Source organism: Mobiluncus holmesii ATCC 35242, assembly GCF_000185445.1.
Taxonomy (GTDB): domain Bacteria; phylum Actinomycetota; class Actinomycetes; order Actinomycetales; family Actinomycetaceae; genus Mobiluncus; species Mobiluncus curtisii.
The window spans coordinates 1-115,343 of record NZ_GL622346.1; the positions used below are offsets into that span (position 1 = coordinate 1).

Consider the following 115,343-nt stretch of genomic DNA (forward strand, 5'->3'; position numbering starts at 1 on the left):
ACCACACAAACCCGACCAACCTCACAATACACCTCTCGTAATACCAGCACATGTGAGTCGATTTAGTCGACGGTTCATTTCTTACAGGAAAAATTCAGAGATTAAGCTGAAGATGAGAATGTCACACCGAGCAAACAAGGGTGTAAATAGCAAGGTAGAGCCTTTTTGATAGTCTCATTGTTCGAACATAGACTCAGGTAATTTTCAGTTTTCATCCAGAGTGTTTATAGTTAATGTGTCAAAGGTTGAAACAACTGATGCGTGCAAGGTTGCTAAGCAGGTTGCAGAAACCACTATGTAACTCGATTTTGAAGGGAATCATTTTCATGAACAAGAAGTTTGTTACTCTGGCTGTAGCCGCTGCGATTGCTATCCCAGGTATGACGATTTTGCCGGCGTTGGCTGATGACGATGTTCCTGCCAATGAAGTTTCAACCGTTGATGTGACCGAACCCGCTGCTGATGCTGTTGCCGCAGCTGCCCCGCAGAGCGACGAGGTAGAAGCAGCTGACCAAGCTGAGGATGCAGAGACCACTGAGCCAGCAGAGGAAGAGGCTGCCGAAAGCGCTGCCACAGAGGAGACCCCGGCTCCTGTTACCGCAGAACGTTCCACTGAGCTTACTCCTTCCGAGGCTCAGAGCGCTATTGACGATATTAACGCTGCCGTAGAGACCCTCAAGGAAATTCAGTCTGAGGAACCGAAGGCTGATTGGTCTAAAGAATTCGATAAGCTCTTCGCAACTGCTACCGAGCTGACCCAGTCCCTCGCCGTGGTCGCAGGAGGCTACCAGACCCTGGCAAACCCGGATTTGATTATGGCTCGTACCCACCTCATTGTTGAGATTGGTCTGACTGTTGATAAGTCCGCTAACAATCTGCGTTACAAGATTCAGAAAGCTCACGTAGAGCTCGGCTTCTCCGTGACTCGCGCTATCATGCGGGTGGCAAATATCGGTGCGACCGTGTACCAGCTGAACGACTCTATCAGCGACCTGCGCGCTACTTACGAGCGTGTCTCTACCTACCGTGACTTGAAGTCCACCGATACCGCAACCATCTACGTGAAGGACCTGTTGAACAAGGCTATCTGGAACACCCGCGTGGCTCGCGACAAAGAAATCTTGACCCACAAGAACTTCCGCACCTACCAAACTTTGAATAAAGAAATCACTAAGGCTGTGCGTGTTTGGTTCAAGGCTAAAGCCACCGTTGCAGAATGCGACGCGGCAATCGCTAAGCTGAATATTGCTTATGCAACTGCTTACTCTGCTCCGAGCGTTCGCTAATCTCTGATTACAATCCTTTCGCGGGAACCCTGCCGTACGGCAGGGTTCCCGCATTTAACCGTTGCAAACACTAATTTTCGTGTGCTTGTCGAGAAATGGAACGCCAATGAGTACTTTCCAGTGCGGGCAGGAAAAACAGTCGTAGACTTAAACCATGGAAACTCTCGACGACGCCACGATGCAACAGCTAGAGACTCTGGCGGGATGGATGAGAGGGAAAAAGACCGTGCTGGTCACTGGGGCTGGCATGTCCACCGACACGGGAATTCCTGATTATCGCGGTAAAGGTAACACTGAGATACCCTCGGTTGAATATGACCAATTCGTCAGTGACCCGGTGTGGCAGCGTTGGGTCTGGGCACGCAATCACCAAACCTGGCAAACCATGTTGTCCCTTGATCCCGCTCCAGCGCATCTCGCGCAAGCAAGACTGGAACGTGCCGGGCTGCTGACCGGCATCGCGACTCAAAATGTTGATGGCTTGGATTTGAAAGCTGGGTGCCAAGAGGTCTATGAGATGCACGGTTCTTTTGTGCGAGTGGAATGCGTGGATTGTGGGGAAGTTACCGCTAGACAACCGCTGCACGAGCGACTTACCGAGGCCAATCCGGACTATCCTCTTGATTTGGACCCTGCCCACGTTGCTATTCTGGCAGTGGCAGACCGGAAAGCTGCCGAGTCCTGTACGTTCCAGACCGTGCCTTGTGAGCGATGCGGAGGGCTACTCAAACCAGCCGTCGTGTTTTTCGGACAGTTACTTCCCGCGGAGGTGATGTCCAGGGCTTATGCGGCAGCGGCAGCGGCAGACGTAGTGCTGGTGGTAGGTTCTTCGTTGGTGGTGGGGACAGCCTCGTACGTGATGCAGGCAGGACTAGCCAAAGGAGCCCCACTGGCAATCATCAATCGGGGTCGCACCATGTACGATCGCGCAGCGGATTTGCGTATCGAGGGTGGAGCTTCCCCGTGCTTGACTGCTTTGGCAGATTTGCTGGGAGCTTGACCTCGCAAAAAGTAACTCAGTGTGTTCAGTCTCCTAGAGACGCGCGCATTTCGTCAGCAATGTCCGTAAAAATTCCATCGACTCCCCAACTGGCGAGTTCTCGCGCACGGGTGGGGTCGTTGACGGTCCACACGTTTATCTGCAGTCCCGCATCTTGGAGACGTTTCGTAATTTCAATGGTTAGACCGGAGTCCTCGGGATGAATCGCGGTGGCGCCGACCTGTTCACAGCGGCTAACTGCGTCTTCCCACAGACATTCTTTGGTGAACAGGCACGCTAGTTGCAGGTCAGGACGTTGCTGATGAATCTGGTACAGAAATACGTGATTAAACGAGCTAATGAGCAGCTCCGTGGGGCTGACATCCTGGATTTCACGTAAAACTGTGTCAACCAAGCGGCGAGACATAGCGCCCCCAGCCTCGTTAGATTTCACTTCCAGATTGCATTTCATATGGCTTTCTTTCAGGAAGGTCAAAAGGTCAGTGAGGAGGGGAATCCTCTCATGGCGGTAACTGGTGCTGTCACCAAATTTTGCTCCCGCGGAAATCTGGTCGAGATCTGCAACTGTCAGGTCATACATTGAACCGCAGCGGTCGGTAGTGCGATCTAAGGTGGAATCGTGGAGGATGACAGCGGTGCCGTCCCCCAGAATGTCAACGTCAGTTTCTATCCATTCCACCCCGGCTTCGTGAGCCAGGCGGAATGCTGGCAGGGTGTTTTCTGGTGCTTTTCGGTTTAGTCCGCGGTGCGCAAAAATTTTCATGGTTTCAGTCTAAGGTTGATTTATGGGAGATGTATCGAAAACTATCGGTGCACAATGTCGAGGGCGGGTCGCAAAGTGGTGGACCTGGCGCGAGGACGGCAGGATTCGCTGTGGCTTATGTCCACGCGCTTGCACGTTGCGAGAAGGGCAACGCGGCTTTTGCTATACCCGTTTGGCTCGAAATCGAGAAATGGTACTCGATACCTATGGGCGCTGTTCCGGTTTTGGGCTTGATCCCGTCGAGAAAAAACCGCTGTATCATTTCCTGCCCGGCACTCAAGTACTGTCTTTTGGAACCGCCGGATGCAATCTGAACTGTCGGTTTTGCCAAAATTGGGATATTTCCAAGGCTCGAGAAAATGACCGTTTAACCACCAGCGTTAGTCCGGGTGAAATCGCGGATTTAGCGCTGCGGTACAGGGCGAAATCAGTTGCTTTCACCTATAACGATCCCACGATTTTTGCGGAATATGCCATAGATACTGCGAGAGCCTGCCACGCTGAGAAGTTGCGGACGATAGCGGTGAGTGCTGGATACATTTGCGCCGAACCGCGACGGGAGATGTATGCCGTAATGGACGGAGCGAACCTCGATTTAAAGGGGTTTACAGAAGATTTCTATTGGCGCCTCACCGGTGCGCATTTGCGAGACGTGTTGGAAACTATTGCTTATGTTTGCAACGAAACCAAGTGTTGGGTGGAACTGACCACGTTGCTCATCCCCGGTCACAACGATTCTGACGGGGAAATTCGGAACCTCTCGAAGTGGATAGTCGAAAATGTTGGACCGGACGTTCCCCTGCATTTCTCGGCTTTTCATCCCGACTGGAAGATGCGGAATGTGCCCCGGACTCCAGCAACAACGTTGCAGAGGGCACGGGAAATCGCGTGCGGGGAGGGGGTTCGGTTTGTCTATACCGGCAACGTGCGCGCCCGTGAGGGGGGAAGTACGTTTTGTCCTGGGTGCGGAGATCTGCTCATTGCGCGGGATTGGTTCGATGTGTCTCAAAACGCAGTTGGAGAATCCGGGCAGTGCCCCCGTTGTGCGACCGTCATACCTGGAGTCTGGGCTTAGCCATTTTTCCCCTCAAGGTACGAGGAAAAAAGTTCATTCGCAGAGCCTCCGAACCAGGTCGCAATGAGCTTGGCGGCTGTTTTTGCCTTCACCCCATTCTGTACCAGCTGTTCCAGCTTATCGAGATGCAGGGTTGAATCCGCAGATTCGTTCCCGGCGGTTGCGCCTTGGACGACGATAACGATTTCACCTAAAACCTCAAGTCGGGAACATAACTCGGAATGCACAGATTCTAGGGTGCCTCGGATAAATTCTTCGTGTGTTTTCGTCAGTTCTCGCGCTACCACAGCCGGTCGATTGGCGCCGAAAACCTGGACCATAGCGTCCAGTGTCTCAACGGTTCGGCGTGGCGACTCTAAGAAAATCAGGGACTCGTTACGAGCGGAGAGAGATTGTAACGTATGGTACAAAGCGGCGAACTTACGTGGTAAAAAACCCACAAAAGTAAAGGAATCTGTAGGCAAACCCGACCCTACTAAAGCGAGTAGCGGTGCAGATGGTCCGGGGAGAACCGTAAACGGTATTCCGGCGTTCCCGGCAGCGTGACCCAGCCGAAATCCGGGATCTGAAATTCCCGGCATTCCCGCATCTGAGACTTGCAGGACTTGCTTGCCGTCGCGGGCTAAGTTCAATAATTCCGGAGTCATTGTGGCTTCGTTATGTTCGTGATAAGCCAGCAGTCGGGCAGACATTTCAACCCGCAAGCGGTGAGCCAAATCTCGGGTTCGGCGGGTATCTTCGCAAGCCACGACCTCAGCGTCGCGAAGTGCCTCGCGTAAACGTGGTGAGCTGTCCCCGACATTTCCAATCGGAGTCCCTGCCAAAACCAGGTTCACTTCCTCAAACACCGGGGGATAATCCATGCTCACGGTTCTATTCTTCCATTAAACTGGGGTTGTGAATATCCCACCCCGACCTGCCACCCCGGATTACAGAAACACTTCCGCGTCCAGCCGGGTTTTGCCGCCACGTCCGAGGAAGAACCGACTGACCTATGTGGGAAACGCTTTCCAAACCCGACCCGAGCGTGGGGATCGAGAATATCTCTGGGGTTGGTTGGGACCTCTGGTGGTATCCATTCTGGTGTTTTTGACTCGGGTGGTGCGCCTAGATGCCATCAAAACTTTGGTTTTTGACGAGACGTACTATGTCAAAGATGCTTATGGATTGATTAAACGCGGCTACGAAGTGCAATGGCCCAAAGACTATGATTCCACTTTCCTCACCGGAAGCTTCAAAACTCCGCTAGAAGGTGCTTTCGTGGTGCATCCCACCGTGGGAAAATGGTTGATTGGGTTGGGAATTAAGCTGTTTGGCAATCAACCGTTTGGGTGGCGTATCGCGGTCTGTATAGCGGGAGCGGTAGCGGTCTACCTGGTGGGCCGCATCGTGTGGGAGCTGTTTGGCAACGCGAGGATGGCCACTCTTGCCTCGGTTCTGATGGGGTTGGACGGGGTGCAAATCGCTCTGTCACGCACCGCCATCCTGGACATTATCCTGGAAATGTTTATCCTTCTGGGGGTGCTGTGCGTCGTTCACGATCAACTCAGTTATCGTCCTCGGCTCATAGCCGCCCTTGCCAGTGTCGATGCGACCCGGCGTACTGAACAGCTGCGGCAACGATTTCGTCGTGCAAAAAATGCGACCGCGGCGAATTCACGAGGTAGCTCACGCCCGTCTACCGGTTCCGGCAGCACCTCGGTTTTTTCCAATTTTTCTCTCGCGTGGGGACCGAGCTGTTGGTGGCGTCCTTGGCTGTTTGCGGCAGGCATCGCGTTTGGTTTGGCGATGAGCGTGAAATGGTCGGGTCTCTATGTCCTAGCAGTCTTTGGGATTTTTGTATTTTTGCGGGAATTATCCGCCCGGTGGAGTACCGAGCCAAGGTGGATTGGATCGTCTGTCTTGACTGGAGGAATTCCCGCCTTTGTAAACCTGGTACCGATTGCTTTCCTCACTTACGTGGCTTCTTGGATTGGCTGGTTCACTCATTCGCAAGCGTGGGGGCACACCAATCGCGGTTTGGTTGCGGATTGGCTTGATTATCATCGCCAAATTTTCGTTTTCCATACCAATCTGGATGCTACCCACCCCTACATGGCTAATCCGTGGGGTTGGCTTTTGCAGTTGCGTCCGACTTCGTTTTATTACCAAGAAGTACCGGGAGATTGTGGATCGAGCAGATGCATTGCGGCGGTCAATTCTTTGGGCAACCCGATTCTGTGGTGGGTCGGTTTTGTGGCGTTCTTCCTGATTATCATCGCGGCTTTTGGATTCCTCGACTGGCGCGCGGGACTGATTTTTACTGGATATATGGCCACTTGGTTGCCTTGGTTGGTGTATTCAAATCGCACCATATTTACTTTTTACACGGTGGTTATCTCTCCCTTCATGATTATGGCAGTGATATACCTGTTGGGCTTGCTGATGGGGGCTTGGAGAATCACCAAAGACAAAAACTGGACCGGACGATACAATCTGGTGCCGGCTCTGAGCCAGGTTTCACGAGGTGAATTCATCACTGCCCTGATGATTTTGGTGTTCATTTTCTCAGCAGCGGTGTTCTTTTTCCCCATCTGGACGGGGACGCCCATGCCCGAAGATCACTACGGATGGCGGATGTGGCTGAATAATCCCAACACGAAGTGGGCGTATTGGATTTAGGGAACTTACCGGCGGCGTTAGGATAGTGTCATGACACATATACTTTCTGCCGTCGCTTGGCCCTACGCTAATGGCCCGCGTCACATTGGACATGTTGCTGGTTTTGGAATTCCCTCGGATGTTTTTTCCCGCTATATGCGGATGCGGGGGCATGACGTGCTGATGGTGTCCGGCACGGATGAGCACGGCACGCCAATTCTGGTTGCTGCCGAGGCTGCCGGACTGACTCCGCGAGAATTGGCGAACCGAAACAATCGGGCGATCGTGGAGGATCTGTGCCAGCTGGGTTTGTCTTATGATTTGTTTACTCGTACCACTACGGGCAATCACTATGACACTGTTCGTGCCATGTTCAAAGTGGTGCGGGATAACGGTTATATGAAGGTGCAGACCACTCGTGGTGCGATTTCGCCTTCCACCGGACGAACCCTTCCCGACCGCTACATAGAAGGGACTTGTCCCATCTGTGGGGCAGAAGGAGCCCGAGGGGATCAATGCGATGCCTGTGGCAACCAGCTCGACCCCACCGACCTGATTCGTCCGCGCTCCAAGATTAATGGTGAGACTCCAGAATTCGTGGAAACTGACCACTACTTTTTAGATTTACCGGCTCTCGCCCGCGCCTTGAACGAGTGGCTCGACGACCGTGAAAAGAACGGCAATTGGCGACCTAATGTCATCAAGTTCTCCAAGAACTTCCTAAAGGACATTAAGCCGCGAGCCATGACCCGTGACATTGACTGGGGCATCCCTATTCCCGGTTGGGAGGATCAGCCCAAGCGACTCTATGTCTGGTTTGATGCGGTAATTGGCTATCTCTCAGCTTCTATCGAGTGGGCGCGCCGGTTTGGCCAGTCCCCAGAGGATTGGCGTCAGTGGTGGAATGACCCCGAATCCCTGTCTTATTACTTTATGGGCAAAGACAACATTGTGTTTCACTCCCAGATTTGGCCTGCCGAAATGCTGGGCTACAACGGACGTGGAGACTTCGGCGGGAAACCTGGCGACTTGGGTGTCCTAAACTTGCCTACCGAGGTCGTTTCCTCAGAGTTTTTGACCATGGAAGGCAAGAAGTTTGCCTCCTCGCGTGGAATTGTGATTTATGTGCGTGACATGCTGTCTCGCTACCAAGTCGATGCGTTGCGGTATTTTATCTCCGCGGCGGGACCAGAGAATCAGGATTCTGATTTTACCTGGAGCGAGTTTGTGCGCCGTACGAACTCTGAGTTGGTGGCTGCCTGGGGCAACTTGGTCAACCGCACCGCTTCCATGATTGCCAAGAAATTTGGAGAAATTCCCCCAGCTGGAGATTTCACGGCTGAGGATCAGGCGCTTTTGGATGCTGTCAATGCTGGATTTGAAACTGTGGGTGACCTCATCGAAAGCCATCATCAAAAGGCTGCACTAGCTGAGATTATGCGCCTGGTGGGGGAGGCTAATCGCTACGTCACCACCACGGAGCCCTTCAAGCTGAAAGACGAGTCACAGCGCGACCGGCTGGGAACGATTTTGCATGTCCTGGCTCAGGTGGTGACAGATTTGAACCTGATGATGTCGCCATTCTTACCGACCTCATCAAACGCTATCGACAAGGTCCTGGGTGGGGCTGGGGACGTGGCTCCTCTTCCCCGTATTGAAGAAGTTGTCGATTTAGACGTGAAGAATGAGGACGGGAGCGACCGCACTTACCCGATTATTACCGGAGACTACCGCAACGCCCCAACGTGGGAAAGGCATCCGGTACGGGTGGGGCAAGCCGTGGCAAAACCAGCTCCAGTATTCCAGAAGCTAGATGAGTCTGTTGTCGCGGAGGAATACGAACGTTACGCTAATTTGCTGCAAAAGTAACCCACGTTCTGAGGACTCAAGGTGAGTAAGCGCAAGTCAGAGCCAAAAGTGTGGTCACCCGTGCCGGTGAGCGGAGAGCCTTTTGAAGGCGGAGCGCAGGTCTTTGGTACCGGCAGATTGTTTGACAATCACACGCATCTGCCTCTGTTGCCGGGGGACTACGTTAGCGATTCCACCGGAGTGCGACTGAGTGCTGAAGAACAAATGGAACGGGCGGTACAAGCCGGGGTTCAGCGTGTGGTTGTCTCTCTGTGCAGCCTTCCAGAAGTCCAGGTGCTGTCAACCGACCGGGAACGGTTAGCCGGTTCCGCTTTTGAAATGGTGCGTTTTGCGGTGGCGATTCACCCCAACGATGCTCCGCGCCATCTGGGGATTCTGGATACCGCACCGGATAACGTGGTGCAGACGCGGGAAGTCTGGCAGGAAACCCCTCTCGATGACGCCTTGGCGACAGTAGAGCAAACCGCCCGGGAATTTCCAGAGACGGTGGTCGCTATTGGGGAAACCGGATTGGATTATTTCCGCACTGCCGAAGCCGGTAAGGACGCGCAAAAGCAAGCATTTGCGGCGCATATCGAGTTGGCCAAGGCATTGGATTTACCCCTGCAGATTCACGACCGTAACGCCCATCAGGATTGTGTAGAAATGTTACAGCGCTGCGGAGCTCCGCAAAAGACAGTTTTTCACTGCTTTTCCGGGGACGAGGAATTGGCAGAAATTCTGGCAGAAAATGGGTGGTATGCGTCTTTTGCGGGAAACGTGACCTACCCCGCTAATCGGGATATTCAAGCTGGTGCCCTGGCAATGCCAGCGCATCTGCGCCTCATTGAAACTGATGCTCCGTATCTGACGCCCCAGCCTTATCGGGGTCGACCCAACGCCTCCTATCTGATTGGGCATACCGCGGACTTTTTGGCGGAGTTGACCCAGGTAACGAGCGAAGAGCTGCGCGAACAAACTTTTCGCAACGCCACCGAGGTTTACGGGTTCTAGGATTCATTCAAGTCAGTACCAGGATGTTAGAAAAGTTAAAATTGTTAAAGCAGTGGCTTTTGTTAACTGAAGGTGTACAATAGGTAACGAACTAGACAAAAATATAACGATTCGATAACATTTTTGTTGATGGAAGAGAACACTGCAAATATGAGCGTATCCCCCAAACGAGCCCCACGTCATCTGGAGATTAAACCGGCTCGAGGTCCGCGAAAAATCTTTATACCCCTGGTGGGCGCGTTGGCAGCTACCCTAGTGCTGGGAACCGGTATCGGTACCGCATTTGCTATGGCGCATAAGACCGCAACCGTGGTCGCAGACGGCAAGGTCCAGGAATTCGGTGGCTGGGGTACGACGGTATCAGATTTGTTGGCTGAAAACGGTGTGAGCTTTAGTGCTAAAGATTCCGTAATTCCTGCCCCCGAGACCCCCGTCAAGAACGGGATGAAAATTACTATCGAAAGTTCGCGTGGCTTAACTGTCATGGTCAACGGCACCAGGAAAGATGTCGACACCACGGAAGACTCCGCTAGTGCGGCGATTAAGTCTCTCTGGGACGGTCAAGCGGTGCAATTCGTGGGCACCAGCGGCAAAGATTTGCATGGTCTACCCCTGGCACTCTTTGCTCCGGGTGAGAATTATCAGTTGGTTCACGATGGGGTCACCGCACAGATGAAAGCTGCGAAATCTGACTTCGCGCCCGAGGACATCCTGGATCGCAACAAAGTGAAGCTGACCGGCTTGGACACCGTCCAAGTGCTGTTTAACCCCGGTGTGGCGCCTATCGTGCAGGTGCAGCGCATCACGGAAGAAAACGTCACGGTGAGCGAGCCGATTCAGTTCGAAACCGAAACTATCAAGGATGATTCGAAGTTTGCTGATGAAAAGGTCGTGACGCAAAAGGGCACGACCGGGGAAAAAGAAATCACCAAGAAAGTGCGCAGCATTGACGGTGTGGTTTCGTCCGAAGAAGTCTTGAGCGAAAATGTCGTGACTCAACCGGTCAACGAAAAGGTTACGGTCGGGACAAAGAAACGTCCTGCCTCGCAACCTATTGCCGCGACCGGTGACGTGTGGAGCAAACTGGCATTTTGTGAGGCCGGGGGGCGCCCCGATACGAACACAGGCAATGGGTTCTACGGAATGTACCAGTTCACACTGCCGACTTGGCGGGCGGTAGGAGGTTCCGGTCTGCCGTCGGAGGCTTCGGCAGAAGAACAGACCCACCGGGCTCAAATTCTGCAAGCTCGTTCAGGTTGGGGACAGTGGCCGGCGTGCTCCCGGAAGCTCGGTCTGCGCTAAAATTCGGACGTGTTTTTGTTAGGTGCTCGCGATGTCTCAGAGCTCTGTGCGCTCTTAGAGGTATCTCCGAGTAAGAAAAAAGGTCAAAATTTCGTCACCGATCCGGGGACTGTGCGACGCATTGCGGCTGCAGCAGGGATTTCCCCCGGCGACACGGTTGTGGAAATTGGTCCGGGACTGGGGTCTTTGACTCTGGCGTTGTTGGAACTAGGCTGCAAAGTCATCGCTATTGAGATTGACCAGCGGTTGGCTACTGCCCTCCCGGTGACGGTCGCTCAACATGGTGCGAACAGCGCGGACTTGTGCGTCATGACCCAAGATGCTCTGGAGATTGCTGGTGAAGCAGACCTGGAACTCCCCACGGGATGGGCAGCGCCACACCGGTTGGTAGCGAACCTGCCCTACAATGTCGCCACCCCCCTGTTGCTGCATTTCTTGGAAGTACTGCCAGGTCTGGAGAGCGCTCTGGTTATGGTGCAAGCCGAAGTGGCGGATCGCTGGGTGGCTGGAGTCGCTGACGGCGATTACGGGGCTCCCAGCGTCAAACTGGCGTGGTGGGGCAGAGCGAAGCGTGCTTTTAAAGTGGGGCGGAATGTGTTTTATCCTGTCCCGAATGTGGATTCAACCGTGGTGGAGTTTCGGCGTTTAGAGGTGCGTCAACGACTCAAGGACGACCTGAAACTGAGCGCAGAAGGCTTGACGGATGAGGCAATCGAAACGTTGCGGCAGGAAGTGTTCGCGGCTGTGAATGCGGCATTTTCGCAGCGCCGCAAGACGTTACGGCAGTCCTTGGCTGGGTATGCCGGTTCCCCCAACGCGGCTGCCAATTTGCTGGAAGCGGCTGGAATCACACCGGGATTGCGGGCTGAACGTCTCAGTGTCATCGACTTCACGAAAATCGCAGCTGCAAAACTTTATGGAACGAATGATACAAAATGAGTGGCGTGAGGATTCTCGAGAATGAACCGGGACGGCGCCTCAAAGTGTTTGCACCCGGAAAAGTGAACCTGCTGCTCCGGGTGGGGCAGCGTCCTGCTGGGCAGCCACGACACGAGCTACTGACGGTATTCCAGTGCCTGGACCTGGGAGAATATCTGACGGTAGAACCCCGTGATGCAGGCGAAACAGATATGGTTCATACCGTGCTGGCTCCCGGGTTGACTGGACCAAAGAACCTGGACGGACCGGAAAACCTCGCTCTCAAAGCGGTTCAGACCTTGCGTGAAACTGGTGCCACAGTGCCCTTCACCAGCATAAAGATTGAGAAAAATATTCCGGTGGCAGGTGGTATGGCAGGAGGGTCAGCCGATGCCGCCGGGGTGTTATATGCTGTGAACCAGCTTTACGAACTGGGATTAACCAGCAGCGATCTGCAGTCTCTGGGGGCGAAACTGGGCGCGGACGTGCCTTACGGTCTAACCGGGGGAAACGCTTTGGGGCTTGGGTTCGGAGACAGAATGCAGAGTTTACCGGTCGGTACAAAATGCTACTGGGTCCTGGCGGTTTCTCCTCGTGGTCTGTCCACGCCGGAAGTTTTTAAAGCTTTCGACAGGATGGTTTCGCATCCGCAGCCCCTACCTTCCGCACTTTCGCCCGACTTCCTAGCAGCTCTGGATGGGAATCCCGCTGAACTGGCTGGATACCTTCACAACGATTTGCAGACCGCAGCCCTAAGCATTTTCCCCGAGCTATCCCAAATTATCGTCGCGGCAGAGCAGTCGGGGGCTTTGAAAGCTCTCGTTTCCGGCTCCGGTCCGACCGTTGCCGCTTTGTGCCCAGATGCGTCCTCCCAAAAAATAGTGGCGGCGAGGCTGGAGGCGCATCCTTTGGTAGCGTGTGTGTTCAGCGCCACCGGACCGGTATGCAGCTGATTGGGAAAGTGCCCTGACCAGACCAGCTTCGGCAGCAGCCCGCATTGAGAGTTGGGGTAGATGAATAAAGCGCGAGATGGCTGTTCAGATACTCAAGCCGTGGACTGTCTGGGGACTGAACGCGAAAGTTGCGGAAAACGCATCTCTCCGGTTTTCTCACCGCGACTGGGCATCGAAGGGGAGGAGCACGGCTCGCAACAGGCGCGCTAATTCGTTAACGTCCGCTTCGGAAAGATCCCCTAGCCAGTCGCGTTCCGTAGCCATAAGTTTGGTAATCGCGGTATCGGCGTGTTTCTTGCCGTCTTCGGTGAGTTCCACCAGGATGGCGCGACGGTCCTCCGGATGGGCGCAGCGACGTACCAGTCCGCGTTCTTCCAAACGGTCGATGCGGTTCGTCATCGTCCCGGAGGATACCAGCGATTGCTGCATGAGCACTCCCGGTGTCAGAGAAAAAGGCTCTCCTGCCCGGCGCAGAGCGGAAAGCACGTCGAAAGCCCAAGGCTCCAGGTCTACTGAAGAAAACGCCTCGCGGCGCGCCTGGTCGAGGTGGCGAGCGAGACGTGACACGCGGGAAAACACTGAAAGTGGAGTTAAATCAGCATGGGGAAGCAGGGCACGCCAAGCCTTAAGGATGCCGTCGACTTCGTCACCATCAGGTAAAGCGGAAGGGGGAACCATAGTACCGTCCTATTGCCGGAAAAAATTTCTTTAATAATACTCGAGGTCGAGAATCTTTGTCGTGGAGAAATCTTTGTATCCTGGGTCTATGTTCCCCGGCACCCATGGGAAACCTCTCAAAATCCGGGCGCTCAGAACAAAATAATTCTGCCAATTCGGTCAGTACCCGCGATACCGGCAAGATATGGGACAGCTAATTAGCAGTCTCAACTTTCTAAAAAAGTTGAAAAATGGCAAAATAGACAGGCGCTGTCTTGATTGCAGTCAGCGGCGCATTCCGCCCTGGTGTAATGGCAGCACAGAGGTTTTTGGTACCTTTAGTCTGGGTTCGAATCCTGGGGGCGGAACTTTTGCTTTTTAGGGTCGGGCAAGGCGCTAGGATAGGAACATGACCAACGTCACCACCATCGTAATCTTGGCGGCAGGCCAAGGCACTCGTATGAAGTCTAAGAAAGCCAAGGTCTTGCACTCTTTCGCAGGGCGCACCCTGCTTTCTCACGCTATCCACACCGCTATGGAAATTGAACCGGAACGCATCGTGGTAGTGGTTCGTCACCAGGCTGATGCCGTCGCTGCCGAAGCTCTGGCGGTCAATCCCGACATCGTGATTGCGCACCAAGATGATGTGCCCGGCACCGGTCGAGCCGTGTGGTGTGCTTTGCAGAAGCTCGAGGAACTGGGAGTCGCGACAGGCACTTTGGTGGTGACTTCCGCTGATGTGCCGTTGCTTGATTCCTCCACGATTCTGTCTCTCGCAGAGACTCGTGAAGAGGAAGGCGCGGCGTTGTGCTTGCTGACCACCGAGATAGCCAACCCCTTTGGCTACGGGCGAATTCAGCGGGTGGCAGGGCACGTCGCCGGTATCGTCGAGGAACGCGATGCAACCTATGCGCAGAAGCAAATCAAAGAGGTGAACGCGGGGATTTACGCTTTTGGGGCGGAATTCTTAAACCGCTGCCTCCCGACCCTGTCGACAAACAACGACCAAGGGGAAATCTATTTGACCGACACGATTAAGGCTGCCCGGCAGGAAGGACTGAAAGTGTCTTCGGTGCTGTTGGCGGACACGGCACAAGCGGAAGGCTGTAACGATAGAGCGCAGCTGGCTGAGCTGCGAGCCGAATACAATCGCCGCCGGACTCGGTACTGGATGCTCCAGGGTGTCACCATCATCGACCCGACTACGACATGGATTGATGCTGACGTGACCATTGGTCAGGACACCACGATTTATCCCAATACGCAGCTGCGCCGTCACACCACCATTGGTGAGGATTGCCGTATCGGACCGGACTCGACCCTTATTGATATGAAAGTGGGGGACGACGCGGAAGTCTTTCGAGTGCACGGTCTGTCCTCTGAAATCGGAGCGCATTCATATATCGGACCTTTTACCTACTTGCGTCCGGGAACCATTCTGTCGGAGAACACGAAGGTCGGAGGCTTTTGCGAAACCAAAAACATCCAGGTCGGGCGGGGTACCAAGATCCCGCACCTGTCTTATGTGGGGGATGCCACCATCGGGGAAGGCACTAACATCGGCGCCGCTACAATCTTTGCTAACTACGATGGGGTGCACAAACATCACTCGAATGTTGGTTCGCACTGCCGGACCGGCGCTAATAACGTGTTCATTGCCCCGGTCAATATCGGTGACGGCGTTTATACCGGCGGGGGAACTATCGTCCGTCAAGACATCCCGGAGGGGAACTTGGCAGTCAATGATTTCCACATGCGCCAAATTCCTGGTTGGGTCGCCGAACATCGACCCGAAACTATCGCCGCCATCGAAGCCATGCGGGCTGAACAAGCCAAAGAAAACTCCCCGGATAAAACCGCGGGTGATAATTAGTCCCTGTACACTGCGGGGACGGTAAGACCTGCGAAAAAACCCTTGCAACAACAGAAAAAACTCCAATAAAAGAAGGAAACACGAATGGCAGAGTTGTTTGATACCCCACGTAAGCGTTTGGTGATTGTGACCGGACGATCACATCCCGAACTGGCTGAACAGGTCGCTAAAGAACTTGACGTGGAGGTGCTGCCGACTACGATTTACGACTTTGCCTCGGGCGAAATCTATGTGCGGTACAACGAGTCAGTGCGCGGCTGCGACGTGTTCTGCATCCAGTCAATTTCTGGCAATGTCTCCAAGTGGTTGATGGAACATTTCATCATGATTGACGCCCTGAAGCGTGCCAGCGCTAAACGCATTACCGTGGTTGCCCCGCTGTATCCCTACGCACGTCAAGATAAGAAGCACCAAGGTCGCGAGCCGATTTCGGCGCGTCTGATTTCGGATTTGTACAAGACGGCTGGGGCCTCTCGCTTAATGAGTATTGATATGCACGCCTCGCAGGAACAGGGCTTCTTTACCGGTCCGGTGGATCACCTCCAGGCGATGCCAGTGTTGATTGATTACGTCCGCACCCGCGTGGATTTGAATAACGTGACCGTGGTGTCTCCGGATGCCGGTCGAATTCGCGTGGCTGAAAAGTGGGCTAATCGCTTGGGTGGATACCCTCTGGCTTTTGTGCACAAGACTCGCGATACCTCTCGTCCCAATGTGGCGGTAGCTAATCGTGTGGTGGGCGACGTTGCCGGGCGGACCTGCGTGCTGGTAGATGACTTAATTGATACCGGTGGCACAATTGCCGAAGCCGTGGGGGTCTTGAAGCACGCCGGAGCAAAGGACGTGCTGGTAGCGGCGACGCACGCGGTGTTTTCTGACCCCGCAGCAAAGCGTCTGAGCGAATGCGGCGCCCGTGAAGTTATCGTTACGGATACGGTACCGATTCCTCCGGACAAGTGCTTCCCGCAACTCAAGGTCTTGCCGATTGCACCGTTGTTAGCCAGGGCAATTCGTCAGGTCTTTGAAGAAGGCTCTGTAACTGCCCTGTTTGAGTAAATCCGGTGTGAGTCCCCTAGAGCTTTACTCTAGGGGTGCATCAGGAATCCCTGAGATTCAATGTCATCCAGGATGGAGGCACGACGATTGCGGACCTTGCCTAAGTTCTGGAAGATTTGATTCGTAAACTTGTCCTCGCGCTTGCCCTTATTGCGCAGGTCATAGTATTCGCGCATCTGTGCGTCGTAATCTTTGAGGGCTTCCAGGTAGGAATCTGGACGCACGTAGGTGTCAGTCATGACTCGGAATTCTTTGGGCATCCGCGGTTTCCGCTGTGGGTTTTCGCCAGGGTATCCCAATGTCAGTCCCAGTACCGGGAAAGTGTAGAGGGGCAGACCGATAGCCTCGATGACCCCTTTAGGCTCGTTCAAAATATTGCCTAAAATGTTGGCTCCCAGCCCCAAAGACTCGGCGGCTACCACCACGTTTTGAACCATCAGGACCGCATCGGTGAATCCTTCTTGGAACGTATCTATTGTGGCAGCTGATTGGGGGTACAAGCCCATCTCTTGCAGGATAGCTGCAGCCCTGGCTAAGTCCACGATGAACAGCAAATACTCCGGGGCGCGAGCGACATATTCTTGACCACCGATTTCAGCCAGTTTTTCACGCTTTGCTTGATCCTTGACGCGGATAATCGACGCACTTTGTATCCCGCGTGACGTGGGGGTGTGCATGGCAACGTCCATGAGGGTTTGGAAAATATCCTCAGGAATGGGATCCGATTTAAACTCGCGGATGGTGCGATGCTCTAGCTGGACATCGATGGTTTCGTTCATAGAATCATTGTTTCATATTTTATCTTTAGGTATACCCAAATATTGATTCTGATCAGATTTACACTCGGCCAGCGAGAGACACAGGAGGTTAAAGTTTCTGCAAATTAGTAAAATTACGGGGTTTTCGCTATTATTATCAGGTTGCCTCGGCGAGGGGGAGCGCGGCGGTCATTCCGTGGCGCGAACCGTTATCGACGCGGCCCGGTAACTTTTGCTGGATGCCCTTCGCCCGCTTTTGCTTTCGAGCAAGGCGGGTTTTTCTGTCTGGTGACAGGAAACGGATTCGTCTGTCGACCTGTAAGGGGAGAGACGAAACTTCGGAAAAGAGAGCCCGCAACAGGAATCCGTGGTCCTCCGGGGAAAACACAAACTGAGTACAAATTTGGAGGATACAAAACCATGGCTGATAACCCCACTTTGCAAGTTGAACCGCGCACTGATTTTGGCAAGGGCTTTGCTCGTCGCGCACGAGTTGCCGACAAGATTCCGGCAGTGCTTTACGGTCACGGCACGGATCCGGTGCACTTGCTGCTGCCCTACCACGATACTTTCCTGTTGGTGAAGGATAACCCGAACGCTGTTATTTCCCTGAAGGGACTCGAAAATCCGGCGATGGTCCTGGTTAAGGACATTCAGCGTCACCCTGTAAAGCGCCAGATTATGCACATGGACCTGCTGCTGGTAAAGGCTGACGAAAAGGTGGACGTGGAAGTACCTATCGAAATCATTGGTGAGCCCATGTCTGGTTTGGTAGCCAACCAGGACCTGCTGAATATGGAAATTTTTGCCCCGGTTATTGATATTCCGGAAAAAATCGAAGTTAACGTGGATGGTCTGGAAGACGGCGTGGTGCTGAGCGTAGCCGACATTAAGCTGCCTGCGGGCGTAGAAGCCAAGACCGATCCGGAAGCGATTGTTTTGAGCGTCGCCGCTCCGCAGGAAGCTGATATTCCTGAAGCCCCGGCGGCAGAAGATGAAACTGCGGAGGCTCCGGCTGCGGATGCTTCCGCAGAAGCTGCTGAATAATAGCGGTTTCCGGACACTGATTTGGATTGCTGATGAGCCCCACTCACGAACCACGTTTAGATCCTTCTCGTCTGCTGGACAATGAGGGAACCTGGCTCGTGGTGGGGCTTGGCAATCCCGGTGACAAATATGCCGGAACGCGGCACAACTGTGGATATATGGTGACTGATTGCTTTGTGAAGCAGTCGGGTCAGGCATATCGGAATCAGTCTCTAGCGCGTGCGGGAGTGGTGGCGCGCGTGGCGACGGTGAGCTTGGGCTACGGGGTTGACGCGCCCAAGATTATCGTGGCGCATACTGGCTCATACATGAATGAATCGGGTCCGGGGGTGAAAGAACTGCTGGACTATTATCGGCTTGGGTCAGACCGTTTGCTGGTGGTTCATGATGAGTTAGACCTTGAAATGGGTTACGCCAAGCTGAAAGTTGGCGGCAGCGACGGGGGTCACAACGGGCTTAAATCCATCCAAAAAGCTTTGGGTACGAAAGACTTTGCACGTTTACGCATTGGCATCGGACGCCCCGTGAAGATGCCTGGCGGGGGTTTTGATGTCATCAATTGGGTTTTAGGGCGTATCCCAAAGTCGCAGCAAAGTATCCTCGATGAGGTTCTGGACCGAGCGGTACAATGTGTGACGGATATTGCAGAGAACGGTCTGGCGAAAGCTCAAGCCAGGCTACATTTGGGCAACCCCAAGTAAGGGGCGGCGCCTGCAAAAGGTAGGGGCTGAGCTCGGGGGGTCAGGTACATTCATGAGTTTGCACGGTTTACTGGAGGTGACCGGGGATGCTTTGGCAGGTCTGGAGCCTGACAGGGCGGATACGGCGAGCGAATACGTAGCCCCACCCGGCTTTTATGCCCCGCTCATCGCGGGCTTGCCCGGCAGCGACGAAAGGCTGACCGTGGTCCTCGCGCCGAGCACCCGTGCCGCCACCCAATTGGCTCGTGAATTGGGAGCCTATACCGCTGGAGTGGAGTTGTTTCCTGACTGGGAAACCTTGCCTCACGAGAGACTTTCTCCCCGCACCGACACGATGGCGCGCCGGATTTGGGCTTTACACCGGGTGACGCATCCCCATCCGCAAGACGCGGTTCATTTCCTGGTCATGCCCGTGCGAGCCGCGCTAGCCCCGGTAAATGCGCATATAGCTGACTATCCCCTGTTTACCGTGCAGGTGGGAGACACCTATGACCGCGACACCATGGCTGCAGATTTGTTGCGTTTGGGTTACGAACGCGTTGATATGGTCGGAGCGCGCGGTCAGTTTGCGGTGCGTGGAGGGTTGCTTGATGTTTTTTCTCCAACCGCTGCCCACCCGGTGCGTATCGAACTGTTTGGTGATGAGGTAGACACCATCCGCGCGTTTACGGCATCGGATCAGCGGACTTTCGGCGGCGACATCCGAACGCTGGTCGCCCCCGCTTGTCGCGAACTGCTCCTCGACGATACGGCACGAAAACTGGCTGCCAGCCTTGCTGGTCAGATGCCGCAGGCTGCCGAAATACTCAACCTGGCAGCCGAGGGCAAATACGGCGAAGGCTTGGAATCCTTGAGTCCCCTGCTGGGGGCAGAAATGGTGCCGCTGTTTTCTCTGCTGCCACCCGGTGCCCGACTGGTGGCGACCGATCGTCCCCGGTTGGAAGCTCGTGCTACAGAACTGGTAGAAACTACCCAAGAGTTCCTGGCAGCTTCCTGGTCGGCGGCCGCGGGTGGCGGGGAAGTGCCCCTGGAGATTGAACAAGCTTCATTTTTGACCTTGGAGCAGCTTCATGCTGTGGCACAAGAGGCGCACATGGACACGGTGTTCGTCTCTCCTTTTGCGGTGGGCGAGAACGCTCAAAACGTGGGGGCGCTAATCGTGATGGAGCCTCTCGCCGGAGAAACTGGACTGATTGGTACAATCGGCGATTTAGCTTCGAAAAACTGGAATGTAGTGATTACTACGACCGGCAAGGGAATGGCGAGCCGGCTGCGGGATGTACTCAGCGAGGCTGATGTCCCTGCAAAAGTGGTGAAGGACGCAACATCGCAGAACGACGGAACCGTACAGATTACGGTGGCGCCCCTGGACGAAGGATACCAAGTCCCCGCCGCGCAGCTGTTGGTGGTGAGCGAGGCACAGGTCTTGGGAAAAAAGAAATCCCGCCACACTGCCGACAAGGCAAACCTTCCCGCCAGACGACGCAAAGCTATTGACCCCCTGACGTTGACCCAGGGCGACTACGTGGTTCACCTGCACCACGGCATCGGACGCTTCGTGAAACTGGCGAAGCGCACCATGGGGCGAGGTCGGGAAACCACCTCGAAAGAATACGTGGTGTTGGAATATGCCCCCAGCAAACGCAACGGACCCGCTGACCAGCTGTGGGTGCCTACTGACTCCCTGGATTTGCTCTCAAAATATGTGGGTGGAGAATCTCCAACCCTGTCAAAGATGGGCGGAGCAGATTGGGCAAAGACCAAGTCCAAAGCCCGCAAAGCGGTCAAAGAAATCGCTCGTGAGCTGGTGCGACTGTACGCCATCCGGCAAGCCTCCAAAGGACATGCTTTCAGCCCGGATACCCCCTGGCAGCGGGAACTGGAAGATAGTTTCGAGTTCGTCGAAACTCCCGACCAGCTCACGGTCATTGATGAAGTCAAGCACGATATGGAACAAACCGTCCCGATGGATCGGCTGGTCTGTGGTGATGTAGGTTACGGAAAAACTGAGATTGCGGTCCGTGCGGCGTTTAAAGCGGTCCAAGATGGCAAGCAAGTGGCGATTTTAGCGCCGACCACCCTGCTGGTCAGCCAGCACACCGAAACATTTACGAGCCGTTTTGCGGGATTCCCGGTGACGGTGGCAGCGCTGTCTCGCTTTACTACGGCGAAAGAAGCTGCCCAGATTAAAGCCGGGTTAAAAGACGGCTCCATCGAAGTGGTCATCGGCACCCACGCCCTGCTGTCCGGAAACGTTCGTTTCAAAGACTTGGGTCTGGTGGTAATCGACGAAGAGCAACGTTTCGGGGTGGAGCACAAGGAAGCCCTAAAGGCTTTGCGTGCCGACGTTGACGTCTTGACGATGAGCGCCACCCCGATTCCGCGCACCCTGGAGATGGCAATCACCGGGATTCGCGGCATGAGCACCCTCACCACCCCGCCGGAGGACCGCCACCCGGTCTTGACCTACGTGGGAGCCTACTCAGATAAACAGGTTGCGGCAGCAATCCGGCGCGAGCTTTTGCGTGATGGTCAAGTATTTTTCGTGCATAACCGGGTGCAATCAATCAATAGGATTGCCGCTCACCTGGCAGAGCTGGTGCCCGAAGCGCGGGTGCGAGTGGGGCACGGGCAAATGTCAGAAAAACAGCTGGAATCGGTCATGGTGGATTTCTGGAACCAAGAATTCGATGTGTTGGTGTCCACGACGATTGTCGAAAACGGCTTGGATGTGACCAACGCCAACACAATCATCGTGGATCGTGCCGATCGGTTTGGTCTCTCGCAGCTGCATCAGCTCCGCGGACGAGTCGGCCGCGGGCGGGAACGTGGCTACGCTTACTTCCTCTATCCGCCGGGCACCACCATGAATGAAACAGCTTTTGAGAGGCTGAAAACGATTGGAACCAACACCGGGTTAGGCTCCGGGATGGCTATCGCTACGAAAGACCTGGAGATCCGAGGTGCTGGCAACCTGTTGGGCGGTGAGCAGTCTGGACACATCGCCGGGGTGGGCTTTGACCTCTATGTGCGCATGGTGGGTGAGGCAGTTGCGACCTATAAAGGCGAGGAAGCCCCCGAAGACACCAGTGTGTCCATTGAGCTGCCCATAGATGCCTTTATTCCCGAGGACTATCTGGATGTGCAGTCGCTGCGTCTCGATGCCTATACACGTCTGTCCGCAGCGACTACCGATGAGGAAATCGATCAACTGTTGGAGGAAATGACCGACCGCTACGGGCGACCTCCGGAACCGTTGGAACGCTTGGGGGCAGTAGCAAAACTGCGTAACTTGGCGCGGGCTCAAAAAGTGCAAGAGATTAAAGTCATGGGCAAATTTATTCGCTTTGCGCCCGTCGAACTGGCGGATTCGCAGATGGCTCGGCTGCAGCGCATGTATCCGGGAGCGCGGGTAAAATTGGCGACGCGTGAATTGTTCATACCTGCACCGACTCGGAAAAATGGGTTGAGCGAGACTCCCATCGTGGATTTGGAGCTGCTGGAATGGGTCCAAAAAATCATTCGGGGCATTATTAAACCGCTAGCTTAAAATTCCCTCCCCGGTCAAAGAAAAGCTAAGATGGGAACGTTGGGTCGGACTATTGAAGGGAAAGACGATGGCGGAAAAGTCCCTCGTGACCAAGACCACTAAAACAGCGACCAGGCTGATGACGGGGGTTGCTGCGCTGGCGCTCGCGGGGGGACTTCTGAGCGGATGTGAAGCAAAACCAGGAGTAGCCGCCTACGGTGACGGCTGGGTCGTCACCGAATCCCAACTCGGAACGGTCACCAAAGAACTCGCCGAGGCGGGAATTAATCTCAACGACACCGCGGAAATGCAGACCGCGCGCATTTATGCCCTGCGCTATTTGCGGACTCTCCACGAAGGCGGTCAGGATTTGCTCTCGCAGTGTCCGCAGCTTGATGAGATTAAAACCGATTTGTTTAAGGTGAACCCCGCAAAGATGTCTCCCGAGACGCACGACGTCATGCAACTGTTGCTGTGTGCCACAGCGACAGACCCTGCAGTCGCTCACGAGTTGGGTGTGCAAACGGTCAATCCGCAGTTGGCAGCCCAAATTGAAAAGGCTTACAAATCCGGTTTCGACCTCAAGAACGCGAAACTGTCGAATCGGATGAACCAAACCATCCAAATTATCCAGCAGCGCGCCACACAGATGCAGATGATGGGGCAGGGGCAGCAGTAAGCAAAGTTTTGCGGCGGCAGCCGGAACGATAAATCGCAAAGAAAATTTGTTTGTCCGGGGAGAAATTCTCGGACAAATGCGCATTTTTAGGAAATAATAGTAGTGGCTGCCTGTACCCTCTTTAGGGCGGAGCGGCGGAAGAATAACAACCTGTCACATAAGGAGACTCAGTTGGCAATCATCGAAAGTATTTACGGTCGCGAAATTCTTGATTCCCGTGGTAATCCCACGGTGGAAGTAGAGCTTGAGTACGAAGGGGGTATGGTCCGCGCTGCGGTTCCGTCCGGTGCCTCGACCGGTCAGTTCGAAGCAGTGGAACTCCGCGATGGTGATAAGGGACGCTACCAGGGTAAAGGCGTATTAAAGGCGGTCAAGGCGGTAAACGACATCATCGCCCCCGAACTGGTGGGATTTGATACCGTCGAACAGCGCAGCATTGACGCGGCGATGATGGACCTGGACGGCACTCCCAATAAGGGAAAACTGGGAGCAAACGCGATTCTGGGGGTGTCCCTGGCAGTAGCGAAGGCTTCGGCAGAGGATGCCGGTCTGGAATTGTTCGAGTATCTCGGTGGTCCTAATGCTCATGTCTTGCCGGTGCCGATGATGAATATCTTGAATGGTGGTTCTCACGCGGATTCCAACGTCGATATTCAAGAGTTCATGATTGCGCCAATCGGTGCCGAGACGTTCGCCGAGGCGTTACGGATGGGCGCCGAGGTGTACCACTGCCTGAAGTCCGTTTTGAAGGACAAGGGTCTGGCTACCGGTTTGGGCGACGAAGGCGGTTTCGCCCCGAACCTGGAGTCTAACGCGGAAGCTCTGGATTTGATTCTGGTTGCTATCGAAAAGGCTGGTTACAAGCCCGGCAAGGATGTGGCGCTGGCTTTGGACGTGGCTTCTTCCGAGTTCTATGACAACGGTAAGTACAATTTCGAGGGCGAAGCCCGCGACGCGGCTTACATGGAGAAATACTACGAGGAACTGATCGAAAAGTATCCGATTGTCTCCATCGAGGATCCGCTGAACGAAGAAGCCTGGGAGGACTGGCAGAAACTCACCGCCGCCATTGGTGACAAGGTGCAGTTGGTGGGTGACGACCTGTTCGTTACGAACCCCGAGCGTCTGGAGCGCGGTATCAAGGAAGGCGTGGCAAACGCTCTGCTGGTAAAGGTCAACCAGATTGGTTCACTGACCGAAACGCTCGAAGCTATTGAGATGGCTCATCGTGCGGGATTCCACACCATGACTTCGCACCGTTCGGGTGAAACCGAGGACACCACTATCGCGCATCTGGCAGTGGCATCCAATGCTGGTCAGATTAAGACCGGCGCTCCGGCTCGTACCGAACGCGTTGCCAAGTACAACGAGCTGCTGCGTATCGAGGATATGCTCGGTGATGCTGCCGTTTACGCTGGCAAGTCCGCATTCCCGCGTTTCCGCGGCTAAGTTCATTTAGTTTCACGAGTATCCCAGGTTGGTGTCATCATCAGCCTGGGATACTTTTTACCGGTTAGGGGTTAGCCAGTTTGGCGGGCTGAAACGGTGAGGTCGGGAACTATTGAGCGGTCTTTACAGGGCGTATATCGTAGATGACCGCCCGGTGGTCCGAGATGGGCAGGCGTAAAGCTTGCGGTTCGCCCACCAGCTCCCAACCGTTGCCCAGCAGCTGATCCAGGGCAATCCACGGCTTGTCTGCCGGATATGACGGGATAGCCGCGTGTAGCTCGGGGTGCTGTTCCGTGGGCAAAGGCTGTAGCACTTTGTCGATTTGGTAATCGCGCAGGTTGAAATCTCCCACCAGCAGGCAAGATTCAGAACGCAAATGATAGAGGGAACGCCAGGCGCGCCGCAGCTGAGAAGCTGCCGTGGGGCGGTGAATCTCCAGGTGGGTCGTGCCGAGCGCGACGGTGCCCAGCGGCGTAGCCAAGCGGGCTGCCAGCAGCACCCGCATCTGACCAAACCGTACCCCCGTCCCCTTTGCGGCTGCGGGAAGGTCACGTAACCCTTCGAGAAAGCCGTGAGAAAAGCCTTTCCACGGGTCGCTGCCCCAAACTATCCGCGCCCGGACTCTGCCAAGACGTTTAAAGTGCCAAGATTTCGCTGGCCAGCGTGAGAGCAGGGCGATACCGTACCCGCTCTCGGCCTTTAATTCGCTGTCCAAAGGGCGGCGGTGCAGGACTTGGGACTGACCCGCGTAGGACGCTCCGATACGCCAGTAGGGCAGGCGTAGCGCCTCTGCTAACACACGCGCTTGCCGGACGTAGCCGGAACGCCGCTGTCCTTTGTCGACTTCCTGCAGTGCCAAAATATCCGGTTTTAACTGTTGGAGTACCTGGGCGGTCTGCTTTAGGTTTTCCTCAGTCAGCTGGGTGCGGGTGTTGACCGAACCCGATTTGAACAGGCTGCGGCAGCGTTCGCCCAGTCCCCGGATAAACGCTTCCGCCCGCGAATTCGCCTTTTGGACATCAGTCCATCCCTCCGCGGGGGTGCCCCACTGCAGATTGCAGGTAATAACCCGCAAAAAATCCGGATTTGGCAAAGTCTGGGGCGTTGCGTAGCGGCGGGGCGGGGCGGACTTTCGAAAGCGTTTATTTCGGCTCATTTCTGAGTCTCCTCAGAAGGCGGGGTGGTGGTGTCCGCGGTCGGGGTGTCGCTGTCAGCAGTTGTTTTTTCCTCAGATTGTTTGGGTCCCGTGACAAGTTTGCGACGTTCCTCTGCATCTGGAGTCCCGGAATAGAGCCGGTCACCAGTTATCGTAGCAGTGGTGCTCAGCACTCTGGTATCTTGCAGAGCGTCTCGGGAGGGGGGCAGCTGTTCCGGTTTCTCATTATGAGTTTCATCTAGCCGCCGGGCCTTAAATCTCCAGGAGCGGCGTTTTTCTTGAATCTTCCGGGCATACTGATCCAAAAGTGGCTCCCCATAAGGGCTGGTCGGGGCAGCTTCAGTCGCTTGCTTTTTGGTGGCTGCGGCGTGACGGCTGCTGTTCGTTTTCCGGATGGTCGCGATAGCTAGTTCGCGAGCTTGTTTCTCAATCTCGATTTCATCGACTGGGAGGTGCACTTCTGTAACTTTGTCAGTTTCAACGCGGCGGCGGGGCAGAGCATAGGGAGCTTCCTTTTCAATCCACTCAATCAAGCGTTCCCGCAGGTAGCACTTGAGATCCCACAGATCTCCAGAGTTTGCGGCGCTGGCGACCAACCGCACCAGCATGGTTTCAACGGAACTATCTGTGACCTGCACGCTGGAAGTGCGTCCATCCCACAAGTCTGTTTCCGAGAGCAGTCGGTCGACTTCGTTGCGGAAAGCTGCCAAGGGCAGACGCCAATCCACGCGCAGTTCCACGACCCCTAACAGGTGGGTGTCTCGTTTAGTCCAGTTTTCAAAAGGTTCCTCGGTAAATTTCTTGGACGGTAGGATGAGGCGGCGTTCATCCCACAGATGAATCACGATATACGTCAGCGTAATTTCTTCAATCGTGCCTTGCTGACCTTGGACAACGACGACATCACCCACTCGAATCGGGTCGGAGAAAGCAATCTGAAGCCCCGCGAACATGTTTGCCAACACCCCTTGGGCAGCAATACCAGCGATTAAAGAAATAATGCCCGCGGACGCCAACACTGAACCCATGGCGGCACGCGCTTCTGGGAATGTCAATGCAATTGAGATAGCCCCGAACACCCCAAAGAAAACTTGTGAAACCCGGTGCATGACTTGGGCTTGCGTCACCAAACGATTTGGTTTCGACCCGCCCTCTAGCTGTGTCCGGGTCATGTCCTCCAGGACGGCACAGAGTTCAATCAGCCACACCGTCACGGCGATAATCATCAAAATCAGCAAGCCGTGCGAAATTGTGCCGTAACCGGGAACGTTGTGGTCGCGTACGGTCCAGTACCACCCAATCGTCGCCCCTAAAGCGATACAGGTCAAAGACCCACCTACGCGAGAGCGGCGCTCCATGTATTTAATCAGTCGGTGTTTGCGTCCCCAGCGTCGCAACAAAAACCCGATAACTTGGGCGGCTGCCAGCAACGCCACGATACAGACCACACTGGCAGCTAAAACCGCCATAATGTCCAAGGAAGTTTCCAAGACTTCCTTCACTGCTTTGTCTGGGGTTGGATTTGGTTCCGGGGTCGGACTGAACACAAAACTCATGTATCTAGCATAGGTTATCGTGCCTAAACTGGCCGAGGGGAAGCGAGGTTTTGCACTCTGAGCATTTTTCACTTAGACTATTTCAAGTCCTTAGCCCCCTGGGCTTAGGCGACGCTCCTATCGTCTAGCGGCCTAGGACTCCGCCCTTTCACGGCGGCAACACGGGTTCAAATCCCGTTGGGAGTACTGGCAAGCCTTCGGGCTTGCGCCTTGAATGGCCCTGTAGCGCAGTTGGTTAGCGCGCCGCCCTGTCACGGCGGAGGTCGCGGGTTCGAGTCCCGTCAGGGTCGCAGTTCGTCGATGGTCACAAGCTAAGACGAACGTTGGCTCTGTAGCTCAGTTGGCAGAGCGAACGACTGAAAATCGTTAGGTCACCGGATCGACGCCGGTCGGAGCCACCAGATCCTCGCGTCAGGCGGGGATTTTTGGTTTTTACGTGGCCGCTTACAATCGGCTTTTTGGGTCATAATAGAGCTATCCCCAGAATCATACGGAGGAATTATGGCCGAAATGAAACGTGCATTGTTGATTGTCGATGTCCAACCGACCTTTTGTGAAGGCGGAGCCCTAGGGGTGGTTGGGGGCAACGAGGTTGCCGAGCGGATTGCGGACTTTGTCACTGAGCATGAGGACGAATACGAGATTATTGTCACCACTCAGGATTGGCATATTAACCCGGGAGCGCATTTCTCCGACCATCCAGACTTTATCGACACCTGGCCTCCCCACGGGATAGCGGGCACCGCAGAAGCGGAACTGCACGACGCTATTGCCTCCCTCCCTTTTGATGATTCCGTTAAGAAGGGTCAGTATGCGGCGGCTTATTCCGGCTTTGAAGGGGTGAACAAGTCGGGGGATACTTTGGAAGAGATTTTGCGTCGCGCCGACATTACCGATGTAGATGTGGTCGGTATCGCGGAATCGCACTGTGTGAAAGACACCGCTTTGGATGCCCTGGATTTGGGTTGGCCGACCCGCGTCTTTGAGGACCTCACCGTTCCAGTTTCAGCGGAGCTAGGGGAAGCAGCCCGTGAAGAGATGGCACAGGCTGGGGTAGACGAAATTCCCAGCACCGACGCTTTTAAGGCAGTTGACTGAACTTCTGACTGACCGGAGGTGTAGATACAAATAACCGGCTCGAGAGAGTCTCCCGAGCCGGTTATTGACAGCCTTGTTAGTCCAGGTACCCCAGTTCTTGAGGAATCTTTCCTAACCGAGCCGCGATACGAGATTTGACCTCGTCAGTTGCGGTGCGGCGGATAATCTTAACGTTTTGCGGCAAATCCGTGTACAGCTCGGTCTTGAACGGATTGCGCTTGGTCTTGACAATCTTCCACACGTGATAGACCGCCAGTCCCGCGTTGGCTGCCAGCGCCAGGAAAGACAGCAGGAACAGTGCGGCGTGGTTTTGACTCGCCACGTGAGTGAACATGGAGTCTTGGGTAAAGTGCGGGAACGAGAGCACAAACGCTGACCAGAACGTCAGGGTGTAGGCGCGATACTGAATCCAGGCGCCTCTGCCCATCGTCATAAATGCTGGAATCGTACAGGACAACAGCAGCGCTACGCCCGAATACCAGGCCCGATCTGAGAGGCAGTTGTAGCAGTACGCCACATTCCACAGGTCGTAGGCAATAATCCAGCCAATCGTGAGGTCAGTCCAGATAATGTGGCGGTTCGTTTTTGACACATAGATTCCGGTCCAGCCGGCAATCATCAACAGGTTCAGAATCCCCGCGATACCGTTCATGATGTTCCACGGACCGCCCCAGACCCACATACCGTTATTCACATTTCCGTGCAGGGAATAGCATTGGAAGTCTCGAATTACGGCTTCGAGGATGTTGATTGAGAGAATAATTGGAGGAATCAGCAGGTAGAACCGGTTGCGACGCAGCTTAGGGAAGTACTGCAAAGCGACTAAACACAGCGAGCCGGCTAGCGCCGAGTACTGTTTAGCGATGGCGAACCAGCCCTCACTTTGGGTGCCCGGAATCGAGTGTGGCCACCAGAAAATCGTGAGCAGCACCGGCACTACGATGAACAGCGCGATGGCAGCCCACTTAAAGCGAATAGCGAGCCAGGCGAGGGCGGCTAATACCGCGATGACCAGGAAAAGCATCGCGAAATCCCACCATTGCCCCACCTCAAAAAAGAACAGGTTGGGAGCCTCTGCAGGCATGACCATGATTAGTCACCCGCCTTCGACTGATGCTTACCCCATCCCGGCAGATAGGTACGTTCGCGCTTTTGGCGGATTTGTTCATCCCAGCTGAACTTCGGCTCGCTCCAGTCTACGTAGTAGTCCGGGTCAACAGTGTCTTCCCACGGGTTGCCCGGTTCGGTGGGTGGCCAATTGGGGTTGTCGGTGACGGGAGGTCGGATTTCAGCCACCGCGGGGCTGCGGCGCCCGTAGCGGAACCATTGCGTATAGGTGTCCTCAAACAGTGGGGTTCCGTCCCAGCGACCTGCCGGAGTCCCGGAGCGGAAGAAGCGTCCACCCAAGGCTCCGCGCATGAATTTGCCGTGCCACTGCTGTTTCTTGCGGAACTCGGCGACTCGCTTGACGTAGATATTTTGCATGTGTGCCATCACGCCGCCGACCAGTTCGATATTGATCCAGTTGATGGCGCGTGTGTAGAGGTTATCTGGCTCGAAACCGACTCGCCAGTGGTTGAGCAGCCGGCACCGCTCGCCCTTGAGAGGAATAACGTAGAAACACCACGCCGCGGCGTAATGCTTCATGAACGGGAAACGGAAAGCATAGCTGCCGGGGGCAGCGGGAGGGTTCTTGGTATCGACCCATTGCACCAGGTATTTGCCGGGCACGACATCCGCCCATTCCATAGACATACCTTGGTAATCAAAACCGGCAATATCGCCGGGTTGAATAGCGTCCGGAGTTTGAAATTCTTCCTGAATTTCATAGTGATTATAAAAGGGAAGACGCGCGAAAGTCCTTTCGAGAAATTCGCTGCTGAATGAGCCTGATTTTTGCACCCCGATTTGTTTCAAAATGCGATAAACCGCATAAGCAGGGGCATCAATATCAATGGCATAAGTCGAGGATTTACCATTCTGGTAGTTCAGGTCAATAATGTCATCGGCGGGGTAGACCCAGTCCTGTTCTGCCCGAGTTGCTTTCCCGCTGAGCTGCGAAAACGCGAACACTCCTCCGAATATGGGAACTGCCGCGAGACCGGCAAGTTTCCAGAAGCATTTTCCTTTAGGTGACGTAGCCATTGTATTTAACGAGTTCCTAACTCCTCGCGGAGTAATGCCGTGAGGACGAAGCCGATAGATGCAAAAAAGGATTCACTTCAGAATCATCCGAATATAAAACCTATTGACAGGAAACTAACACACTATTGCGAAAAATGGGTGCGTTTGAATCGTGAGATTTATAAAACCAGTTTGGGACTAACGTCCTAATGAAAACAATGATTGGGAGTTCTACACTATAAGGCAATAAGCCGTTACAAAGGAGCAGTGGTGAATACTTTCTTAGGATTGTGGGAAATCGGAACTCCGCGAGTCTATTTGTTCTGGATTGTGGTTTTATTGGCTCAAATTGTAATAGCTGAGATAAACCGTCGCTGGAACTGGACAATTTTTGTTTTGTGGACCGTAGGGGGCGTCGCGGTAATGCCTTACGTGATTACCCACGGTATTCCCATGGTGGGATGGTTCCCCTTCGGAAAGTTCACCATCATGATTCTCACCGCCACTATGACCGGATTCTTGCTGTTCTATGGGAAACGCCATCCGCTTAAGGCGCACCGCTATGCTTTCTGGTTCGGTCTGGCGCTCTGGATTGGACTGGCGGTGAACATTATGGAGGCCAATATCCGTGATGTCACCATTTTCTTGCAGGCCAGTGAATACTATTCCTGCGCTGCCGACTGGCAGTGTCTGCAAGCCATCGACCAAGCGCACAGCATTCCCATGATTCCGGGACTGCCCGAGACGCGCGGCGTCGCTGCCGCGGTGGGAACCGAGGCATGGTATCAGGCGGTGGCTGCCAACTTTGCGCAAGCCCATGTCGGTATCGATCCTGCAACCGGGTTCCGTACCATCGGGGGATACTGGAACTTGCTTTCAGCGCTGGCAGGAGTGCTGAACATCATCACCATCACCGGTCTGGGAAAGATTGCCATTACTTCCCAGCCGAACCAGAAGGTCAAAGGACTCATCTGGGTGGATATGGTGTGGCCCTGGATTATTGCCTACGACCTGTGGAATCACGCTTTCCTGTACAATTCGCTGGCTGATTACACCTGGTACTGTACGTTTGCCCTGTTGCTGGCGTGTACCATTCCCGCTTTCACGTGGGCGAAAGGTCAGTGGATATGGTTTAGGTGCTTCACTCTCATGTTCTGGATTGCGGCGAACAACATCTTGCCCGAACTGCTGGTGCAGCCCTCCGGGATGTTCAACTACGCGACGATGAACCCGGTGGCAAACATTGTCTGTGCCTGGCTGGCGCTGATTTCCAATGTGGCTTTGTTCGGTTACTGGCTATACAAGATTATCGGGCAGAAACGTAATCCCATCACTGGAGTGCTGTTCTGTGAACTTGGAGCGTTCCGCAAGGTCGTGCTGGCTCACTTCGATAATAAAGACAAGTACTTCATCGTCGATCAAATCCCGCAAACCCCCATGGAACTGGGATTTGAGCCGGGTACCTTGGTTCCTCCCGAAGATGGCTGGGTGGGCATCATGCCGTGGTGGCGCCGGGATAAGCGTTACCTGGGCAAGCCGCATACCCCGCTCAGTGCTGATCCGGTTGCACAAGCGCGCCTAGAAAGGAAATCAGGGGAGGAACCTAGTGAGAGCGCGAAAGCTGACTCCTGATACTGAGTAAACGGGTGAGTCCGGTCGCCCCGGTTCTCACAAGTGTGGTCGGTGGCGGGCGTTTAGCTAGTCTGCGGTTCGTTCTGGTCTGTTTTCGATTTCTCAACTTTTGCTCTCGACGTGGTGGGATACTGAGGTGTTGACACAAGGAGCGTTGGAGAGGTCGGTTTGGTGATGGTTTCGGATTTGGCAGCTGCTCGGGAGTTTGCCGCCCAATGGGTGGGTAAAGGCTATGAGAAGGGCGAGTGCCAGAAGTTCTGGACGCTGCTGTTGCATGACGTGCTGGGATACGAGCGCATGGAATCGGTGCGGTTCGAGCATCGCGTCGCTGGTGGCGGCTTCATCGACGTGTGGATTCGCGACGCCTCCGTGATGGTGGAACAGAAATCTCTGGGGGTGGACTTGGACGCTCCCGAGATGCGGCAAGGGGTGCTAAAGACCCCGTTGGCTCAGGTGTGGGATTATGCCGAGGATTTGCCTCGCACCGAGCAGCCGCGTTTCTTGGTGACGTGTAACTTTGGCGAGTTTCGGGTTTATGACCGGGATCGCGGTGGTCGCCGCGATTTGGAAGGCGCACCGACTTTCGCGTTTACGCTTGCCGAGCTGGGCGAGCACCCCGAGTATCTCGGGTTCATCATTGACCCAATCAACTCGCGCTTAGAGAAAGAAAAACAAGTCTCCATTCAAGCCGGTGAGCTGGTGGGGCGCCTGCACGACGGGCTGCTTGCCCAATATTTGGAGCCGGACGCGCCTGAAACCCGCCACGCCCTAAACGTGCTGTGCGTGCGACTGGTGTTCTGTCTGTACTGCGAGGATGCGGGACTCTTCCAGAAGGATGCGTTCTATCGTTATCTGAAGGGCGTTGCCCCTGCTGATGTGCGTCCGCGCCTGAAACTGCTGTTCCGGGCGTTGGACACACCGGTGGAGCGGCGCGACCCTTATGACACGACGCTGCGGGAGTTCCCTTATGTAAACGGGGGTTTGTTCGCCGGTGATTTTGAGATTCCGAATTTTAGCCCCGAACTGTTGGAACTGCTGTTGAACGAGGTCTCGAGGGCAGTGGACTGGTCCCAGATTTCGCCCACGATTTTCGGGGGGATCTTTGAATCGACCTTGAACCCGGAAACGCGCCGAGCTGGCGGAATGCACTACACTTCCCCGGAAAGCATCCACAAGGTCATCGACCCGCTGTTTTTGGATGACCTGAAAGCCGAGTTGCGAGCCATCAATGACGCGGAGGGACTGACCCCGCGTCAACGCACTAATCGTTACCGGGCTTTCCACGAGCGGCTGTGCAAGATGCGGTTTCTGGACCCCGCCAGCGGATCAGGAAACTTTTTGACCGAGACGTACCTGCAGCTGCGGCACCTCGAGGATGAAGTGTTGAGCCGGCTCAATGCTGGTCAAACGGCATTTAGCCTCGCGGAGGTGGGCGCGAGCGTCACCAGGGTGTCCTTGGACCAGTTTTATGGCATTGAAATCAACGATTTCGCGGTGAAAGTTTCCGAGGCGGCATTGTGGATTTCGCGGCTAAAAGCCAACGGTGAGACGGAGATGTTGCTGTCTCTAGGGGATGATGATTTCCCCCTCCGGGAGAGCGCCCACATCGTGCAAGCTAATGCGCTGACTTTGGATTGGAACACGGTGCTGCCGGCGGACCAGTGCAGTTACGTCCTGGGGAACCCGCCGTTTATCGGCTATTCCCGCCTGGATGAATCGCAAAAGGTCGACCGGCTGGCGATTTTCGGTAAGGTTGGCGGTGTGCTCGATTATGTGGCGTGCTGGTATCGAAAAGCTGCCGACTATATGCGGGGTTACCGAGAGATTCAGGCGGCTTTTGTGTCCACTAACTCAATCGTGCAAGGCCAGCAGGTCGCGCCACTGTGGCGGGGACTGTTTGAGTCGGGAATCGTGTTGAACTTTGCACATCGCACGTTTATTTGGGCAAATGAAGCCTCCGACCAGGCGCACGTGTACTGCGTGATTATCGGGTTTTCCTATACGGATCGGAAAACGAAATACGTGTGGGATTATGCGGCAGAGATTCCTTCGCCGAGCGACGCGGCGGCGCAGCGTACCAGGCGGGGAGGTATCGGGATGCGCCATGAGGTGAACCATTTGAACGGATACCTCGCGGATGCGCCGGATGTGTTCTTGGAGCGCCAGATGAAGCCGCTGTGTGACGTGCCGGAAATGTCAAAGGGATTTCAGCCCACTGACAATGGATTTCTGCTGCTGTCGCCCGAGGAACGTGCGGAGCTGCTGGCGGTCGAGCCAGAGGCAGCGCGCTGGGTGCGGAAGTTTTCCATGGGAGCGGAGTTCTCAGGGGTGAGGATCGTTACTGTTTGTGGCTGGAGGGCATTACCCCTAATGAATTGGCTGCCTTACCGAAACTGCGTTCACTGGTGGGGGCTTGCCGAGCTTGGCGTCTGGCGCAGGTAAAGACTGGAGACGCATACAAACTTGCCGACCGACCGCATTTGTTGCGCCCGTGCGGAAAATTCCAGGATGGTACCTATATTGGAGTGCCACCGGTGTCCTCGGAGCGCCGTGATTATATTCCGATGGGTTTTGTTAAGGACGGCATGATTCCAGGAAATCAACTGTATTTCGTGCCGACCGATTCGCGCTATGTTTTCGGAGTTTTAGTTTCGCGGGTGCATAATGCCTGGATGCGCGTGGTTGCTGGTCGGCTAAAAAGTGATTACCGCTACGGCAACACGACGGTGTACAACAACTTGGTGTGGCCAGATGCCACCCCTGCCCAGCGCGAACGTATCGAGCACACCGCGCAAGGGATTTTAGAAGCGCGTTCGCTCTATCCGGATGCCTCCCTCGCCACGCTCTATGACCCCGACTTAATGCCAGTCGAGCTGCGGGCGGCGCACCGCGAAAATGACCGCGCGGTCGAGGCGGCTTACGGCTTGCCGGTTGATAGTGATGAAGCAGGCATCGTCTCGCACCTTTTCGCTCTCTACGCCACCAAAACCTGCAGTACGCCGGGAAAGTGCGGATGAGATGTCTGCTGATTGCACGGTGGGATGGTGAGGGTAGGAACACACAATGAAGCAAAAGCGGGTGCCGAGTAGCGAATAGTGAAAGTAGGGGAGGGGCACTAAATAGTCTGTTGCGGTATTGATAGAGTCACCTTTAAGCCACCATGTTTGCTGGGGCTTATCGTGACCGTTCCTTTATGGGCGTCGATAATCTGTCGCACGATGAGCAGTCCTAAGCCATGTCGCTGTTCAGTGGTGCTGGTGTCACAAATCATATAATGCAGAGTATGGTTGAGCTGTTCTAATTCTGGAGCGGAAACACCTATTCCGTCATCCTCGACGCAGATAATGCAATTATTGTGTTGTACAGAGACGGATACGTATATCGTGCAGCCATTTTCGTTATGGGAGATGCTGTTATAGAGCAGATTTGAGAGGGCTCGTTGCAGTAAATCCTGGTCTACATTGACATTGCAAGAGGCTAGATTTTCGTCAGTGAGCCATTTTATCGAAAATCCATCTGGCAGATCCATATTTATGAAATCTACGACTGTCTGTCGAACGATGGCAACAACATTGTGCGGTTGAATCATCAGTGGTTGCATATTGTAATCGAGCTTGGACGCGAGATTGAGGTCTCGGATCAAGTTCTTCATTCGTTCACTTTGTTTGATAATCATCGTCACTTTTTTACGGTCTGGAACCGAAAGCTGGGGTGAATTTTCTAACTGACCAGCAAAGCCCATAACCATCGAGAGCGGGGTCCGGATATCGTGGGAAACCCCGGCAATCCAGTTCGCCCTAGCGGTTTCTTTCCTTCTCAACTGTTCTCTTTGCTGCTGCAATATGTCCGAAGCAGAGTTGATGTTTGCGGCTAGTTCCGAAAGGACCCCAGTCTCAGGGATGGAGACACTTTCTCCCTTAGAAAGCTGTTGTATGCCCTTGGTGATTGGGTTGACGGACTGCAGGAACTTGGTGTTAGCAGTTAGATAAATTCCGAGGATTAACAGGACGTTGATGGATAATATGCTCAGGAGGATTTGCGGAAAGTTAGAAATTAAACTGTAGTTCCAGCTCGGTTGGGCATGTTTCCAAAAACTATGGTGTGGAAATCCGACTACAACCACGCCGTGATTATTTCTGCCGGTATAGGTAGGGTAGCCGTCAAGATACCCGGTGCTCAAATCAGCTATATCTGACAATGTGTAAGAATTTGGAATGGTCTGAGGAGTGTTTGGGGTTCTCCAGATGACTTTTAATGTCTCGTTATCTATTAAAATCGCCCACGCTCTCGCCTCGGTTAATTTTGTGGACATGCTATCTGTTAAGGCATATTCCCCGCGGGAAGAAACCTGTAAGGCTTTTCCAGTCGCCCGGGCGATGGTGTAGGGAGAGGCATCTTCACTGGGGGCGTAGTTTGCTACGAGTACGACAAACGCAATAATGTTCAGTAAAATTATCAGTACAGAGCTGAGCAGAAAAATGCTTATGAACCGGTGTATGAGCTTCGGTACGCTTTTCATGCTACTTCTCCTCTAGAATCAGCTTGTAGCCCAGTCCCCTTACCGTGACCAAAGAAACAGGCTGTGAAGGATATCGTTCTATTTTTTCCCTGATGCGCCGTATGTGCGCCATCAAAGAATTTTCGTACCCAAAGGGATTGGTACCCCAGGCGGCTTCACATAATGCTTCAATCGTTACGATACGACCGGCGTTTCGGTATAGGGCGGAGAGGATGTCATGTTCTTTAGCGGTTAGGCGGATACGTTCATTATCCTTTATTACTTCAGCCGAGGAAAAATCAATCTGACTATTTCTCAGTGCCACTATGGGATTTTCTCCGCGGTAGCTTCTCCTTAGTATAGCCATGATGCGATACGTTAGCTCTTTGGGGTGAAATGGCTTTACGATATAGTCATCTGCGCCTAAACTAAATCCCTTAAACCTATCTTCATCCTCACCACATGCGGTGAGCAGCAAAATAGGGCAGTCGGCGTATTGCTTTAATTTGTTCATTAACTCAAAGCCGGTGCCATCGGGAAGCATCACATCGATGATTGCTAATTCGGGTGTCGCCTTTTGAGCCACTTCGAGGGCTTCTTTCACACTTCTTGCCGTCATAATTTGGCGAAAGCCGGATTCTTTGAGAATTGATAAAACCATGTCTAACAGGTCTTGTTCATCATCAACGAGGAGTATGCGCTTGTTCAGTAAATAAGCATCCTGATTCATGGTCACGCCTCCTGGGTACCTATTCTGCATGTCATCGTATCCCTGCCATTTGTGTGGGATACCGGAATCTGGTGGCATTAGCTCCAAGTAAACGATACTCGGCTGTCGAGTTCATGGTGGGGATGTGGGGCGTCTGGATTGAAAAAGTAAGGTAAATGTAAGGTAGGGAGAATTTTGCCGTAAGGACAGGGCACTATGGTAAAACCATGGACGAAAAAATTGCTCATGACTATATTGTTACCACGGAACAGTTAACAAAAAAGTACAAATCATTTGTTGCTGTCGACGCCGTGTCACTGCATATTCGGAAAGGAAGTATTTACGGTTTCCTGGGTCCGAATGGGGCAGGTAAATCTACTACCATGAAGATGCTTTTAGGTCTCACGTCTCCCAGTAGGGGTACCTTTACGATAGATGGAAAACAGTTTCCTGGGGACCGCATATCCATACTGAAAGAAATCGGATCATTTATTGAGTCTCCGTCTTTCTATGCAAATCTGACCGGTAAGGAGAACCTTGAAATTATTCGCCGCATTTTGGGATTACCGAAAAGTGCAGTTGATGATGCGTTAGATTTGGTCGGGCTGTCCGAGTTCGGCGACCGTTTGGCAAAAAAGTATTCCCTGGGCATGAAACAGCGGTTAGGGCTGGCTGGAGCGTTGCTCGGCAGACCCCCGATTTTGATTTTGGATGAGCCGACAAATGGTCTCGATCCGTCGGGAATACACGAGATCCGAAATCTGATTAAGTCGCTGCCAGGTCTATATGCCTGCACAGTCCTGATTTCATCTCATATGCTGTCTGAGATTGAGTTGATGGCGGATGACATCGGAATACTTAACCACGGTCGCTTGCTGTTTGAAGGAAGTCTTGCCGAACTGCGAAAGTATGCCCTGAAATCCGGTTACGCTACAGACAATTTGGAAGACATGTTCTTGTCCATGATTGAAACGGACAATGAGCACCGGAAGCAGAGGGCAAAACTATGACAGCGCTGGCAATCGAACTTAAGAAATGCAAAAGGACGGGTTTTCTCCCACTCATGCTGGCAGTGGGTATCTTGGGTGCAGCCTACGCGTTTCTAAATTTCACCTTACGCAAAGAAACATTATTGAGTCTGCCCCTCGCCCCGATGGATATCCTGCTGACCCAGCTTTACGGCATGATTATGGTATTAAATATGTTCGGTCTGATTGCTGCAGCCTGCATCATATACAATGTGGAATTTAAAGGAAATGCGGTAAAGAAATTGTATATGCTTCCAGTCAATGTCACTGCAGTATATGTGAGCAAATTTACCATTATGAGCGTCTTGTTTGCGATAGCTGTTTGCCTGCAAAACTGGGCACTTGCAGCTATTGGAGCGGTTGATTTGCCTTCCGGTGCATTCGACATCAGAATCCTGATTTCGTTTGCAGGCTATTCATTTCTCACTTCGTTGCCCGTTCTGTCCTTTATGCTATTTGTTTCGTCAAGAATTAAAAATGTATGGATCACCCTCGGAATTGGGGTGGTGGGATTTCTGAGTGGGATGGCTTTGGCGACTTCAGACATAGTCCTAAGCCTGGTGTCACCCTTTGTGGTCATGCTCAAACCTGCTGTCGCGATGAGCGCCCAACCGGATACCGCGGTAGTGCTCGTATCCCTGATAGAAACCATTCTGTTTTTCGCAGCCGGACTCTGGTGTGTTCGTCATCTGCGCTATGAATAGGGGAAATTACAATGAATTTTTTGGAATTGCTCAAAATCGAATTTTTGAAAACAAAACGCAGCCACATAACCCTTTTACTCTTTATAGCCCCGTTGCTCGTCGTTAGCTCCGGTGTAGCAAGCCTTCGTAGCTACTTATCGCCTGAGTATCCTAACGCTTGGGCAGCGATGTTCATCCAAAGTGCATTAATCTATTCCTATTACCTGCTCCCATTGAGCATGATTGTAGTATGTGTGATGATTGCGGGTCGCGAAACAGACCATAATGGCATACTAAAAATGTTGGCACTTCCCATTAGCCGCTATGCTCTCTCAGCTGCAAAATTTTGCGTGTTGCTCGCTTATTTGCTTCTGGAAATGGTCGTGTTCATGGCTTGTTTCGTAATCGCCGGATGGATGGCGACCTTTAGTATGGGAATTCAAGAATCGCTCCCACTTGTGTTTCTATTAAAATGGTGCGGCGCGCTTTTCCTGACCATGATTCCCAGCTTAACGATTATGTGGGCGATTACGGTAGTGTTTGACAAATTGTTTTTATCTATTGGTATAAATATACTTCTGGTCATACCCGGTATCCTCATGGCAAACACACCACTATGGTTGCTCTATCCCTATTGCTACAGCGGGTATCTGGTTTCACTCTCGCTCCACAGCGATAGGATACTCACCATCGGTACAGGATTTACCCTCTGGCCATTTGTGCCCATTGCTGTTCTCATTACTGCAATTATGTGGTTCATTGCTCTCACGCAGTTTGGGAAAAAAGAAATGAGCTGAACGGCAGGTAGGGGTTACGCTCGGGATGCGAGAAATTTTCACCAATACGCGCCGGTAGCTATGTCCCCGACAGATACTTCCTCTCGACAGACCCGCCGAGCAGCACCAGAGGCTTAAAGTCCTTTATTTGCAAGCAAATGCGGATATAGCGCCATGATAGAATCAGATTGATTCGGGAGTGTATTTCCCGGAAATCGATGGCGTCTCGGGTTGGCTGGGACAGAACACAATGAAGAGGTAAAAATGAAAATTTCTGCACGCAACCAGTTCAAAGGCACGGTAAAGAACATTGAACGTGGTGCGGTCAATTCAATCGTTGAAATTGAAGTCGCTCCGGGGGTTTGCTTCGCGGCGTCCATCACCAACACTTCGGTGGACAATCTGGGGCTTTCTGAAGGCTCAGATGCTTACGCCATTGTGAAAGCATCCTCTGTAATGGTGGGTGTAGACGCTTAATCTCTCAGAGAAACTATAAAAAACGGCACTTCGGTGCCGTTTTTTTAATGCTTTCGTGCGGTTGTGTTGATGGGTCGAGGATTGGGTTGTGGGTAGACCCAGGGGGCTTTTTCTGTTTGGTGCTTCGGCGGCGCAATGCCCACTGGGCAGCGTTAAATGTTTGAGTGGGATGTCCAAAGCTCATCCCACTCAAAAAGTAGGCCCAGGGGGGCTCGAACCCCCGACCCACGGATTAAAAGTCCGCTGCTCTACCAACTGAGCTATAGGCCCGTAGGAAAGATTATAAGTAAAAAATCTCCGTAACGACAACTGAGCACGTGGTCCCCTGCTGAAAATCAGGTCTGCCAGCGGATTGACCGCCATCCTGAGACTATCTGGTGTGGGCGCTGCAGCTCCAGGTGTGCCCCGTCAGAATCCCTCGGATTGGGAACAGCGAGGGAAATGCTCTCTGCATCTCCAAGTTCGCACAAAAACCCGTGTGAACGGGGATAATTAAGGTAAACCGAAGGAGGAAACCATGGAAACCAGGAAACCGCGACGCCCGGCCATCATCGAACCAGAAACTTTGGAATATTTGGAAGGCGAGGAAGACCCGGCACTGTCCAGTGAATCCGCGCACACCTCGGCTCGGATCTTGGTGAAATCCCCCAACGGAGAGTGGTCTGACCCCGAGCCGGAGACCAAGGAACGCCTGCTGGCATTCATGCAAGGGAACGGCGTAGATGAACTCGCCGAGCTGTGGTCGCGTTCCCCAGTCAACACCCTGCCCGGTGTCCTGTGGCGACTGCTGCTGATAGACCAGTGGGTGAAACGCTACCCGGAAGGCGTGAATACGCGCTTCAAACAGGGACTCAATTCCCCGCAGCTTTCGGAATATCTCGATATTGACGGGGCGCATTCCCTGGATTTTCCCGCCTGGAAAAAACAGCTGGAACAAATCCTGAGCGGAAGTTTCGACGATAATTTCGCCGATTTTCTGGATAGGTCCCAGGCGGTGCTGCGAGTCTTGGCAGCCAGTGAATCGGTTTGGATGAAGAAAGATTCCGCGAACCCGCTGGCTAACGAAGTAACCCTGCGAGACAACGCCCTGCTGGTCACCGCCGACGAGCTGCTCGATGCGGCGGCAATGTATCGCGAAGGTCGCTTGGACTGAGGCGCTGCACCACTTGCCGCCCCCGCACGGGACAGCAAACTGCACATAAGCAATACATGAGCAACACTAACCAATAGTTGAGGGGACATAAGGTGTCGGATAACCAGAAGAACAACGCTAAACCGGAAACAAATGGGACAGAAATTCCCGTCCCACCTCCCTTGCCGGGAACAGAAAAGAAATCCCTGTTCGCGGGCGCTACGGCGGAGGAAATGTTTCCGAAAAACGATTTGAATCCCGGTGGTTCCCAAGAATACGACGATGCGGACTTTACGGAACCACAAGCCCCTCGAGAAGAAACCCTGCCCGACCCGGTCGCGATAGCTCGTGCGGACGCCTTAGGCTCAAAACTCAAAAAGAACAAATCCTCAAATAAGATTGACCACAAGCCCCTCACCCTAAAGAAAGAAGACGGGTTGACACCCGACGGGCTGCCGAAACTGCCCAAGGGGCGTTTCGCCGACCGGGAACTGTCCTGGCTCGCTTTCAACCAGCGCGTCTTTGAACAAGCCCAAGACCCGCGTCTGCAACTGTTGGAACGGGCGTGGTTCCTGACGATTTACTGCTCCAACCTGGACGAGTTCTATATGGTACGGGTCGCGGGTCTGAAGCGCCGTATCGCCGCGGGATTCGCGACAGTTTCCGCATCGGGGTTGACTCCGCGTCAGCTGGAAGGCGAAATCAGCCGACGCTCCCACGAGATGACCGGTAACGTCTATCATTATTTCCAAGACGAGATTCGCCCAGCTCTGGATAAAGCCGGTCTTGTCATCACCGATTGGGATCGTCTGAACGAAACTCACCACGAAATTCTGCACCGATACTTCCGCAATCAGGTGTTCCCCATCCTGTCGCCGCTGGCAGTGGACCCGTCCCACCCCTTCCCTTACATCACTGGGCTGTCACTGAACCTGGCAATAATTGTGCGTAACCCCAACACCGGCAAAGAACACTTTGCGCGTATCAAAGTGCCACCCATCCTGCCGCGCTTCGTAGCCGTGACAGAAAACGGGGTCGAGAATGACCCCTCGAGCGTAATTTTGGCAGGGGAAAAGGTTAACTTCGTCCCCATCGAACAAATAATTTCTGCACATCTCGATCACCTGTTCCCCGGCATGGAAATCAAAGAAGCCCACGAGTTTAGGGTGACTCGTAACGAGGATTTGGAAGTCGAAGAAGACGACGCGGAAAATATTTTGACCGCGATGGAATCTGAGCTCGCGAAACGGCGTTTCGGACCGGCAGTGCGCCTGGAAGTGGCGGAATCTATGCCGGCGTTCCTGTTGGATTTCCTAAAAGAGAACCTCGAAATTGGGACTTCCGACGTGTTCCGACTCCCCGCGCCGCTGGACCTACGCGGTCTTAACGACCTGCACGACTTGGACATTCCCCAGTTGAAGTACCCGCCGTATGTGCCCGTGACCCCGGCAGGACTGGCAGAGAAAGAATCATCGAAACCTGCGGATATATTCAGCTCAATTCGTGACCATGATGTGCTGATACACCTGCCTTACGATTCTTTTGCCACCTCGGTGCAGCAGTTCATCGTGCAAGCCGCGCAAGATCCGAACGTGCTGGCAATCAAACAGACCCTGTACCGGACCTCGGGTGATTCCCCAATCGTCCAGGCCCTGATTGACGCCGCCCGTGCCGGTAAACAAGTCGTGGCTATCGTCGAGATTAAAGCGCGTTTTGATGAGGAAGCCAACATCGGTTGGGCGCGCAAAATGGAACATGCAGGGGTTCACGTGGTTTACGGTTTAGTGGGGTTGAAGACGCACTGCAAGCTATGCCTGGTGGTACGTCAAGAACCTGACGGACTGCATCGCTACTGCCACGTCGGTACCGGCAACTACCACCCGAAGACAGCGCGTGGGTATGAGGATTTGGGTCTGCTGACTGATGACCGCGAAGTCGCCCAAGACCTGACCCGTTTGTTCAACCAGCTCAGTGGATACGCGCCCCGCTCGACATTCCACCGACTGCTGGTCGCCCCCCGTTCCATTCGTGACGGCTTAATTGAGCGGATAAACCGCGAAATTGCTAACAAGAAAGCTGGCAAGAAAGCTGGAATCCTGTTCAAAATCAACTCTATTGTTGATGAGCGTATGACGGATGCGCTCTACCGGGCGTCCCAAGCGGGAGTACCGGTGATGATTCAGGTCCGTGGTATTTGCTCCATTAAGCCGGGTATCCCCGGTCTGAGCGAAAACATTAGAGTGGTGTCTATCCTGGGACGATTCCTGGAGCACTCGCGAGTCTATGCGTTTAAGAACGACGGGGACCCCGAAGTGTGGATTGGTTCCGCGGACCTGATGCACCGTAACTTGGATCGTCGCGTCGAAGCGCTGGTGAAAATCGTTGACCCCGAACAGATTCAATATCTGATTGATTTGGTCAAACACGGCATGGCAGAAACGACTGCATCATGGCGATTGATGCCTGACCAACAGTGGGTGCGAGTCAACCGCAACGATGCCGGGCTGCGTCTAGAGGATATCCAGGAAACCTTGATGAGCCACACCTCCTCGCGGGTGGCAGGACGCGGTGGCGTCTCACGGCATTGAAACGGGTGCTGAGGACGATACCGGAAAGGGGAATGCGATGAGTAAAGTATTAGCTGCCGGCGGGGTGGTTTGGCGTGGCGGGGAACTGCGTCCAGCCCTGGAGGGCGTACCCACCCACACCCCTTATGAATTTTTAATCGTCCACCGCCCAAAGTACAACGACTGGTCCCTACCAAAAGGAAAAATGGAACCAGGTGAACTGCTACCTGCTTGTGCGGTGCGGGAAATCGCCGAAGAAACGGGGGTGCAAGTGTGCCTGGGACCACAGCTCGGAGTCACGGCATACTCGGTGGAGGGGCGTCAGAAACAGGTGACATACTGGCTGGCTCAGGTGCGCCACAGTGCGGCGATACTGGCCAGACCCTATGTGGAACCCGCCTCGACACGCGAGATAAACGAGACTCGCTGGGTCGACCAGACGCGAGCACAGGAACTTTTGACTCAAGAATACGACCGTCACCTGATAGCGCACGCGGAGGAATGCCTGCGACAGGGCTGGGGAGACTCGACACCCGTCATGCTCGTGCGGCACGGGAAAGCCAAGAATCGACTGAAATGGAACACCGATGATTCCTTGCGTCCGTTGAAAAAACGCGGCAGACACCAGGCTGAGAATCTCGTTTCAGTCCTGAGTGCTTTTGGAATTTCTCGCATGTTTTGTTCCCCGTGGAAACGCTGCGAGCAAACGATACGCCCCTACTTGAAAGCCAGTGGAATCAGGTGCGAATTTCCGGACGTGTTGAGCGAGGATGGTTACGCTGCCAATCCTTACGCCGGGCGGGAACTGTTGCGCGCACTGCTCCAAGCTGCCCCCGCGGAAGGACCGACCGCCCTGTGCTCCCATGCCCCGGTGCTGATTCCGCTGATGCGGTCTCTGGGCAACGACTTTTTGAGAGAAACCCTGATACCTCTGGAAACTGGAGAATCCCTAATCGTCCACGTAATTCCTGGCGTTGAAGCCGACCCGAAACTGATCGCTGTCGAACGGGCAGAAGCGGAACCACCCGCCGGTTACGCGCGGGATTAGTCAGAAATCCGCACAAGCCCGCTCGACCGGTTTTTGTGTTCGCTCGGCGCGCGGAGGGAGATGGTGCGCTGCCTAGATTCGCAGCAGGAATTCCAACAGGCTGTAGACCGCGGCAGCGACCACGGCAGCAGCGGGAAGAGTCAGCACCCAAGCCACCACGATGTTTCCTGCGGTTCCCCAGCGGACTGCGGAAAGCCTGCGAGTCGCGCCCACTCCCATGATGGCGGTGGTCACGGTATGCGTAGTGGAAATCGGGGCGTGCCAGATAAACGCGGTAAAGTACAGCACACCCGCGGCAACTGTCTCGGAGACAAAACCGTTAGCCGGATTGACATGAATCACCCGAGAACCCAAGGTCTTCATGATGCGAAACCCGCCCACGAAAGTGCCGGCGGCAATGGCGATAGCCGCCGCAAACTTGACCCACAGAGGAATGGGATCATCCAAGTCAACATGACCGGAAGCAACCAGAGCGATGAAAATGACCCCCATGGTCTTTTGTGCATCCTGCAAGCCGTGACCCAGAGCGAGCGCCGCGGAAGAGAACTTTTGACCGACCCGGAATTTGCGCATGGTCCGACGATAAGCCAGGTTCTTCATGAACATCATCACCAAGCTCATCAGCACATACGCGAAAGTGAAACCAATCAGTGGGGAAACCACCATCGGAATCAAAACGTGGGAAGTGATTGTCGACCAATTCACCGTGACTCCCGCTGCCAAGCCAGCCCCTGCCAGACCACCAATCAGTGCGTGCGAGGACGATGACGGCAGCCCAAAGTACCAGGTGATGATGTTCCAACAAATCGCCCCGATGAGACCCCCGAGAATAATCAACAGACCGTGGGCTCTCTCGGCGTGAGAAACAGCCGTGGCATATCCGGACATGTCGATGATTCCGGAACCGATAGTTTTCGCCACCTCAGTCCCCAGCAGAGATCCCACCAGGTTCATGACCGCAGCCATCGCTAGGGCAGTGCGCGGCGCCCAGGCTCGTGTGGAAATTGCGGTGGCAATAGCGTTGGCAGCATCGTGGAAACCATTGGTGAAATCAAAGACAACTGCGATGACAACGACGAGAACGACCAGTAGCAGAGAAATATCCATCGGGGAGCACCCTCAAGATTCCTTTATCGCAATGCCCTCAACCAGAGCAGCTAGATGCTCGAAAGCATCGCAAGCATCCTCAAGCCGTTCGGTGACGTCTTTCAGCTTGATGACCGCTATCGGGTCAGGATTGTGATTCACAATATCGGACAGGCAATGCATATAAATCTGGTCGGCTTGATTCTCTAAGCGGTTGACTTCCACCCAGTATTCGCGCAGTTCATCCAAGGTTTTCAGGCGTGGCATGGCGGAAGCCGTAACCTTGGCGCACTTTTGGAGGATGGCTGCCTGTTTATGCAAGCATTCGGGAATTTCTTGCAGCTGATAGACCACAATAAGATTTCCAGCTTCGTCTACTAAGTCCATGCAATCGTCCAGACGGTAAGCCAATTCGCTGAGATCATCGCGATCCAGAGGCGTGACGAAAGTCTGGTTAATTTTGTTCATGAACTCGTGGGTCAAATCATCAGAAGAATTCTCGACCGCGTGTAAATCGTTGCGCACCCCATCGCGCTGCGCAGTCGGGAGCGACATCAATTTTGCCAAGATATCGGTGCCCTCAATCAGGTTGTTGGCAATTTCGGTGAGCTGCTCGAAAAATCCCTCATCTTTGGCGCGATTGAACAGACCCATTTTTCACCCTTCTTAGTGATGGATTCGGCAAAACCTGACTAGCCTGAGAACCAGTTGCAACAGTTCTAGCGAATCGTGTTATGTCGGTCTCGTTTACTCTATCTGGTTGAGACCTACATTGTAAAAACAGGGTAAGTTTTAGGGCAAAGACAGGTTAATTCGGGTCGCTACCAGAAGGTTTGTCAGGTTAAAGGGGAGATTAAAAGTTTTTTTCGTTAAAACCGGAGACAAGGTATCGCAGGTGTGGTAACTTAAATACAAGACATCGATGTCCGTAGAAGCCCCGGGCTCCATATACTGCCGCTACGAGCGGCCTTCGCGCCGACAGGCGCTTTACGGTTTCGGTGTCGTTGAAGGCTCCGCTTGTCGGAGCCTTCAGAGTTTAACCCCAGAGGAACGCCAGAACAGGCGCGTTCCTGGCAGCTCCCAAACTTATGAGAGAATCAGAGCATGACTTCCCAGCCTCACGCGGAAAAGCCGGACCCCTCCCTGACCAATACGGTAAAAATTACGCGTCGCGTGCGTCGGGAGGAACACCAGGCAGAACAGATTGAAAAGCTGCCGAAAGTTCCGGAGTCCCTAATCGGGCGGGTCATCTGTGCACATCCTGAAATCATCACCGCCCTCGCGGCTTTGGGTATGTCCCTCATTTTTGTGCTCCCTGCGGATTTCCTGACCGTGGCAGGGGTTATCGCGGTAGTGTGTTTCGCCTTCGGCTGGGCGCATTTGGCGCATCTTCCCGCCCCCCGAGCCTCTTTCATTCTGTTGACTACCTTTGGGGTGTTGGCTGTACTGATGGGAAGAATCTTTGGAGATTTCTCGATAGTGGCAGAAGTCGTGGGCTTGGGCGTCATGGGGGCTTTCATCGTTGAAATGCTGCGTCGCCCCCGGACAGATTTGTTGAGCTCAGTGGCGGGCAATGTGACCGGAATACTCATCGTCTCCACCGCGGGGGCTTGGGTCATGCTAGAAGCGGAAACACTGTGGTATTTCCTGCTGGTGCCCGGCGCGGTCACTCTCATCGGGGGATGCATCGGTATGGCGATGAGCGCCAATTGGCAGTTGAAATGGAGAGTCTTTACAGGAATCCTGTTCTCGGTAATTTTTGGTTTGGCAGCCGGGGCAGCCATCCTCGTGATGGAAGGAACTTCGCGGGATCAGATGGTGCTTTTTGCGGGGGGACACCTTCCCAGCTTGACCGTGGCTTTGGTTTCCGGGCTGCTGCTGGGGGTCGTGTTCGGAATTGCGTTCGCGTCACTGACGGTACTTTTTAGTGGCGACCTGGCTCCATCAACAGTTTCGGCCGCGGTCAGCCAAGCTTTCATTCCCGTTCTCGCAGCGGCGGTGCCGCTCTATATTCTGGCGCGGCTTTTAGTGGGGGAGGGTCCTACACTTGCTTGAGGAATGTTCCCAGGTTCGCGCCCAAACTGTAAATAGGGGGTAAAAATGCAAGTCACCTATCCGAGCGTTGACCGAAGTTGGCCGGGGGCGGTCGCAGACACGGGCTGGAATCACGGGCTGGAACTGCTCGAAGGGCGTGGCTATGTCACGATTCCCTTGGGAGTGCTGAAAGTTTCCGGGACAGATCGCTGGACGTGGCTGAACTCTGTCAGTACCCAAGATTTTTCCAACTGGGAGACTGCCTCGTCACGAGAAGCCCTCATTCTCGACCCCACCGGACATATCGAGTTGAGTTTTTTCGCGGTAGACGATGGCACTAACGTATGGATTCTGACCGAAGAACCGCGAGGTGCCGTCGAGTTTTTCCAGTCGATGCGGTTCCGTTCCCGTGTGGAAATCGTCGACGTGAGCGCAGACTTTGCCGTCATAGGCTATCTGAAAACCGGGGACAAGGACTCTTTGGCAGCCCAATTTTGGAGTGAGCAGGCGCGCGTGATCTGGACTGATCCCTGGCCTGGTCCGGTGGGAAACACGACCACTTTCACCACTCCCGGCGCGAGCCACCCGGCGGACGACCCTGCCGCACCCCACCGTGAACTGGCGGTAGTTTCGCGTCCTGACCTACCGGATCTCGAAGCAAAGGCGGCAACGAACGCCCTGATGAAAGCAGACTTAGGCGCTTGGGAAGCCGTAAGAATCTCCCTATGGCACCCCCGCCTGGGGTGCGAGGGCAAACCGGGGACCCTCCCTCATGAATTGGACTGGCTGCGGGTCGCTGTCAGTTTGCAAAAGGGCTGCTATCCCGGTCAAGAAACCGTGGCGAAGCTGACCAATCGGGGTCGTCCCCCGCGCCGCCTCACGTTTTTGGATTTAGATGGGTCCCGCGAGGAACTCCCTGCCATAGGTTCTCCTCTCACCTTGGAATCTGACGGCTCCGAAGTCGGGGTGTTGACCTCCGTGGCTTATCACCCCACAGACGGTCAAATCGGTCTGGGCTTGCTCAAACGCCAGGTTAATCCCGCGGAAATACTGCTGGTGGAGGGAACGCGCGCGGCACAAAGCGTCATCGTGGACCCCAGCGGGGACAACCCGCGACGCCTGGACGACAGCAAGCTAAGCGGTTTACTAGGTTTGAGAGCGAGGAAAAAATAAAATGTCGGATATTTTCGCGGCGATAAACTCGGTGCAAACGTTTCTGGTGCTGGGATTGGTCCTGATTGTGGTGGGAATGAGCCTGTATGCCTTGATCCACACCCTGACTACCCCCGCCCAGGCTTTTCCGACTGAAGGCAAACGGACCCGCAACTTTTGGGCTTTGCTGAACCTGCTGGCACTGGTGATTTCCTTCTTGGGGATAACGCCCAACGGTTACGTAGGTTTATTTGGCGTAATGATGGCTCTGATAATTCCGGCTGTGTACTTGGCAGATGTACGTCCCGCCGTGGCTTCGTGGCGCCGACGCGGCAATAACTCGCGAGGAATGGGGCAACGTCCCCCAACGCCCTGGTGAACCCGGAACAGACAGAACGAGACGGCGACGCAAATCGGAAAGGAAAATCGATGCGAGCAGTAATTCAGCGTGTTAACGGCGCAAAATGTGTAGTTAACGGTGAGGTCACCGGCGAATTTACGGGACCGGGACTGGTGGTCCTGTTAGGGGTAACTCACACGGACGGAGACGCGCAGGTCGAAAAAATGGCGCGCAAGATTGCAAATCTGCGTATTTTTGACGCTCCGGGTGCCTATGATGCGGCTGGGGGGTCTGAGAAACTTTCACAAGCGCGTGGTGCGGAAGCTTCCGCGGTCCAGTTGGGGCTGCCGGTGCTGCTGATTAGCCAATTCACGCTCTATGGAGACGCGCGCAAGGGCAATCGACCTTCGTGGGTGGCGGCAGCACTGGGAGAAGTGGCGCAACCGCTGGTCGACGCGGTGGGAGCCGCGCTGCAGGATCAGGGGATGCGAGTGGAACGCGGAATTTTCGGGGCTGACATGAAAGTGAGCTTCACCAATGACGGACCGTTCACGATTCTGTTGGAAGTGTGAGTTAGCCGGTAGTGAACACAGTCGCGTTTTCACGGCGCGGGGGCATAAATTGGTAGCGAGTATTAAAGGGAGTGCGTATGTTTGAAAGATTTACCGACCGAGCCCGCCGGGTGGTGGTGTTAGCCCAAGACGAAGCCCGCCGGCTGAACCAAAACTATATTGGCACCGAACACCTGCTGCTGGGACTAATCCATGAGGGTGATGGCATCGCGGCGCGAGCTTTGGAAACGATGGGTATCTCGCTAGAGGCTGTGCGCGCTCAGGTGATTGAGATTATCGGTGAGGGAGAGCAGCCCACTACCGGTCATATTCCCTTTACCCCGCGAGCCCGCAAGGTGCTGGAATTTTCTATGCGTGAGGCGTTGCAGTTAGGGCATAACTACATCGGTACCGAACACATCCTGCTGGGGTTGTTGCGGGAAGGCGACGGGGTCGCCGCCCAAGTCCTCATCAAACTCGGTGCTGACCTGAACAATGTGCGCCAGACCGTTATCGAACTGCTGTCTGGATACCAGGGCGGTCAGTCTCAACAGAGCGGTCGCGATACTGTGGGCGTTGGTGGCGGTCGTGCCGATAACCCCAACGCGGGGGGTAACTCGGCAATCCTGGACCAGTTCGGACGCAACCTCACCCAGGCGGCGCGGGAGTCCAAACTTGACCCGGTCATTGGACGCACCAAGGAAATGGAACGCGTCATGCAAATCTTGTCCCGGCGCACCAAGAACAATCCGGTCTTGGTTGGTGAACCGGGAGTGGGTAAAACCGCCGTGGTGGAAGGTCTGGCCCAGAGTATTGTCCGCGGAGACGTCCCGGAGACTTTGAAAGATAAACAGCTTTATTCTCTGGATATGGGTTCCTTGGTGGCGGGTTCGCGCTACCGTGGTGATTTTGAGGAACGTCTCAAGAAGGTGCTGAAGGAAATCCGCACCCGTGGGGACATCATCTTGTTCATCGACGAGATTCATACCCTGGTCGGTGCGGGCGCAGCGGAGGGCGCGATTGACGCTGCCTCCATTTTGAAACCGATGCTGGCTCGCGGTGAGTTACAGACCATCGGCGCCACCACCATCGAGGAGTACCGCAAGTACATCGAAAAGGACTCGGCTCTGGAACGACGTTTCCAGCCGGTCAAGGTCGAAGAACCCAGCGTGGAAGAAACCGTTGCCATCCTCAAGGGGCTGCGGGACCGTTACGAGTCACACCACCGAGTCATGATTACTGACGCGGCTCTCGCTGCCGCGGCGCAGCTGGCGGATCGTTACGTATCTGACAGGTTCTTACCGGATAAGGCAATTGACCTGGTTGACGAAGCTGGAGCGCGTTTGCGGATTAAGCGCATGACGGCGCCGCCAGAGCTGAAGGAAGTCGACGAAAAAATCGCCAAGACCCGTCAAGCCAAAGAGGCTGCCATTGATGCCCAAGATTTTGAAAAGGCTGCCCAGCTGCGTGACGAGGAAAAGCATCTGACGGAAGAACGCGCAGCGAAGGAATCCCAGTGGCGCCAGGGCGAAGACACCTCTGAATCAGTGGTTGACGAGGAGCAAATCGCCGAGGTCTTGGCGATGTCCACCGGCATTCCAGTGTTCAAACTCACGCAGGCAGAGTCCTCGAAACTGCTGCGGATGGAAGACGAACTGCACAAGCGCATTATCGGGCAAGACGAAGCGGTCAAGGCAGTGTCCCAGTCCATCCGCCGGACCCGCGCCGGTTTGAAAGACCCGAAGCGACCCGGTGGCTCGTTCGTGTTTGCCGGACCCACCGGGGTGGGCAAGACCGAGCTCGCCAAAGCTCTGGCAGAGTTCCTCTTTGGTGACGAAAACGCCCTGGTACAGCTGGATATGTCCGAATTTTCGGAAAAGCACACAGCATCCCGACTGTTCGGCTCGCCTCCGGGCTACGTCGGCTACGACGAGGGCGGTCAGCTCACCGAAAAGGTGCGCCGCAAGCCCTTTAGCGTCGTGCTGTTCGACGAAGTGGAAAAGGCACACCCGGATATCTTTAACAGCCTGTTGCAGGTGTTGGAAGAGGGACACCTCACGGACTCGCAAGGACGCCTGGTCGACTTTAAGAACACCATCATCATCATGACCACGAACCTCGGTACCCGTGAAATCAACAAGGGCGTGCTGACTGGTTTCCAAGCCAGCGGCGAGTTAGCCACGGACTATCAGCGGATGAAGGGCAAGGTTCAGGAAGAACTGAAACAGCACTTCCGTCCCGAGTTCCTCAACCGGGTGGACGAAATCGTGGTGTTCCCGCAGCTTGAAAAGGGCGAAATCCTGCAGATTGTTGACCTGATGATCGCCAAGCTCGATGACCGGATGCTGGATCAGGGCATGGCTTTGCAGATTACTCCCGCGGCGCGAGCTTTGCTGGCGCACAAGGGCTTCGACAAGACGTTGGGAGCTCGCCCGTTGCGTCGGGCGGTGCAGCGCGAAATTGAGGACGTTCTGTCCGAAAAGATTTTGTTCTCTGAGCTGGGCGAAGGACAGACCGTAACGGTAGACGTCGAACCGAGGTTCATCAAGCACGAGTCTGCAGACAAGGTGAATGGGACGGATTGGGAGTTCACTGACGACGCCGAATTCACATTTACCGGCTCGGACGGGCTGCCCGAAGGTCGAGCTCAACAGCGCCGCAAGCTCGAAGACGTGACCGCAGCGACCATTCGTGAAGCCGAATTGGCAGCTCGGGAAGCGGATGATTCTCCGGATAAAGAGCCGGCGGCATAAGCACCATAGACAACTTCGCGGGTCTGCCTTAGCAGACCCGCGAAGAGTTTAACCCCTCTCCGGAAGTCATCCTTTCTGAAACAGAGTCGTTATGGGTTCATGGTTGAGCCCGTTACGGGGTATATTCATAAGAGTCATATTTGTTGCGTCGCGTCAAGGGAGAGGCCGAATCTATGTCCACCGCCAGCCACGATGAACAGTGGTTTGAGCGAGTATTTGCGGAACACGGCACGGCTATAGTGAGATTCCTCTATCGTCGTGGAGCCTACAGTGACGCTGAGGATTTGGCAGCAGAAGTCTTTACCGTGATGTGGAGGAAAAAAGCCGAAGTCCCCGACGGCGCCGAACTGCCCTGGCTGTACAAAACCGCGGGCTTGACCTTGGCTAACTGGTATCGCAAAAAGAAGTCCCTACCGATGGGGGATAACCAAGAAAGCCTGGACTCTACCGATTTTTCCGACCCTGCCCAACTCGTCGTGGAGGACCAGGGCATGCGAGCCGCCCTGCTGAGTCTCAGCGAAAGAGACCGAGAAATCATCCTCGCGGTCGCCTGGGAAGGCTTGAGCGGCAATGCCTTGGCACAATATTTGGGAGTGAGTCGCTCGGCAGCGGATGCAGCCTTATCACGAGCGCGGAAACGGCTGGAGGAAGCGATTGAAAATAATACTTCTTAGGGAAGTGTAAGAAACGCCAGGCAGGTTACATGTATATGTTGCAAGGTCGAAACTGTGCCGGGCCTGAGGACGGTTTCGACCAGCTAAAACTTTTATTGATATGAACGACGAAATTCGGTAATCACAACGATTGCCGTACAGGAGAAGGACCAGGAAGTGGACAACCACAAAGTCGAGATGAGCGGGCTGGAGGCTCTGCGCTCACTCGACCCTGCCTGGAACCTGCCCGTTGATTTAGACTCGTTGCGCGCCAAAGTTTCCGCCCAGATGGAATCTGAAGGTTTGACTTTTGCAGCGCAGCCACCCGCGCATGTGGTTGCGACGGAGACTGCGGATACCCAAACTCCGGTAGCGGAAGTTGTTTCTCTGGCGGTGCGCCGGCACACGCTGGCAGTGCGTCGTAACTGGCTGGTTGGCTTGAGCGCGGCGGCGGCGGCAACAGTGGTCGGTTTTACGGGATGGAGTGCGCTTTCCCCCGATGAACGTGGCGCCGTGCCCATTTCAGATGACGGCGTGGTGATTGCAGACGGACCGCGTATTACTGCCGCGGGCTCCGAGATTGTAGTGCCCGGAGCCAGTGAACGTTTGGAAAATGTCGGCGATGTCGAGTTCGTAGCGGCGGGTCATTTTTCTACCGTTCCAACTAAAGCCCCGATTTTGCGTGTCGGGAAAGGAGCCAGTGTTTCTGCTGATCAAGTCCAGAAAGTCGCGAACTCTTTGGGCATGAGAGGCTCCGTTAAAAAGAACGGCGCCGGATTCACGGTCACGGATACCAAGGGGGCGACCTTGACGGTCACTGTGGGTCAGCTGACTTCTCTGACTTTTGATAACCCCTCGGCGGTGCGGATGGAATGCGTACCGGTGAAACCTGGAGATGGCAACGTAGAACTGCCGAACCCTGACGCGACCAAGAATCCGACCGAGAACTCTGGCGCTAGCTCCAATAGCTCTCCAGCTCCGAGCACTTCGACCGCTCCCGGCTCCACGCCGCTGGAACCTGGTGAACCGACTGAACCGAGCGTGGCGCCGACCCCGAAGTGGACTCCAACCCCGACCGAGACGCCGACGGAAACTGTTCCTCCGGCGGTACGCCCGGAAATTCCAGAACCAAGTCATCCCGCCACCAAGGGAGCTACGCAAAACGTTGACACCGCAGATAACGTTAACGTACCTGGCGCAGTGGTCGAGGTTGGTCAGCTGCAAGTCCTGCTGGTCGTAAACCAAACCACGGATCCTTCCGGGAATTCGCCCATAGAGACCGTTGAACCGCAGGCGACGCAGAACCCGTCTCCGGGACCAACTCCTTGTGTCATGAAAGTGGCAGGAAACGCGCCCTCTCCCCAAAACGCTATCGCCCAAGTTGAGAAAGTTGCGGCTTCTCTGGGAGCTACCGTGATGAGCCGCTCGGCAGGAGCCAGCCAGAAAGATGGTCTGACCACGGTAACTGTTCCGGTGAAGATGCCTGGTCAATCCTCAACCCAAAGCTGGAAAGCTGTAGTTTCGGAAGCTGGGGTGGCTTCGATTCGAGCCAACTTGGGTAAGGAAACGAAGATTGGCGAGTACAAGGTTATTTCTGAGGCTCAGGCAGTGGAGCGTCTCAACAATCCGAAGTACGGTCCTTTGGATGTGCATAACCAGAAGGGTCTGCCCACCAAGATTGACGGTCGAATCGACTTGGTGAGTGCCCGGCTGGTCAGTCAACCAGTCAGACAAAAGGACGGCTCCATCCTGGACATGCCGGTCTATCTGTTGACTGACTCTCAGGGGCGGGTTTGGACAGTCCTGGCAGTGGCGGAGTAAGCCCGCTACAAACCCTCCCACCTCTGTTCCTTTCCTGCAGCAGATTCCGCGCTCGTTTTTCGCGGGAAGGGGAACCTGTCCTGCGTACCGAAGTTCCTCCCCTTTTGCACCACGAAAGGGGAGACGATTGAACCGTGGAACGTCACGCGGTAAGGGGCTTGAAACCTGGCAAAAACCCGTGAAGTGACGAGAATGCACGGTGTGAGTGAGGGCGGAAATATTGCTAGGATAGTTCTGGCGCGTGGTGCGCAGATAGTTCGAAAAAGTTGGAGGCTTAACACATGCCCAAATTCGTTTACCGTTTTGCAGAAGGCAATAAGGATCAAAAAGACCTGTTGGGTGGCAAGGGTGCAAACCTGGCGGAGATGAGCAACCTCGGGTTGCCGGTTCCCCCGGGATTTACGATTACCACCGATGCTTGCCGGGCTTACCTAAAGGAAGGTAAAGTCCCCGAGGAAACTACCGTGCAGGTCACCAAGGCTTTGCGTGAGGTGGAAGAGACCGTTGGTCGCGAGTTGGGTGCGGCTGAGGATCCATTGTTGGTGTCGGTGCGTTCCGGCGCAAAGTTCTCTATGCCCGGCATGATGGAAACAGTTTTGAACGTCGGTCTAAACGATAAATCCGTAGAAGGTCTGGCTAAGATTGCTGGCAACGATCGTTTCGCTTGGGACTCGTACCGCCGCTTGATTCAAATGTTCGGTAAGACCGTGCAAGACATCGACGGCGACCTGTTCTCTGATGCGCTGGATAACATGAAAAAGAACCGTGGAGCTAAGGCAGACACGGATTTGAATGCCAGTGACCTGAAAGAACTCACCGCGCAGTTCAAAGAAATCGTTAAAGAGCAAACCGGTAAGCCGTTCCCCCAAGATCCGCGCACCCAGATGGACATGGCGATTGAAGCCGTGTTCCGTTCCTGGAACTCGGAACGCGCCCGCATCTACCGTCGCCGGGAACGGATTCCCCACGATTTGGGTACCGCCGTCAATATCGTGACCATGGTGTTTGGCAACATGGGCGCAGATTCCGGCACCGGGGTGTGCTTTACCCGTGACCCCTCCTCGGGTCGTCCGGGGGTGTACGGAGACATTCTGATGAATGCCCAGGGTGAGGACGTCGTGGCGGGTATCCGCAACACCGAAACCCTGAAAGACCTGGAGGGACACGATAAAAAGTCCTATGACGAACTGTTGGGTATCATGCGGAAGCTCGAAACTCACTACGAGGACATGTGTGATATTGAGTTCACCATCGAACGCGGCAAACTGTGGATGCTGCAGGTGCGCGTGGGTAAACGTACCCCGGCAGCGGCTTTCCGAATCGCTACGCAGCTGGTTGATGAAGGCTTGATTACCACCGACGAAGCCCTACTGCGGGTCACCGGCGAACAGCTGCAAAACCTGATGTTCCCGATGTTTGACATGTCTGGCAAACCAGAGGTGTTCACCAAGGGGATGGCGGCATCCCCCGGTGCCGCGGTGGGCAAGATTGTGTTCGATAACGACGCTGCCGAGGCTTCCGCTAACGCTGGGGTGCCGTGTATCCTGGTGCGTCGCGAGACGAACCCCGATGACTTGCGGGGCATGGTCGCAGCGGCAGGCGTGTTGACCAGCCGTGGCGGCAAGACTTCTCACGCCGCAGTGGTGGCTCGCGGCATGGGCAAGACCTGTGTGGTCGGGGCAGAAACCATCGTGGTTGACCAAGCTGCCAAGACCGCGACCGTGGGGGACACCGTCCTGCACGAAGGTGACGAGATTTCCATCGACGGTGGTACTGGCGAGGTATTCCTTGGTGCGGTTCCGGTGCAGGATTCTCCGGTGACCACTTACCTTTCTCACGGTTTGCAGGCCGGTCTGGACGCCTCAGACAGCGAAGATGAAAAGGACTTGATTAGGGCAGTCGACCGCCTGATGACTCATGCGGATGAGGTTCGTCGCCTGGTGGTGCGCACCAACGCGGACACCCCGGCAGACACGCAGCGGGCCTTGGATTTCGGTGCAGAAGGCATCGGTTTGTGCCGTACTGAGCACATGTTCCTGGGCGACCGTCGTCCCCTGGTAGAAAAGCTCATTCTCTCTCCGGAAGGGTCCGATGAACGTCAGCGTGCCCTGGATGCCTTGGAGCCATTGCAAAAGGGCGATTTCAAGGAAATGCTGAAGATCATGGACGGCAAGCATATGACCGTTCGTTTGATTGACCCGCCGCTGCACGAGTTCCTGCCGGACTTGACGACTCTGGAGATTAAGAACGCGGTGGCAAAAGCTCAGGGCGAATCGCTCTCGGAGGAAGACCAGCACATGCTGGAGGCGGTGCGCCGGATGCATGAAGAAAACCCGATGCTGGGTCTGCGCGGGGTTCGCTTGGGCATTTACCTGCCGGGCTTGTTTAAGATGCAGATGAAGGCGCTGGTCTCGGCGGCTTGCGAACTAAAGAAGGACGGCTTGGATCCCCATCCGGAGATTATGGTCCCGTTGATTGGTTCCATCCGCGAGCTCCAGTTGGTCCGCGATGAAGCTGAGGAAATCATTGCTCAGGTTCAAAAGGAATACGGTGTCACCTTTAACGTTCCGGTCGGTTGCATGATTGAGCTGCCGCGTGCCGCCATGACTGCCGAAACCATCGCCAAGGAAGCCGAATTCTTTAGCTTCGGCACCAACGACCTGACTCAAACTACCTGGGGATTCAGCCGTGACGATGTGGAAGGCGTGTTCTTCCCGCAGTATGTAGAAGCCGGAATCTTTGGGGTCTCCCCGTTTGAATCTATCGACACTCACGGGGTGGGTCGCGTTGTCGCCGAGGGCGTAAAGCGCGGACGGTCCACCAAGCCGAATCTGCCGATGGGTATTTGTGGTGAGCACGGTGGTGATCCGACTTCGATTCACTTCTTCCACAAGGTCGGATTGGATTACGTGTCCTGTTCGCCGTTCCGGGTGCCCGTGGCACGTCTCGAGGCGGGTCGTGCCGCTGCAGAACATCTGAAGTGGGACGAGTCCGCAACACAGGGTGTTGAGTAATCCTCAACGTCGCATCTAAATAAAAAGCATTTGGTGCCGGGTTCTATAAAGAGCCCGGCACCAATTTTGCGCCAGGGTCTGGCACACCGGGAAACGTGGACACCAGGAGCGTCCCGCAGCGTCGCCATCGTGGTAGTTGACCTCTCAGACAGCTTTAGAATAAGCGTATCATCGCAGGTAGTAAGCATTTAAAGGAAGATTTGCTTATTTGTTAAGAATGCCAGAATGAGAAATCCAAGCTGCCACTTCCGCGAAAAACTCTGCCCGTTCCAAAGGCTGGGACAGAGTTAAATCATGTAAACCGGACATTTGTCGCAGCGTTAATCCGCTGCCCACTCGACCGTAAAGGGTATTGATTCGATCTGCGATGAGATTTCCATTCAACACCGTGTCAATGTGACGTGCCGCTTCGGTCCAGCCTACCAGCGCAGTTTTATAGGGGTTTTCCATCTCTAAAGCGTTGCTGCTACCTCTAGTTAACCTTGACATGGTTGACAGATATAGCTGATGTTTCAACAGGTTCTGACGGCGCGGTGAAAGCCCAAGAGACTTCCACCTCTGAGCGATGAGCTTGTCAATCCGAGCAATCTCCGGCTGGTAAAAATCATCCGGGTCATGCGCTGCCGTCAAGCAGAGTACAGGTTGGTCAGAAAAACGCGCATAATCGACCAGCCACTGCTGGGTGCTCAGGATAGCGGAAAGCCAACCAAACAAAAGGGGAGTCCCGCTGCTCATGCGCCAACGCGAGTTTGTGGTCCAACCGCACACCGCCGGATCATTGCGAAATGGAACTAGGCGGCGAGGCAGCGGCGAACCAATAGTGCGGTATCCCACCAAAGAGTCTTGGTAAACCGTAGACCCTGGTCCCAGCATGGGGATATGCAGCTTCTTTAGATATTTCGCGATGAAGCTACGGACCGTATTCCCGGCAGGAATTCCGGATACGTCATGTACCACCCAGGGCGAAATAAAGATGAGACCGTCATAGGCATCGTGGTGACGCGAAGCCCACCCGGAAACTACGGCACCCCCATTGGAATGCCCCATCACAACTACCGGCAAATCAGGGTGTTCCTGGCGAGCTGTAGCGATAGCCCAATCTATCTCACAGTCATAAGAGGCGTAATCATCCTCGTAACAGTTAAACGAAACTAAACCGGACCAGGGTGGCATATTCCGACCGTAACGATGCAGGTCAAGACCGTAAAATGCGGCTCCCAGACGCGCCATCATCCGCGCCAGATGAGCTTGATAAAAATAGTCATTCCAGCCGTGAACGTACACGGCGATAAAACGGGGAGCCGACACCGCGTCAAGTTCTGTTTCGACTTGGATTTCGCGCCCTCGCAGCTCTGAGCTGAGGTAATCCTGAAGGTAATCCAGATTTCGGGTTGATGAGCTGTCCCATTGAGCCGATATGCCGGAATCGGAAACGTAGCCCTCGGTATGCTGTTGGGGGCTGGCTGGCGGCGGGAGAATCCGGAAGCTGCCCTGGTTAGGACCCCCACCGGGTTTCACATTTACCGGTACGACTCGATCGGGCAGCTGTGATTTTGGATCCTCCGAGGGAATGTAGCGCACCAACGTGGCTGTGCGTGGAGAAATCTGATCGGGTTCCAACTGAAGTTTCGCAGCCTCGAACCCAGGACCCAGTACGTCAGGAAGGTATCGCATCCTTAAATTCTAACGTGTGTGACGATTCGTGACGCAGAAATGACTGAATTTTCAAGGTTTTCCGGTCAGGAATAACAAATTTGAAACCTGTCCCACTCAGGTTCCTGATGGAATCAGTCCCTCAGCAGCCAATGGTGGTGTCCTCGGTGGTGAGGAACTCACCGATTGCCTGACCGACCGCATCATTCTCAATCAAGAAGCCATCATGCCCGGAATCGGAATGAATAATGACCGCCTGGCTGTGTCGGGTCAATCGAGCCAACTGTTGCGTTTGAGAGGGGTAAAAGAGCCGGTCAGAGTCTACTCCCAGTGCCAGAACACGAGCCTGTACCTGGGAAAGTGCAACTTCTAAACCGCCTCGGCCCCTCCCTACGTCGTGCGTCAGCATCGAGCGAGTCAACACCCGATAGGACCCAGCATCGAAGCGTTTTGCCAATTTCACTCCGTGATGGTCCAGATAAGACTGCACCGCCAAGCGACCTCCCGAAAGGGGATCTTCCTGGTATCCCGGATCGCGTCCGAACCGCTCCTGCAGTTCCTTGGGGCAACGGTAGGTAGTATGCGCGACCTCCCGGGCTAAAGCTAACCCACGGAATGGTCCCTGACCAGGAGGATTATCGTAATAGTCGCCGTTGTGAAAATTCGTGTCCAGTTCCAGCACATGCATCTGGACATGGCACCAAGCAGCTTGTTCGGCAGTGGTGGCGCAGCCGGTAGCTACTGCCACCAGCCGCTCCACCTGCTCGGGATAGGTCACTGCCCACTCCAGAGCCCGATGCCCCCCATGGGAGCAACCAATGACGGCAAACCAGCGGGGAATGCCGAGCTGATTCATGAGGATTTTTTCTGCCGCCACCTGATCGCGAGTCGTCAACAGGGGAAAACGCGACCCCCAAGCACGCCCGTTCGGTGCCAAAGTGGCAGGACCGGTCGAACCTTGACACCCTCCTAACACGTTGGGGCAAACCACAAACCATCGGTCCGTATCTACCGCGGCACCAGGCCCGACCACCTCGTTCCACCATCCAGGAGTGACGTGACCCGGCCCGGCTGCGCCGTAGACATGAGAATCTCCGGTGAGCGCGTGATCGATGAGGATAGCGTTGGATTTGTCAGCGTTCAATGTGCCGAAAGTCTCAAAAGCGAGCCGGGCACCCGGCAGAGTCGATCCGCTCTCTAGCTTCAGCATCCCCAGGGCTGCAAACTGACGATTTCCCTTGGGGTCAGTAGGTCTCCAAGCCCCACTGACAGGTAACAACTCATTCGTCTCTGGCATCGCTATCCTCGGCTCTCCGGTGTGCAGGTTCAGGCTTCGAGCTTCACTCGCACCGCCTTCGCCGCCCCGACCAAGTTCTCTAAGGTGGCGACTGTTTCCGCATAAGCGCGGGTCTTTAACCCGCAGTCCGGGTTGACCCAAACTTGCTGCGGATCCAAAGCGGCAACGGCCTTTTCCAACAGTCCGACTTCCTCATCAAGTTTAGGCACTCGGGGTGAGTGAATGTCCCAAATCCCCGGTCCTAACCCACGCTCGAAACCGTGCTCGTGCACCGCCGGCAAAATGTCCATCTTTGAGCGGCTGGCTTCAATCGAGGTGACGTCCGCATCCAGGTGATCGATTGCATCTACCACCACATTGAACTCGGAATAACACAAGTGGGTGTGGATTTGCAGCTCTTTGGGAGCCCCGCCGGTGGCGAGGCGGAATGCCCCCACCGACCATTGCAAATATTGTTCTCGTCCGGCTGCCCGCAATGGCAACAGTTCGCGAATCGCTGGTTCGTCGACCTGCACGATCTTAATGCCGGCAGCGTTGAGGTCAGCGATTTCGTCTCGCAGCGCCAACCCCAGTTGATCTGCGACCTCCGCCCGAGACTCATCATCACGGACGAAAGACCACGCCATGATGGTGACAGGACCGGTCAGCATTCCTTTCATCGGCTTTGTGGTGAGAGATTGAGCATAGGTAGACCATTCGACCGTAATGGGGTGAGAACGCGTGACATCTCCCCACAGAATCGAAGGGCGAGTGCAACGTGAACCGTAGGACTGCACCCAGCCATGTTCCGTGGTGGCGAAGCCCTCCAAGTTTTCGGCAAAGAACTGCACCATGTCGTTACGTTCAGCTTCTCCGTGTACCAAAACGTCCAAACCGAGATCTTCCTGCAGCTTTACGACCCGAGCAATCTCATTGCGGATTTCCTCGTCATATTGCGCCTCGTCGATTTCGTGGCGGCGGAATGCGGCGCGAGCCTGTCGAATCTCGGTGGTTTGTGGGAAAGAACCAATCGTAGTGGTGGGCAGCAGGGGCAACTGCAGAATCTCCGCTTGTGCCGCCAAACGCTGCGGATACGGGTCACGAGTCCGGTCTGCCACCGTCACGGCCGCGGTAGCCTGACGCACCTCGGCACGCTTTACTCCCGGATGGTTAGCTCGAGAAGCCAAGATTTCGGCATTTTCTGCCAGCTCAGCGGTAATAGAATTGGGATCTGCCAAACCACGCGCCAAGGTCTGTACCTCGGCAATTTTTTGGTCCGCAAAAGCCAACCAGGAACGCACTTGTGGGTCCAGGGACGTCTCTACCGCCGCATCGTGTGGAACATGCTGCAGCGACGTGGAGGTGGACACGCTGAGATTAGGGACGACCTGGTGAATCGCCTGTAAAGTCGCGAGAGCCTGCCGCAAGTCGGTGCGCCACACGTTGCGACCGGACACGATGCCCGCCACCAGGGTCTTGTCGCCGATAGTCTTAAGGTCAGCAGGGCTGGGCACGGGACCGGCTACCAAATCCAGACCAATAGCTTCCACGTCGGTGGCAGTCAGCACGTTCAGTCCATCGAGACCCAGTGGTCCGTACGGAGCGTTAACAAAAATTTGCGGGCGATTGGTCAGTTTGCTCAAAAATTCGTAAGTTTTCCGAGCCACCTCCAGCACTTCCTCGCGGGAAGTGGACCAGGTGTCACACACCAAAGCTGGCTCATCCAGCTGGACCCACGTCACCCCGGCTGCCGCGAACTGGCTGAGGAAAACCTCGAATCCTGCCAACACTGCGTCCAATCGCTGCAAGGGCTGGAAATGGGTCGGGGCGTCCGCGCTCGCTTTTGCACCCAACAGATAGGTAACGGGACCGATGAGGACCGGTCGCAGCGCGCTGCCCCCCACCTTGACTTGTTCCAGCCAGGGGTTAGCCACGGCAGAAATCTGCGTGTAAGGACCGATTTCGGGAACCAGATAGTGATAGTTCGTGTCAAACCATTTGGTCATTTCCAAAGCAGCTTTATCATCGACGCCCCGCGCCAGGGTGAACTCTCCGTCCACATCCAGAGAGCCGTCGGGGCGTACCAAGTTACCAAAACGCTGGGGTACTGCTCCCAGGGCGCAGGTCAGGGTCAATACTTGGTCATAGAGCACAAAGTCTCCGGGATTTGATCCCGGTTCGGTCAGTCCCAAGTCTTTGAGATGGTCGATACGGGTCGTTAACTGCTGGTTTATCTGGGTATCAAAAGTGGCGCAATCGATTTTTTGACCCCAGTAGTGTTCCAGGCTGCGCTTCAGTTCGCGGTTTGCGCCAATCCTCGGGTATCCCGCTACAGTGGCGGCGGGAAAAGTTTGCTTTTCAGTCATTTTCGACAGTCCTTTCCATAGGTCATAATTTGTGATTTTTGATTAAATTCGATTTGTCTCGCTGAGCTTTCTTGGTGAGGAAACTCAGGGAGAGATACGGTGCATGGTGGCATTCATCAGACCGAGCAAGTCTTGGGAGTCCTCCTGATCCACGTGGGTAAAGCCGCGTGAACGGAGATGCTCCACCAAGTCCAAGACCGGTCGGGGGCGGTTAAAGGTATAGAAGTGAATGCCGGGGGCATTGGCTTCAATGAGGTCGTTGACGAAGTTCAGAGTGGCACCTAAGCTCTCCAAGATTCGCTCGGCTGGATCAGAGATATTAGCTATGCTCTTAATCCTTTCCGGAACTGGAACCCCGGTGAGACCTTCGAGTCGTTGGAGGCGGTGCATGTCTGTAAACGGAATTATTCCCGGAACGATGGGTATCGTCACGCCTTGGTACGTTGCTGATTGAACTAGCTCGGCATAGTCCCGAGCCTGGTAAAACACTTGGGTGATGGCAAAGTCGGCGCCAGCCGCTTGCTTTTGCACCAGGGCTTGAACTGCATCCGTGCGAGTCTGGATACTTCCCGCTGGATAAGCTGCCACCGCGATGCTAACGGCGTGGGCATCCCCCAGATAATCAGCGGAAACTTCCCTGATTAACTGCACAAGTTGGAACGCTCGGTCAAATTCGTTTGGCTCGGCTGCTCCTGACGCACTATCGGGAGCTTCATCTCCGCGCAACGCGAGGAAATCACGCACTCCCAAATCCATCATGTCCTGGATGATTCCCACCAGTTTCGTTCGGGTTTTCCCCAAACAGGTTAGGTGTGCCAGGACGGGGCGCCCTGAACGCTTCAAAGCGTGCCAGAGGACAGATTGCGAAGCGTCCGGTGTTGTACCGCTCGTTCCAAAAGTGACGGAGACGTAATCGGGACGAGAATCCAGCAGCCGGTCTATTCCTGCCCATGCCTGGGAAGTCAGGCGGGAGTTGCGCGGTGGATACAGCTCGTACGATACTCGCAGGTCTCGCCCTGACCCGGTCCGGCGCGAGGTCGCGCCGGACTCGGGGAGAGACGAAACCGCGGGACGCGGAGCCGCATAGAGGTCTTTGATAGTCATCAGTATTCCTAAGTAAGTGAGAATTATTTAACTATGCGACGTTTACCTGCTGTGCCGCGGCCAGACCGCGTTCAATATCTGCCAAAATATCCTGAGGATCTTCGATACCAATCGACAGTCTGACGGTGCCGGGGGTGATGCCCTGCGCTAACAGCTCGGCTGTAGTCAGCTGAGCGTGCGTGGTGGAGGCAGGGTGAACCGCTAAGGAACGTACGTCTCCGATATTTGCGACATTCGCCAGCAATTCCAGGGAATTGATGAACGCCTTACCGGCTTCCAGACCTCCTGCCAAATCAAAGTTCAACAGGGAACCGCAGCCCTTTGGGGTGTATTTTTGTGCCAGCGCATAGAACGGAGAGGAAGGCAGCGAAGACCACCGCACCGTCTCTACTAAGCCCTTGCCCACTTGGGACTCCAGGAATTCAGCGACCTGACGCGTGTTGGCAATGTGTCGTTCCATCCGTAGGCTCAGCGTATCCACACCCAGTCCTACCGTCCACACCGCGAAAGGTGAGGCTACAAAACCGAGATCCCGCTGACCTTCCACTCGTGCTTTCAAGATAAATGCCAAGTTTGCCCCTAAGGACCCCTCTACACCGAAATCGCGGGCATAAACAACGCCATGATAAGAGGAATCAGGAGAGTTGAAACCGGGGAAACGTGGAGCCGCTTTTTCCGCAGCATAGTCGAACCGACCGGAATCAACCACGACACCGAGCATGGCTGAACCGTGCCCGCCCAGGTACTTGGTGGCGGAATGCACCACGATGTCAGCCCCAAACTCAATGGGACGGCACAGATACGGGGTGGGAACCGTATTGTCGACAACGAGTGGAATCCCGACCGCATGTGCGGCTTGAGCCAAAGGCTCCAGGTCCAGCACATCGCCCTGTGGATTGGGCACCAGCTCCCCATAGTAAGCTGCCGTGTTCGCGTCGGTGCGGGCCGTCCACTGACTAATGTCGCGAGGATCGTCAACAAAACGCACCTCGATACCGAGACGATCCAAAGTATGACCCAACAGGTTAAAGGTGCCCCCATAAATCGAGTTTGAAGCCACCACATTTTGTCCCTTCGAAGCCAAAGTCAAAATGGTCAGCGTGATGGCAGCTTGACCCGAGCCGGTCGCAATCGCCCCAACACCGCCTTCCAGCGCGGCAATCCGAGCTTCCAAAGCATCGTTGGTGGGATTACCCAGGCGAGAATAAATGGGACCCAGCTCCTGCAGAGCAAATCGGGCAGCTGCCGACTCCGCACTCGGAAAATGAAATGCGTTCGTGGCATAAATCGGCACCGTTTGCGTGCCCGTGGTCGGATCGCCGGCATATCCGGCATGAATCTGCAGTGTATCGAAGCCCCATTCAGGGTGGTCGACCCAGTTGGGTCCAATAGTAGTTTTAGACATAGTAGTTTCCTTTGCGTGAGTTGTGGTTGTACAAACTTGTCCCCAAAAGAATTTGGCTCTGACGGGCACGCAGGAACATAAAGATACGAATGCTCAGCACCGGACGCGGTGCGGGACGTTTAGAGGCTGACGTGCACGTCAGCGAGGCATTCGTTTAATCATGCTGTGATTGTAGCAACCTCACGACCAAAATGCGAAACCGGCATTTCAAAGCGCAGGTCAGCGCGGTTTTACTCGGCGGACGAGTCTGGACTCGACGGGGCAGGAGCGCCAGGAGGAGAATCCGGAGGTTGGCTCTTGGGGTCAACTTTCGAGAAAGACGTTTTCGCGCCGAGCAATCCGTTGATGAACATCTGTTTAGCTTCAATACTGGGACCACCTTGAGACTCCGGGTAACCAGAGATGATCAGGGCATAAATAAACTCCTGGTTATCGCGCACGAAAGTTCCTGCCAGCGAATTCGTAATCGCTAACGTGCCGGTTTTGCCACGCACGACTCCTGCAGCCAGAGTTCCCTGATAAGTGTGCTCCAAAGTGCCATCTGCGCCTGCCACGGGGACATTGGCAGTAACCGAGTGCAATTCGGGATGGTCTCGACTCGTCGTCAGTCGTACCACGTCTGCCAAGACTCGCGCCGGAATCCGCGTCTCATAAGCCAGCCCTGAACAGCCCTTCAGCTCGGTTTTGCCCAGGTCCACACCCAACTCTCGCAGTGAATCCATGACCGCTGCTCCCGAGCCTGCAAACGTCGGTTTCGCGTTGCGGTGCAGTGCCACCAGTCGACCGAGACTCTCCGCTAAAGTATTATCCGAAATCTTTAACATTTGCCGTTCCACCTGGGCGAGCGGCGCCCCTTGTGCGTAAGTAATCGGAACGGGACCGTGACTGGCAGAAGCCTCGGTACTCACTTTCGGTAAGGGGGAGAGCGGATCAAGGAGCTCTTTTGACGCCAGACCCGATTTACCTACCTCGACTTTGGCTGGTCCAGCCCCACCCAAACGGCTTAAGGCTTGCGCGAAAGCCTGACCCGCGACCCCGGCTGGGTCAGATTGGTACCCCCGGTAAGCATTCGGATCGACCAGCCCAGTGTTAATGGCCATGCCTTGAATGGGGCCAACCCAGCGGTCGTCCCCGTCGCGCCAAGAAGGAGAGGCAGTTTGAGAGCCAAACCAGGAGGTGTCCAGCACCAAAGTGTAGGGCTTTCCATTCAATAGGCTGCCCGCGGGTGATTTGTCCCGAGAAGCCGGTGAGTTCGAGGTCGCAGATTTAGATTTTTTCGCGGAGGAGGGCGGGGGACCTCCGGCAGCCGGTTTAGTGTTCCCCGGAGTTTGGGCAGAAAGCGCCATTATGGTGTCTGCTGCGAGAGTATCCAGACCGGCATAGCCTTTTACGGAACGCGGTGTGTCCGCGCCTGCCCCCAGCAGCATGTCTCCACCGCCGATTAAAAACAGTTTGCGTTTATCGTTATCCCATGCCACGACCGTGCGGGTCCGTGCGTCCGGACCAAATTCGTGCAGCGCCGCTACCGCAGTGAGCAGTTTTGTTGTCGAAGCGGCAGTCAGCGCGCTTTGGGGTTCATGAGACGCCAGTTCCACACCGTTGCGGTCGCCTACCCAAAACGATAGCTTTGCGTTGGCGAGGCGGTAATCGGTGGCAAACTCGCGCACCAGGGCTTTATACGTATTGGCGTCGAAATTAGTGGACTTGGCAAAGAGCGGGATCTCAGCTGGCTCGGGACTCAGCGCAGGAGAATCAGGAAAAGGAGCTACTCGCGGCAGCGGTGCTTTGAAGGTCAGAAAACCGGGCACTAGGTCTGCCCCGTCAGCGCCGACGTAAGCACCGCCGAGAACCAGGGCGCCAGCAATTAACGTAGCGCTTACTCGTCCTTTGGTATGCACCGCGACCCCCTGTCACACGGTCCGTATATCTGGAAACAACCCTATCTAGTATAGAAGATGTCGCTCTGGGGTGGGGTGTGGCACAATAGTTTACAGCGATGTTCACCAAAGCAGGTGACGTCGATGCCAAGTAACGCCAATCCGGAGACACCGGTGGCACAAAAAGTAAGGATGCCGAAGAAAATAATGGCTGAGGATTTTTTGACGTTCAATGTGACCATTGAGATTCCGAAGGGGAACCGAAACAAGTACGAAGTCGATCACGAGACAGGACGTATCGTTTTGGATCGAATGCTGTTCACCTCCACTCGCTACCCTGATGACTACGGTTTCATCGACGATTCTCTTGGTTTGGATGGCGACCCGCTCGATGCCTTAGTCTTGTTGGAAGAGCCAACCTTCCCCGGCTGTGTCATCAAGTGCCGGGCACTGGGGATGTTCCGCATGACTGACGAGCACGGCGGTGACGATAAAGTCTTGTGCGTTCCCGCCACTGACCAGCGAGCGGCGTGGCGTACGGAACTGGAGGATGTTTCGGAGTTCCATCGCCTGGAAGTCCAGCACTTCTTTGAGGTTTACAAAGACCTAGAACCCGGCAAATCCGTAGAGGGAGCTAACTGGGTCGGGCGTGAAGAAGCCGAGAAAGAAATTCATGCCTCGTGGCAGCGTTTCCGCGACAAGGAAGGTCCGGACGCTCATACCTACATTCACCTGTGAAAGACTTACGGCGAGACCGGTCAACAGTTTGGTTGACCGGTCTCTGCTTTAGCTGACTTGTTTCGGGGGCGGTACCAGGGTTAGGTGACCGTGACGTTTCCCGGTGGTGGGAGGCGGTCCGGACGCGGTTGCGTCCGATTCGTTGGACGAGTGAGCGTCTCTTCCTAGGGGACCGCGATACCCTTCGGGATGCACGGCTTGACGGGGGGCAGGATTTTGCGCCGCTGCCTTTACAGCGTTGGCTAAAGCCATCAGTTCTTCATCGTTGGGGGGAGGAGGCGTAAAAGAATTCGTCAAATGTACGACTTCCCAGCCCCGTGGTGCGGTCAGCTTTTCCGCGTGTTCGCGACAAAAGTCGTAGGCTCCTGGATTTCGATGGGCAGAGAGTGGACCAATAATTGCGCTGCGCTCCCGGTAATCAAAAGTCATCGTCGCCACCGCCGGGTTGGGGCAGCTTGGTTTGGAACAACGGCGCGTATAAGTCACCCCTCCAGCATACTGTTACCCCGTCCGGGATACGGTCAGGCTCGCTTGCTAACATCGATTCTGAGCCGAATTCGAGAGAGCTGCGACAAATGCTTAAATCTCGCAGCGATGACTTCTTTCGGACGTCCTCGACCCCGCTGCCGTCACGGGATAAGCTAGAGACGATGAGTGGAAAAACTAGAACCGATCGGGTTCGTGTCTTGGATTTGGGTGGCGAGATTCGCTGGGACGTCAACAGCGGACCACGGCTGCGACGTGCCTATGTCCGTCGCGATCGCCACGGCCGCGGTAACCGTGGAGTCTTGGTTCCAGCGATGTTGCCGCGTTACCGAACCCGTCGGGAAACATTTGACGAACTGGTCATTCAGGAAGTCCGATCCCTGGTGGCAGCCTGCCCGGAACTGGCTGCTATCCAGTACGGGGTAGAGGATGTCCCGCCTTCGGATCCGGCACCCTGGGAGAGCGAGTCTGTGGTCCTAGGCAGGGGCTTCGGCGCCGACCCAGGCAAAAGTTTGCCTGCTCAAGTAGTCGTGTATCGGCGTCCTTTGGAACAGCGCGCTCGCTCCACGGATGATTTGCGTTACCTCATTCACGGGGTGGTGCTGGAGGAATCTTCCCAACTCATCGGCAAGCATCCCGAGGACATTGACCCGCATTGGTAGAACGCGACTCAAATCTGTCCGCGCCGCTTTAACGAAATATAGGCATCTGCCAAATTTGGGGGCAGATTTTCGGGGGTGGCATTTAAGATGTGTCCCCCCAACAGGGGTATCAGATTCCCGGCTTCTTCGTGTTCGTTCAACTCCGCCATCGCAGCTGCCGCCAGGAACGCATCCCGGGGATTGAACCGACCCAGCGACTGCTTAGCATCATTGAGGTTCCATTGGCTGGGAAGTTGAGCCAAGCGTTCCAATTCGGGATCTAAAGAGTTTGCCACCAGGACGTGATGCCGGGAGGACAACGCCTCTATCATCGGCATCAGACCGGAACGTTCCGCCCCACCTTCCAAACCCGTCAGAATCACCACCAGCGAACGCTGCCGCAGCCCGGAAAGCAAAGTGTGGCTGAGCCCTGACCAGTTCGCTTCAGTGAGAGAAACTTGCAGGTCAGCCAGAGCTTGCGCCATCTCAGTTATCAGCCCTGCACCGCGATCCGGTTGGATATGGAAACGAATCTGATTGTCGAAAGCAATGAGATGAACCCGATCTCCGGCACTGCCAGCCAAGGCTCCGAGCAGCAAGGCTGCCTCCATAGAGGCATCCAAACGGGGATATTTATCGAGCCGCACTGCGGCGCTGCGCGAAGAATCTAGGCAGATGATAACGTTGCGGTCGCGTTCTGGGCGCCAAGTCTTGACCACGGGGGTACGCAGTCGCGCGGAAGAATGCCACTCAATATCGCGCACGTCGTCGCCAGGGACATATTCCCGCAAGGAATCAAATTCCGATCCCTGCCCCCGCTGCATCACCAGGGAATTGCCCTCCAAACGTCGTAACGTTTTTAGGCGTGAAGGCAGGTATTTGGCGCTGCGAAACTCGGGTAGAACTTGCACTTGCTGCACGATGGGTGCGGAGAACTGACGAGCCCCCAGTCCCAAGGGTCCATAAGAACGCACGGTGACGGCATCGCTACGCAGAGTGCCTTTGCGTTGGGGGGTGAAGCTGGCTTGTAAAGTGGTCGTGCTCTGCGCGTCCAGCGTCACTCGTTGCCGGCGTGGCAAGGCTTGCAGTGAAGGTGGCCACGCGTCGCGTATCTGGGCATGATATTTGCGTTTGGTGGGATTTTTCACGCTCACGGTGTAGGGCGTTTCGGCACGTTGACGCAACGTGTGGGGCAGAGAACGGGTTATCGCCAGATGTCGGGGACTGGGGGCAGCGATGACATCAAACAGCCACACCAGCAGGCACACCAACAACCAAAAAAAGGCGCCAGTTTTCCAGTGAGTCAGCAGCACCAGTGGAATACCCAGCGCTATCAAAAACGCTAGGCGTTTGGAAACTGCCATGTTTTCGCCTCTCCTCTATCTTTGCAGCTTGAAAACCCGGATTGCGTCGCGTTTAGCGAGGCACCGGGGTGGTGGCCAGGACACTATCCAAGACGGTCTTGGCGTTGACCCCTTCCATTTCAGATTCGGGACGCAGCCGGAGACGGTGTCGGAACGTGGGCAAGACCAGGGACTTTACGTCGTCCGGGGTGACGTAGTCGCGTCCGGACAGCCATGCCCAAGCCCGTGAAGTTGATAGCAGGGCCGTCGCGCCACGGGGTGACACCCCCAACTCGACCTGGGGTAAAGAGCGAGTGGCGCGCACCAAGTCGACGATATAGCCCAACACTTCACTGCTGGCTTTAACGTCCTTGACGGCGTGACGAGCCGCTGCGATGTCCGCTGCGTTGGCAGCTACGTTCACTCCCGCTGCATCGAGGTCACGAGTGTTGAAACCGCTCAAATGTAGCTGCAATACCTCCAGCTCAGTTTCCCGCGTCGGCAGAGGAACATCGAGTTTCAGCAAGAATCGGTCGAGCTGAGCTTCAGGCAGGGGATAGGTACCTTCGTATTCCACCGGGTTCTGGGTCGCGATTACCGTGAAAGGTTTAGGCAGCGGACGACTCACTCCGTCAGCGGTGACTTGGTGTTCCTCCATAGCTTCCAACAAGGCAGCTTGAGTTTTCGGAGGGGTGCGGTTAATCTCATCCGCCAGCAGCAAGTTCGTAAACACGGGACCTTCCCGGAAGGTGAACGATGACTCTTTGGCATTAAAAATCAGCGAACCGGTCAAATCGCCCGGCATCAAATCCGGAGTGAATTGCACCCGTTTGTGGCTCAGGTCCAGCGATTTCGCCAAAGCTCGCACCAGCAGGGTCTTGGCAACACCGGGGACACCTTCCAGGAGCACATGCCCTTCCGCCAACAACGCGATTACCAGCCCGGTTACCACCGCATCCTGGCCTTTCACCACCTTGTTGATTTCGGTACGCAACGCGATGAGCTTGCGCAAAGTCGGATCTTGCATATCCATTTAGCTTTCCTTTCGCGGATTTAATTTAGTCAGGTGATAAAGGTCGTGCATTAGGTTCCCCAACCCGCGGGCGGTAGTGGGAACCTCGCCATAGAGCAGTTCGTGAATCTGTGACTCGGCAATTCCGGTGTAGCGAGACACTTCCCGCACCATTACCGGGGGAGTCGTCGGGGTCGGAATGTGCAGAGCTGAGCCTATGCGTCGAGCCGTGTATTCCCGCGCCTTGTGGGCAGCCGCCGCTACCGCTCCAGACTTTTCGTAGAGATGCCCCCGACCGTAAACCGCCTCGGCACCGTGCACCACCACCGGTAACTCTTCGGGAACCACGCGACCCAAGCGACGCCCTTGTGCCAACGTAAACACGAAAGCCGCCACGAATAAATACACTAGGGCAATGAGGAAGAAATCGGGTAACAGAGGCTGATCCTTACCGTTTTGGTCAGAACCCTGCTGGAATGTGGTGCCGTTGACCCAACCAACCTGGGGACTGGAACCCAACAGATTCAACAGCAAAGCGGCATTACCGGCAGAGGCGATAGTGTCGTTGCGTGCCAGGCTGTCCTCAGACAGCAAAGCTAAGTGGAATCCCTCAGGACGCTTAAACGATACGTAGGCAAAAGCGTTATCTTGTACCGGAAAACATGCAGCTTCGGGCTGGCGCAAAGGGCGCAGCGAACCGCGGGTAGAGGAAATCGTCTGGGCTGCTTTCGCGCCGGGGAAATCGCATTGAGCCTCGATTCCGTCGGGAGTTCCTGCCGGTACGGATTGCACATAGGGATCGAAACGTTTACCTTGCGCCAAAGTTCCTATAATCAACAGGTTCGTGGGAGTGTGCAGAATCTCTCGCAGGGCGACGTCGTCAATCTCATTGGTGTTGGTGATTACGACGGTGTCTTTGGAAGTGAAGTTATCCAAGTCTCGCATTGAATAGACGTCTTTGACCATGACTCCCCGGTGGCGCAGCACTTCAGCCAGAGCCATCGCCCCGCTGCCTTTCGGGTTGCGGATGGACAAATCGACATCATCAGTGGGGGCACGCAGCACCGCGCTGAGGAAAGAAAAAACTGCCAACAATATCAGACCGCCGATAACCCAACGACTCCGAAAAATCGCTTCCGAGATACGTGGAGTGGCAGTAGGCGGGGTCGCGCTGCTCATCAGGCAGTACCTCCCGCCGTTACCAGGGCTTCCTGCGGTGTATCGGTGGCGTCACCGCGGACGTGGGAACGATTTGAAACGAAAGACTCCAGCCGAGAATCTAGGGAAATAAGCCTTTGTACTTGGGCAGTGTCCGATTTTCGACGCCCATACCGCAAGGCATTAAATACGTTGGCTGCCCAAGCCAATTCTTCTGATTCTGCAGGAACTGCCTGACTGAGGGCGGTGCTGCCTTCACCGGCGGTGAGTCCGGGAGTGATTACCAGCAGTTCATTGGCTTCGCAAAGACGCAACAGGTGACGGAATTGCTCCAGGAAAGCCGTGGAGTAGTCCCCGCGGGCGAGGGCATTTTGTGCTGCCGCCAAGTATTGCACCGCGCTGCGGTTATCCTCGAAAACCGCAGCCTCGTCGGCGAGAGTGGGCTTGATTTGCTCCCCGAACTTCCAGTTTCCAGTGAACAAAATCATGATGATGATGACCAGCAGCGCCACTACCAAAGCGGCAATTAGCCACAGCCAGGAAGGCAGGACGGGATTGACGCTGGTGGAAGAAAAAGTGTCGGCAAACCACTCTAGGATTTTTTTCAGAAGGGAGGGGCGTTCCTGGTAAACCGGTTTGGACAGTTCCTCTTCGAGCGTGTCGCGCCCCTCCCGGTCTGATACGTCCGCCAAAACTAGGCTGGACAAATCAACATGATGGAGCCACAAGCTCCCCAGTTGCGTTGAAATGTTCAGCATCCCTACCCGAAAGTCCTTTCCGCAGTGTCGTTAATTAGCCCTGTTGAGCCGCCTGGAGCAGGCTTACCGCCAGACCCTCGCGACGCATTCGCGTATCAATGTAGAGCAGACCTAAAACTGCCCCATAGAACGGCATCGCCAGTCCGGTAATGATGGTGCTTAAGACGGCGGAGAGAGTCATTAGTGCCGAGAAATTCTGACTGACCATCATTGACGCGGAGATAATCAGGCTGATTACAACATTCAATCCGTTGGCTAGGAATGAAACGATCAGGGAAGTGAGCAAGATGACGCCAAAAATCTTCCAGAAGCTGCCTTTGGTCAGCTTCCAAGAGCGCTTCAATGCCGGGATGATGCCAATATCTTCCATGACGGCAGTGGGGATAGCGAAAACTAGCTTGATATAGAGCCAGGCGGAAAATACAGCGACGGCTATGAGAGTGAGAAAAGTCAGACCCAGTAAGCCCAGAGATGCCCCGACATCTTTGATGTTAATCAGGAAAAACCCACCCAGCGGGAGCAGACCCAGCCCCAGCAACACGACTGACCCCAAGATGAGCAACAGAGAATAGCCAACGATGCCCCAGACGTGACCTTTCAAAGTTTGCCACACATCAGCTACCGAGGGGCGGCGTCCCAAAACCAACGGCCCCAGTCCAGCCACGCAAATCCCCAAGGTCATAAAGACGATAAACATCTGGAGCAGGCTGGTGATGACGCCTATGAGCATCGTTGATTCCGTAAATTCCAGCAAACCGTCCATCGGGGCGTCCGTGCTGTCAAGATTGAAGTCGTTAGCCATGTAGGTATTGAGGTCGGGAGTGAGGAGATGAAGCAGCGCTCCCGTCAACCCTCCGAGCACCGCCCAGAGAGCCAAAACCAGACCGAACATGACAGCGGGGGCCTGACGGATTGCAGAGAAAGCGCCGTTATAAATATCGCCAAGTTTTAGCGGGCGCAGCGGAATAATTCCGGGCTGAACCTGTTGATAGTTCAAACCATAGGGGTCGAATCCGGCACCGTTGGTGCTGTTCATAGCGTTTGTACTGTTCGTTCCAAAGTTGGGAGCGGAGGTCTGTGGGGCAGCCGCGGCAGGGTCTGGGGTCGGAAGAGGATTTGGGAAAGACGGCGGTTTGCTGGTGCTGTCCTCAGGGGTTAGTGTCCACGAACCAGTCTGGAAACTACCGGGGGTAGGCGGGGTCGGGGGCACAAACGAAGACTCAGGAGATATTGGGCTGACCTGACCCGGTGCCGGGGCAGTTTCGCCGGAATTACTTCCGGGAGGAGTGTCTTGGGGGGAGTAAGTATTGTTGCTCATGGCGCCTTTCCTATAGCTCGTTCACTTAATATTGCCACGATGAGGCGCAGATGCGCTCGTTCAAACCGAAAAACCCTTTTAATGCCGAGCTTCGCTGCGGCTTCCCCGCAAATTGCTAAATCGTGTCAAAATAGGGGTATGAGTGCAAAAATCCTGGTAGTAGATGATGACCAAGCCCTGAGCGAGATGATTGGCATTATTTTGGAATCATCCGCCTATGAACCAAGTTTTTGTGCCGACGGTGCAAAAGCCGTGGATAAGTTTCGGGAAGTCGAACCTGATTTGCTGCTTCTCGATTTGATGCTGCCGGGTATGGACGGTATCGAGATTTGCCGCCGAATCCGCGAGTTCTCTAATGTGCCCATCATCATGCTGACCGCAAAATCGGACACTACCGACGTAGTGGCAGGGTTGGAAGCGGGAGCGGATGATTACATTCCCAAGCCTTTCAAGCCTAAGGAGTTATTGGCACGGGTCGCTGCTAGGTTGCGCAACCTGGATGCAGCTGAACATGACGTCTTGAAAGCTGCGGGGGTGGAAATTAACCTCGCTTCTCACGAGGTGAGTCGAGGGGGAAAGCCCTTGAACCTCACTCCTCTGGAGTATGACTTGTTGGTGGCGCTAGCCACAAAGCCAGGGCGCGTCTTTTCCCGCGAAGAATTGTTGGAACAGGTCTGGGGGTTGCGTCATGCCTCCGACACGCGCCTGGTGAACGTACACGTCCAGAGGCTACGCGCCAAGGTCGAACTTGACCCGGATAATCCTACTGTGGTTCTTACAGTCCGCGGCGTGGGCTATCGGATTGGGACTGAACCTCAGTGAGTTCCTCGCAATACACGACGTTTCGGCGGACGCGCCGGCAGCGCAGAATCTCGCAATTCTTAGGCAGCGCCCCCCGCTATTTGATTGGATTTAATCAATCTACGTGGGTGCCGAAACGATTGCGGCGCTCGTTGGCGCTGCGGATGGCGATCATCATGCTGGTCGCCACACTGGTGATTCTGTTCGCAGTAGGGATTTACGCTTCTACTGCCATCAAAAACGGTATCTTTCAAGAGCGACTGAATCAGGTCTTAGAGGAAGCTGCTACCCAAGCACGGGCAGCGCAAAATCGTTTCGATCAGGCTCCGGCTTCGACTGTGGAACAGGTACAGTCTCTCGCTCAGGATGTGGTCACTTCCATCTCTACGCTCACGTCAGGATCCAGTGCTCCAGCGGTGCTAATTTTGCGTAACCCCAGCGAAACTTCCTCCTTCGTAATTAACGAAATCGCTACCCAGAACATGCGGGAAGTCATTACTTCCCAACTGCGTCAAGCGGTACAGCAAAAGACCGGTCAGCATTGGCAGTCCATTGAGATTACGGACGCGCAAGGCAAACGGCATCCCGGTATTGCGGTGGGGACCGCCGTAAGCCTGCCCCTCGCGGGGGCTCACGAGCTCTACCTGGTGTATTCCCTAGCTGACGAACAGGCGGCAATAAACCTGGTGATGGGGGTTTTAGGCGGTGGCGGTCTCGCTGTTCTGGTGCTGGTGGCAGGGATGACCTGGGTGGTGGTTTATTCCGTGCTGGTGCCGGTGCGTCGCACGGTGCGCACCGCAGAACGTTTGGCAGCTGGGGATTTGAATGCGCGAGTACTCTCCCAAGGTCAGGATGAAACCGCGCAGCTAGCTGATTCTTTTAACAAAATGGCGAATTCCCTGCAATCCAAGATTGATACTTTGGGGCAAATGTCCCGGCTGCAGCAGCGTTTTGTCTCCGATGTGTCCCACGAACTGCGCACCCCGCTGACTACCATGCGAATCGCCGATGACGTTATTTATGATGCTCGTGAAGAACTCGACCCTGCCGCTTTGAGAAGCGCGGAACTGTTGCATGATCAGATTGAACGCTTCGATGCCATGCTGGCGGATTTGCTCGAAATTTCGCGTATCGACTCCGGGTCTGCCCGGCTCGACTTTGAGATAGTGGACCTGAATAAACTTGTCGCGCAAGTGGTAGAGGACAACGCCACTTTGGCTGAAAAAGTGGGCTGCAGAGTCATCTTTAATCCGCCAAACTATCCCTGCGCAGCCGAGCTTGATACCCGCCGAGTGACCCGTATCGTGCGTAATTTGCTGGTTAACGCCATTGAGCACTCTGAAGGAAATCCCGTGATAATTACTACCGATTCCAGTGAAACCGCCGTCGCGCTGCGGGTTTCTGATCACGGGGTGGGGATGTCTCCGGAGGTAACCAGTCGCGTGTTTGACCGTTTCTATCGTGCAGATCCAGCACGAGCGCGGACCACGGGGGGGACCGGACTGGGGTTGGCCATTTCTCTGGAGGATGCCCGCCTGTCCGGAGGGACCCTGCAAGCCTGGGGCAAGACCGGTTACGGCTCATCTTTCCTGCTGACTTTGCCGCGGCGGCATGACATGGAACTTGGTCCTTCACCTCTGGATATTACTGACTATGTCGAACCGACCTTGGATAGTTACGTTCCCCCCCAATCCACGCCGGAAAAGGCTAACGCGCCCATGAACGTGACGGACGACCTTGGGAACAACGGGGAGGTGCAACCATGCTAAGTGAATATCGAACCCGGTGGTGGCGCGCTGTTCTGGTGGCAATATGTGCCCTCAGCCTGGTCGGCTGCGCTACGTTACCAACTGCCGGTCCCGTCAATGATTCTAAAGTGCGAGTCGGTGCGAACCAACCGCTTCTGGGTTTGAGTGCCCCCGGACCGGTCCCTAATGCAACCGTGGAACAAATCGTGACCGGTTTCATTCGTGCCTGTTCGGCGGGATACTCCGATGACTTTACCGTGGCACGTTCCTTCCTGGCTCCCAAAGCCGCGATGGATTGGCGCCCCGATGCCCAAGTTGAAATTTTTGATACGGATTCTGCACTGGAAACTCGTGAACTGGGAGATGGCTCGGTCGAAGTCACCGCCCGCGCGCTTGGAAGTGTCGACGAAAATGGAAACTATACCGTGGCGGGAGCCGCCGAAAAGGTTCGTACCGTGTTTTCCCTCGTGAAGCCTGCCGATAACCAGTGGCGTATCGCGGCTCTGGAGGACGGGGTGATGCTGTCGCAGTCGGCTTTCAGCTCGATTTACGCTTCGGCTCCAGTGTATTTCCTCACTAACGATGCAGGAGCCCTGGTCCCAGATTTACGTTGGTATCCGCGCCGCCGGCTGCCGACCTACCTGGTCAATGCCCTCTTGGCAGGACCGCAAGACCCGTTTAAAGGGGCGGTTCGTTCCGCTTTCCCTGCCGGCAGTACTTTGGCAGGAGGCGCGGTGGATGTCTTTGATGGGGTTGCTAATGTGTCTCTAAATGTCACAGATCCTCTCAACGATCCCACCACGATTAACTTGGCATACTGGCAGATGGAATCAACCCTGCGAGATGTTTCGGGAATTTCTACTGTCAGTTTGAGTGTTGGCAAGGTTCCCCTGGAGAATACGAATCCAATCACGCAGAGCACCACACCACAATTCCCCATCATGGTTAAAGACGGTAATGTGGTGCGTCTCAACGCCGGAGCTACCGAGGTCCTGGTCCCTGCCGGGGCGGTGGGTTCCGGAGTCATCACGAATCCGGCTATCTCTACTGCGGGCAATGAAATCGTATTTACAGATTCCAGCTATCGTCGACTGTATATGTGGGGGCACGGTACAGTGACGCAGCTGTATAGCGGTCGAGAACTGCTGGCTGCTTCCATCGACCGAAACGGTTGGATTTGGACCCTGGACACGGCGGATTTGCACCATCTGATTGCGCTGCGTCCCGATGGAGCCAGGGTGAATTTGGAAGTGCCGTGGGAAAGCGGAGACCCCGTTCATACTTTTACCGTCAGCCCTGACGGAACGCGGGTTGCTTTCGTGCGCCACGTCGGTCAGGCTGACATCGTTAGCGTCGCGGTGGTAATCAGGGACGCTTCGGGGGCTCCCAAATCATTTTCCGCGCCGGTAGCGCTGCAGACCGGAAATGAGGTTGTTCCCGCAATCGCGTGGCTACAAGGGGATTCCTTGGTGCTGCTGACCGGCTCTGGAGATAACACTGCCGTTCGAATTGCTCCGCTATTCGGACCTATTTCGTCTTTGCCGGGGGTTAAGAACGCGGTGGATTTGGCTGCTGGTGAGGAGGAAAATCAGATTTATTTGATTACCTCGGGTGGCGATTTGTATAAGCGTTCCGGGAGAAACTGGCAGCAAGTCCTTGACGGTGTCTCTGACCCAAGCTATCCCGGATAGCGCTGCAGGAAACACGCTATGGTGGACTTTTCGGGTATCTGGGACGCTGCAGGAGAGCTGGGAAAGGTATTGCTGCCTACGGAATGTGTGGGCTGCGGGGCTTGGGATGAAGAAATCTGCGACACCTGTCTGGCGCAGATGCTGGGATGCCCTTTCCCCCTGCAAATCAGCGAGGACGACGATAATGTAACGGATGTTCCAGTATTTGCCATCGCAAAATATGACGGTCCGATGCGGCGGGTAGTTTTGACCGGTAAGCACGACAAACGGCGGGATTTGCGCGCGTATTTCAAGGCGGCGGGTCAGTCGGCGGTGCAGGGGCTGAGGTCGGAGAACTTGCTCGATACGGGCAAATTTGGAACAGGCGGTACAATCCGAGGGGAAATGTTCGTCGTTCCGGCGCCTTCCACCCATCCGCAAGACCCGTCTGAAGTTGCCGCAGCCTTTGCCCAAGGTGCGGCGCGCGGATTGGTCGCCGCGGGGCTGTGCCGTCAGGCATCCGTGCTAGAGATCCTGGAACTGGCGACGGGCTCCACAACTCAAGCCGGTCTGGGGTGGGAGGCTCGTAACTTGAATCGGCACGGCAAAATGCAGGTTCGGGGCAGCACGGTAGTGGCGAAACGTGAACTTGCCGGTAAGGACCTGCTGATTATCGATGATGTCAGTGCCACCGGAGCGACGTTGAGGGAAATGATTAGGGTTTTGTCCGGTTTAGACGCTACCGTCCTTGCGGGGCTAGTTTTCGCTTCATCGCGCCGCGAAACGCCCGTATCAGGTACGCAGAATTTTGAAAAATAAGTGGAAATCCTGCAGGTCCTTGCAGTGTGTTCTAAAATAAAAGTACATGCAAAAATCGCAGGTGACACACTGGAGTGTGCCTGCGTTAGAAAGAGGTGAGAACCGAACACTCCGTCCCAGCAACTGATAGTTGGAACTCAAAATTCATAGCCCTAAGGAGGCCATCATGGAAATCACCGTGAAAGCGCGTAATGCTGAAATTCACCCGAACTTTCGGGAATACATCGAAGAAAAAATAGCAAAGGTGGAGCAGCTAGCGCCCCGCACGCAGCGTGTCGATGTGGAACTGACGCATGAAAAAAATCCGCGACAAGCTGATACTGCCGAACGCATCGAACTTACTGTTCTGGGCAAAGGGCCGGTGGTGCGAGCGGAGGCATCTTCGTCAGACCGCTACGCTGCCGTGGATATCGCTGCCGGAAAACTGTTTGAACGTTTGCGCCGGGCTCGGGATCGTGCCAAGGATCACCGTAAGTATGAGATTCCGCCGGATGTAGAACTGGATGTGCAGATTCCGGAGGCAAGCGAGGCTCCTGCCGCGAAACCGCCCTTGAAACTCGGTGAATCACGTGAGGAACAGTTGGGTGATTCCCCTGTCATCGTGCGCGAAAAGCTGCATGAGAGCCGGGCTATGAGCGTCGAAGAAGCCCTGGACGAGATGGAATTGGTGGGTCACCCGTTCTACCTGTTTATAGATTCGGAGACTGCGCAGCCGGCAGTGGTTTACCATCGAAAAGGTTGGACTTATGGCGTGATTCGCTTGAACGCGACCTGCACGCAAAACGACTAAGTTAAGACTGGGTCCTGGGGCGCTGTCCCAGGACCCGTCTTTATTTAATTTCCGATTGGTCACGGTGTCTGCCATCGGGAACCGGAGTTTTATCGTCGCTTTCGCGAAGATAGGCGCTTTCAACTAAAATGGTCACGGCTGAGTCATCGCGTTCAGGTCAAGTTCCTGGCAAACGTGGATAAAAGGCTGTTGACCTCAATGGATAGCCCCCTAAGGCCATCCCATAGACCTGAAAAGGAAGGCAAAACGTGTCCTTACTTGATAAGTTCATGCGCATCGGTGAAGGTAAAGTCCTCAAAAAACTGGTGAAAGTAGCTGACGCGGTGGATCGGCTTGAAGACGAATACCGCGAGTTGAGCGAGAGTGAACTGAAAGCGAAGACCGACGAGTTCAAACAACGTCTCGAAGAGGGCGAGAAACTCGATGACATCATGATTGAAGCCTTCGCCACGGTTCGGGAAGCCTCCGATCGGGTACTCGGACTGCGTCACTTCCGCGAACAGATTATGGGCGGGGCAGCCTTACACTGGGGCAATATTGCCGAAATGAAAACTGGTGAAGGCAAGACCTTGGTAGCTACGCTGCCGTGCTACCTGCGGGCATTGAGCGGCAAAGGTGTCCACGTCGTCACGGTGAACGACTACCTGGCGTCTTACCAGGGTGAGCTGATGGGACGTGTGTACCGTTACTTGGGGCTGAGCACCGGTATCATCATGGCTCAGATGGATCCGGAAGAACGCCGGAAACAGTACAACTGCGACATCACCTACGGCACCAACAACGAGTTCGGTTTCGACTACCTGCGAGACAATATGGCGCAGCGAGTGGAAGACTTGGTGCAGCGGGAACACAACTACATCATCGTCGACGAGGTGGACTCCATCCTGATTGACGAAGCCCGTACCCCTCTGATTATTTCCGGTCCGGCGCAGGGTGACGTCAACCACTGGTACACGGATTTCGCCAAGATTGTCCAGGATTTGCACCCCGGCGAGGATTACGAGGTGGATCAAAAGAAACGTACCGTGGGGGTCCTGGAACCGGGCATTGACAAAGTCGAGGACTATCTGGGTATCGACAACCTTTACGAAGTTGCCAACACACCCCTGATTGGATTTTTGAATAACGCTATCAAAGCTAAAGAACTGTTCAAACTGGACAAAGACTACATCGTGACCCCGGAAGGTGAAGTGCTAATCGTCGATGAGCACACCGGGCGTGTTCTGCCGGGAAGGCGCTACAACGAAGGGATGCACCAGGCGATTGAAGCCAAAGAAGGCGTGGAGATTAAGGCAGAAAACCAGACCTTAGCCACGATTACCCTGCAAAACTACGTGCGTCTCTATCCGAAAGGCTCTCGTGCCGGCATGACCGGTACCGCTGAGACTGAGGCTGCTGAATTTAATGACGTTTACAAGATGGGTGTGGTGCCCATCCCCACGCACAAACCCATGATTCGTGAGGACAAAGACGACCTGGTGTATAAAACTGCCGAAGCGAAATTTAACGCGGTCGTCGAGGACATCGAAGAAAACTATCACCGCGGTCAGCCCGTACTGGTCGGTACCACCTCGGTAGAGAAATCTGAATACCTCTCTCACCTGCTGAACCAGCGGAAGATTCCGCACCAGGTCCTCAATGCAAAACAGCACGAACGTGAAGCTGCGGTCGTAGCGATGGCGGGGCGGAAAGGTCAGGTTACGGTCGCGACCAACATGGCTGGGCGCGGTACCGATATTATGCTGGGCGGTAACGCCGAGTTCCTGGCGGTACAAACTTTGAAAGATCGTGGTTTGGATCCGGAAGAAAACTCTGAGGAATACGAAGCTGCTTGGCCCCAGGCTCTGCAAGAAGCTAAAGCCAAGGTGGCTCAGGAACACGACGAAGTCGTGGAACTGGGTGGGCTTTATGTCTTGGGTACGGAACGCCATGAATCACGCCGTATCGACAACCAGCTGCGCGGTCGTGCGGGGCGTCAAGGTGACCCCGGTCGTTCCCGTTTCTATCTGTCGATGGAAGACGAATTGATGCGTTTTGCTAACCAGGGCTGGCTGGGCAACATGATGCGTTCGGGACTGCCCGAAGATATTCCGCTGGAGTTTAAGATGGTTTCCGGCGCGATTCGTTCAGCGCAAACCCAGGTGGAGGGACGCAATGCGGAAATCCGCAAGAACGTTTTGAAGTATGACGATGTGATGACTGAGCAGCGCGAGACCATCTATGGAGAGCGGGGACGAGTGCTGCGCGGGGAGGACCTCTCGGCTACGGTTGACTCCTTTATCGAGGGTACGATTGCCGATGCGGTTGCGCAGGCCACGGACCTTCCTGACGTCAGCGATTGGGATTTGAAGACCCTGTGGGCAGGGCTAAAGAATCTGTATCCAGTGTCACTTTCGGTGGAAGACTTGGAAAACGCCGTGGGCGGTAAATCCGCTCTGACCACTGATTTCATTACGGAACAGCTGGTTGACGATGCCAAGCTGCAATATGAGCTAGCCGCTAAGTCTTTGGCAGAAAATCCCATCGCACAGGCACAGTTGGGTGATGAACCTATGAAAGAACTGGAGCGTCGGGTCTTGCTTTCGGTGGTCGACCGGCTCTGGCGCGAGCACCTGTACGAAATGGATTATCTGAAAGAAGGTATCGGTCTGCGGGCGATGGGGCAGCGCAACCCCTTGGTGGAATATAAGACCGAGGGTTACCTCATGTTCAGCGCGATGACGGGACGCATTAAGGAAGAAACCGTCCAGAACGTGTTCGGGTACGTCAAGGCTTTTGTTGACGCCATGCAGCGCGCTGAAACTGCAGCACAGGAAGCTGATGAGAGCGACGAAAGTCCCGCGGAGGCAACGGAAGAAGCCACGCCGGATAATGATGCGCCTATCTCTAAGAGCGCGGCAAAAAAGAAAGCCCGTAACTTTAAAAAATCCGGGCGCAGAGCCGGTCTGAAATCGGTATCAGCTAATCGCACGGTGATGGGAGATACCGGTCACCAGGCGATGAATACTCAGATTTCATACTCCAGCGATGGCTCTGCGGAAGAAGCCCCGCAGGGTAACCGGGCGCAGCGTCGTGCAGCAAAACGGCGGGGCTGAGCCACTTTAGTTAGCCCAGGCGAATCGCGGCAATCATCCACTGTTCGCCATGATTTTCTAAGGTTAGCGCGGCGGCGCGAGTTCGCTGTCCATCATTGAGCACGATAACTGCCTCGTGAGTCGTGGCGGAGGTCGCCCGGCTGTGAGCACTGAGCACTCGGACTGGTGAAACTCGGCGTGTTTTTCCGGTCAGTCCGGGCTGTGGCTTTTGTTTAGAGACAATAGCGTTGCGTCGCTGTTCGAGGTAACGATACGCCTGCGGCGATGCCCAGCGAGTCATTTGGGATAACGGGCGGGTGCCCTCGATGATTTCCAGGCCGCATCGAGCCATCTGCGCAGCCCAGACGCGCGGAGAATGTTGGACGTCCTCAACTGGAGATTTCCGGACGGATTTTGTGGGGAGCTCGCGAGCCGGAACGGTACCAGGGTGTTCGGTTGCGTCCGATTGGTGATACGTCGTCAAAATTTGCGCTGTCTGACCTCTTTGGGCGTAAGTCGCCCGGACTAAACTCCGTACGGATGATTTGGCGACCTGACGGCGTTTCCAGGCAGGTCCCAGCACCGGTTGGGGGCGTGGGTTTGTCGCCGTCGTGGCGGTGCGCTGCAGGTCATCTGCGGCAGGTCCCTGGCGCTTGACCTCCTGTTGGAATCCCCGTTCAGTTTCCAGCAGCAGATTTACGGTGACACTGGTGTCAGTTGGCGGGGTGGGGACGTCAGAAGGGTGGACCCTGGAGAGCCCGGTCTGGGGTGTGGCATCGTCGGGAGGGAGAGTCTCTGGGGGAGTGGTGTTAGTTTCCGTCATGTTAGGTTCAAGAAGTGCGGTTTTCATAGTTTTTCCTTTTTGTACTGGTTTCAGTTTGGTTATCGTATGTTTAGTGATGTTTGATTCATTATCATAGGGTGCTGTTTGTTAGTTTGTCAATATCTGACGCTTTAGGGTGGTTTTGCTGCATTTCTGATACTGTGTAGTGCGCTTTGCTGTTGTAGCCAAAGTGGGTGAGCTAGACTGGGGAGCGTGGAGCACGACGAATTTCTGGATGACCTTGCAGCTGATTTTGCGGCGAAACTGCGGGCACAGCGCCAAGTTGAAGCGACTGAGTTAGCGGCGGCAGACGCTACGGAGGTGACGCTCTCCGGTCGTTTACTAGCTAGTGTGGACGCTGCGGTAGAGATTCAGCTCATCAATGGGGAATCGCTGCGTGGAAAAGTTGCCGAAGCTGCTGCAAATTGGCTGATTTTACGTTTGTTACGCATGGATATATTCATTTGGCAGCGGGCTATCGAGGTTGTTTCTGGCTTGGGACCTGCGCCGCAATGGCCGACTTTGGTGGAATCGAGAATCCCCGGCACGGTGAAGCTGCGGGAGTTTGCTGCTACCCGCCGCGAAATCCAATTCACCACCCGAAACCAAACTTTGAAGGGGTATATCGAACGGGTTGGTGCGGATTTCGTGGATATTGTCGATCACGGACGCCGTGAGGCTATTGCTCTCGCAGCGTTGCTCTATGTTTCCTGCCCCCGTTGAGGGATGCTGCTGAAAATAAATTTTTAGCCCGCGTGTATAGCCTGAGAACTGGTTAAACGCGCGGGCTACGATGAAAAGGGGGTTACTCCACCAAGGCTGCGCCGGAAGCAATTTTTTCCTCGCTTTGGGCATATTGTCCCTTAATGTATTCCTCCATTGCAGACTCCTCGATGCGCCAGAGACCGCGCCCGCCAATCTGGATTGCTTTGAGTTCCCCGTTATTTATGAGGTTGCGTACTGCGCCCTGAGAAACCTTTAACATGTCAGCAACGTCAGCAATAGTGAAAAAATTATATCCCATGTACTCATGGTATATCAAATGCCATAAAACCACAACAAAACCAGTCCTATGCTTCTATATTTTAATGGTATAAAGCCTATGAGGAGATTTCAGGGAGGTCTCGTATGCCCATCGGTTCGGAAATATCAAGTAAATCTCAATACTTGAATCGGCGTACCGTACTGGGGGTAGCCCTGATGATACTAGCTGTAATCCTGGTCATTATGACAGTGCGTGTGGCCAGCCACTTGGAGGGTTACCTGGTGGCAAAAACAACCCTCGTTGCGGGGCATACCGTGCAGTCTGGTGATATTGAGGTTATTTCCGCTAATCCAGGTAGAGCAGCGGGGCAGTACCTGCGCGAAGGCGAGATACAAGAAGGCAGCGTGGTCGTCCAAACTATTGCCGGAGGGCAACTGATTCCCAAAGCATCGCTGAGTCAAACTGAGCCCTTCCGCAAACGGATTGTTCTCAATCTCGCCGCACCCCTGCCAAGCAGCGTAAAGAAGGGTGATTACCTCGAAATCTGGCAACTCCCGGATGAAAAATCTGCCAGCGCCTTCGAGTCGGATGCCCCGCTGGAAAATGCTCAAAAATTAGCAGATAAAGCCGTGTTTCTGGCTGAGAAGAAGTCAGAAACAGCTCTCGGTTCGAAAAACCAAATGAATGTGGAAATAAGCGTACCGGAGGAAGATTTGTCACCTATCCTCGCTGCTGTCGGTACGAAAACCCCCTTGATGGCGATACCGGTGGCATCATGAGTTTTATTGGGGTAGCGACCTGCCTGCATCCGGATTTGGAAGCGGACATCATCCGCACCATTGAATCAGATTCTCTGCCCCTGCAAGTCATCCGGCGTTGCCGGGATGCCACGGAGCTGCTATCGATAGCCAAGGCGCATTTGGTACAACTGGTAGCGGTGGATACCGAGATGCTGGAACTGGAAGGAGCCACCGTCCAGGAACTCACCGCTGAAAACGTTGCGGTTATTGCCTTTGCCCCGCTGGAAGACGTGGATCAGTTGAACAGCTGCGGAGGGATTTCAGTTTTAGCTAAAGCGGATCCGCGGGTGGAAGAACTTGAACAGAGCGAGGCGGCACGTCTGCTGAGCCAGATGATGTCTACTCTGATGCCTCCGCCACCTCCCAATCCGCGTGAGGAATTCAGCAACGATAATGCGGAAATGGCAGGCTCAATAGGGCAAATAATCGCTTTTTGGGGTCCGGTGGGGGCGCCCGGAAAGTCTACATTGGCTTTGAATATTGCTTCGCGTTTACGTAACTATGGTCGAGTACTACTGGTCGATGCCGATACCGTGGAGTCGTCCCTGGTGCAGATGCTGGGGATAGCCTTGGACACCTCTGGGGTGGTGACTGGATGTCGTTTAGCGGAACAAGGAAAGCTAAAGCCCGAAAGCTTTCCACAGCTGGTGAATCGCGTGGGTTTCGGGGTTGACTTGTTAACCGGGTTGACCAAAGCGGAACGTTGGCGTGAAGTTGGACAGCACGCGTTGTCAGCACTTTTAGAGATGGCTCGGATTAACTATCGCTGGATTCTGGTGGATTTGGCGAGCGGGACCGACGACCAGTCAGATTTGCTGGCAGCAATGGGACCAACCCGTTACGGGGCTACCCTGGGAGCTCTTGACGTTGCTGACCTGGTGGTGGAGGTCGGTCTGGCTGATCCGGTGGGCATTCGCCGGCTGCTGGTTAATCACAATTGGGCTCGTGAACAGGAACTGTGGAACTGCCCTACCTTGGCAGTAGTGAATCGCGGACGGGCCTCCGTAGGCGGAGCAAACTGGCGCAATTCCATAGTTAACGTGGTAGCAGCTTCAGTTCCGAACCTACCGGTGGCAGTGGTGCGGGAAGCTGGAGAAGATTTTGACCGTGCTCTGATAGCTGCTTGTGACGTGATGACAGTAAATCCGCGTGCTGGGGTACTGGAAGACTTAGAAAGGGTGCAAAACGAAATCTTTAAACAACTTGGTTTGCTGCCCCGACGCGGTTCGAGACGAAACAGACCGGGGGAAAACAAACTGTGGAAGTTTAAACGCGGTGAACAGAAAGAATATAAAAAATGAGTAGCGTGCCCCAACAACTGAAAAACATTCGTGCCTACATCGCGCTTAGCCCGGCATGTCTGCAGGGCAAAACTTGGGAAGGCTCGCCGGTCACCGTTGTGGATGAGGCGTGGTGCGTGGCTGCCGGTTTTCCTGCCCCCGGTGAGTTGCGTGGGGAGGATCGGGAAGTGGCGGAGGATGAGGCTTTACACGCCGCGGCGTTGAAATCTTTGGATGCGCAAGTCGACAGTCCCCGTCCCCTCCGGGTAGTAGCCGTGGCGGAGGTCGCCGGTACTGACCTGCAATCCTGCCCCTCGAAATGCGGTGGATCATATATCTTGACTCGACCGGTTCAGTATTCTGAAGTGGTGTCTTATCATGTAGATGAACCGGCGGCTATCGCAGAAGTAGCGAAACTGGTACAACTGCGCGCAGGGCAGGCAGAGGGCGCGACCGAGGCGGGAGAGCCCTCCCCAGAACTGGAGTTTCCAGAATTACTGTGGTTCGATGGTTCCGAGCTTGAGATTCTGCGTGAATTCCTGGGTTTGAGCTAAAACGTATCCAAACCGTTGATTTGGAGGTAGGAGCCAATCTTGCGGGTCCCGCCCGGTTTTAGCTCTGTGGTATTTCCGCTCTGGTAGTTTCGCACTTGCACCTGGAGGGGAATTTCCCCCTGCAGTTCGCTGACATGCGAGATGATTCCCACGCAGCGTCCCCCGTCTTGCTGCAGATGATGCAGCGCGGACATGACCGCCTCTCGAGTGTCGTTGTCCAGAGATCCGAAACCTTCATCAATGAAAATATTTTCCAGGGTGATGCCGCCCCTTTCCCTTTGGACGACCTCGGAGAGAGCCATGGCGATAGCGAGTGAACAATAAAATTTTTCTCCACCGGACAGAGATTTTGGCGGGACTACCTGGTCTTCAGCGCCGTTGTACATCTCAATGCCCAGTCCGTGATATTTCTGGTTGCGATCCGCTTCATACTGGTCGTTGTGTCGGATTTGGTAGTATCCTCCGGAAACGTCAGAAATCAACTGGTTAGCTACGAAAATCACCTGTCCCAGCCGTTTACTCAAGTAGTAAGCGCTTAAAGTAGTTTTCTTTGCATTATCCCCATTGAGCACTTGCGATAAGCGTTCATATCCGGCAATCTCTGAGACTTTTGTGTCCCATTCCTGTTTAGTTTGTGCGTACTTTTCCTGTAGTCTGCACAAATTCTCGTGAGATCTGTCCATAGCTGCTGTTCTTTGGGTGAGGGAGCGATACTCCTGTTCACCGGTAGCGACGGCAGCCCGCAGGCTCTCCAGGTCGGGAATAGTGGCGGCAGCTTTGTCTCGATACGCATCGGTATCCAGTTTCGCGCGCAAATCAGCGACTGCTTTGTGGTGAGAAGTGACTGTTTCTTGGTCAGTCTCAAGTTGTTGGCGAGACTTGGCGTAGGTCTGTGCCTCGGCTACTGACTCGAAACCGTGATCGGTCAAAGATTTGCACAGCGCGGCGTGGGAGATAATCCATTCTTGGCGAATTGCTAGCCAGGAATCATAAAACTTGGAGAGCTGTTTGACCGTGTCCAGACTGAGCTGGTTCGTCTCTAACAAGTCTTTCGGGTCAGAATCTGGATTAAAAGCTGCCAATTCCGCTTGAATTTTGTCAGCAAGCTCCTGAATATCCGCGTGAAGATTTTTAATCTCCGTGCTTAATCCGGCTTCTTGCTGAATGAGAATTTCACGTTCGGTTTGATTGCGTTCTCGTGATTCTTCCAGTGCGGCGATTGTCTCCTCCAACTGGGGTACTTGCTCGCTCGCTGCGGTAGCTGCGGCTAGAGCCTGCGTTGCCACAGCTAGGTCAGCAGCGAGGGACTCTACGTCCCGACCTTGGAGCTGATCCGTAGCTGTCTGCAATTTGGTGTTAATCTCGGTCTTTGTTTCGTTCCCGTGAGTCAGGCGGTCTTGGGCTTCTTTGGCGTCTCTGACAGCTGCTTCATAGTCTTGAAAAGTCGTCTGATTCGTCGTTTCGGCTGCGGGATGCGGGTGATTTCGGGAACCGCAGACCGGACAAGATTCCCCGTCTTTCAAGCGTGCGGCTAAGCGAGATGCCGCAGTACTGGACCATTTTCGTAACACTGATGCGGCGTTTTCTTGTGCCTGGTCGTAATGTGCTTGTAGAGAAGCTACGTTTTCCTGGGCAGCTTTGAGTTCCGTGGTTAACTTTTCAGCCGATTTTGCCCATTCGTGGAGTTCCTGGACGTTTGCGAGTTCTGTCTGCCGGCTGACCAACCCGTCTGCGAGCGATTTCTGTTCTCTCAAACTCTGGCGTTTTTGGTCCAACGTCGCTTTGGTAGTTTTAGCGTTGTCAGCCAGCTGATGCATTTGATTATGCAGAGACTCTAACTTCGATTCTTTGCTGTGGGCAGCGGTGGTCTTCTCACGCTGCAGGCTGAGATTGGCTTTTATGGTTTCTAGTTTCTTTTGGCTGGCGTTAACCTCCGCGCTAATCTCATCACGCAAGTCAGCCAAATGGGGGCTGAAGTCCGCGTCTTCCAGCCAGTTTTGTAAATCTGTGTCCGAAAGTGCGGATACTCGGTCTCTAAATCTGGCTAGATCTGTATCATTGTCTACCAGCTGTGCCAAAGTGTCCAGAATGTTGGCGCGTTGGTGACGAGCCGATTGATAAGGTTCCTGCGCTGCATCATCGGCGTCTATGACGGCGTTAGCGTGCAGAGCTTTCTGGTTGCGTTGATCCAGCTGTTCAATTTCGGTGGTCTTTGCAGTGAGCTGGCTGAGTTTGTCTGCCATCTGTCGCGCCTCCAGGATGACACGCTGCTCAGTTTCCGCTTTCGTAAGTTCCGTCTGTGCCGCAAGGTAATGCTCCTGAGCTTGTTCAGCGGCGTCTTTACTCTGAGCGGTCTCAGAACACAAAATTTTTGTGGCGCTAGCAAAGAGGGGCTGCCCGGCTCGATCCAGGGCGGAAATCGATTGTGCTGCTGCGTCTTTTGCTGCCGCAAATTCTTCCAGAGTGTCGTGCCAGGCGGTTTCGTTTTCGCCCGCAATTTCGATATTGGAGAGATCTGCGTACGCGGTAGTGAGAAGTTCGTCGAGACGCCTGGTGTACTCTGCGGTGGTTTCCTTCCCTTGAGAAGCGCGTTCCTTAGCGGCTTTTTCTAGAGCGATAAAGTTTGACGCCCCGAAAAGATTGGATAAAACCTCATGCCGCTGCCCCGCTCCGGCGGTCAGGAACTGTTGAATCTGACCTTGGGGAAGTATGACCGTCTGGAGAAAATGTGATTTCTCTAAACCGAGGATTTCCACTACCATCTTCGTTACGTCTTTGCCGGTCGCTATAGGCTCGGTAACTTTGGTGAAAACCGAGGTATCTGACACTTTCAGCTGGGCTATGGATGGAACGGGAGTCTTTCGACCTGGCTTCGTAAATGTCACCGTGCGTTGCAGCTCATAAAACTTGTCATGGGCGGAGAACACCAGCACGACCTCGGGGGGGTAGTCCTTATCCCAGTAGTAGGAGAGGATGCGATCCGTCGTGGATTCCCTCTCGCCGGCTACATCCCCATACAGAGCGTAGACAATCCCATCCAGGATGGTGGACTTTCCCGAACCGGTTTTGCCTGTAATTAAGAACAGTCCCGATTCCGCCAGTGTGTCCAGATCCAGGGTGGTGCGCTCATAAAAACTTCCTACCCCTTCGAGAGTAAGTCTGTGGAATTTCATTTCGCGCTCCCCTCAAAAGTGTTTTCAAATAGTTTTCTCAGTAAGGCGAGGTCTTCCTCCGTATCGATGCCGCAGGTACGCAGGAACTCCGTGGCGATTTCTAGCTCGGAAAGCTCCCGGAATTCCGTGCCAGATGACAATGTCTCCGGGAGAGAATCCTGGCGATGGGTGAGGGTCAGCATCCGAGGGAAAACTGCTTTGAGTCGGTTGTAGGCGTTAGGTGGCAAGATGGTTTCGGTCAGGTTAATGCTGCAAAAGGCGTGATGCCAGCGTTGGTAGCGGGGGTCTGCCGGGTTCGTGAGATCCTCGATGCTGCCTTCCAATTGTTTTACTTCATAGGGTAGTTCCAAGGCTAACCGCTGGACCTCGACCTGATGATTCGGGTCAATCTGGACCAAAAGGGTGCCTTTCACGTTGTGCTCACTGACTCGATACGGGAGGGGAGAACCCGCATACCACGCCGCAACGTTGGTGCCTGACAACTGAAATGCCTGATGAATGTGCCCCAGGGCTAGATAGTCAATGCCCCGACCTCCTTTCAGACCACCGGCGAGATCGTCCAGTAGGGAAACCGGAATGGGAGAGAGATTCCCTAACGGTTCCATTTCCCTCACCGGTGACAGGAAGTCATGAGCCATCGCGAGAACCGGGACGTCTGTGTCTCTCCGGTGTAAGTCACGTGCGATACGGCGCAACGCTGCCGCAAAAAGTGCCTCCGGTTTCCCCGGAAACACCGGATCTGGGTCGTCCTCGCTGGGGGGTGGGTCTAACGCGTCATCGAGATGACGAACCCCGTCAGTATCGACCCACGTGGATAGTTCCGTGCGATCCTGGTACGGATACAGGTAGGGGATGGGATAGACCAGTGCGCCGAGTTCACCATCAGGTCGCGGAATTTCGATGGCGGTACCGACCTGGGCAGCTTTCGTCACGATATTGACTTCCGGCAGAGTGAATCCCTTGGCAAAACCGAGCCGGGAAGCTCCATCGTGATTACCCGCGATGAGAATGACTCGAGTCATTCTCCGGGCTTGATTCAGGAAGTCCGATAGCTTGTCCAAATCGGCGTCTCCTGGATTTGGCTTGTCCAATACATCGCCAGAAATCAGCACCGCATCGGGACGGTGGGCTGCAATTTGCGCCAGAATCTGTCCCAGGAAGTCGTCCTGGTAGGGGGCCAGGTCATAGTTCATAAAGTCCCGACCGAGATGCCAATCAGAGGTATGTATAAACTTCATGACTCCAGCTTAAGAGTAACCCCGCAAGCGAAAATTTAAGAGTTGTAAAGACCTCGCCAGTTAGTCTGTTTCTGAGCCAATATACTGTAAAACTTGGGAATGTAAACGTCCGTTGGTGACTACTGCCCCCGGTCCATTCACGCCATCCTCGCCGGTGAGGGACGTGAATTTACCGCCAGCTTCGGTCACGATGGGATAGAGAGCTCCCATATCCCACAGATTCAAGTCTGGTTCCGCCGCGACATCCACGGCACCTTCTGCCAGCAGCATATAAGACCAAAAATCACCGTAGGCTCGAGTCCGCCATACCTGTTGGGAGAGATTCATGAAGCCACGTAAACGATGCGCCTCAGCCCATTCCCCAATGAGAGAGTAGGAAAAAGAAGCCTGGTTTAGGTTAGAAATCCGCGAAACTCGCAGTTGACGCGCGGAGGTGCGTGACCGACCGGTCCACGCTCCACTGCCCGCTGCTGCCCACCATCTAAAACCTAGGGCGGGCGCGCTGACCACTCCCATCACCATTTTGCCGTCTTCCATCAGCCCAATTAGCGTCGCCCACACCGGAACTCCGCGCAGAAAATTCGAGGTGCCGTCAATCGGGTCGATGACCCATTTGCGGGATGCCAACCCCGTGCTGCCTTCTTCCTCACCGACGACGGCGTCCCGACTCCGGGAATGCGACAGATGCTTGCGGATGAGCTTTTCGGCAGCTTGATCCGCATCCGTTACCGGCGTTAAATCCGGTTTATCGCTGACTTTCAAATCAGGAGCCAAGAAACGCTTGGTGGTCAGGGCGTCTACCTGGTCTGCCATAATCAGGGCTAACTGTAAATCATCTTCCCAGCGACTACTCATGTTCTAAACATATCCCGTGTCGCGCTGCGAAACGGTCAACGGCGCGATTTTTCCATTAAGCTGAACTTATGCAAGCAGCAGTTTGGTCGGCTCCCCGCGCGCGTGGTCCCGTTTTTGGTGCAGTGCGGTTGCCCGGTTCAAAGTCTTTGAGCGCCAGAGAATTGTTGCTCAGCGCCATCGGTGATGCTGAGGCTAATCTTACGGGAGTTCTGTTTGCTCGAGATACAGACCTGATGGTGCAAGCGCTACGCTCGTTGGGGGCAGTTATTGCGCCGTGGCCTCCAGTCGTGGACCAACCGGTACAAATTAAGCCTTTGCCACAACTGTGGACTGGTGCTCCTGCACAAGATGCTTCGGGCGGCCCCTCGGGTGGGGCTCCCATTACGGTGGATTGCGGTCTGGCTGGAACCGTCATGCGTTTTATTCCCGCCTTGGCGGTGGCATTGGGGCGTGCGGTGCGATTCGTGGCTGATTCCCAAGCTAATGCTCGACCGATGCGCCCCCTTTTGGATGCCCTGGTCCAGTTGGGTGCCCGCATTGAGTATGAGTCCCCGGATGGGGACGTGTTCCCCTATACGATTTATCCTCCAGCGGAACGCCTCGGCGCGGAAGTTACCGTAGATGCCACAGCCTCCTCGCAATTTATTTCGGCGCTGCTGCTGGCGGCACCACTGCTTCCCGACGGTTGTACCATTCGTTCCAAAACTGTGGCATTGCCCTCACTGCCACATATTGAGATGACCATGCAGTGTCTGTCGCAGCACGGGATTACGGTGGAACAAGGTTTATCCGATGATGGTAAGCCCTTTTGGAACGTGGTCTCAGAGCCGGTCTTTGGTCAGGATGTCTTTATTGAGCCAGATTTGTCCAATGCGGGACCATTCTTAGCTCTGGTGGGCATTGCCGGGGGGCGGATTTCTGTTCCGGCTTGGCCGGCGAAAACCATGCAGGCGGGGGCGGCGTGGCTGCAAATTTTGCCCTTAATGGGTCTGCGCGTGGAGTGGAACTGCGGGGTGCTGACGGTTTCCCGACCAGGACCGTTACAACCGCTAGACGCAGATTTGAGTGCCGTAGGGGAGTTGGTTCCCACCGTGGCAGCCCTGGCAGCTTTTGCGGAGGGAACTTCTCACCTCCGAGGTCTGCATCACCTGCGAGGACATGAAACAGATCGTCTCGAGGCGCTGCGCGCCGAACTCACCGCAATCGGAATTTCTTGTGAAATCACCCCGGAGGACGACCTTGTGATTACCGGGAAACCCGTAACTCCCTCGTGGCGTGATACCCCGACGATTGATGCGGAGCCGCTGTTGCTGCGCAGCTATCAGGATCATCGGTTAGCGACTTTTGGTGCGCTCCTCGGATTGTACTATCCGGTACAAATCGATGATATTGGTGCCACCACCAAAACCCTGCCTGATTTCACAACAATGTGGGAACGCCTGTTGGGAGCAGCCTCTTGAGCCGCCGCGACATTGGCACGGATGATCCACGAGTACACGTGCGTCCGGGAAAAGGCAGTCGCCCCCGTACCAAGAAACGTCCCAGCTTTGCACACGCTGTGCCCGGAATGGTTGTGGCAGTTGACCGGGGTCGGTTCACGGTAGCAATTAGCGCCAACTGTATGGTGCAAGCGGTGAAGGCGCGAGCGTTGGGACGCAAGGGTGTCATCGTGGGGGATTGGGTCGGATTGGAGGGGGATACCTCCGGCACTCCCGATACTTTGGCACGTATCGTCACCTTGGAGGAACGTCAAACTGTGCTGCGTCGCAGCTTTGACGAATCTGAGGTCGGGGCGCGCGAAAAACTCATCGTCGCCAACGCCACCCAGATGCTAATTGTGGTTGCCGCCCGTGACCCGGAACCGAAACGTGGCATGATTGACCGCGCCATAGTGTCGGCTTTGGACGCGAAAGTCACCCCACTGCTGGCGGTAACAAAAACAGATTTGGATTCCGTCCCGGCGCTGATTGCAGACTATGAAGCCGTCGGCATTAAAGTGTTTACCCTAAACAGGAACCTTTATGAAGCTACCGCTCCGGTGCCCTCGCCTGTCGAAACTCATCCCTCCCACCTGGCGCCCCGACCTTGTGCCCCACAGTTACAGGAACTTCACCAACAGTTGCAGGGTGAAGTCACTGTCCTGTTGGGACACTCCGGGGTCGGAAAATCTACCTTGGTGAATGCGCTGGTGCCGGGCGCAAATCGGGCGACCGGAGAAGTGAACGAGGTAACTGGCAAGGGGCGGCATACTTCGACCTCGGCGGTTGCTTTACCAATCGGTTCACAAGGGTGGCTCATCGACACTCCCGGAGTGCGTTCCTTTGGCTTGGCGCACGTCGATGCGGCGGGACTGTTGCGCGGATTTACAGAACTTTACGCGATAGCTCAGGACTGTCCGCGAGGCTGTGCACATGCCGCAGATGCCCCAGATTGTCTGTTGGATGAGCACCCGGAACTGGCGCTGCGTTTGGCGTCCTTCCGAAGCCTTTTGCGTGAGGTTCCTTCCGCTTACTGAAAAGGGAAAGTCCGTAAAACACCAAAGTTAACTCGAACTATCGTAAATCTTTGTCAAGGTCTGAAAAATAAGGTGAAATCTCTAGGCTAAAAGTCCTAAATTAGGAGCACCATGGAAAAATATTTCCAATGACCTTGAAAGGGAAAATATAGTGGCCCAGACACAGTCGTCGAATAATTCACCCTCCGAAGAAGTCATCGCACAGCTTCACGCCCAATACCTTGCCGATAAAAATTCAGTTCCTCTCGAATGGCAATCGTATTTTCAACAGATGGAAAGCTTGGGATTACTGCCGGGAGCAGCTGCCAGCGCCACCTCCGAACTCACGGATAGCAACGAAATCACAAAACACAGTAAAGAATCCCGACCTGCCGGACTTGATGCCCAGCACTCCGACCGACCTCCGCTGCCACGTTCGGTGGTACACCCACCGACTTCTCCCTATGCCGCAATGGTGGCAAAGCAGCACTATGATGCGGCAAAGTCCGTCGTTAAGGGGGAGGATCATTCAGAACGGTTGAAGGGCATCTCCGCCGCAATTGCGAAAAATATGGATGCGTCGCTGTCCGTGCCGACAGCGACGTCTTACCGCCAGATTCCGGCGAAAGTGTTGATTGAGAACCGTGCCCAAATTAATGACCACCTGAAGCGGACCCGTGGCGGTAAAGTGTCCTTTACTCACTTGATTGGCTACGCCATCGTGGAAGCTCTGGTGGAAACTCCCGATGTCAATGTGCGTTATCGCCTGGAAGACGGTAAACCTTACGTTGACCATTTCGCTCACGTTGGTTTCGGGCTGGCAATTGACCTGCCCAAAGACGACGGTTCGCGACTGTTGGTCACGCCGGTCGTACACAACGCCGACACCCTCTCTTTTGAAGAATTCGTCCGCGCTTACGAAGAACTCGTGAAAAAAGCTCGTGACGGCAAACTGGGAATGGAAGATTATTCCGGTTGCACGGTGACACTGACAAATCCGGGGACTCTGGGAACCCTCATGTCATCGCCTCGTTTGGTGCAGGGGCAAGGTTGCATCATCGGGGTAGGAGCGACAAATTACCCGGCAGAATGGGCCGGGGCTTCCGAAGAACAGCTGGCTCAAGCCGGGGTTGGCAAGATTATGCACATGTCCTCCACCTATGATCACCGAGTCATCCAGGGAGCCTTGTCCGGCACTTTCCTGGGAGTAATCGAAAAGAAGCTCAAAGGCGAGGATGGATTCTATGAACGCGTCTTTGATTCCATGAAAGTTCCTTATGAGCCTTTCAGCTGGGCGCGTAACAACGAGTACACCGGAGAAGGGGAACTGTCCAAAGACACGCGGATTGCACGGTTTATTCACGCTTACCGTTCCCGCGGACACTTGATTGCGGATGTGGATCCCCTGGATTATCGGGTCCGTCGGCACCCAGATTTGAAACTCGATGCCTATGGGCTTTCCATCTGGGATTTGGATCTCTATTTCCCGGTGGGAAGACTGGGTGGCAAGCACAATGTCAGCATGAAGCTGCGCGACATTTTGACCCAAATGCGCGATACCTACACCCGTACCGCGGGCATTGAATATATGCATATCCAGGACCCCGAACAGCGCGCGTGGATGCAACAAGAAATTGAGCAACCTTATGAGCCGCCCAGCAAAGAAGTCCGTCACGCCATCATGAACCGCTTGAATGCGGCGCAGGCTTTTGAGGACTTTTTGCAGACCAAGTATGTGGGTCAAAAGCGCTTCAGCTTGGAAGGCGGTGAATCCCTGATTCCCCTGATGCTGAGAATCATGGACGATGCTGCCCATGATGGCTTGGCAGGGGTGACCATCGGGATGGCACACCGTGGACGGTTGAACATGCTGGTGAATGTGGCCGGCAAAACCAACAACCAGATTTTCGCCGAGTTCGAAGGCAACATGAACCCTGGTTCGGTGCAAGGTTCCGGGGACGTGAAATATCACTTGGGCACCGAGTCTATCTACGAGTCCTATGAAGGCAAGACCACCAGCGTCTATATTGCGGCTAACCCCTCCCACCTAGAGGCTGTAGACCCGGTGGTCCAGGGCATTGTTCGAGCGCAGCAGGATAAAGTCGGTATCGAAGGCGACTACGGTTACCTGCCCGTGCTGATTCACGGTGATGCGGCTTTCATCGGTCAGGGAGTCGTCTATGAGACTCTGAACATGAGTCAACTTAAGGCTTACACCACTGGCGGGACGATACACATCATTGTGAATAACCAAATTGGTTTCACGACTTCCCCGACCAATGCCCGTTCCACGAACTATTGCACGGATTTGGCTAAGGGCTTGCAAGTGCCAATTTTCCACGTGAACGCTGATGATCCAGAGATGGTCACGCGGGTGGCTGGTTTGGCTTACCGTTTCCAGCAAAAGTTCCACAAGGATGTCATTATTGACCTGATTTGTTACCGTCGCCGCGGACATAACGAGGGCGACGATCCGTCAATGACCCAGCCGGTGATGTACCACCTGATTGATTCTCATCCGACTACCCGCACGGTTTACATTAACAACCTGATTGGTCGTGGCGATCTCTCAGATGCGGAAGCCCAAGCGGCGGTAGAGGATTACCATCAGAAGCTGGAAAAGATTTTTGAAGAGACTAAGGAAAAGGGCTATACCCCGACGCGTCAGGGTGAACAGGGCGGAAATGACTGGGATTGGAACCTGCCCGCTGCGCAGACGGACCAGTCTGATGACATGATTGCTTGGACCTCAGCCATTCCGCAGTATGTAGTGGAAGCCATCGGGGATGCCCATGTGGATTACCCTGAAGGATTCAACATGCATCCCAAGATTAAAAAGCTCTACGAAAAGCGTCAGCGGATGTCTCGTGAAGGCAACATTGATTGGGGCTTTGGTGAGTTATTGGCGTTCGGGTCGATTCTGATGGAGGGCGCCCCCATCCGCATGTCCGGTGAAGACGCTCGTCGGGCGACTTTCGTGCAGCGTCATGCAGTTGCTCACGATTTCTCCACCGGTGAGGAATGGACCCCACTGGAATTCTTAAGCGACAAACAGGGCAAGTTCATGATTTATGACTCATCCTTGTCCGAGTACGCGCCGATGGGCTTTGAGTACGGCTATTCGGTGGAGCGCCCGGAAGCTCTCACCATCTGGGAAGCACAGTTCGGCGACTTCTCATTCGGCGGTCAAACTATGATTGACGAGTTCATCTGTTCGGCGCAACAGAAATGGCACCAGCACTCCTCGCTGGTGCTGTTGCTGCCCCACGGTTTTGAGGGACAGGGACCAGACCATTCCTCGGCGCGTATCGAACGTTGGTTGAGTCTGGCTGCCCAAGACAATATGTGGATTGTCCAGCCCTCCACTCCGGCTAACCATTTCCATATGTTGCGTGAGCAGGCTTATCGTCGACCGCGGACCCCGCTGGTGGTCTTTACCCCCAAGCAGCTGCTGCGTTTGAAAGCGGCGGTATCTTCGGTGCAAGATTTCACTACCGGTCGGTTCCAACGGGTCATTGCTGACCAGGGAAATCTGGATCCCAATGCGGTGACCCGCGTGCTGATTTGCACTGGTCGGCTGTATTACGACCTGGCAGCCGAACGTGCCAAGACCGGGGATAAAACCACCGCAATCGTGCGTTTGGAACAGTACTACCCGCTGCACGAGGACCTGAAGCCGATTTTGGCACAGCACCCCAACGCTGAACTGGTATGGATACAGGACGAACCAGAAAATCAGGGCGTCTGGACCTTCCTAAAGATGCACCAGGATGCCTTCATCGGCGACCGTCCCATTCGCGTGGTGTCCCGCCCCGCGATGGCAGCCCCCTCCACCGGCTTGGCGTCTGTACACAAGAAACAGGCCGCCGACCTGGTGTCGCGTGCTTTTGCCCGCTAAACAGCAATAACAGGGTTCCCCGGAAGAAACGAACGCTTCCGGGGAACCCTGTATTTCGAGCTGGATAAAAACGCTGCGGGTGCGGGAAGCTTTCACTTACCCGCACCCGCCGTTCAAGCTTTAAGCATTGGGGCGTTTGCCGTGATTAGCGGCACTCTTGGACCGCGCCCGACGCTTGCGACCGCGTTTCGACATAACAGCCTCCTTCTGAAGTTTGTAATCAACCTGCCTATTTTCACACATTCCCAGCCTTCCCGCAAACCCGCGGCTGCGGGGGAGCGGTGGAGGTGGCGCGTAGCTATCCAATCTTACGAATCTCTATCATGATACGTTCCCGCAGTTCTACTGGAGCTTCGCACCGGCAAGACTGGCGCAGTAAGGTGATGTAACGCTCCACCCACAAGGATTCCTCGTGGCAATCCGGGCAGTGTCGCAGATGATCGTGGAAACGCTGCGCCAAGGGCAAGTCCATCTCGCCGTTCATGATTTCACGCATATTTTGCGTCACGGTTTCACAGTCGCAGTCGCACTCACTGTCACAGCCGCATCCGGAGGAATCCGGTGTGCGGGAGGGAAAGTTTTCTTTAAAATTCATGACATTTGCACCTCAGCTTCCACACGCTCCCTCAGCATTTTCCGTAGTTTCGCTCGCCCGCGGTGCAGACGAGACATGACCGTCCCGGAGGGAATATCAAGGATTTCCGCGATTTCTTTGTAAGCCAGACCTTCCACGTCGGCCAGGTACACCGCTTCGCGGTATTCATCAGGCAAAGCGTCGAGGGCATCGAGAATATCCTGGGTGCCCAAACGGTCCAAGGCCAGAGATTCCGCGGAACGAGATTCACGATTGGAGTCATCTTGAGACAGCTGGTAATCCGTAATCTCAGCCATAGTTTCCGTGCGGGGGCGACGCTGATCCTTGCGATAGGAATTAATGAAAGTGTTGGTCATGATGCGATAGAGCCACGCCAACAGATTCGTTCCCTCTTGAAAAGAATCGAAACTCCGAAAGGCTTTCAAGAAGGTTTCTTGGACCAGGTCCTCGGCGTCATGTGGATTTCGAGTCAGCCGCAGGGCACCGGAATAGAGCTGATTTAAAAACGGCATGACTTCCGTCTCGAAGCGCTGTTCCGTTATGGATCGCGTCTCGTGCGGGGGTGCAGAGTTTATTTTTTCGCTCATCGGTGCCCAGTCTAGCGCGCAGAGCGCAGGGGAGACAGATGGGAGTCGATTTATCGCGCCCCTGGCTCGAGCGGGTCTGGCGAGAGATTTTTCCAAAGTTCGTCCCACGCCTGTTATAACCATAACGGGTGGTTTTTATTCCGCGTCGCCCAATACGTTTCGAAAAGATGCAAACTGTTCTAAAAAATGAGGACAATAGTGTTATGAGGACTTTGCTGCGTTTTATCTCGCGTCCGCTGCTGGCGGCGGTGTTCATTCATGATGGACTCGACGCGTTGCTCAACCCCGACGACCACGTGGAACGTTTTCGAAAGATGGAGCCGACTTTGGAAAAGGTGGGGCTGCCTCCCATTTTGACTTCGGACGCGAAATTGTTGTCGCGCTTGGCTGGGGCTGCTACGGCGGTGACTGCGCTGGGTCTAGCCCTGGGGAAATCTCCCCGGATTTGTGCCCTCATTTTGGCAGTGGTAAACCTTCCCATCAGCGTGGTAAATAATCCAGTTTGGGCAGCGAAATCCACAGCGGAACGCAGGGACTACACGCGCGGCTTGGTCGCTGGTGGTTCGCTGGCGGGAGGCTTGGGCATGGTTCTGGCTGACGGTAACGGACAGCCTTCTCTGAAGGCTCGTCGCGAAATCGCCCGCGCCGCCAAGGCTGGCAAATAAGCACGGTGGTTAAACTGCAAGACACCTCGCGATTTCCTGTGTTTTCCTCACGTACCTCGGTACACCAGTATCGATTCGATTGTCCCCCCTCGGTTTTTGCTGAGGGTGCACCAGGGCGGTGGGTCAGTTGAGTCCTGTTGTGGCTGACTGGTTGTTGGTGGCAGTGGGACTGATTCTGACTTTGGTTACCGCATTTTTTGTTGCCACCGAGTTTGCTTTCCTAGCGGTCGACCCTGCCAGAGTTGCGGGGCGAGCGGCTAACGGAGACAAGCGGGCCGCCCTTGTGAAAAACTCAATCTCTAATCTGTCTACCCAGTTGTCCGGCACTCAGGTAGGCATTACCCTGTCCACAATCATGGTGGGTTACACCACTCAAAAAGCCATCGCAAACCTGGTGACACGCGGATTGGGACACACCGGGATGGCTTTGGCTGCCGCCACGGCGCTGGGGGCAGTAGTCGCCCTCATTCTCACAAACCTGTATTCCATGGTCTTTGGTGAGCTCATCCCCAAGAACCTGGCGCTGGCGGACCCCCTGAAAACCGCGGCTTTCGTGGTGCGTCCCCAGCGGGCGTTCACTTCTGTTTTCAAGCCGCTCATCGTGGTGCTGCGGTCTTCGGCAAACTTCGTGTTGAATCGGATGGGCGTGGAAGTCGTGGAAGAGCTCTCGGGCGCGCATTCAGCTCAGGAGCTCGTGGCAATGGTGCGCCAAAGCGCGGAGGAAGGGGTATTGGATTTATCTACCGCTTCCCTGTTCACCCGTTCGGTGCATATTTCTGGTCTGGCAGCGAAAGATGTGATGACCGACCGCGGTCGGGTGCACTATTTGTCTCAGAATGACTCGGCAGATGACCTCATCGAGAAAGCGCGGGAAACTGGGCACTCTCGTTTCCCCGTGGTCGGACCGAACGGTTTGGACGACATTCTGGGATTCGCCAATCTGCGTCGGGCAGTATCCGTTCCTTTTGAACGCCGCAGTGAAGTCGTGGTCACCTCGTCATCACTAATGTATGAAGTTCCCAGAGTCCCGGAAACGATGGGGCTGGCGGATTTGATGGTGCTGCTGCGCGACGCGGGTAGTCAAACGGCGGTAGTGGTCGATGAATACGGGGGTACTTCCGGCATCGTGACCCTGGAGGACGCGGTTGAAGAAATTGTGGGCGAAGTCGCGGATGAACACGATCAGCACGCTGCCGGGATTAATCATCCGGTGGAAGACGAGTGGTTGGTTCCAGGGCTGATACGTCCCGATGAGCTGTTGATTCAAACCAAAGTGGAACTGCCCGATGAAGGTCCCTATGAAACCTTGGGGGGGCTGATTATGACTGAACTGGGACACGTTCCCTCGCAGGGGGAGACAGTCCTGGTCAACGGATATCTTTTACGCGTCGAGCAAATGGACGGTCGACGTATTGACCGGGTCCGTATCACCCGCAATCCGACCCCTGACGAGCAGGCAGATTCTGCGGAGGTGGCTCATGAATGATTGGGTCTCTTTAATCTTTATGGTGTTGCTTCTGGCTATCAATGCTTTCTTTGTGGGTGCAGAATTCGCGTTCACGGCTTCCCGGAAAGCTGAGATTGAGCCCCTGGTGAAACAGGGGAAACGCGGGGCAGCTTCCGCAATGATTGCGGTAGAAAATGTTTCCGAGATGCTGGCGGTTTGTCAGCTGGGAATTACGCTGGCATCTACCGGATTGGGAGTGGTGGCTGAACCGGCTATCGCGCATCTGTTGCTGCCGATAGCGTTGCGTCTGGGGCTGCCACCGGTCAGTGCCCATTCTTTTGCTATCCTTCTGGCTCTGCTGATTGTCTTGTATCTGCATGTGGTTGTCGGGGAGATGATTCCAAAATATACCTCGGTTTCCGCCCATACCCGCCTCATTTTGCTCTATTCACCCCCGATGGTGGCGATGGAAAGGGCACTGCGTCCGGTTATTAGAGCAATGAACCGATTTGCGAACTCGGTGGTGAGGTTGTTTGGTTTGGAACCGCAACATGAGGTTGGGGTGAGTTTCACGGTCGAGGAAATGTCCTCAATCGTTGAAAAATCCCGCGAGGAAGGGGTTTTGGAGGACGACCTGGGTCTGCTTTCCGGGACGCTGGAATTTTCTGCCGAAGTGGTGTCCGGAGTGATGGTCGGTTTGGAACAATTGGTGATGTTGCCAGCGGATATCACGCCCGTAGAGGCGGAAAAAACCATGGCGCGTTCCGGGTTTTCGCGTATCCCGATTATTGATGAAACCGGAAACATTGTCGGATACTTGCACATCAAAGATGTCATTGCGGTAGATAAAGGATTACGTGAGAACCCGTTGGAACCCTGGCGGATTCGCTCGTTAATTACCGTGACGCCGCAGATGGAAGTGGAGGATGCGCTGCGCGTGATGCAAAAGCAAGGCACGCACCTGGCGGGGGTGGTCAATCCGGAGAATCCGGAAACGGTGATTGGAGTGGTCTTTTTAGAGGATATTTTGGAAGAACTGGTGGGTGAAGTCCGGGATTTACTCTGAGCACGTGTAGCTACGGGCGGCACCATTGATACCAAAAATCCAAGATTCTTTCAGGTAATTTTCGGAAAAAGTCATTTCGTGTTAACAAATGTTACTAAAGTGAAAATTGATGAGCGCTTTTGATTGCAAATCGTTATCTAGTTGTTATAAACTTGAGTTCTAGTTGTTATCCAAAGTCGGAAGGTGACCCTTGGAAACCGAAAGGCCTCGCACCCGTCGGGAAGCACGTGAACTGCGTAATCGTACTCAGTCCGCGCGTATCAGTAAAGAAGCACAAATTTTTAACGCCCCGCGCTTGGTATTGCTGGGCGTAGTTTCGGCTATTACCGTGGTAGCTCCGCTATCTGGGATGGTTTCCCCCAATTTGTCCATCGCCTCGCCGAATTTTGAATTCAGCACCAATCAGACTTTGCTCTCCGTCGTAGCGAAAGCTAGTGGCGCTACTGATTATGACTCCGACTTAAACGCGGTCCCCGCCAGCTCGCGTTCTCGAGTGGTGGAAGCCTCCGCACTGGGACAGTGCGCGGCGCAGGGATCGGCGAACGGTGATGCTTCTGCCGCTCCGGAAGAAAAGCTTTTGCTGTGGCCGTTATCGGCGGGAAGCTATACGTTCACTTCCCCCTGGGGAATGCGAGTCAACCCGGTGACCGGGACGAGGTTGTTGCATGAGGGCGTTGACTTGTCGGCACCCACCGGCACGAATATCTATGCGGTAGCTGACGGAATTGTGATGGATGCAGGAATGCAGGGTTCCACTGGTGTAATTACCATCAAGCATGTTCAGGACGGAGAAGTGTACTATTCCCGTTATTTGCATATGTATAGCAATGGTATTTACGTGCACCAGGGCGACGAGGTTAAAGCTGGAGATGTCATCGCCGGGGTAGGTTCGACCGGACGCTCTACTGGACCGCACTTGCACTTTGAAATTCGTAACGCCGACAAGGAATCCGTCGAACCTATGGGCTGGATGAAGCGTCATGGCGCTAGGTTCATCAACCAGATTTGTTCCTAGAAGCACGCTTGATTTTGCGACCCGCAGCTGTCTTCCCCGTTTCACGCCGTCGACCCGTACTCTTGGCTCACCGCGGATCGGCAGTTTCTGCTAGCGCAGCTTTAGGGTGTCCGGTTCCGGAAAATTCACGAGCTGCCTTTGATTGGGCTGTTTCTTGCAGCGCGGTTTCCGGGTTGGAAACTGATATTCACGCCACTACCGACGGGGTTCCCGTTATTAGTCACGACCCGCTGTGGCACGCGGCGGACGGGGAAATCGCTATTGCCGAAGTTTCGTGGGCGGAGCTGTGCCGGCATCAGCTGCCTAACGGCGAGCAGCCTTTCAGCCTGGAAGAATTCCTGGATCGATACCCCAACATTTACTTGAACATTGATGCTAAAACCGACGCGGTCGTGCCCGGTGCACTCCGCGTCTTACAGGGGCGTCAGGATTTGGGGCGTCTCGCTCTAGCGTCCTTTTCTGCCCGGCGTGTTTGGAAAATGGCTCGATACCTGGGACCGGGGTGCGGATATTTGCCGGGAGCGCGGGATATTGCGCGACTTTTAGGGGGAGCCGCGGCTGGCTTGGTCCGACCCGTCCACCCGAAGATTCGCGGTATAGAAATTCCCTGGGAAACAATCTTTTCCTCGGAAGGGGAAAGCGGGGCAGCGCGGCGGCTCGAATCTGACACCCGTCGCGTAGTGTCGGGGTTGGCGGAGAAACGCTATTTAGAACGCCTTTACCGCTTCGGCATAGTCCCGCGCCTCTGCAGAGATTTTCACTGCGCGTTGGCGGTACCCGAAAGCGTTCCGGGGATGAGAATCGTGACCCCGCGGTTCGTGGCAGCAGCGCACGCTCTGGGCTGTCCCGTGTATGTGTGGACCGTGAATGATCTTGCCTCGTATCGACGCCTAGTTTCCCTTGGCGTTGATGGGATTTACACCGATATTGTTAGTACATTAGCCCAAAACGGGCATTGAGGAAGCTTCCTGCCAGCCGGCAAAAATTGTTGCAATATCAAGGGATACTTAATGAATTCTGAAATAAATATCGGAGAAAGCTAAAAATTACCTTGGAGCTGGAGAAAGTTACTGGTAGATTACTGATGTCAGCGGAATTCCAGAGAAAGGTTAGGCAATGGAACAGCAGCGCTCGGCAGTTCGTTTAGCCGCCGTGGTCGCTAAGCAGCGCCAAAGCAGTGATGCTCTGCAAGGTGCCCAGACCGTTGTCGATGAACACACTCAGTGGGTGTTGTCCCATCTTTCTAGTGGTGATCGCGATCTGATTAAATCCGTCACTGGCGAAGTCATTGAACCCGGTGCTGATTCCGCCTCTCTGTTTGCTTTAACCTTGGCTGAATCGCGAATTAATCAGGCTTCTGCCACAACTGCGCATTCCCAAAATCAACAGCTTCTGATGCGTTGTCCGCAACCTCTGAGCCAGCATGATCGCATTGCTACTTTCACCTCCATGCGTGCCATGCTGGGCAATGGCTCGGTGGGGCGAGCCTTGGATACCGAAGCCTAGCTCTCTCGTGTTCCCCGTGTTTCGTGTTGGGGATTTCGTGATTTGAGAGTTTTACGTAGGGTGTAGTCATGACGCATTTCCACGACAATCCAAAAACTTCTCAAAAGTCTCTGGTTGCCTTGATGGGACCGGCTTTCGTGGCCGCCGTCGCCTACGTGGATCCAGGCAACGTAGCCGCCAACATTACTGCCGGAGCACGCTATGGATACACACTGGTGTGGGTGCTGGTACTGGCTAACTTGATGGCCATGCTGGTGCAATATGAGAGTGCGAAATTTGGCATAGTAACCGGTCGGTCTCTCCCGCAGGTCCTCGGTGACCGTTTACGACGACCGGGGCGGATTGCCTTTTGGATTCAAGCTGAAATCGTGGCTGGTGCCACCGATTTGGCGGAAGTCATTGGTGGGGCTATTGCGCTTAACCTGTTGTTCGGGACCCCGTTGCTGGTAGGCGGATTGATAATCGGTGTGGTGTCTTTGGGGATGCTGTTTTTACAAAATACGTCCGGTCAGATTGTGTTTGAGCGGGTCATTATAGCTCTGCTCCTGGTCATTACTCTGGGATTCGTGGGAGGACTGGTGGTGGCTCCCCCCTCCTGGCAGGCTGCCGTAGCGGGACTGCGACCGACATTCCCCAATGCAGAATCAGTATTGGTAGCTGCCTCGATGCTGGGAGCCACGGTGATGCCCCACGCGATTTATCTGCATTCCTCATTGACCAAAGATCGTCACGGCTCAGAGCATCCGGATGATCAGAAGCGCAGGCTCATCCGGGCGACAAAACTGGATGTGTTCTGGGCGCTGCTGGTGGCTGGTTCGGTCAACATTGCCCTGGTGCTGCTGGCTGCCGCTGCATTGCGCGGTCCCGGAACCGGTCAGACAGACACCGACACTATCGAGGGTGCTTATCACGTCATAGCTATCGCCCTCGGCGGTGGGGTAGCAACGGTATTTGCGGTAGGGTTGCTGGCTTCAGGATTAGCTTCTACCTCGGTGGGGGCATATGCCGGGGCGGAAATTATGTCAGGTTTGCTCCACGTTCGCGTTCCATTACTGGCGCGGCGCGTGGTGACTTTGATACCGGGATTAGCTATTTTGGCGCTCGGCTTTAATCCCACTTGGGCACTGGTACTCAGCCAAGCTCTGCTGTCTCTGGGAATTCCTTTCGCATTGCTACCCCTGGTCATCTATACGTCAAAAAAGACCATCATGGGATCCTTTGCTGATCCCAAATGGTTGCTGGCTATTAACATCGTGGTCGCTGCCTTAATCGTCGCCCTGAACCTGGGACTTTTGGTGCTGTTAATGTTGGGTATGGGGGGCTAAAATTTACCTTCTGGAAACAAAGCGGTAAACTGTTGAAACTGATTACAGTATGCCCCGGTAGCTCAGTGGATAGAGTGTTTGCCTCCGGAGCAAAAGGTCATGGGTTCGAATCCCATCCGGGGCGCTGAATCTGGGGTGACGCATGTGCAAAACCGTAGTATCTCGAACTTTCTATCCCCTCATGAATTGCTAATTTTGCTGTGCTAATGGCGAAACGTTAGGCTTGAGGGGTGACTCCAGAAGAATTAACTCAGCGCATAATTGCGCAACTTAGCACTGCGGCGGCGGAAAATAATATCGTTTTGGCAGACGGCGTCTTGGCCGAAAAAATGCGTGTGGAGCGACCCAAGAACCGCGACCACGGAGATTGGGCGACTAATATCGCCTTGCAGCTGGGCAAATCTGTAGGCAAGAACCCCCGAGAACTGGCGGAAATCTTTGCTTCTGCCATTGCCCAGATTGACGGGGTGTCCTCAGCAGAAGTCGCCGGTCCGGGGTTCATCAATATCCGTTTGGAGGCCGGGGCGGCTGGTGCTTTGGTGGCTGACATCCTCGCCTCCGGTAACGATTACGGGCACGGTGAAGGTCTCAAAGGGGTTCATATCAACCTGGAATATGTTTCCGCTAACCCGACTGGACCGCTGCACATTGGCGGCGCGCGCTGGGCAGCAGTAGGGGATTCCTTAGCTCGCTTGTACAAATTCAGCGGGGCAAAAGTCACTCGTGAGTATTACTTTAATGACCACGGCAGCCAGATTGACCGCTTTGCCATTTCCCTGCTGGCAGCGGCTCGCGGTCAGGAAACCCCCGAAGACGGATACGGCGGGCAATACATCGCTGACATTGCTGCCAAGGTTCAAGCTGAAGCTAAAGCAGCGGGGGATCCAGACCCGGCGACCCTTGACGATGAAGCCGCCCAGGAATACTTCCGATCTCACGGCGTTGAGTTGATGTTCGACGAGATTAAAGAATCGCTGCGTGGCTTCCGCACCGAGTTCGATGTGTTCTTTCACGAGAATTCCCTTTATGAGACCGGGGCGGTCACCAAGGCATTGGATTACTTACGCGAACGTGGCGAGGTCATCGAAAAGGACGGCGCAACTTGGCTGCTGACGACCAAACACGGAGATGACAAAGACCGCGTGGTTATCAAGTCCGACGGCAACGCCTCTTATTTCGCCTCCGACGTGGCCTACTATCAGGATAAGCGTCGCCGCGGAGCGGATCGCGCCGTATTCCTGCTCGGCGCCGATCATCATGGCTATGTCGGGCGCATGATGGCAATGTGTGCTGCTTACGGTGATAAGCCCGGCGTGAACATGCAGATTATCATCGGACAGCTGGTGAACCTGTTTAAGGACGGTGAACCGGTGCGTATGAGTAAGCGTGCGGGAGACATCGTGACCCTGGAGGACTTCGTCGAAGCAGTCGGCGTTGATGCGGCTCGTTACGCTTTGGTGCGTTCCTCGATGGACACCCAGTTGGCTATCGACCTTGATGTGCTAGCTTCACATACCAACGAAAATCCGGTTTACTATGTCCAATATGCACATGCCCGCACCTCGAATGTGGCAAAGAACGCTGCTGCACATGGGGTTTCTTGTGCTGATGGCTTCGCGCCAGAGGAACTCCGAGACCCGGCAGACGCGGCACTTATCGGCGTCTTGGCACAATTCCCCTCCGTCGTGGCGACCGCTGCAGCTGAAAATGCCACGCATCTGGTGCCGCGGTACTTGGAAAACCTATCGGGGGCATACCACACTTGGTACGGTAAGCGCCGTGTTACACCCGCTGGTGATGAACCGGTGACTGCCGAACATGCAGCGCTGCTGGCGCTGAACAATGCTGTTGGTCAAGTCCTGCGCAACGGCTTGGATTTGTTGGGTGTGACCGCCCCCGAACGGATGTGAGTGGCACCGTTTTTCTCGACCCAGCTGCGCCACGTCAGGAAGGAACTCACGGTGGATTTGGCGGCTGTTAATCCAGCACGGTTACACCTGGCTCCTCTTGACCTGCACTACCGCAAGTTTTTAGACGACCACCCTGCTGATACAGTGAAGGGGTAAAGGAACGCCGAGAGGGAGATAACGATGGCGCAAAAACAAGACGTCAAAATTGGGTTGCTGGGTGCGGGTACGGTGGGGCTGCAGGTTGCGCGCATCTTGCACGACCAACAGCAGGAACTTGCGGCACGAGCGGGAGCGAACCTCGTGCTCAGCGCAGTGGCAGTGCGGGACACTAGCAAGGTTCGGGAGGGGCTGGACCAGAGTCTGTTGACCACCGATATTGACGCAGTTATCAACTCCGCAGACCTGGTCATCGAACTGATGGGAGGTCTGGAACCAGCGCGTAGTGCCATGTTGAAAGCCTTAGAAGCTGGTAAAACCGTGGTGACCGGCAACAAGGCAGTGCTCGCGCAGTACGGTCCGGAGCTTTATGAGACCGCTGCTCGCACCGACGCGAATTTGTATTTTGAAGCCGCGGTGGCGGGGGCGGTTCCGGTGGTTTATGGGCTGCGGGAATCCCTGACGGGGGATCGCATCAACAAAGTTTTAGGTATCGTCAACGGCACCACCAACTACATCCTTGATCAGATGACAACCCATGGCTGGTCATATGAACAGGCCCTGCATCAGGCTCAAGAGCTTGGCTATGCCGAGGCGGATCCCAGCGCGGACGTGGGCGGTCGTGATGCGGCAGCCAAGTGCGCCATCCTGGCGTCCCTCGCTTTCCACACCCGGGTGAATCTGGAAGATGTCCCCGTGAAAGGGATTACCGAGGTCAGTGCGCAAGACATTAAACAGGCTACAGAATCCGGCTACGCGGTGAAACTGCTGGCTCGCGCCGAAAGGGTCATCGTGGAGGGAGAGGAACAAATCGCCCTCGGGGTGGAGCCGACCCTGGTTCCCCAGAGCCACCCCCTAGCGAGTATCACTGGACCCTACAACGCCATAGTTTTAGAAACCGAGTTTGCCGGTCGGCTCATGTTCTACGGGGCGGGCGCGGGTGGTGCTCCCACTGCCTCCGCGGTATTGTCCGACGTGGTGGCAGGCGCTAATCACCTGGTCTCAGGAGGGCACGCTCCCCGCGAAAGTGTGTACGCAGCCTTGCCAATCTGTGAACCGGGACGGGTAGAAACCCGCCGTCAGGTTCGTTTGGAGGTCGCCGACCGGATTGAGATGATGGCAGAGATTGCAAAAATTTATGCTGCGGGCGGAGTCTCCATCGCGTCTTTGACTCAGTCTCCGACCGAGACGGTTCCCGACGAAGCGACGTTAGTCATTTCGACCCACCGGGCACAGAATTCTCAGCATGATGGAATTACTGCCGCTTTGGCGAAATCACCAATAGTGCATAAAATCGCCTCAGAAATGTCCATCGAGCAAGACCAATAGTAGCCTCGAGAATTTTCGTGCCTAAACCGGCACCGTCGGGGGCAAAAACTGTTGAAGTTATCGAAACCACGATTAAGGAGCAACCAAACATGGCACAGATGTGGAGCGGTCTGCTGGAAGAATACCGGAATCGACTTCCCCTGGAACCAAGCGACCCCGTCGTGACTCTGTTTGAGGGCAATACTCCCTTGATTCGGGCGCGCCGGGTGGAACAACGCATCGGTGCCCTGAGCGATAAAGCTGGTGTAGACACCACTGGTACCGAAGTTTATGTGAAATTTGAGGGCGCTAATCCCACCGGTTCGTTCAAAGACCGGGGCATGACCATGGCCATGACAAAGGTGAAAGCAGCTGGTACACAGATGGTCGCTTGCGCTTCCACCGGCAACACCTCCGCATCTGCGGCGGCGTACTCGGTCGCGGCAGGAGTAGGATGCGCAGTCATTTTGCCTGCCGGAAAGATTGCCCTAGGTAAGCTGGCGCAGGCGGTGATGCACGGAGCGAAGCTGATTGCCGTGGATGGAAACTTTGACGACTGCTTGCGAATCACCAGGGAGCTGACGGAAAAGTACCCGGTGGATTTGGTCAATTCGATAAATCCTTACCGTTTGCAAGGACAAAAAACTGCCGCTTTTGAAATCTGCGATGCCTTGGGTGATGCCCCGGATATTCACTGCCTGCCAGTGGGCAACGCCGGAAATATCAGCGCCTATTGGATGGGATATAACGAGTATTTCGGACGGAAAGTGGCATCCTCAATTGAGGATTCCGCCCAGAAACTGAAACCGCAAACCACCAAGCTGCCGCAAATGTGGGGGATTCAAGCCAACGGAGCCGCGCCTTTCGTGGCGGGACACCCCATTGAGAATCCGGAAACTATCGCCACCGCGATACGAATTGGCAACCCAGCGTCTTGGGACTACGCCACCGCAGCACGCGACGACTCCGGAGGCTTGATTACCGCCGTCAGCGATGCCGCCATTATGCAAGCGCAGTCCATTATCGCCGCGGAAGTCGGCGTGTTTTGTGAGCCTGCCAGCGCTGCCCCGGTAGCGGGCCTGTTGGCATTAGCTGAGCAGGGCAAAGTGCCTGGTGGGGTTCGCATTGTTTGCACTCTTACCGGCAACGGCTTGAAAGATACTGCCACCGCGATGGAAGCTAAAGGTAACATGACTCCGCCCGTAATTGCACCTAGCCTGCAGGCGGCAGTGCGGGAACTCGGTCTGTAATACCACCGTCCTCGCCCGGTCAGTGTCGTGCCCCCGACCCAGCGCAAAACCATCGAACCTAAGGAATTGCCATGAATTTTGTGCGTGACGAAGTAACGGTCAGCGTGCCTGCCTCCTCGGCTAATCTGGGACCGGGATTTGATGCTTTAGGAATTGCCCTCGAACTGCGCGATGAAATTAGGGTGCGAGCCACTACCGGGGCGACCCACGTCACCGTGGAAGGAGAAGGCGCCGGCAAAGTTCCCGAGGACGACACCAATATGGTGGTGCAGGCGCTGCGAGCTGGTCTGGAATCTGTGGGGGCTTCCCAAATCGGGATTGAAATGCATTGCGTGAATCGGGTCCCGCACGGTCGCGGTCTGGGTTCGTCCTCCGCAGCGCTAGTTTCCGGTCTGGCAGCTGCCGGAGCGTTGCTGGAGCCGGGAGCCTTGGACACCGAGGCGATTTTTCAGCTCGCCGTCCAGATGGAAGGTCATCCTGACAATGCTGCTCCAGCGGTCTACGGGGGAGCCGTCGTGGGCTGGATGGAACCCAGTGCTGGTCAGGTCACGCCGCGAGCTTACGCGCAACAATTTGAAGTTTCCCCGCAAGTGCGTCTGACCGTGCTGATTCCAGAATTTGAACTAGCGACGTCGCAGGCTCGCGGGCTGCTGCCTGAATCAGTTCCGCATCGAGACGCGGCTTTTAACGCGGGGCGTGCCGCACTGCTGCCGTTAGCCTTGGCGCAACACCCCGAATTGCTGTTTTTTGCCACCGAGGATCGGCTGCACCAGGAATATCGACGTGAAGGGATGCCTCAATCCTTAGAGATGGTTGATCGGCTGCGCGCCGCCGGCACTCCTGCCGCCATTAGCGGTGCCGGACCAACGGTAATAGTTTTCGACCATCTGGATCCCGCCACGCGCCAAGACCTCGAACATTTGGGCTGGAAACCGCGAGAATTGCCGGTGGCGCCGCAGGGAATCATCGTCAGATAACCTCCCTGAAACCACTCATCTCGGTACTTCGACCGGGTACCGGCACCCCCGCACTTGTGAACCAGACCCTACCCCGCCAAGAAAGGCATTGACGGGGTAGGGAGGGATTTGGAGATGAACGAAGTTTTAGCGTCTGAGGACGTAACGCACCTGGAATCCGGCTTTCGTGAACGCATCTTCCAGATCGGCGGTATTCACGGTGTTTACGCCCAAAAGTACAAAAGAGCTCTCCATCCCGGTGCGGTACACCGCGATATGGGTAATGTTGGTCTCCAACTCCTCAGTGACCCCAGCCAGGCGGCTCATCACCCCTGGCTGGTCATCAGCCTCAATGACCAGGCGGGTTCCGGGCTCTCGCGCCCCGTTAATGTCGATAAACGCATCGAGGACGTCTGATTCGGTAATCACCCCCACGACCTTGCCCTCATCCAGGACCGGCAGAATCTCAACTTTAGTATCGCGCATGAGGATGGCGGCTTCCTCCAGCATGGCGTCGGGCACGATGGTGGGAGGATTCTTTCGCATGATCTTATAGATTTTCAGTTTGGACAACAGGTAGGCCACTTCGCCAAAAGACAGGGAAGTCGCGTCAGAGGGAAGAGCTCGGTTGAGGTCTAACTGTGACACTACGCCACACAGCTTGCCGTCACGCAATACCGGCAGTTTTGTGATGCCGTGTGTCTGCATCAGTTCGATAGCGTCCGGTACGGTGGCACCGGAATCAATCGTGAAAGGGTTGGCTGTCATTCTCCATTTTACAAACACGGTTATCCTCCCAGGTAGGCATGTTTAACTTCGTCGCTAGCCAGCAGTTCTGCGGCGTCGCCTTGCAACACAATCTTGCCGGTCTCCATCACGTAGGCGCGCGAGGCAATCTGCAAAGCCATGTTGGCATTTTGCTCTACTAATAAAATCGTAGTTCCCATTTCTTTAATCTTGACGATGATGTCAAAAATTTCTTGG

Annotated in this window: 94 protein-coding genes, 6 tRNA genes and 1 pseudogene (1 of these 101 running past the window's edge); 66 read left to right on the forward strand and 35 right to left on the reverse strand. The window is 54.8% G+C overall.

Annotated features, from left to right (window positions below):
• The first annotated feature begins 326 nt into the window (after nt 1–326).
• On the forward strand, nt 327–1,286 hold the full coding sequence (locus HMPREF0576_RS00010; RefSeq protein ID WP_004010230.1) for a CAMP factor family pore-forming toxin: 960 nt from the start codon (nt 327–329) through the stop codon (nt 1,284–1,286).
• Nucleotides 1,287–1,440: 154 nt separating this feature from the next.
• Nucleotides 1,441–2,286 carry a Sir2 family NAD-dependent protein deacetylase gene (locus tag HMPREF0576_RS00015; RefSeq protein ID WP_004008474.1) on the forward strand — a complete coding sequence of 282 codons (846 nt, stop codon included), beginning with the start codon at nt 1,441–1,443 and terminating at the stop codon, nt 2,284–2,286.
• Nucleotides 2,287–2,311: 25 nt separating this feature from the next.
• Here HMPREF0576_RS00015 and HMPREF0576_RS00020 read toward each other — a convergent pair whose 3' ends face one another.
• Nucleotides 2,312–3,049 (reverse strand): glycerophosphoryl diester phosphodiesterase, encoded by a 738-nt coding sequence (locus tag HMPREF0576_RS00020; protein WP_004010231.1) that lies wholly within the window; start codon nt 3,047–3,049, stop codon nt 2,312–2,314.
• 22 nt (nt 3,050–3,071) lie between these two features.
• Between HMPREF0576_RS00020 and amrS the strand changes: the two genes are divergently transcribed.
• Nucleotides 3,072–4,124, forward strand: a complete 1,053-nt coding sequence (gene amrS, locus HMPREF0576_RS00025) for an AmmeMemoRadiSam system radical SAM enzyme (RefSeq protein ID WP_004010232.1) — start codon at nt 3,072–3,074, stop codon at nt 4,122–4,124.
• On the opposite strand, the gene rsmI is transcribed toward amrS, so the two are convergent.
• Nucleotides 4,121–4,987, reverse strand: a complete 867-nt coding sequence (rsmI, locus tag HMPREF0576_RS00030) for a 16S rRNA (cytidine(1402)-2'-O)-methyltransferase (RefSeq protein WP_004010233.1) — start codon at nt 4,985–4,987, stop codon at nt 4,121–4,123. The two genes, amrS and rsmI, sit on opposite strands and share 4 nt — an antisense overlap.
• 133 nt (nt 4,988–5,120) lie before the next feature.
• On the opposite strand from rsmI, the gene HMPREF0576_RS00035 reads away from it, so the two are divergent.
• The 6 genes from HMPREF0576_RS00035 (at nt 5,121) to HMPREF0576_RS00060 (ending at nt 12,799) form a co-directional block, all read left to right on the forward strand.
• Nucleotides 5,121–6,785 carry a dolichyl-phosphate-mannose--protein mannosyltransferase gene (locus HMPREF0576_RS00035; protein ID WP_004010234.1) on the forward strand — a complete coding sequence of 555 codons (1,665 nt, stop codon included), beginning with the start codon at nt 5,121–5,123 and terminating at the stop codon, nt 6,783–6,785.
• 30 nt (nt 6,786–6,815) lie between these two features.
• Nucleotides 6,816–8,633, forward strand: coding sequence for a methionine--tRNA ligase (metG, locus tag HMPREF0576_RS00040; RefSeq protein ID WP_004010235.1), 1,818 nt, complete (start codon nt 6,816–6,818; stop codon nt 8,631–8,633).
• A 21-nt stretch (nt 8,634–8,654) separates the two neighbouring features.
• The gene (locus HMPREF0576_RS00045) at nt 8,655–9,626 is read left to right on the forward strand and encodes a TatD family hydrolase (RefSeq protein WP_004010236.1); all 972 of its coding nucleotides are present in this window, start codon (nt 8,655–8,657) and stop codon (nt 9,624–9,626) included.
• 129 nt (nt 9,627–9,755) lie between these two features.
• Entirely contained in the window at nt 9,756–10,928 is a 1,173-nt protein-coding gene (locus HMPREF0576_RS00050) for a resuscitation-promoting factor (protein ID WP_004008467.1), read from the forward strand.
• Between the two features lie 9 nt (nt 10,929–10,937).
• The gene (gene rsmA / locus HMPREF0576_RS00055) at nt 10,938–11,867 is read left to right on the forward strand and encodes a 16S rRNA (adenine(1518)-N(6)/adenine(1519)-N(6))-dimethyltransferase RsmA (protein WP_004010237.1); all 930 of its coding nucleotides are present in this window, start codon (nt 10,938–10,940) and stop codon (nt 11,865–11,867) included.
• Nucleotides 11,864–12,799 carry a 4-(cytidine 5'-diphospho)-2-C-methyl-D-erythritol kinase gene (locus tag HMPREF0576_RS00060; RefSeq protein WP_004010238.1) on the forward strand — a complete coding sequence of 312 codons (936 nt, stop codon included), beginning with the start codon at nt 11,864–11,866 and terminating at the stop codon, nt 12,797–12,799. Before rsmA ends, HMPREF0576_RS00060 begins: the two co-directional genes overlap by 4 nt.
• A gap of 156 nt (nt 12,800–12,955) precedes the next feature.
• Here the strand turns inward: HMPREF0576_RS00060 and HMPREF0576_RS00065 are convergent, their stop codons facing one another.
• Nucleotides 12,956–13,477, reverse strand: a complete 522-nt coding sequence (locus HMPREF0576_RS00065) for a MarR family winged helix-turn-helix transcriptional regulator (protein ID WP_004010239.1) — start codon at nt 13,475–13,477, stop codon at nt 12,956–12,958.
• A gap of 276 nt (nt 13,478–13,753) precedes the next feature.
• Here HMPREF0576_RS00065 and HMPREF0576_RS00070 point away from each other — a divergent pair.
• The 3 genes from HMPREF0576_RS00070 (at nt 13,754) to HMPREF0576_RS00080 (ending at nt 16,385) form a co-directional block, all read left to right on the forward strand.
• Nucleotides 13,754–13,824, forward strand: a tRNA-Gln gene (locus HMPREF0576_RS00070).
• A 41-nt stretch (nt 13,825–13,865) separates the two neighbouring features.
• Nucleotides 13,866–15,329 (forward strand): bifunctional UDP-N-acetylglucosamine diphosphorylase/glucosamine-1-phosphate N-acetyltransferase GlmU, encoded by a 1,464-nt coding sequence (glmU, locus tag HMPREF0576_RS00075; protein WP_004010241.1) that lies wholly within the window; start codon nt 13,866–13,868, stop codon nt 15,327–15,329.
• 84 nt (nt 15,330–15,413) lie between these two features.
• Nucleotides 15,414–16,385, forward strand: a complete 972-nt coding sequence (locus HMPREF0576_RS00080; protein ID WP_004008462.1) for a ribose-phosphate diphosphokinase — start codon at nt 15,414–15,416, stop codon at nt 16,383–16,385.
• 29 nt (nt 16,386–16,414) lie between these two features.
• On the opposite strand, the gene HMPREF0576_RS00085 is transcribed toward HMPREF0576_RS00080, so the two are convergent.
• On the reverse strand, nt 16,415–17,164 hold the full coding sequence (locus HMPREF0576_RS00085) for an NADPH-dependent oxidoreductase (RefSeq protein WP_004008461.1): 750 nt from the start codon (nt 17,162–17,164) through the stop codon (nt 16,415–16,417).
• A 399-nt stretch (nt 17,165–17,563) separates the two neighbouring features.
• On the opposite strand from HMPREF0576_RS00085, the gene HMPREF0576_RS00090 reads away from it, so the two are divergent.
• The 5 genes from HMPREF0576_RS00090 to eno all read left to right on the forward strand — a co-directional run bounded on the left by HMPREF0576_RS00090 (nt 17,564) and on the right by eno (nt 24,548).
• Nucleotides 17,564–18,190, forward strand: coding sequence for a 50S ribosomal protein L25/general stress protein Ctc (locus tag HMPREF0576_RS00090; protein WP_004010243.1), 627 nt, complete (start codon nt 17,564–17,566; stop codon nt 18,188–18,190).
• A 32-nt stretch (nt 18,191–18,222) separates the two neighbouring features.
• Complete coding sequence (gene pth, locus HMPREF0576_RS00095) at nt 18,223–18,891, forward strand: aminoacyl-tRNA hydrolase (RefSeq protein WP_004010244.1); 669 nt, start codon at nt 18,223–18,225, stop codon at nt 18,889–18,891.
• 52 nt (nt 18,892–18,943) lie between these two features.
• Nucleotides 18,944–22,441, forward strand: coding sequence for a transcription-repair coupling factor (gene mfd / locus HMPREF0576_RS00100; protein WP_004010245.1), 3,498 nt, complete (start codon nt 18,944–18,946; stop codon nt 22,439–22,441).
• Nucleotides 22,442–22,508: 67 nt separating this feature from the next.
• Nucleotides 22,509–23,099, forward strand: coding sequence for a hypothetical protein (locus tag HMPREF0576_RS00105; protein ID WP_004008456.1), 591 nt, complete (start codon nt 22,509–22,511; stop codon nt 23,097–23,099).
• Between the two features lie 171 nt (nt 23,100–23,270).
• A complete protein-coding gene (eno, locus tag HMPREF0576_RS00110) occupies nt 23,271–24,548 on the forward strand; it encodes a phosphopyruvate hydratase (RefSeq protein ID WP_036324445.1) in 1,278 nt (425 codons plus the stop codon).
• A 109-nt stretch (nt 24,549–24,657) separates the two neighbouring features.
• Here eno and HMPREF0576_RS00115 read toward each other — a convergent pair whose 3' ends face one another.
• Nucleotides 24,658–25,704 (reverse strand): endonuclease/exonuclease/phosphatase family protein, encoded by a 1,047-nt coding sequence (locus HMPREF0576_RS00115; RefSeq protein WP_004010246.1) that lies wholly within the window; start codon nt 25,702–25,704, stop codon nt 24,658–24,660.
• Nucleotides 25,701–27,260, reverse strand: coding sequence for a mechanosensitive ion channel family protein (locus HMPREF0576_RS00120; protein WP_004010249.1), 1,560 nt, complete (start codon nt 27,258–27,260; stop codon nt 25,701–25,703). The genes HMPREF0576_RS00115 and HMPREF0576_RS00120 overlap by 4 nt, the downstream gene beginning before the upstream one ends.
• A gap of 113 nt (nt 27,261–27,373) precedes the next feature.
• Between HMPREF0576_RS00120 and HMPREF0576_RS00125 the strand changes: the two genes are divergently transcribed.
• From HMPREF0576_RS00125 to HMPREF0576_RS00140, 4 genes are all read left to right on the forward strand, one after another.
• Nucleotides 27,374–27,446 (forward strand) — tRNA-Glu (locus HMPREF0576_RS00125).
• Between the two features lie 30 nt (nt 27,447–27,476).
• Nucleotides 27,477–27,550 (forward strand) — tRNA-Asp (locus HMPREF0576_RS00130).
• 35 nt (nt 27,551–27,585) lie between these two features.
• Nucleotides 27,586–27,661, forward strand: a tRNA-Phe gene (locus HMPREF0576_RS00135).
• A 100-nt stretch (nt 27,662–27,761) separates the two neighbouring features.
• Nucleotides 27,762–28,358, forward strand: a complete 597-nt coding sequence (locus HMPREF0576_RS00140) for an isochorismatase family protein (RefSeq protein WP_004010250.1) — start codon at nt 27,762–27,764, stop codon at nt 28,356–28,358.
• A gap of 76 nt (nt 28,359–28,434) precedes the next feature.
• Here the strand turns inward: HMPREF0576_RS00140 and HMPREF0576_RS00145 are convergent, their stop codons facing one another.
• Complete coding sequence (locus HMPREF0576_RS00145; protein WP_004010251.1) at nt 28,435–29,448, reverse strand: DUF5692 family protein; 1,014 nt, start codon at nt 29,446–29,448, stop codon at nt 28,435–28,437.
• 2 nt (nt 29,449–29,450) lie between these two features.
• A complete protein-coding gene (locus HMPREF0576_RS00150) occupies nt 29,451–30,503 on the reverse strand; it encodes a hypothetical protein (RefSeq protein WP_004010252.1) in 1,053 nt (350 codons plus the stop codon).
• A 246-nt stretch (nt 30,504–30,749) separates the two neighbouring features.
• Here HMPREF0576_RS00150 and HMPREF0576_RS00155 point away from each other — a divergent pair, with 246 nt between their 5' ends.
• Nucleotides 30,750–32,114, forward strand: a complete 1,365-nt coding sequence (locus HMPREF0576_RS00155; RefSeq protein ID WP_004010254.1) for a DUF5692 family protein — start codon at nt 30,750–30,752, stop codon at nt 32,112–32,114.
• A 174-nt stretch (nt 32,115–32,288) separates the two neighbouring features.
• Nucleotides 32,289–35,131: pseudogene (locus HMPREF0576_RS00160) on the forward strand (class I SAM-dependent DNA methyltransferase).
• A gap of 98 nt (nt 35,132–35,229) precedes the next feature.
• Here the strand turns inward: HMPREF0576_RS00160 and HMPREF0576_RS00165 are convergent.
• Together HMPREF0576_RS00165 and HMPREF0576_RS00170 are read right to left on the reverse strand one after the other, a co-directional pair.
• Complete coding sequence (locus HMPREF0576_RS00165) at nt 35,230–36,633, reverse strand: sensor histidine kinase (protein ID WP_004010260.1); 1,404 nt, start codon at nt 36,631–36,633, stop codon at nt 35,230–35,232.
• 1 nt (nt 36,634) lies between these two features.
• A complete protein-coding gene (locus HMPREF0576_RS00170) occupies nt 36,635–37,342 on the reverse strand; it encodes a response regulator transcription factor (protein WP_036324072.1) in 708 nt (235 codons plus the stop codon).
• 206 nt (nt 37,343–37,548) lie between these two features.
• On the opposite strand from HMPREF0576_RS00170, the gene HMPREF0576_RS00175 reads away from it, so the two are divergent.
• The 4 genes from HMPREF0576_RS00175 to HMPREF0576_RS00190 all read left to right on the forward strand — a co-directional run bounded on the left by HMPREF0576_RS00175 (nt 37,549) and on the right by HMPREF0576_RS00190 (nt 40,285).
• A complete protein-coding gene (locus HMPREF0576_RS00175) occupies nt 37,549–38,331 on the forward strand; it encodes an ABC transporter ATP-binding protein (RefSeq protein ID WP_004010262.1) in 783 nt (260 codons plus the stop codon).
• Nucleotides 38,328–39,053: an ABC transporter permease gene (locus HMPREF0576_RS00180; protein WP_004008444.1), complete on the forward strand. Its 726-nt coding sequence runs from the start codon at nt 38,328–38,330 to the stop codon at nt 39,051–39,053. Before HMPREF0576_RS00175 ends, HMPREF0576_RS00180 begins: the two co-directional genes overlap by 4 nt.
• Before the next feature lie 11 nt (nt 39,054–39,064).
• Nucleotides 39,065–39,829, forward strand: a complete 765-nt coding sequence (locus HMPREF0576_RS00185) for an ABC transporter permease (RefSeq protein WP_004010263.1) — start codon at nt 39,065–39,067, stop codon at nt 39,827–39,829.
• 243 nt (nt 39,830–40,072) lie between these two features.
• Complete coding sequence (locus HMPREF0576_RS00190) at nt 40,073–40,285, forward strand: TOBE domain-containing protein (RefSeq protein ID WP_004008442.1); 213 nt, start codon at nt 40,073–40,075, stop codon at nt 40,283–40,285.
• A gap of 197 nt (nt 40,286–40,482) precedes the next feature.
• On the opposite strand, the gene HMPREF0576_RS00195 is transcribed toward HMPREF0576_RS00190, so the two are convergent.
• Nucleotides 40,483–40,555: transfer RNA gene (locus tag HMPREF0576_RS00195), tRNA-Lys, on the reverse strand.
• A 247-nt stretch (nt 40,556–40,802) separates the two neighbouring features.
• On the opposite strand from HMPREF0576_RS00195, the gene HMPREF0576_RS00200 reads away from it, so the two are divergent.
• The 3 genes from HMPREF0576_RS00200 to HMPREF0576_RS00210 all read left to right on the forward strand — a co-directional run bounded on the left by HMPREF0576_RS00200 (nt 40,803) and on the right by HMPREF0576_RS00210 (nt 45,032).
• Entirely contained in the window at nt 40,803–41,438 is a 636-nt protein-coding gene (locus tag HMPREF0576_RS00200; protein WP_004008441.1) for a hypothetical protein, read from the forward strand.
• Nucleotides 41,439–41,530: 92 nt separating this feature from the next.
• On the forward strand, nt 41,531–44,005 hold the full coding sequence (locus HMPREF0576_RS00205; RefSeq protein ID WP_004010264.1) for an RNA degradosome polyphosphate kinase: 2,475 nt from the start codon (nt 41,531–41,533) through the stop codon (nt 44,003–44,005).
• Between the two features lie 37 nt (nt 44,006–44,042).
• A complete protein-coding gene (locus tag HMPREF0576_RS00210; protein ID WP_245527277.1) occupies nt 44,043–45,032 on the forward strand; it encodes an NUDIX hydrolase in 990 nt (329 codons plus the stop codon).
• A 72-nt stretch (nt 45,033–45,104) separates the two neighbouring features.
• Here the strand turns inward: HMPREF0576_RS00210 and HMPREF0576_RS00215 are convergent, their stop codons facing one another.
• Together HMPREF0576_RS00215 and HMPREF0576_RS00220 are read right to left on the reverse strand one after the other, a co-directional pair.
• Nucleotides 45,105–46,139 carry an inorganic phosphate transporter gene (locus tag HMPREF0576_RS00215; RefSeq protein ID WP_004008438.1) on the reverse strand — a complete coding sequence of 345 codons (1,035 nt, stop codon included), beginning with the start codon at nt 46,137–46,139 and terminating at the stop codon, nt 45,105–45,107.
• A gap of 12 nt (nt 46,140–46,151) precedes the next feature.
• Nucleotides 46,152–46,772, reverse strand: coding sequence for a DUF47 domain-containing protein (locus HMPREF0576_RS00220; RefSeq protein ID WP_004008437.1), 621 nt, complete (start codon nt 46,770–46,772; stop codon nt 46,152–46,154).
• Between the two features lie 450 nt (nt 46,773–47,222).
• Here HMPREF0576_RS00220 and HMPREF0576_RS00225 point away from each other — a divergent pair, with 450 nt between their 5' ends.
• The 8 genes from HMPREF0576_RS00225 (at nt 47,223) to ppdK (ending at nt 58,436) form a co-directional block, all read left to right on the forward strand.
• Nucleotides 47,223–48,173, forward strand: a complete 951-nt coding sequence (locus HMPREF0576_RS00225) for a hypothetical protein (protein WP_004010267.1) — start codon at nt 47,223–47,225, stop codon at nt 48,171–48,173.
• A 45-nt stretch (nt 48,174–48,218) separates the two neighbouring features.
• A complete protein-coding gene (gene ygfZ, locus HMPREF0576_RS00230) occupies nt 48,219–49,325 on the forward strand; it encodes a CAF17-like 4Fe-4S cluster assembly/insertion protein YgfZ (protein ID WP_004010268.1) in 1,107 nt (368 codons plus the stop codon).
• 1 nt (nt 49,326) lies between these two features.
• Entirely contained in the window at nt 49,327–49,683 is a 357-nt protein-coding gene (locus HMPREF0576_RS00235; RefSeq protein ID WP_004010269.1) for a DUF2516 family protein, read from the forward strand.
• 50 nt (nt 49,684–49,733) lie between these two features.
• Nucleotides 49,734–50,216: a D-aminoacyl-tRNA deacylase gene (dtd, locus tag HMPREF0576_RS00240; RefSeq protein WP_036324075.1), complete on the forward strand. Its 483-nt coding sequence runs from the start codon at nt 49,734–49,736 to the stop codon at nt 50,214–50,216.
• 77 nt (nt 50,217–50,293) lie between these two features.
• Nucleotides 50,294–52,948, forward strand: coding sequence for an ATP-dependent Clp protease ATP-binding subunit (locus HMPREF0576_RS00245; RefSeq protein ID WP_004008432.1), 2,655 nt, complete (start codon nt 50,294–50,296; stop codon nt 52,946–52,948).
• Nucleotides 52,949–53,121: 173 nt separating this feature from the next.
• Entirely contained in the window at nt 53,122–53,622 is a 501-nt protein-coding gene (locus tag HMPREF0576_RS00250) for an RNA polymerase sigma factor (RefSeq protein ID WP_004008431.1), read from the forward strand.
• A gap of 156 nt (nt 53,623–53,778) precedes the next feature.
• Nucleotides 53,779–55,422 (forward strand): hypothetical protein, encoded by a 1,644-nt coding sequence (locus HMPREF0576_RS00255; RefSeq protein WP_004010271.1) that lies wholly within the window; start codon nt 53,779–53,781, stop codon nt 55,420–55,422.
• 281 nt (nt 55,423–55,703) lie between these two features.
• Nucleotides 55,704–58,436, forward strand: coding sequence for a pyruvate, phosphate dikinase (gene ppdK, locus HMPREF0576_RS00260; protein WP_004008429.1), 2,733 nt, complete (start codon nt 55,704–55,706; stop codon nt 58,434–58,436).
• 204 nt (nt 58,437–58,640) lie between these two features.
• Here the strand turns inward: ppdK and HMPREF0576_RS00265 are convergent, their stop codons facing one another.
• The 6 genes from HMPREF0576_RS00265 to HMPREF0576_RS00290 form a co-directional block, all read right to left on the reverse strand.
• On the reverse strand, nt 58,641–60,110 hold the full coding sequence (locus HMPREF0576_RS00265; protein ID WP_004010272.1) for an alpha/beta hydrolase: 1,470 nt from the start codon (nt 60,108–60,110) through the stop codon (nt 58,641–58,643).
• A 121-nt stretch (nt 60,111–60,231) separates the two neighbouring features.
• Complete coding sequence (metX, locus tag HMPREF0576_RS00270) at nt 60,232–61,386, reverse strand: homoserine O-acetyltransferase MetX (protein ID WP_004010273.1); 1,155 nt, start codon at nt 61,384–61,386, stop codon at nt 60,232–60,234.
• A 29-nt stretch (nt 61,387–61,415) separates the two neighbouring features.
• On the reverse strand, nt 61,416–63,731 hold the full coding sequence (gene metE, locus HMPREF0576_RS00275) for a 5-methyltetrahydropteroyltriglutamate--homocysteine S-methyltransferase (RefSeq protein WP_004010274.1): 2,316 nt from the start codon (nt 63,729–63,731) through the stop codon (nt 61,416–61,418).
• 84 nt (nt 63,732–63,815) lie between these two features.
• Nucleotides 63,816–64,835, reverse strand: coding sequence for a methylenetetrahydrofolate reductase (locus tag HMPREF0576_RS00280; RefSeq protein ID WP_004008425.1), 1,020 nt, complete (start codon nt 64,833–64,835; stop codon nt 63,816–63,818).
• A gap of 31 nt (nt 64,836–64,866) precedes the next feature.
• Entirely contained in the window at nt 64,867–66,240 is a 1,374-nt protein-coding gene (locus HMPREF0576_RS00285; protein ID WP_004010275.1) for an O-acetylhomoserine aminocarboxypropyltransferase/cysteine synthase family protein, read from the reverse strand.
• Nucleotides 66,241–66,470: 230 nt separating this feature from the next.
• Nucleotides 66,471–68,138, reverse strand: a complete 1,668-nt coding sequence (locus HMPREF0576_RS00290; RefSeq protein ID WP_004010276.1) for a D-alanyl-D-alanine carboxypeptidase/D-alanyl-D-alanine-endopeptidase — start codon at nt 68,136–68,138, stop codon at nt 66,471–66,473.
• 186 nt (nt 68,139–68,324) lie between these two features.
• Here HMPREF0576_RS00290 and HMPREF0576_RS00295 point away from each other — a divergent pair, with 186 nt between their 5' ends.
• On the forward strand, nt 68,325–68,855 hold the full coding sequence (locus HMPREF0576_RS00295) for an inorganic diphosphatase (RefSeq protein WP_425357315.1): 531 nt from the start codon (nt 68,325–68,327) through the stop codon (nt 68,853–68,855).
• Nucleotides 68,856–68,903: 48 nt separating this feature from the next.
• On the opposite strand, the gene HMPREF0576_RS00300 is transcribed toward HMPREF0576_RS00295, so the two are convergent.
• The gene (locus HMPREF0576_RS00300) at nt 68,904–69,341 is read right to left on the reverse strand and encodes a DUF3499 domain-containing protein (protein WP_081456822.1); all 438 of its coding nucleotides are present in this window, start codon (nt 69,339–69,341) and stop codon (nt 68,904–68,906) included.
• A gap of 89 nt (nt 69,342–69,430) precedes the next feature.
• Here HMPREF0576_RS00300 and HMPREF0576_RS00305 point away from each other — a divergent pair, with 89 nt between their 5' ends.
• On the forward strand, nt 69,431–70,003 hold the full coding sequence (locus HMPREF0576_RS00305) for a metallopeptidase family protein (RefSeq protein WP_004008420.1): 573 nt from the start codon (nt 69,431–69,433) through the stop codon (nt 70,001–70,003).
• A gap of 8 nt (nt 70,004–70,011) precedes the next feature.
• Here HMPREF0576_RS00305 and HMPREF0576_RS00310 read toward each other — a convergent pair whose 3' ends face one another.
• From HMPREF0576_RS00310 to HMPREF0576_RS00330, 5 genes are read right to left on the reverse strand one after another with little or no spacing between them, the layout of a single operon-like run.
• A complete protein-coding gene (locus HMPREF0576_RS00310; protein WP_004008419.1) occupies nt 70,012–71,346 on the reverse strand; it encodes a DUF58 domain-containing protein in 1,335 nt (444 codons plus the stop codon).
• A gap of 52 nt (nt 71,347–71,398) precedes the next feature.
• Nucleotides 71,399–72,358, reverse strand: coding sequence for an AAA family ATPase (locus HMPREF0576_RS00315; RefSeq protein ID WP_004008418.1), 960 nt, complete (start codon nt 72,356–72,358; stop codon nt 71,399–71,401).
• Nucleotides 72,359–73,516: a DUF4350 domain-containing protein gene (locus HMPREF0576_RS00320; RefSeq protein ID WP_004010279.1), complete on the reverse strand. Its 1,158-nt coding sequence runs from the start codon at nt 73,514–73,516 to the stop codon at nt 72,359–72,361. It lies immediately after the preceding gene.
• A complete protein-coding gene (locus tag HMPREF0576_RS00325; RefSeq protein WP_004008416.1) occupies nt 73,516–74,253 on the reverse strand; it encodes a DUF4129 domain-containing protein in 738 nt (245 codons plus the stop codon). The genes HMPREF0576_RS00320 and HMPREF0576_RS00325 overlap by 1 nt, the downstream gene beginning before the upstream one ends.
• Before the next feature lie 34 nt (nt 74,254–74,287).
• A complete protein-coding gene (locus HMPREF0576_RS00330) occupies nt 74,288–75,571 on the reverse strand; it encodes a membrane protein (protein ID WP_013188751.1) in 1,284 nt (427 codons plus the stop codon).
• A 138-nt stretch (nt 75,572–75,709) separates the two neighbouring features.
• Between HMPREF0576_RS00330 and mtrA the strand changes: the two genes are divergently transcribed.
• The 6 genes from mtrA (at nt 75,710) to secA (ending at nt 84,494) form a co-directional block, all read left to right on the forward strand.
• Nucleotides 75,710–76,393, forward strand: a complete 684-nt coding sequence (mtrA, locus tag HMPREF0576_RS00335) for an MtrAB system response regulator MtrA (protein WP_013188750.1) — start codon at nt 75,710–75,712, stop codon at nt 76,391–76,393.
• An 80-nt stretch (nt 76,394–76,473) separates the two neighbouring features.
• Nucleotides 76,474–78,141, forward strand: coding sequence for an MtrAB system histidine kinase MtrB (gene mtrB, locus HMPREF0576_RS00340; RefSeq protein WP_004010280.1), 1,668 nt, complete (start codon nt 76,474–76,476; stop codon nt 78,139–78,141).
• Nucleotides 78,135–79,811 (forward strand): LpqB family beta-propeller domain-containing protein, encoded by a 1,677-nt coding sequence (locus HMPREF0576_RS00345; protein ID WP_004010281.1) that lies wholly within the window; start codon nt 78,135–78,137, stop codon nt 79,809–79,811. The genes mtrB and HMPREF0576_RS00345 overlap by 7 nt, the downstream gene beginning before the upstream one ends.
• 18 nt (nt 79,812–79,829) lie before the next feature.
• The gene (locus HMPREF0576_RS00350; RefSeq protein WP_004010282.1) at nt 79,830–80,609 is read left to right on the forward strand and encodes a ComF family protein; all 780 of its coding nucleotides are present in this window, start codon (nt 79,830–79,832) and stop codon (nt 80,607–80,609) included.
• Nucleotides 80,610–80,775: 166 nt separating this feature from the next.
• Nucleotides 80,776–81,399, forward strand: coding sequence for a ribosome hibernation-promoting factor, HPF/YfiA family (hpf, locus tag HMPREF0576_RS00355; protein ID WP_036324077.1), 624 nt, complete (start codon nt 80,776–80,778; stop codon nt 81,397–81,399).
• Between the two features lie 248 nt (nt 81,400–81,647).
• Nucleotides 81,648–84,494 carry a preprotein translocase subunit SecA gene (gene secA, locus HMPREF0576_RS00360; RefSeq protein ID WP_004010283.1) on the forward strand — a complete coding sequence of 949 codons (2,847 nt, stop codon included), beginning with the start codon at nt 81,648–81,650 and terminating at the stop codon, nt 84,492–84,494.
• Nucleotides 84,495–84,504: 10 nt separating this feature from the next.
• On the opposite strand, the gene HMPREF0576_RS00365 is transcribed toward secA, so the two are convergent.
• Nucleotides 84,505–85,323, reverse strand: coding sequence for an Rv3235 family protein (locus HMPREF0576_RS00365; RefSeq protein WP_004010284.1), 819 nt, complete (start codon nt 85,321–85,323; stop codon nt 84,505–84,507).
• 186 nt (nt 85,324–85,509) lie between these two features.
• Between HMPREF0576_RS00365 and HMPREF0576_RS00370 the strand changes: the two genes are divergently transcribed.
• On the forward strand, nt 85,510–86,019 hold the full coding sequence (locus tag HMPREF0576_RS00370; protein WP_004010285.1) for a hypothetical protein: 510 nt from the start codon (nt 85,510–85,512) through the stop codon (nt 86,017–86,019).
• Between the two features lie 82 nt (nt 86,020–86,101).
• Here HMPREF0576_RS00370 and HMPREF0576_RS00375 read toward each other — a convergent pair whose 3' ends face one another.
• The gene (locus HMPREF0576_RS00375; protein WP_004008406.1) at nt 86,102–86,320 is read right to left on the reverse strand and encodes a helix-turn-helix domain-containing protein; all 219 of its coding nucleotides are present in this window, start codon (nt 86,318–86,320) and stop codon (nt 86,102–86,104) included.
• Nucleotides 86,321–86,424: 104 nt separating this feature from the next.
• On the opposite strand from HMPREF0576_RS00375, the gene HMPREF0576_RS00380 reads away from it, so the two are divergent.
• The 3 genes from HMPREF0576_RS00380 to HMPREF0576_RS00390 are packed head-to-tail and all read left to right on the forward strand — an operon-like array spanning nt 86,425 to nt 88,915.
• On the forward strand, nt 86,425–87,060 hold the full coding sequence (locus HMPREF0576_RS00380; RefSeq protein ID WP_004010286.1) for an SAF domain-containing protein: 636 nt from the start codon (nt 86,425–86,427) through the stop codon (nt 87,058–87,060).
• Entirely contained in the window at nt 87,057–88,382 is a 1,326-nt protein-coding gene (locus tag HMPREF0576_RS00385) for a CpaE/TadZ family protein (RefSeq protein ID WP_004008404.1), read from the forward strand. The genes HMPREF0576_RS00380 and HMPREF0576_RS00385 overlap by 4 nt, the downstream gene beginning before the upstream one ends.
• Nucleotides 88,379–88,915, forward strand: coding sequence for a DUF6912 family protein (locus HMPREF0576_RS00390; RefSeq protein WP_004008403.1), 537 nt, complete (start codon nt 88,379–88,381; stop codon nt 88,913–88,915). The genes HMPREF0576_RS00385 and HMPREF0576_RS00390 overlap by 4 nt, the downstream gene beginning before the upstream one ends.
• Here HMPREF0576_RS00390 and HMPREF0576_RS00395 read toward each other — a convergent pair.
• The 3 genes from HMPREF0576_RS00395 to HMPREF0576_RS00405 are packed head-to-tail and all read right to left on the reverse strand — an operon-like array spanning nt 88,912 to nt 94,181.
• Nucleotides 88,912–92,088: an AAA family ATPase gene (locus HMPREF0576_RS00395; RefSeq protein ID WP_004010287.1), complete on the reverse strand. Its 3,177-nt coding sequence runs from the start codon at nt 92,086–92,088 to the stop codon at nt 88,912–88,914. The genes HMPREF0576_RS00390 and HMPREF0576_RS00395 overlap by 4 nt on opposite strands.
• The gene (locus HMPREF0576_RS00400) at nt 92,085–93,326 is read right to left on the reverse strand and encodes an exonuclease SbcCD subunit D (protein ID WP_004008401.1); all 1,242 of its coding nucleotides are present in this window, start codon (nt 93,324–93,326) and stop codon (nt 92,085–92,087) included. Before HMPREF0576_RS00400 ends, HMPREF0576_RS00395 begins: the two co-directional genes overlap by 4 nt.
• Before the next feature lie 60 nt (nt 93,327–93,386).
• A complete protein-coding gene (locus HMPREF0576_RS00405; RefSeq protein ID WP_004008400.1) occupies nt 93,387–94,181 on the reverse strand; it encodes an inositol monophosphatase family protein in 795 nt (264 codons plus the stop codon).
• A 68-nt stretch (nt 94,182–94,249) separates the two neighbouring features.
• Here HMPREF0576_RS00405 and aroA point away from each other — a divergent pair, with 68 nt between their 5' ends.
• From aroA to HMPREF0576_RS00420, 3 genes are all read left to right on the forward strand, one after another.
• Nucleotides 94,250–95,641, forward strand: coding sequence for a 3-phosphoshikimate 1-carboxyvinyltransferase (aroA, locus tag HMPREF0576_RS00410; RefSeq protein ID WP_004010288.1), 1,392 nt, complete (start codon nt 94,250–94,252; stop codon nt 95,639–95,641).
• On the forward strand, nt 95,638–96,696 hold the full coding sequence (gene rsgA / locus HMPREF0576_RS00415; RefSeq protein ID WP_004010289.1) for a ribosome small subunit-dependent GTPase A: 1,059 nt from the start codon (nt 95,638–95,640) through the stop codon (nt 96,694–96,696). Before aroA ends, rsgA begins: the two co-directional genes overlap by 4 nt.
• Before the next feature lie 151 nt (nt 96,697–96,847).
• Nucleotides 96,848–100,573, forward strand: coding sequence for a multifunctional oxoglutarate decarboxylase/oxoglutarate dehydrogenase thiamine pyrophosphate-binding subunit/dihydrolipoyllysine-residue succinyltransferase subunit (locus tag HMPREF0576_RS00420; protein ID WP_004010290.1), 3,726 nt, complete (start codon nt 96,848–96,850; stop codon nt 100,571–100,573).
• 120 nt (nt 100,574–100,693) lie between these two features.
• Here the strand turns inward: HMPREF0576_RS00420 and HMPREF0576_RS09635 are convergent, their stop codons facing one another.
• The 3 genes from HMPREF0576_RS09635 to HMPREF0576_RS00430 form a co-directional block, all read right to left on the reverse strand.
• Entirely contained in the window at nt 100,694–100,768 is a 75-nt protein-coding gene (locus tag HMPREF0576_RS09635) for a 50S ribosomal protein bL37 (protein WP_370446369.1), read from the reverse strand.
• Between the two features lie 103 nt (nt 100,769–100,871).
• The gene (locus tag HMPREF0576_RS00425) at nt 100,872–101,168 is read right to left on the reverse strand and encodes a zf-HC2 domain-containing protein (RefSeq protein ID WP_004008395.1); all 297 of its coding nucleotides are present in this window, start codon (nt 101,166–101,168) and stop codon (nt 100,872–100,874) included.
• Nucleotides 101,165–101,755: a sigma-70 family RNA polymerase sigma factor gene (locus HMPREF0576_RS00430; protein ID WP_004008394.1), complete on the reverse strand. Its 591-nt coding sequence runs from the start codon at nt 101,753–101,755 to the stop codon at nt 101,165–101,167. Before HMPREF0576_RS00430 ends, HMPREF0576_RS00425 begins: the two co-directional genes overlap by 4 nt.
• A gap of 167 nt (nt 101,756–101,922) precedes the next feature.
• Here HMPREF0576_RS00430 and HMPREF0576_RS00435 point away from each other — a divergent pair, with 167 nt between their 5' ends.
• From HMPREF0576_RS00435 to thrB, 13 genes are all read left to right on the forward strand, one after another.
• Nucleotides 101,923–102,420 (forward strand): DoxX family protein, encoded by a 498-nt coding sequence (locus HMPREF0576_RS00435; RefSeq protein WP_004008393.1) that lies wholly within the window; start codon nt 101,923–101,925, stop codon nt 102,418–102,420.
• Between the two features lie 118 nt (nt 102,421–102,538).
• A complete protein-coding gene (locus HMPREF0576_RS00440; protein WP_004010291.1) occupies nt 102,539–103,906 on the forward strand; it encodes a hemolysin family protein in 1,368 nt (455 codons plus the stop codon).
• Nucleotides 103,899–104,933: a hemolysin family protein gene (locus tag HMPREF0576_RS00445; protein WP_004010292.1), complete on the forward strand. Its 1,035-nt coding sequence runs from the start codon at nt 103,899–103,901 to the stop codon at nt 104,931–104,933. Before HMPREF0576_RS00440 ends, HMPREF0576_RS00445 begins: the two co-directional genes overlap by 8 nt.
• A 190-nt stretch (nt 104,934–105,123) precedes the next feature.
• The gene (locus HMPREF0576_RS00450; RefSeq protein WP_004008390.1) at nt 105,124–105,948 is read left to right on the forward strand and encodes a M23 family metallopeptidase; all 825 of its coding nucleotides are present in this window, start codon (nt 105,124–105,126) and stop codon (nt 105,946–105,948) included.
• An 8-nt stretch (nt 105,949–105,956) separates the two neighbouring features.
• Nucleotides 105,957–106,907: a glycerophosphodiester phosphodiesterase family protein gene (locus HMPREF0576_RS00455; RefSeq protein WP_004010293.1), complete on the forward strand. Its 951-nt coding sequence runs from the start codon at nt 105,957–105,959 to the stop codon at nt 106,905–106,907.
• A gap of 157 nt (nt 106,908–107,064) precedes the next feature.
• Nucleotides 107,065–107,454: a hypothetical protein gene (locus HMPREF0576_RS00460; RefSeq protein WP_004010294.1), complete on the forward strand. Its 390-nt coding sequence runs from the start codon at nt 107,065–107,067 to the stop codon at nt 107,452–107,454.
• Nucleotides 107,455–107,522: 68 nt separating this feature from the next.
• Nucleotides 107,523–108,779, forward strand: a complete 1,257-nt coding sequence (locus HMPREF0576_RS00465) for an Nramp family divalent metal transporter (protein ID WP_004008387.1) — start codon at nt 107,523–107,525, stop codon at nt 108,777–108,779.
• A 51-nt stretch (nt 108,780–108,830) separates the two neighbouring features.
• Nucleotides 108,831–108,903: transfer RNA gene (locus tag HMPREF0576_RS00470), tRNA-Arg, on the forward strand.
• Between the two features lie 106 nt (nt 108,904–109,009).
• Nucleotides 109,010–110,689, forward strand: a complete 1,680-nt coding sequence (gene argS / locus HMPREF0576_RS00475) for an arginine--tRNA ligase (protein WP_004008386.1) — start codon at nt 109,010–109,012, stop codon at nt 110,687–110,689.
• Nucleotides 110,690–110,845 carry a hypothetical protein gene (locus HMPREF0576_RS09355; protein WP_004008385.1) on the forward strand — a complete coding sequence of 52 codons (156 nt, stop codon included), beginning with the start codon at nt 110,690–110,692 and terminating at the stop codon, nt 110,843–110,845.
• Nucleotides 110,846–110,869: 24 nt separating this feature from the next.
• Nucleotides 110,870–112,174 carry a homoserine dehydrogenase gene (locus HMPREF0576_RS00480; RefSeq protein ID WP_004008384.1) on the forward strand — a complete coding sequence of 435 codons (1,305 nt, stop codon included), beginning with the start codon at nt 110,870–110,872 and terminating at the stop codon, nt 112,172–112,174.
• Nucleotides 112,175–112,263: 89 nt separating this feature from the next.
• The gene (gene thrC, locus HMPREF0576_RS00485; RefSeq protein WP_036324452.1) at nt 112,264–113,403 is read left to right on the forward strand and encodes a threonine synthase; all 1,140 of its coding nucleotides are present in this window, start codon (nt 112,264–112,266) and stop codon (nt 113,401–113,403) included.
• 71 nt (nt 113,404–113,474) lie between these two features.
• On the forward strand, nt 113,475–114,380 hold the full coding sequence (gene thrB / locus HMPREF0576_RS00490; protein ID WP_004010296.1) for a homoserine kinase: 906 nt from the start codon (nt 113,475–113,477) through the stop codon (nt 114,378–114,380).
• Between the two features lie 126 nt (nt 114,381–114,506).
• On the opposite strand, the gene HMPREF0576_RS00495 is transcribed toward thrB, so the two are convergent.
• Together HMPREF0576_RS00495 and HMPREF0576_RS00500 are read right to left on the reverse strand one after the other, a co-directional pair.
• Entirely contained in the window at nt 114,507–115,127 is a 621-nt protein-coding gene (locus tag HMPREF0576_RS00495) for a CBS and ACT domain-containing protein (RefSeq protein WP_245527279.1), read from the reverse strand.
• A 20-nt stretch (nt 115,128–115,147) separates the two neighbouring features.
• A protein-coding gene (locus HMPREF0576_RS00500; RefSeq protein WP_004010298.1) for an ABC transporter ATP-binding protein crosses the window boundary here: on the reverse strand, nt 115,148–115,343 show its 3' portion. It continues 509 nt past the right edge of the window; the window shows 196 of its 705 coding nt (coding positions 510–705); the start codon falls outside the window, past its right edge; its stop codon occupies nt 115,148–115,150.

Coding starts and splice junctions, on each gene's coding strand:
- HMPREF0576_RS00010 (WP_004010230.1), top strand. CDS start 327: ATGAACAAGAAGTTTGTTACTCTGGCTGTAGCCGCTGCGATTGCTATC.
- HMPREF0576_RS00015 (WP_004008474.1), top strand. CDS start 1,441: ATGGAAACTCTCGACGACGCCACGATGCAACAGCTAGAGACTCTGGCG.
- HMPREF0576_RS00020 (WP_004010231.1), bottom strand. CDS start 3,049: ATGAAAATTTTTGCGCACCGCGGACTAAACCGAAAAGCACCAGAAAAC.
- amrS (WP_004010232.1), top strand. CDS start 3,072: ATGGGAGATGTATCGAAAACTATCGGTGCACAATGTCGAGGGCGGGTC.
- rsmI (WP_004010233.1), bottom strand. CDS start 4,987: ATGGATTATCCCCCGGTGTTTGAGGAAGTGAACCTGGTTTTGGCAGGG.
- metG (WP_004010235.1), top strand. CDS start 6,816: ATGACACATATACTTTCTGCCGTCGCTTGGCCCTACGCTAATGGCCCG.
- HMPREF0576_RS00050 (WP_004008467.1), top strand. CDS start 9,756: ATGGAAGAGAACACTGCAAATATGAGCGTATCCCCCAAACGAGCCCCA.
- HMPREF0576_RS00060 (WP_004010238.1), top strand. CDS start 11,864: ATGAGTGGCGTGAGGATTCTCGAGAATGAACCGGGACGGCGCCTCAAA.
- HMPREF0576_RS00065 (WP_004010239.1), bottom strand. CDS start 13,477: ATGGTTCCCCCTTCCGCTTTACCTGATGGTGACGAAGTCGACGGCATC.
- glmU (WP_004010241.1), top strand. CDS start 13,866: ATGACCAACGTCACCACCATCGTAATCTTGGCGGCAGGCCAAGGCACT.
- HMPREF0576_RS00080 (WP_004008462.1), top strand. CDS start 15,414: ATGGCAGAGTTGTTTGATACCCCACGTAAGCGTTTGGTGATTGTGACC.
- HMPREF0576_RS00085 (WP_004008461.1), bottom strand. CDS start 17,164: ATGAACGAAACCATCGATGTCCAGCTAGAGCATCGCACCATCCGCGAG.
- HMPREF0576_RS00090 (WP_004010243.1), top strand. CDS start 17,564: ATGGCTGATAACCCCACTTTGCAAGTTGAACCGCGCACTGATTTTGGC.
- pth (WP_004010244.1), top strand. CDS start 18,223: ATGAGCCCCACTCACGAACCACGTTTAGATCCTTCTCGTCTGCTGGAC.
- mfd (WP_004010245.1), top strand. CDS start 18,944: ATGAGTTTGCACGGTTTACTGGAGGTGACCGGGGATGCTTTGGCAGGT.
- HMPREF0576_RS00105 (WP_004008456.1), top strand. CDS start 22,509: ATGGCGGAAAAGTCCCTCGTGACCAAGACCACTAAAACAGCGACCAGG.
- HMPREF0576_RS00115 (WP_004010246.1), bottom strand. CDS start 25,704: ATGAGCCGAAATAAACGCTTTCGAAAGTCCGCCCCGCCCCGCCGCTAC.
- HMPREF0576_RS00120 (WP_004010249.1), bottom strand. CDS start 27,260: ATGAGTTTTGTGTTCAGTCCGACCCCGGAACCAAATCCAACCCCAGAC.
- HMPREF0576_RS00140 (WP_004010250.1), top strand. CDS start 27,762: ATGGCCGAAATGAAACGTGCATTGTTGATTGTCGATGTCCAACCGACC.
- HMPREF0576_RS00145 (WP_004010251.1), bottom strand. CDS start 29,448: ATGGTCATGCCTGCAGAGGCTCCCAACCTGTTCTTTTTTGAGGTGGGG.
- HMPREF0576_RS00150 (WP_004010252.1), bottom strand. CDS start 30,503: ATGGCTACGTCACCTAAAGGAAAATGCTTCTGGAAACTTGCCGGTCTC.
- HMPREF0576_RS00165 (WP_004010260.1), bottom strand. CDS start 36,633: ATGAAAAGCGTACCGAAGCTCATACACCGGTTCATAAGCATTTTTCTG.
- HMPREF0576_RS00170 (WP_036324072.1), bottom strand. CDS start 37,342: ATGAATCAGGATGCTTATTTACTGAACAAGCGCATACTCCTCGTTGAT.
- HMPREF0576_RS00175 (WP_004010262.1), top strand. CDS start 37,549: ATGGACGAAAAAATTGCTCATGACTATATTGTTACCACGGAACAGTTA.
- HMPREF0576_RS00180 (WP_004008444.1), top strand. CDS start 38,328: ATGACAGCGCTGGCAATCGAACTTAAGAAATGCAAAAGGACGGGTTTT.
- HMPREF0576_RS00185 (WP_004010263.1), top strand. CDS start 39,065: ATGAATTTTTTGGAATTGCTCAAAATCGAATTTTTGAAAACAAAACGC.
- HMPREF0576_RS00190 (WP_004008442.1), top strand. CDS start 40,073: ATGAAAATTTCTGCACGCAACCAGTTCAAAGGCACGGTAAAGAACATT.
- HMPREF0576_RS00200 (WP_004008441.1), top strand. CDS start 40,803: ATGGAAACCAGGAAACCGCGACGCCCGGCCATCATCGAACCAGAAACT.
- HMPREF0576_RS00210 (WP_245527277.1), top strand. CDS start 44,043: ATGAGTAAAGTATTAGCTGCCGGCGGGGTGGTTTGGCGTGGCGGGGAA.
- HMPREF0576_RS00215 (WP_004008438.1), bottom strand. CDS start 46,139: ATGGATATTTCTCTGCTACTGGTCGTTCTCGTCGTTGTCATCGCAGTT.
- HMPREF0576_RS00220 (WP_004008437.1), bottom strand. CDS start 46,772: ATGGGTCTGTTCAATCGCGCCAAAGATGAGGGATTTTTCGAGCAGCTC.
- HMPREF0576_RS00225 (WP_004010267.1), top strand. CDS start 47,223: ATGACTTCCCAGCCTCACGCGGAAAAGCCGGACCCCTCCCTGACCAAT.
- ygfZ (WP_004010268.1), top strand. CDS start 48,219: ATGCAAGTCACCTATCCGAGCGTTGACCGAAGTTGGCCGGGGGCGGTC.
- HMPREF0576_RS00235 (WP_004010269.1), top strand. CDS start 49,327: ATGTCGGATATTTTCGCGGCGATAAACTCGGTGCAAACGTTTCTGGTG.
- dtd (WP_036324075.1), top strand. CDS start 49,734: ATGCGAGCAGTAATTCAGCGTGTTAACGGCGCAAAATGTGTAGTTAAC.
- HMPREF0576_RS00245 (WP_004008432.1), top strand. CDS start 50,294: ATGTTTGAAAGATTTACCGACCGAGCCCGCCGGGTGGTGGTGTTAGCC.
- HMPREF0576_RS00250 (WP_004008431.1), top strand. CDS start 53,122: ATGTCCACCGCCAGCCACGATGAACAGTGGTTTGAGCGAGTATTTGCG.
- ppdK (WP_004008429.1), top strand. CDS start 55,704: ATGCCCAAATTCGTTTACCGTTTTGCAGAAGGCAATAAGGATCAAAAA.
- HMPREF0576_RS00265 (WP_004010272.1), bottom strand. CDS start 60,110: ATGCGATACCTTCCTGACGTACTGGGTCCTGGGTTCGAGGCTGCGAAA.
- metX (WP_004010273.1), bottom strand. CDS start 61,386: ATGCCAGAGACGAATGAGTTGTTACCTGTCAGTGGGGCTTGGAGACCT.
- metE (WP_004010274.1), bottom strand. CDS start 63,731: ATGACTGAAAAGCAAACTTTTCCCGCCGCCACTGTAGCGGGATACCCG.
- HMPREF0576_RS00280 (WP_004008425.1), bottom strand. CDS start 64,835: ATGACTATCAAAGACCTCTATGCGGCTCCGCGTCCCGCGGTTTCGTCT.
- HMPREF0576_RS00285 (WP_004010275.1), bottom strand. CDS start 66,240: ATGTCTAAAACTACTATTGGACCCAACTGGGTCGACCACCCTGAATGG.
- HMPREF0576_RS00295 (WP_425357315.1), top strand. CDS start 68,325: ATGGCTGAGGATTTTTTGACGTTCAATGTGACCATTGAGATTCCGAAG.
- HMPREF0576_RS00305 (WP_004008420.1), top strand. CDS start 69,431: ATGCTTAAATCTCGCAGCGATGACTTCTTTCGGACGTCCTCGACCCCG.
- HMPREF0576_RS00310 (WP_004008419.1), bottom strand. CDS start 71,346: ATGGCAGTTTCCAAACGCCTAGCGTTTTTGATAGCGCTGGGTATTCCA.
- HMPREF0576_RS00315 (WP_004008418.1), bottom strand. CDS start 72,358: ATGGATATGCAAGATCCGACTTTGCGCAAGCTCATCGCGTTGCGTACC.
- HMPREF0576_RS00320 (WP_004010279.1), bottom strand. CDS start 73,516: ATGAGCAGCGCGACCCCGCCTACTGCCACTCCACGTATCTCGGAAGCG.
- HMPREF0576_RS00325 (WP_004008416.1), bottom strand. CDS start 74,253: ATGCTGAACATTTCAACGCAACTGGGGAGCTTGTGGCTCCATCATGTT.
- HMPREF0576_RS00330 (WP_013188751.1), bottom strand. CDS start 75,571: ATGAGCAACAATACTTACTCCCCCCAAGACACTCCTCCCGGAAGTAAT.
- mtrA (WP_013188750.1), top strand. CDS start 75,710: ATGAGTGCAAAAATCCTGGTAGTAGATGATGACCAAGCCCTGAGCGAG.
- HMPREF0576_RS00345 (WP_004010281.1), top strand. CDS start 78,135: ATGCTAAGTGAATATCGAACCCGGTGGTGGCGCGCTGTTCTGGTGGCA.
- HMPREF0576_RS00350 (WP_004010282.1), top strand. CDS start 79,830: ATGGTGGACTTTTCGGGTATCTGGGACGCTGCAGGAGAGCTGGGAAAG.
- hpf (WP_036324077.1), top strand. CDS start 80,776: ATGGAAATCACCGTGAAAGCGCGTAATGCTGAAATTCACCCGAACTTT.
- HMPREF0576_RS00365 (WP_004010284.1), bottom strand. CDS start 85,323: ATGAAAACCGCACTTCTTGAACCTAACATGACGGAAACTAACACCACT.
- HMPREF0576_RS00375 (WP_004008406.1), bottom strand. CDS start 86,320: ATGGGATATAATTTTTTCACTATTGCTGACGTTGCTGACATGTTAAAG.
- HMPREF0576_RS00380 (WP_004010286.1), top strand. CDS start 86,425: ATGCCCATCGGTTCGGAAATATCAAGTAAATCTCAATACTTGAATCGG.
- HMPREF0576_RS00385 (WP_004008404.1), top strand. CDS start 87,057: ATGAGTTTTATTGGGGTAGCGACCTGCCTGCATCCGGATTTGGAAGCG.
- HMPREF0576_RS00390 (WP_004008403.1), top strand. CDS start 88,379: ATGAGTAGCGTGCCCCAACAACTGAAAAACATTCGTGCCTACATCGCG.
- HMPREF0576_RS00395 (WP_004010287.1), bottom strand. CDS start 92,088: ATGAAATTCCACAGACTTACTCTCGAAGGGGTAGGAAGTTTTTATGAG.
- HMPREF0576_RS00400 (WP_004008401.1), bottom strand. CDS start 93,326: ATGAAGTTTATACATACCTCTGATTGGCATCTCGGTCGGGACTTTATG.
- HMPREF0576_RS00405 (WP_004008400.1), bottom strand. CDS start 94,181: ATGAGTAGTCGCTGGGAAGATGATTTACAGTTAGCCCTGATTATGGCA.
- aroA (WP_004010288.1), top strand. CDS start 94,250: ATGCAAGCAGCAGTTTGGTCGGCTCCCCGCGCGCGTGGTCCCGTTTTT.
- HMPREF0576_RS00425 (WP_004008395.1), bottom strand. CDS start 101,168: ATGAATTTTAAAGAAAACTTTCCCTCCCGCACACCGGATTCCTCCGGA.
- HMPREF0576_RS00430 (WP_004008394.1), bottom strand. CDS start 101,755: ATGAGCGAAAAAATAAACTCTGCACCCCCGCACGAGACGCGATCCATA.
- HMPREF0576_RS00435 (WP_004008393.1), top strand. CDS start 101,923: ATGCAAACTGTTCTAAAAAATGAGGACAATAGTGTTATGAGGACTTTG.
- HMPREF0576_RS00445 (WP_004010292.1), top strand. CDS start 103,899: ATGAATGATTGGGTCTCTTTAATCTTTATGGTGTTGCTTCTGGCTATC.
- HMPREF0576_RS00460 (WP_004010294.1), top strand. CDS start 107,065: ATGGAACAGCAGCGCTCGGCAGTTCGTTTAGCCGCCGTGGTCGCTAAG.
- HMPREF0576_RS00465 (WP_004008387.1), top strand. CDS start 107,523: ATGACGCATTTCCACGACAATCCAAAAACTTCTCAAAAGTCTCTGGTT.
- HMPREF0576_RS00480 (WP_004008384.1), top strand. CDS start 110,870: ATGGCGCAAAAACAAGACGTCAAAATTGGGTTGCTGGGTGCGGGTACG.
- thrC (WP_036324452.1), top strand. CDS start 112,264: ATGGCACAGATGTGGAGCGGTCTGCTGGAAGAATACCGGAATCGACTT.
- thrB (WP_004010296.1), top strand. CDS start 113,475: ATGAATTTTGTGCGTGACGAAGTAACGGTCAGCGTGCCTGCCTCCTCG.
- HMPREF0576_RS00495 (WP_245527279.1), bottom strand. CDS start 115,127: ATGACAGCCAACCCTTTCACGATTGATTCCGGTGCCACCGTACCGGAC.